The 115,343-nt window shown below is 40.5% G+C and carries 100 protein-coding genes, 15 tRNA genes, 1 rRNA gene and 1 pseudogene (2 of these 117 only partly in view); 31 read left to right on the forward strand and 86 right to left on the reverse strand.

All coding sequences use genetic code 11. The annotated features are described in order from the left end of the window. Positions 1-188, forward strand: the end of a protein-coding gene (locus tag PV403_RS12830; RefSeq protein WP_213536069.1) for a polysaccharide deacetylase family protein. The gene continues 604 nt to the left of window position 1, outside the view; 188 of the gene's 792 nt are visible here — the last part of the coding sequence; its start codon lies off the left edge, out of view; the stop codon is at positions 186-188. A gap of 172 nt (positions 189-360) precedes the next feature. Further along, positions 361-1,128, forward strand: a complete 768-nt coding sequence (locus tag PV403_RS12835) for a GNAT family N-acetyltransferase (protein WP_213536067.1) — start codon at positions 361-363, stop codon at positions 1,126-1,128. Between the two features lie 26 nt (positions 1,129-1,154). Here the strand turns inward: PV403_RS12835 and PV403_RS12840 are convergent, their stop codons facing one another. Then, positions 1,155-1,994, reverse strand: coding sequence for an AraC family transcriptional regulator (locus PV403_RS12840; RefSeq protein ID WP_191801788.1), 840 nt, complete (start codon positions 1,992-1,994; stop codon positions 1,155-1,157). 150 nt (positions 1,995-2,144) lie between these two features. Here PV403_RS12840 and PV403_RS12845 point away from each other — a divergent pair, with 150 nt between their 5' ends. From PV403_RS12845 to PV403_RS12860, 4 genes are all read left to right on the forward strand, one after another. After that, complete coding sequence (locus tag PV403_RS12845; protein ID WP_332084895.1) at positions 2,145-3,881, forward strand: glycoside hydrolase family 2 protein; 1,737 nt, start codon at positions 2,145-2,147, stop codon at positions 3,879-3,881. Positions 3,882-3,976: 95 nt separating this feature from the next. Beyond that, positions 3,977-5,572 (forward strand): extracellular solute-binding protein, encoded by a 1,596-nt coding sequence (locus tag PV403_RS12850; RefSeq protein ID WP_332084896.1) that lies wholly within the window; start codon positions 3,977-3,979, stop codon positions 5,570-5,572. A gap of 76 nt (positions 5,573-5,648) precedes the next feature. Continuing rightward, positions 5,649-6,611, forward strand: coding sequence for an ABC transporter permease (locus PV403_RS12855; RefSeq protein ID WP_442951763.1), 963 nt, complete (start codon positions 5,649-5,651; stop codon positions 6,609-6,611). A gap of 14 nt (positions 6,612-6,625) precedes the next feature. Further along, positions 6,626-7,507, forward strand: coding sequence for a carbohydrate ABC transporter permease (locus tag PV403_RS12860; RefSeq protein ID WP_213536062.1), 882 nt, complete (start codon positions 6,626-6,628; stop codon positions 7,505-7,507). 647 nt (positions 7,508-8,154) lie between these two features. Here PV403_RS12860 and PV403_RS12865 read toward each other — a convergent pair. Together PV403_RS12865 and PV403_RS12870 are read right to left on the reverse strand one after the other, a co-directional pair. Then, positions 8,155-9,294: a GGDEF domain-containing protein gene (locus PV403_RS12865; protein WP_332084899.1), complete on the reverse strand. Its 1,140-nt coding sequence runs from the start codon at positions 9,292-9,294 to the stop codon at positions 8,155-8,157. Between the two features lie 151 nt (positions 9,295-9,445). Next, positions 9,446-9,976 carry a GNAT family N-acetyltransferase gene (locus PV403_RS12870; protein ID WP_332084901.1) on the reverse strand — a complete coding sequence of 177 codons (531 nt, stop codon included), beginning with the start codon at positions 9,974-9,976 and terminating at the stop codon, positions 9,446-9,448. A 122-nt stretch (positions 9,977-10,098) separates the two neighbouring features. On the opposite strand from PV403_RS12870, the gene PV403_RS12875 reads away from it, so the two are divergent. Beyond that, positions 10,099-10,905, forward strand: a complete 807-nt coding sequence (locus PV403_RS12875; RefSeq protein ID WP_332084902.1) for a MerR family transcriptional regulator — start codon at positions 10,099-10,101, stop codon at positions 10,903-10,905. 128 nt (positions 10,906-11,033) lie between these two features. On the opposite strand, the gene PV403_RS12880 is transcribed toward PV403_RS12875, so the two are convergent. The 3 genes from PV403_RS12880 to PV403_RS12890 form a co-directional block, all read right to left on the reverse strand. Beyond that, positions 11,034-12,074, reverse strand: a complete 1,041-nt coding sequence (locus tag PV403_RS12880; protein WP_332084903.1) for an NADH:flavin oxidoreductase — start codon at positions 12,072-12,074, stop codon at positions 11,034-11,036. A 197-nt stretch (positions 12,075-12,271) separates the two neighbouring features. After that, a complete protein-coding gene (gene map / locus PV403_RS12885) occupies positions 12,272-13,012 on the reverse strand; it encodes a type I methionyl aminopeptidase (protein ID WP_332084905.1) in 741 nt (246 codons plus the stop codon). Positions 13,013-13,222: 210 nt separating this feature from the next. Continuing rightward, on the reverse strand, positions 13,223-13,351 hold the full coding sequence (locus tag PV403_RS12890) for a hypothetical protein (protein WP_332084906.1): 129 nt from the start codon (positions 13,349-13,351) through the stop codon (positions 13,223-13,225). Positions 13,352-13,631: 280 nt separating this feature from the next. Between PV403_RS12890 and PV403_RS12895 the strand changes: the two genes are divergently transcribed. From PV403_RS12895 to PV403_RS12915, 5 genes are all read left to right on the forward strand, one after another. Next, a complete protein-coding gene (locus PV403_RS12895) occupies positions 13,632-14,459 on the forward strand; it encodes an aldo/keto reductase (protein WP_332084907.1) in 828 nt (275 codons plus the stop codon). A 780-nt stretch (positions 14,460-15,239) separates the two neighbouring features. Beyond that, positions 15,240-15,968: an amino acid ABC transporter ATP-binding protein gene (locus PV403_RS12900; RefSeq protein ID WP_332084908.1), complete on the forward strand. Its 729-nt coding sequence runs from the start codon at positions 15,240-15,242 to the stop codon at positions 15,966-15,968. 32 nt (positions 15,969-16,000) lie between these two features. Beyond that, complete coding sequence (locus PV403_RS12905; RefSeq protein WP_213536045.1) at positions 16,001-16,816, forward strand: transporter substrate-binding domain-containing protein; 816 nt, start codon at positions 16,001-16,003, stop codon at positions 16,814-16,816. A gap of 104 nt (positions 16,817-16,920) precedes the next feature. Further along, entirely contained in the window at positions 16,921-17,643 is a 723-nt protein-coding gene (locus tag PV403_RS12910) for an amino acid ABC transporter permease (protein WP_332084909.1), read from the forward strand. A gap of 52 nt (positions 17,644-17,695) precedes the next feature. After that, positions 17,696-18,346 (forward strand): amino acid ABC transporter permease, encoded by a 651-nt coding sequence (locus tag PV403_RS12915; RefSeq protein ID WP_332084910.1) that lies wholly within the window; start codon positions 17,696-17,698, stop codon positions 18,344-18,346. Positions 18,347-18,476: 130 nt separating this feature from the next. Here PV403_RS12915 and PV403_RS12920 read toward each other — a convergent pair whose 3' ends face one another. Continuing rightward, positions 18,477-18,812 carry a hypothetical protein gene (locus PV403_RS12920; protein WP_213536040.1) on the reverse strand — a complete coding sequence of 112 codons (336 nt, stop codon included), beginning with the start codon at positions 18,810-18,812 and terminating at the stop codon, positions 18,477-18,479. A 300-nt stretch (positions 18,813-19,112) separates the two neighbouring features. On the opposite strand from PV403_RS12920, the gene PV403_RS12925 reads away from it, so the two are divergent. After that, the gene (locus PV403_RS12925) at positions 19,113-19,457 is read left to right on the forward strand and encodes an MmcQ/YjbR family DNA-binding protein (RefSeq protein WP_332084911.1); all 345 of its coding nucleotides are present in this window, start codon (positions 19,113-19,115) and stop codon (positions 19,455-19,457) included. A 122-nt stretch (positions 19,458-19,579) separates the two neighbouring features. Here the strand turns inward: PV403_RS12925 and PV403_RS12930 are convergent, their stop codons facing one another. From PV403_RS12930 to PV403_RS12940, 3 genes are all read right to left on the reverse strand, one after another. Beyond that, positions 19,580-20,026: a hypothetical protein gene (locus PV403_RS12930; RefSeq protein ID WP_332084912.1), complete on the reverse strand. Its 447-nt coding sequence runs from the start codon at positions 20,024-20,026 to the stop codon at positions 19,580-19,582. Positions 20,027-20,062: 36 nt separating this feature from the next. Next, positions 20,063-20,635 (reverse strand): histidine phosphatase family protein, encoded by a 573-nt coding sequence (locus PV403_RS12935; protein ID WP_332084913.1) that lies wholly within the window; start codon positions 20,633-20,635, stop codon positions 20,063-20,065. Positions 20,636-20,940: 305 nt separating this feature from the next. Then, positions 20,941-21,618 (reverse strand): nucleotidyltransferase domain-containing protein, encoded by a 678-nt coding sequence (locus tag PV403_RS12940; RefSeq protein WP_332084914.1) that lies wholly within the window; start codon positions 21,616-21,618, stop codon positions 20,941-20,943. A gap of 230 nt (positions 21,619-21,848) precedes the next feature. Between PV403_RS12940 and PV403_RS12945 the strand changes: the two genes are divergently transcribed. Both PV403_RS12945 and PV403_RS12950 read left to right on the forward strand, forming a co-directional pair. Then, positions 21,849-23,057, forward strand: a complete 1,209-nt coding sequence (locus tag PV403_RS12945; protein WP_332084915.1) for a DUF418 domain-containing protein — start codon at positions 21,849-21,851, stop codon at positions 23,055-23,057. Between the two features lie 234 nt (positions 23,058-23,291). Beyond that, positions 23,292-23,942, forward strand: coding sequence for a hypothetical protein (locus PV403_RS12950; protein ID WP_332084916.1), 651 nt, complete (start codon positions 23,292-23,294; stop codon positions 23,940-23,942). 577 nt (positions 23,943-24,519) lie between these two features. Here PV403_RS12950 and PV403_RS12955 read toward each other — a convergent pair. After that, positions 24,520-25,335, reverse strand: a complete 816-nt coding sequence (locus PV403_RS12955; RefSeq protein ID WP_213536025.1) for an MBL fold metallo-hydrolase — start codon at positions 25,333-25,335, stop codon at positions 24,520-24,522. Between the two features lie 249 nt (positions 25,336-25,584). Here PV403_RS12955 and PV403_RS12960 point away from each other — a divergent pair, with 249 nt between their 5' ends. The 3 genes from PV403_RS12960 (at position 25,585) to PV403_RS12970 (ending at position 28,501) form a co-directional block, all read left to right on the forward strand. After that, positions 25,585-26,754 carry a S8 family peptidase gene (locus PV403_RS12960; RefSeq protein ID WP_213536023.1) on the forward strand — a complete coding sequence of 390 codons (1,170 nt, stop codon included), beginning with the start codon at positions 25,585-25,587 and terminating at the stop codon, positions 26,752-26,754. 405 nt (positions 26,755-27,159) lie between these two features. Continuing rightward, the gene (locus PV403_RS12965; RefSeq protein WP_213532498.1) at positions 27,160-27,663 is read left to right on the forward strand and encodes a DUF2243 domain-containing protein; all 504 of its coding nucleotides are present in this window, start codon (positions 27,160-27,162) and stop codon (positions 27,661-27,663) included. Further along, on the forward strand, positions 27,656-28,501 hold the full coding sequence (locus PV403_RS12970; protein ID WP_332084917.1) for a cytochrome c oxidase assembly protein: 846 nt from the start codon (positions 27,656-27,658) through the stop codon (positions 28,499-28,501). Before PV403_RS12965 ends, PV403_RS12970 begins: the two co-directional genes overlap by 8 nt. A 263-nt stretch (positions 28,502-28,764) precedes the next feature. Here PV403_RS12970 and PV403_RS12975 read toward each other — a convergent pair whose 3' ends face one another. The 4 genes from PV403_RS12975 to PV403_RS12990 form a co-directional block, all read right to left on the reverse strand. Beyond that, positions 28,765-29,229: a hypothetical protein gene (locus PV403_RS12975; RefSeq protein WP_213532471.1), complete on the reverse strand. Its 465-nt coding sequence runs from the start codon at positions 29,227-29,229 to the stop codon at positions 28,765-28,767. A 44-nt stretch (positions 29,230-29,273) separates the two neighbouring features. Continuing rightward, entirely contained in the window at positions 29,274-29,750 is a 477-nt protein-coding gene (locus tag PV403_RS12980; protein ID WP_332084918.1) for an NUDIX hydrolase, read from the reverse strand. A gap of 88 nt (positions 29,751-29,838) precedes the next feature. Beyond that, a complete protein-coding gene (locus tag PV403_RS12985; RefSeq protein WP_332084919.1) occupies positions 29,839-30,306 on the reverse strand; it encodes a GNAT family N-acetyltransferase in 468 nt (155 codons plus the stop codon). Positions 30,307-30,834: 528 nt separating this feature from the next. Then, a complete protein-coding gene (locus PV403_RS12990; protein ID WP_332084920.1) occupies positions 30,835-31,419 on the reverse strand; it encodes an asparagine synthase C-terminal domain-containing protein in 585 nt (194 codons plus the stop codon). Between the two features lie 399 nt (positions 31,420-31,818). On the opposite strand from PV403_RS12990, the gene PV403_RS12995 reads away from it, so the two are divergent. Together PV403_RS12995 and PV403_RS13000 are read left to right on the forward strand one after the other, a co-directional pair. Beyond that, entirely contained in the window at positions 31,819-32,055 is a 237-nt protein-coding gene (locus PV403_RS12995; RefSeq protein ID WP_213532467.1) for a translation initiation factor 2, read from the forward strand. A 280-nt stretch (positions 32,056-32,335) separates the two neighbouring features. Then, on the forward strand, positions 32,336-32,779 hold the full coding sequence (locus tag PV403_RS13000) for a GNAT family N-acetyltransferase (RefSeq protein ID WP_332084921.1): 444 nt from the start codon (positions 32,336-32,338) through the stop codon (positions 32,777-32,779). A 223-nt stretch (positions 32,780-33,002) separates the two neighbouring features. Here PV403_RS13000 and PV403_RS13005 read toward each other — a convergent pair whose 3' ends face one another. From PV403_RS13005 to PV403_RS13035, 7 genes are all read right to left on the reverse strand, one after another. Next, entirely contained in the window at positions 33,003-33,851 is an 849-nt protein-coding gene (locus PV403_RS13005) for an AraC family transcriptional regulator (protein WP_332084922.1), read from the reverse strand. Positions 33,852-34,013: 162 nt separating this feature from the next. Beyond that, positions 34,014-34,613: a DUF2441 domain-containing protein gene (locus tag PV403_RS13010; RefSeq protein ID WP_332084923.1), complete on the reverse strand. Its 600-nt coding sequence runs from the start codon at positions 34,611-34,613 to the stop codon at positions 34,014-34,016. A 112-nt stretch (positions 34,614-34,725) separates the two neighbouring features. After that, positions 34,726-35,607 (reverse strand): phosphotransferase family protein, encoded by an 882-nt coding sequence (locus tag PV403_RS13015; protein WP_332084925.1) that lies wholly within the window; start codon positions 35,605-35,607, stop codon positions 34,726-34,728. 140 nt (positions 35,608-35,747) lie between these two features. After that, entirely contained in the window at positions 35,748-36,509 is a 762-nt protein-coding gene (locus PV403_RS13020) for a helix-turn-helix domain-containing protein (RefSeq protein WP_332085002.1), read from the reverse strand. Between the two features lie 418 nt (positions 36,510-36,927). Continuing rightward, the gene (locus PV403_RS13025; protein ID WP_332084926.1) at positions 36,928-37,266 is read right to left on the reverse strand and encodes a hypothetical protein; all 339 of its coding nucleotides are present in this window, start codon (positions 37,264-37,266) and stop codon (positions 36,928-36,930) included. A gap of 195 nt (positions 37,267-37,461) precedes the next feature. Then, positions 37,462-38,622, reverse strand: coding sequence for a phosphotransferase enzyme family protein (locus PV403_RS13030; RefSeq protein WP_332084927.1), 1,161 nt, complete (start codon positions 38,620-38,622; stop codon positions 37,462-37,464). Between the two features lie 265 nt (positions 38,623-38,887). Beyond that, on the reverse strand, positions 38,888-39,682 hold the full coding sequence (locus tag PV403_RS13035; RefSeq protein ID WP_332084928.1) for a Cof-type HAD-IIB family hydrolase: 795 nt from the start codon (positions 39,680-39,682) through the stop codon (positions 38,888-38,890). Positions 39,683-40,459: 777 nt separating this feature from the next. On the opposite strand from PV403_RS13035, the gene PV403_RS13040 reads away from it, so the two are divergent. The 3 genes from PV403_RS13040 (at position 40,460) to PV403_RS13050 (ending at position 44,475) form a co-directional block, all read left to right on the forward strand. Continuing rightward, entirely contained in the window at positions 40,460-41,698 is a 1,239-nt protein-coding gene (locus PV403_RS13040; protein ID WP_213532460.1) for a saccharopine dehydrogenase family protein, read from the forward strand. Position 41,699: 1 nt separating this feature from the next. Continuing rightward, a complete protein-coding gene (nspC, locus tag PV403_RS13045; protein ID WP_332084929.1) occupies positions 41,700-42,827 on the forward strand; it encodes a carboxynorspermidine decarboxylase in 1,128 nt (375 codons plus the stop codon). A gap of 265 nt (positions 42,828-43,092) precedes the next feature. Beyond that, entirely contained in the window at positions 43,093-44,475 is a 1,383-nt protein-coding gene (locus tag PV403_RS13050) for an SMI1/KNR4 family protein (RefSeq protein ID WP_332084930.1), read from the forward strand. Positions 44,476-44,685: 210 nt separating this feature from the next. Here the strand turns inward: PV403_RS13050 and PV403_RS13055 are convergent, their stop codons facing one another. Then, positions 44,686-45,756, reverse strand: a complete 1,071-nt coding sequence (locus PV403_RS13055) for a HAMP domain-containing sensor histidine kinase (protein ID WP_332084931.1) — start codon at positions 45,754-45,756, stop codon at positions 44,686-44,688. Then, positions 45,753-46,430, reverse strand: a complete 678-nt coding sequence (locus PV403_RS13060; protein WP_332084932.1) for a response regulator transcription factor — start codon at positions 46,428-46,430, stop codon at positions 45,753-45,755. Before PV403_RS13060 ends, PV403_RS13055 begins: the two co-directional genes overlap by 4 nt. A gap of 150 nt (positions 46,431-46,580) precedes the next feature. Here PV403_RS13060 and PV403_RS13065 point away from each other — a divergent pair, with 150 nt between their 5' ends. Further along, positions 46,581-48,509: an ABC transporter ATP-binding protein/permease gene (locus PV403_RS13065; protein ID WP_332084933.1), complete on the forward strand. Its 1,929-nt coding sequence runs from the start codon at positions 46,581-46,583 to the stop codon at positions 48,507-48,509. A 217-nt stretch (positions 48,510-48,726) separates the two neighbouring features. Here PV403_RS13065 and PV403_RS13070 read toward each other — a convergent pair whose 3' ends face one another. The 36 genes from PV403_RS13070 to rrf all read right to left on the reverse strand — a co-directional run bounded on the left by PV403_RS13070 (position 48,727) and on the right by rrf (position 72,760). Then, the gene (locus tag PV403_RS13070) at positions 48,727-49,590 is read right to left on the reverse strand and encodes an ADP-ribosylglycohydrolase family protein (protein ID WP_332084934.1); all 864 of its coding nucleotides are present in this window, start codon (positions 49,588-49,590) and stop codon (positions 48,727-48,729) included. Positions 49,591-49,724: 134 nt separating this feature from the next. After that, on the reverse strand, positions 49,725-49,901 hold the full coding sequence (locus PV403_RS13075) for a hypothetical protein (protein ID WP_332084935.1): 177 nt from the start codon (positions 49,899-49,901) through the stop codon (positions 49,725-49,727). A gap of 45 nt (positions 49,902-49,946) precedes the next feature. Then, positions 49,947-50,087 (reverse strand): hypothetical protein, encoded by a 141-nt coding sequence (locus tag PV403_RS13080; RefSeq protein ID WP_332084936.1) that lies wholly within the window; start codon positions 50,085-50,087, stop codon positions 49,947-49,949. A 69-nt stretch (positions 50,088-50,156) separates the two neighbouring features. Further along, entirely contained in the window at positions 50,157-51,041 is an 885-nt protein-coding gene (locus PV403_RS13085; protein ID WP_332084937.1) for a YwqG family protein, read from the reverse strand. Positions 51,042-51,110: 69 nt separating this feature from the next. Beyond that, positions 51,111-51,791, reverse strand: a complete 681-nt coding sequence (locus tag PV403_RS13090; protein ID WP_332084938.1) for a DUF1963 domain-containing protein — start codon at positions 51,789-51,791, stop codon at positions 51,111-51,113. A gap of 79 nt (positions 51,792-51,870) precedes the next feature. Continuing rightward, on the reverse strand, positions 51,871-52,371 hold the full coding sequence (locus tag PV403_RS13095) for an NUDIX domain-containing protein (RefSeq protein WP_332084939.1): 501 nt from the start codon (positions 52,369-52,371) through the stop codon (positions 51,871-51,873). A gap of 229 nt (positions 52,372-52,600) precedes the next feature. Then, on the reverse strand, positions 52,601-54,865 hold the full coding sequence (locus PV403_RS13100; RefSeq protein ID WP_332084940.1) for a hypothetical protein: 2,265 nt from the start codon (positions 54,863-54,865) through the stop codon (positions 52,601-52,603). 749 nt (positions 54,866-55,614) lie between these two features. After that, complete coding sequence (locus tag PV403_RS13105; RefSeq protein ID WP_332084941.1) at positions 55,615-57,579, reverse strand: translation factor GTPase family protein; 1,965 nt, start codon at positions 57,577-57,579, stop codon at positions 55,615-55,617. Between the two features lie 564 nt (positions 57,580-58,143). After that, on the reverse strand, positions 58,144-59,073 hold the full coding sequence (locus PV403_RS13110) for a VanW family protein (RefSeq protein WP_332084942.1): 930 nt from the start codon (positions 59,071-59,073) through the stop codon (positions 58,144-58,146). Between the two features lie 154 nt (positions 59,074-59,227). Further along, positions 59,228-59,959 (reverse strand): lipase family protein, encoded by a 732-nt coding sequence (locus tag PV403_RS13115; RefSeq protein WP_332084943.1) that lies wholly within the window; start codon positions 59,957-59,959, stop codon positions 59,228-59,230. 104 nt (positions 59,960-60,063) lie between these two features. Then, on the reverse strand, positions 60,064-60,594 hold the full coding sequence (locus tag PV403_RS13120; RefSeq protein ID WP_332084944.1) for a CueP family metal-binding protein: 531 nt from the start codon (positions 60,592-60,594) through the stop codon (positions 60,064-60,066). Between the two features lie 117 nt (positions 60,595-60,711). Then, on the reverse strand, positions 60,712-62,016 hold the full coding sequence (locus PV403_RS13125; protein ID WP_332084945.1) for an alpha/beta hydrolase family protein: 1,305 nt from the start codon (positions 62,014-62,016) through the stop codon (positions 60,712-60,714). A 180-nt stretch (positions 62,017-62,196) separates the two neighbouring features. Then, positions 62,197-62,625 carry a DUF3021 family protein gene (locus tag PV403_RS13130; RefSeq protein ID WP_332084946.1) on the reverse strand — a complete coding sequence of 143 codons (429 nt, stop codon included), beginning with the start codon at positions 62,623-62,625 and terminating at the stop codon, positions 62,197-62,199. Between the two features lie 13 nt (positions 62,626-62,638). After that, entirely contained in the window at positions 62,639-63,085 is a 447-nt protein-coding gene (locus tag PV403_RS13135) for a LytTR family DNA-binding domain-containing protein (protein WP_332084947.1), read from the reverse strand. Between the two features lie 260 nt (positions 63,086-63,345). Next, the gene (locus PV403_RS13140) at positions 63,346-64,218 is read right to left on the reverse strand and encodes a hypothetical protein (RefSeq protein ID WP_332084948.1); all 873 of its coding nucleotides are present in this window, start codon (positions 64,216-64,218) and stop codon (positions 63,346-63,348) included. Positions 64,219-64,789: 571 nt separating this feature from the next. After that, positions 64,790-65,593, reverse strand: a complete 804-nt coding sequence (locus PV403_RS13145; RefSeq protein WP_332084949.1) for a divergent polysaccharide deacetylase family protein — start codon at positions 65,591-65,593, stop codon at positions 64,790-64,792. A gap of 447 nt (positions 65,594-66,040) precedes the next feature. Next, positions 66,041-66,553, reverse strand: a complete 513-nt coding sequence (locus PV403_RS13150; protein ID WP_332084950.1) for a DUF3189 family protein — start codon at positions 66,551-66,553, stop codon at positions 66,041-66,043. Between the two features lie 409 nt (positions 66,554-66,962). Next, on the reverse strand, positions 66,963-68,096 hold the full coding sequence (locus PV403_RS13155) for an ABC transporter permease (protein ID WP_332084951.1): 1,134 nt from the start codon (positions 68,094-68,096) through the stop codon (positions 66,963-66,965). Continuing rightward, complete coding sequence (locus tag PV403_RS13160; RefSeq protein ID WP_332084952.1) at positions 68,093-69,226, reverse strand: ABC transporter permease; 1,134 nt, start codon at positions 69,224-69,226, stop codon at positions 68,093-68,095. The genes PV403_RS13155 and PV403_RS13160 overlap by 4 nt, the downstream gene beginning before the upstream one ends. 20 nt (positions 69,227-69,246) lie before the next feature. Further along, positions 69,247-70,179 (reverse strand): ABC transporter ATP-binding protein, encoded by a 933-nt coding sequence (locus PV403_RS13165; protein WP_332084953.1) that lies wholly within the window; start codon positions 70,177-70,179, stop codon positions 69,247-69,249. 954 nt (positions 70,180-71,133) lie between these two features. Then, positions 71,134-71,204 (reverse strand) — tRNA-Gly (locus tag PV403_RS13170). Between the two features lie 11 nt (positions 71,205-71,215). After that, positions 71,216-71,289, reverse strand: a tRNA-Pro gene (locus PV403_RS13175). 8 nt (positions 71,290-71,297) lie between these two features. Beyond that, a tRNA-Leu gene (locus PV403_RS13180) sits at positions 71,298-71,377 on the reverse strand. A 22-nt stretch (positions 71,378-71,399) separates the two neighbouring features. Then, a tRNA-Arg gene (locus tag PV403_RS13185) sits at positions 71,400-71,476 on the reverse strand. An 88-nt stretch (positions 71,477-71,564) separates the two neighbouring features. Then, a tRNA-Leu gene (locus PV403_RS13190) sits at positions 71,565-71,645 on the reverse strand. 10 nt (positions 71,646-71,655) lie between these two features. Beyond that, positions 71,656-71,731 (reverse strand) — tRNA-Lys (locus PV403_RS13195). A gap of 11 nt (positions 71,732-71,742) precedes the next feature. Next, a tRNA-Gln gene (locus PV403_RS13200) sits at positions 71,743-71,817 on the reverse strand. Between the two features lie 20 nt (positions 71,818-71,837). Further along, a tRNA-His gene (locus PV403_RS13205) sits at positions 71,838-71,910 on the reverse strand. Between the two features lie 31 nt (positions 71,911-71,941). Next, positions 71,942-72,015: transfer RNA gene (locus PV403_RS13210), tRNA-Trp, on the reverse strand. Between the two features lie 6 nt (positions 72,016-72,021). After that, positions 72,022-72,107, reverse strand: a tRNA-Tyr gene (locus tag PV403_RS13215). Between the two features lie 9 nt (positions 72,108-72,116). Continuing rightward, positions 72,117-72,192, reverse strand: a tRNA-Thr gene (locus PV403_RS13220). Positions 72,193-72,280: 88 nt separating this feature from the next. Continuing rightward, positions 72,281-72,356, reverse strand: a tRNA-Val gene (locus tag PV403_RS13225). Between the two features lie 8 nt (positions 72,357-72,364). Then, positions 72,365-72,436: transfer RNA gene (locus PV403_RS13230), tRNA-Glu, on the reverse strand. Between the two features lie 2 nt (positions 72,437-72,438). After that, a tRNA-Asn gene (locus PV403_RS13235) sits at positions 72,439-72,514 on the reverse strand. 4 nt (positions 72,515-72,518) lie between these two features. Then, positions 72,519-72,594: transfer RNA gene (locus PV403_RS13240), tRNA-Ala, on the reverse strand. 49 nt (positions 72,595-72,643) lie between these two features. Continuing rightward, positions 72,644-72,760, reverse strand: a 5S ribosomal RNA gene (gene rrf, locus PV403_RS13245). A 419-nt stretch (positions 72,761-73,179) separates the two neighbouring features. On the opposite strand from rrf, the gene PV403_RS13250 reads away from it, so the two are divergent. After that, positions 73,180-73,665, forward strand: a complete 486-nt coding sequence (locus tag PV403_RS13250) for a copper amine oxidase N-terminal domain-containing protein (RefSeq protein ID WP_332084954.1) — start codon at positions 73,180-73,182, stop codon at positions 73,663-73,665. Positions 73,666-74,203: 538 nt separating this feature from the next. Here the strand turns inward: PV403_RS13250 and PV403_RS13255 are convergent. The 7 genes from PV403_RS13255 to PV403_RS13285 all read right to left on the reverse strand — a co-directional run bounded on the left by PV403_RS13255 (position 74,204) and on the right by PV403_RS13285 (position 82,241). Beyond that, the gene (locus PV403_RS13255; protein WP_332084955.1) at positions 74,204-75,472 is read right to left on the reverse strand and encodes a cytosine deaminase; all 1,269 of its coding nucleotides are present in this window, start codon (positions 75,470-75,472) and stop codon (positions 74,204-74,206) included. Continuing rightward, on the reverse strand, positions 75,441-76,718 hold the full coding sequence (gene codB, locus PV403_RS13260) for a cytosine permease (RefSeq protein WP_332084956.1): 1,278 nt from the start codon (positions 76,716-76,718) through the stop codon (positions 75,441-75,443). The genes PV403_RS13255 and codB overlap by 32 nt, the downstream gene beginning before the upstream one ends. A gap of 464 nt (positions 76,719-77,182) precedes the next feature. Next, complete coding sequence (locus PV403_RS13265) at positions 77,183-78,154, reverse strand: 3-oxoacyl-[acyl-carrier-protein] synthase III C-terminal domain-containing protein (RefSeq protein ID WP_332084957.1); 972 nt, start codon at positions 78,152-78,154, stop codon at positions 77,183-77,185. 14 nt (positions 78,155-78,168) lie between these two features. Further along, on the reverse strand, positions 78,169-78,528 hold the full coding sequence (locus tag PV403_RS13270; RefSeq protein ID WP_332084958.1) for a hypothetical protein: 360 nt from the start codon (positions 78,526-78,528) through the stop codon (positions 78,169-78,171). Positions 78,529-78,789: 261 nt separating this feature from the next. Beyond that, a complete protein-coding gene (locus tag PV403_RS13275; RefSeq protein ID WP_332084959.1) occupies positions 78,790-80,013 on the reverse strand; it encodes an RNA polymerase sigma factor in 1,224 nt (407 codons plus the stop codon). Between the two features lie 149 nt (positions 80,014-80,162). Beyond that, positions 80,163-81,335 carry an MFS transporter gene (locus PV403_RS13280; protein WP_332084960.1) on the reverse strand — a complete coding sequence of 391 codons (1,173 nt, stop codon included), beginning with the start codon at positions 81,333-81,335 and terminating at the stop codon, positions 80,163-80,165. 141 nt (positions 81,336-81,476) lie between these two features. Further along, on the reverse strand, positions 81,477-82,241 hold the full coding sequence (locus PV403_RS13285; RefSeq protein WP_332084961.1) for an MBL fold metallo-hydrolase: 765 nt from the start codon (positions 82,239-82,241) through the stop codon (positions 81,477-81,479). Positions 82,242-82,380: 139 nt separating this feature from the next. Here PV403_RS13285 and PV403_RS13290 point away from each other — a divergent pair, with 139 nt between their 5' ends. Then, a complete protein-coding gene (locus PV403_RS13290) occupies positions 82,381-82,794 on the forward strand; it encodes an Lrp/AsnC family transcriptional regulator (RefSeq protein ID WP_332084962.1) in 414 nt (137 codons plus the stop codon). Between the two features lie 130 nt (positions 82,795-82,924). Here the strand turns inward: PV403_RS13290 and PV403_RS13295 are convergent. From PV403_RS13295 to PV403_RS13345, 11 genes and pseudogenes are all read right to left on the reverse strand, one after another. Beyond that, positions 82,925-83,059, reverse strand: a pseudogene (locus PV403_RS13295) (MBL fold metallo-hydrolase); the annotation flags it as partial. A gap of 76 nt (positions 83,060-83,135) precedes the next feature. Continuing rightward, the gene (locus tag PV403_RS13300; RefSeq protein WP_332084963.1) at positions 83,136-83,981 is read right to left on the reverse strand and encodes an aldo/keto reductase; all 846 of its coding nucleotides are present in this window, start codon (positions 83,979-83,981) and stop codon (positions 83,136-83,138) included. Between the two features lie 890 nt (positions 83,982-84,871). Then, positions 84,872-85,228 carry a DUF3221 domain-containing protein gene (locus PV403_RS13305; RefSeq protein WP_332084964.1) on the reverse strand — a complete coding sequence of 119 codons (357 nt, stop codon included), beginning with the start codon at positions 85,226-85,228 and terminating at the stop codon, positions 84,872-84,874. A 191-nt stretch (positions 85,229-85,419) separates the two neighbouring features. Beyond that, the gene (locus PV403_RS13310; protein ID WP_332084965.1) at positions 85,420-85,908 is read right to left on the reverse strand and encodes an NUDIX hydrolase; all 489 of its coding nucleotides are present in this window, start codon (positions 85,906-85,908) and stop codon (positions 85,420-85,422) included. Positions 85,909-86,000: 92 nt separating this feature from the next. Beyond that, a complete protein-coding gene (locus PV403_RS13315) occupies positions 86,001-87,314 on the reverse strand; it encodes an amidase (protein ID WP_332084966.1) in 1,314 nt (437 codons plus the stop codon). A 97-nt stretch (positions 87,315-87,411) separates the two neighbouring features. After that, entirely contained in the window at positions 87,412-88,023 is a 612-nt protein-coding gene (locus tag PV403_RS13320) for a histidine phosphatase family protein (protein ID WP_332084967.1), read from the reverse strand. 201 nt (positions 88,024-88,224) lie between these two features. Then, entirely contained in the window at positions 88,225-89,250 is a 1,026-nt protein-coding gene (locus PV403_RS13325; protein WP_332084968.1) for an ABC transporter substrate-binding protein, read from the reverse strand. Between the two features lie 133 nt (positions 89,251-89,383). Then, positions 89,384-90,352: a galactofuranose ABC transporter, permease protein YjfF gene (gene yjfF, locus PV403_RS13330; protein WP_332084969.1), complete on the reverse strand. Its 969-nt coding sequence runs from the start codon at positions 90,350-90,352 to the stop codon at positions 89,384-89,386. Continuing rightward, entirely contained in the window at positions 90,342-91,382 is a 1,041-nt protein-coding gene (locus tag PV403_RS13335) for an ABC transporter permease (protein ID WP_332084970.1), read from the reverse strand. Before PV403_RS13335 ends, yjfF begins: the two co-directional genes overlap by 11 nt. A gap of 6 nt (positions 91,383-91,388) precedes the next feature. After that, a complete protein-coding gene (locus PV403_RS13340; protein ID WP_332084971.1) occupies positions 91,389-92,900 on the reverse strand; it encodes a sugar ABC transporter ATP-binding protein in 1,512 nt (503 codons plus the stop codon). Between the two features lie 98 nt (positions 92,901-92,998). Then, positions 92,999-94,009: an ABC transporter substrate-binding protein gene (locus tag PV403_RS13345; RefSeq protein WP_332084972.1), complete on the reverse strand. Its 1,011-nt coding sequence runs from the start codon at positions 94,007-94,009 to the stop codon at positions 92,999-93,001. A gap of 261 nt (positions 94,010-94,270) precedes the next feature. Here PV403_RS13345 and PV403_RS13350 point away from each other — a divergent pair, with 261 nt between their 5' ends. The 3 genes from PV403_RS13350 to PV403_RS13360 are packed head-to-tail and all read left to right on the forward strand — an operon-like array spanning position 94,271 to position 98,624. Beyond that, a complete protein-coding gene (locus PV403_RS13350) occupies positions 94,271-96,070 on the forward strand; it encodes a sensor histidine kinase (protein WP_332084973.1) in 1,800 nt (599 codons plus the stop codon). An 11-nt stretch (positions 96,071-96,081) separates the two neighbouring features. Continuing rightward, positions 96,082-97,668: a response regulator gene (locus PV403_RS13355; RefSeq protein ID WP_332085003.1), complete on the forward strand. Its 1,587-nt coding sequence runs from the start codon at positions 96,082-96,084 to the stop codon at positions 97,666-97,668. Beyond that, on the forward strand, positions 97,665-98,624 hold the full coding sequence (locus tag PV403_RS13360) for a sugar ABC transporter substrate-binding protein (protein WP_332084974.1): 960 nt from the start codon (positions 97,665-97,667) through the stop codon (positions 98,622-98,624). Before PV403_RS13355 ends, PV403_RS13360 begins: the two co-directional genes overlap by 4 nt. A gap of 90 nt (positions 98,625-98,714) precedes the next feature. Here PV403_RS13360 and PV403_RS13365 read toward each other — a convergent pair whose 3' ends face one another. Together PV403_RS13365 and PV403_RS13370 are read right to left on the reverse strand one after the other, a co-directional pair. Then, the gene (locus PV403_RS13365; RefSeq protein ID WP_332084975.1) at positions 98,715-104,918 is read right to left on the reverse strand and encodes a family 43 glycosylhydrolase; all 6,204 of its coding nucleotides are present in this window, start codon (positions 104,916-104,918) and stop codon (positions 98,715-98,717) included. Between the two features lie 435 nt (positions 104,919-105,353). Then, on the reverse strand, positions 105,354-106,574 hold the full coding sequence (locus PV403_RS13370; RefSeq protein ID WP_332084976.1) for an MFS transporter: 1,221 nt from the start codon (positions 106,572-106,574) through the stop codon (positions 105,354-105,356). Positions 106,575-106,698: 124 nt separating this feature from the next. Between PV403_RS13370 and PV403_RS13375 the strand changes: the two genes are divergently transcribed. Beyond that, a complete protein-coding gene (locus PV403_RS13375) occupies positions 106,699-107,586 on the forward strand; it encodes a LysR family transcriptional regulator (protein ID WP_332084977.1) in 888 nt (295 codons plus the stop codon). Positions 107,587-107,754: 168 nt separating this feature from the next. Here PV403_RS13375 and PV403_RS13380 read toward each other — a convergent pair whose 3' ends face one another. The 3 genes from PV403_RS13380 to PV403_RS13390 form a co-directional block, all read right to left on the reverse strand. Beyond that, positions 107,755-109,458, reverse strand: coding sequence for a cellulase family glycosylhydrolase (locus tag PV403_RS13380; RefSeq protein ID WP_332084978.1), 1,704 nt, complete (start codon positions 109,456-109,458; stop codon positions 107,755-107,757). A gap of 495 nt (positions 109,459-109,953) precedes the next feature. Further along, entirely contained in the window at positions 109,954-110,520 is a 567-nt protein-coding gene (locus PV403_RS13385; RefSeq protein ID WP_213532415.1) for a DUF4256 domain-containing protein, read from the reverse strand. 32 nt (positions 110,521-110,552) lie between these two features. After that, entirely contained in the window at positions 110,553-110,984 is a 432-nt protein-coding gene (locus tag PV403_RS13390) for a hypothetical protein (RefSeq protein ID WP_332084979.1), read from the reverse strand. Between the two features lie 460 nt (positions 110,985-111,444). Between PV403_RS13390 and PV403_RS13395 the strand changes: the two genes are divergently transcribed. Further along, positions 111,445-111,777, forward strand: coding sequence for a hypothetical protein (locus PV403_RS13395; RefSeq protein ID WP_332084980.1), 333 nt, complete (start codon positions 111,445-111,447; stop codon positions 111,775-111,777). Between the two features lie 193 nt (positions 111,778-111,970). Here the strand turns inward: PV403_RS13395 and PV403_RS13400 are convergent, their stop codons facing one another. The 3 genes from PV403_RS13400 to PV403_RS13410 all read right to left on the reverse strand — a co-directional run. Then, positions 111,971-113,041, reverse strand: a complete 1,071-nt coding sequence (locus PV403_RS13400; RefSeq protein WP_332084981.1) for a leucine-rich repeat domain-containing protein — start codon at positions 113,039-113,041, stop codon at positions 111,971-111,973. A 224-nt stretch (positions 113,042-113,265) separates the two neighbouring features. Continuing rightward, positions 113,266-114,246, reverse strand: a complete 981-nt coding sequence (locus tag PV403_RS13405) for an aldo/keto reductase (RefSeq protein WP_332084982.1) — start codon at positions 114,244-114,246, stop codon at positions 113,266-113,268. A 258-nt stretch (positions 114,247-114,504) separates the two neighbouring features. Continuing rightward, positions 114,505-115,343, reverse strand: partial view of an AraC family transcriptional regulator gene (locus PV403_RS13410; RefSeq protein ID WP_332084983.1) — the 3' portion only. The gene runs 106 nt beyond the window's last position; 839 of the gene's 945 nt are visible here — the last part of the coding sequence; its start codon lies off the right edge, out of view; the stop codon is at positions 114,505-114,507.

The following is a 115,343-nucleotide window of genomic DNA, read 5'->3' on the forward strand; positions in this document are numbered from 1 at the left end:
TTGCTTTTGCTTATCCTTCCGGTGAATACAATCAGAATGTAATAAAGCTTGTTAAGCGTGCTGGATTTGAATTTGCCGTAACAACAAAACATGGTTACGCCGAGAAAACACAGGGCTACTTAACTCTCCATCGTGTTCGAATACCCGGCGGTCAGTCAATAGCTTCTTTTGTTCGAAAATTCCCTTGATATCATGCCCGTTAGCTAATGATTAAAGAAGCATTCGATTCAAATGTCGCTCTATATACGCTAGTTTTCTTAAAATTCTAGGAAATATAAATACTAAGAATTCAGTTTATTTAGAATTTAATTGACGTTATACTAAAAAAGAGCGCTAAATTAAATTGGAAGGTGCAAAAACATGATTACAGATCAACAATTAGTGATAAACAATTTTGAAGAAAAATTAAAAGTATTTACTCATGCAGTTAGTGGGAAAATTACAAGTGAAGAAGATTTCGTCATATCGAATACAGAAGTTCCCACTGATACATTCAATATAATATTGCCAAAATCTCCAAATATCAAAAATGTAGATAAGATTAGATATGAAATCGATAACTTTTCTGTTAAAGGCTATCCCTTTAGTACTTGGATTGACGCACGGTTCTTAAATAATGATTGGAAAGAACTGATGCAAGAATATGACCTTAACGAAGCAGAGCGTAATGTAATGATGAAACTTGAAAATACCCTTAATGTTGGTCAAAATGATGCTCAACAGCTTATCATTACTCCTGTGAAAAGTAATGTTGATTTTATGAAATATAAAGAGGTTTTTATTAGCTTATTTGCAGGTTCACCAGAAAAAGATGCGTTAGAAAGTTATTTTAGTAAGTTTTCACAAGCAAAATTAGGTGCAGAAGTTCAAATGTTTATTGGATGCATAGATGAAATGACCGTATCTACTGGTCTATTAATAGAAAGCAAAGATAGTTATGGCATTTATGATGTGATGACAAAAGAAACATTTAGAGGCAAAGGTTATGGCAGCGAAATGTTTCAATTTCTTTTAAAACAGACAAAGGATAAACAAAAACCAGTTGTATTACAGGCTTCAGATGACGGGAAAAACATCTATAAACGATTTGGTTTTATAGATGTAGGAGAAATGGTTGTATTTGAATAGTTTTTTTTCTTGAATGCGGGCGGGTATTAATCTCTTCTCAATCTGCGATATTCTGACGGAGAGAAACCGTTCCGCTTCTTAAACGTTTTGCTAAACTGGTAGACGTCTGAATAACCACATGCACTCGCTATTTCTGTGATGGATTCCCCGGTAAAGCGAAGCCTGCGAATCGCATGCTCGTTACGAAGTTGATCCAGGTACTCTTTAGGACTCTGCCCATACCGAGCTGCAAAGGTTCTGCGTATATAAACAGGAGAGAAACCTGTCTGCTCCGCCAATTCAGTAATGCGCAACTCGGCGGCGAATTCGGTATCCAGTTTCTCTTTGAATCTGCGAACAGCCGCCGTAATTTCTTCCTCACCGCTCTGTCTTCCCCCTGCTTCGGCCGCTTCATGTAACTCTTGCACCAAGCGATACCAGACGGATTTCACTCGAGCTTCTCGCACAAAATCCCCCGGAACCCACTCCCTTTCCGCTTCCCGAAACAGTTCTCCGATCTTTCCCATATGCTCACTCTTTAACTGTAGTAGAAATGGCATTCGCATTCGCTCGATAGGTTCTGGGATACTCCACTCATTCTCTTCAATTCTCCTTAGCGAAGCGCAATCGAAGAGCAACATCGTCATTCGAAGCGGATAAGCTTCAGAGGACTTCATATAAAGAGACAGCCCCGGCCAAAGGTACACTAATGTGCCTCGCTCTACTTCTACATCTTTATTTTCACAACGAAACACCCCCTTACCACTGTATATATAGTAAAACGTATGCCCGGATACCGTCTGACGAATATCCTCCCAGCCTGGCAGCGCCGGCTTGGCGATAACCCAATGTATATGTACCACCAAATTCCCCAAAGCATATTCCATGGTGTTACCTCCTAACCTAATTAGTATCATTTATGATAAATGAATAGTATTGTTTTTGCCATTGTCGCTTTCTTGCTGCGAGTGCTAAACTCCGAACATAAAGACCATCATTTATTGATGATCTAGCATAAATTATTGGAGATGATGAATATGATACGGACATTTCAGCAGCATCGACTACGAGAATGTCAATTGCTTGATGGACTATGGGATTTCGTTTTTGACAATGACAATATTGGATTATCTGAAGAGTGGCACACAAACTTCCCTTCCAACCATGATCGTGTACCCGTACCAGCCTGTTGGAATAATGAACTCGGCAAATATGATTACGAAGGAGTAGCGTGGTATCGAACTTGGATCACAGTTGAAGATAGCAGCCATCTGCGTTTACTGTTCCATGCAGTAATGGGTCATGCTGACGTGTACTGGAATGGACAACATTTGGGATACCATTATGGTGGATTTACTCCTTTTGATTTTGTAATTCCTAATGTCACTGCAGGAGTTCACGAGCTTGTTGTCCGCACAGATAGTACACTGGAGCATAATACTTTGCCCTACCATATTGTGGACTGGTTTCATTACGGTGGAATTATCCGCCCCGTAGAGCTTCAGCGCTTACCTGATGTCTGGATGGATGGGATGAGCATCACCTATGATATGACTGGAGATTCTAGTAGCGATGTTCAAATCCTGCTAAAGCTTCAATCCCTATCGGATACACCTGCAGAAGTGCCTGTGACCATCTATCGAAACAACGAGATATGCTATTCTGACAGCGCTTACCTTCCTGCCAAAGGTAACATAGAACTCGTTGTGAAACAAAACTGGTCAGATCTGAAGCGGTGGGATACGGAAGATCCTGTCCTCTATATGATTAGAGCCGTTGTCGGCAAAGATGACAAGACAGATCGAATTGGGTTTCGAACCGTAGAGACCCGCAATAAGAAGATTCTTCTAAACGGCAAGGAGCTGTACTTGCAGGGCGTTAACCGCCATGAAGAGCACCCCGATTGGGGCTTTTCTTTCCCCAACAAATTGATGACCAAGGAACTTGACATTATCCTGCAGATGGGATGTAACACTGTACGTGGTTCGCACTATCCTCAGAGTGAATACTGGATTGATCTGCTGGATGAGCAGGGCATCATTTTCTGGAGTGAAATTCCGATATGGGGTGCTGCATTTCCAGCGAAGGAGACTGACGACCCGCTCTTCGTAGAACGAGCGATGACCATGATGGGTGAGATGATTGATCGGGATCTTCACCATCCCTCCATTCTATTCTGGTCTGTCCATAATGAAATTGATACACGATCCGAACAAGCTTATGAGCTGTCCATTAAGATGACAGAACTCGTTAAGAGCAAGGACCAGTCAAGGCTCGTGACTTATGCCACTATGCATCCTATGACAGACATCTGTCTTGGACTCTTCGATGTCATCGGGATTAACTACTATGGCGGATGGTATTTCGGACATGCTGAATTCAAAGACATGCTCGAAGTCTTTCATGAGCGCTGCAAGGAATATGGAGCCGAGAACACCCCGGTGCTTATGACTGAATTTGGCGGAGCAGGCGTATATGGGGATTCGGGCTGGGAACCCCGCCTATTCAGTGAGGATTATCAAGCTGACCTGCTCGGCAAGTCGCTGAAACTCTTCCGATCTGATCCGAAGATTAGCGGAACCTATGTATGGCAATTTGCAGATACAAGAGCTCAGATGCAGAGTCATCTTCCCCATTTCAGAGACCGGGCTCGATCCTTCAACAACAAAGGACTTGTCAACGAATATCGCAAACCAAAGCTTGCCTATCGTGTAGTCAAGGGGATTTACACAAACCATAATGATCCTTACGACTGGGGCTCCACATTGAGCTAACTCACCTGGGGCTATCTCATCAGGGATGGCCCCGCCATATGAAGATGCGTCATTTCAAATTGCTGAATATAACTTTTGAGAGGGGCGATTTGTTCATGTTCATGCACACACGAAAGATGAGAAGGTATGCCGTTGTCTTCACGATGCTAGGACTGCTTACAACTACACTTGCCGCATGCAGTGGAGGGGGATCGGAGTCGACAGGACCCGCTGGAAAAGAGCAGAATGAACCATTAAAGAGTTTAACCTATTGGGTGGATTTGTTTCCCGATGCCGCTGCCGTTATGAAGAGTTATGGAGAAGTTACAGCCTGGAAGGAGATTCAGGCCAAAACTGGGGTTGAAGTAAATTTTCAGCACCCCGCTCAAGGTCAGCTTGGTGAACAATTCAATCTAATGGTCGCATCCAATAAGATGCCTGATGTTGTGGATTATGGATGGAACGCCTACCCCGGTGGAGCACAAAAAGCAATTAGAGATAAGAAGCTGATTCCACTAAATGATTATTTGGAGCATGCCCCAAACTTATCCAAACTGCTAGACGAGAATCCGGAATGGAGAAAAATGGCTTCTACAGACGATGGAGATCTTATTGGCTTCCCATTCATTCGTGAAGATGTGACTCAACAGGTGTTCCTCGGACCGGCGATACGTAAGGATTGGCTGGATAAATTGAATTTGTCTGTACCAGAGACAATTGATGAATGGTACACCGTTTTGAAAGCTTTTAAAGAACAAGATCCTAACGGAAATGGAGAAGCGGATGAAATTCCGATTCTCATACCGGCTGGAGAGTTAGCCTTTGCTGGTGCTTTCGGGACACCAAACGATTTCTACCAAGAGAATAATACCGTCAAATACGGGCCAATCGAACCTGGTTTTAAAGAATACTTGGCCACAATGAACAAGTGGTATAACGAAGGACTGCTAGACAAGGATTTCGCGACAACAGATGCCAAAATGACAGACGCCAAAATAACCGGCAATCAGGTAGGTTCGACAGTAATGTTCCTGAATGGTGGAATCGGTAAATACATGGATTTAATGAAAGTGAGCCAACCGGATTTCCAAATTGTCGGGTCCCCTTATCCGACTTTGAATTCTGGAGAACAGCCCGTCTTTGGGCATATGGATAACCCCGTTACCGGTATCTTCGCAGGCATCACCGGAAGTAACCAGAACGTAGTTGAAACTGTGAAATTCCTGGATTACTTGTACAGTGATGAAGGGAAACTCACCATGAATTTCGGAAAAGAAGGAGAAACCTACAAATTAGTTGACGGTGAGCCACAGTATACGGATGCGGTTTTAAATAATGCTGACGGACTGCCGATTTCCCAAGCCTTTAGAAAGCACATTATGGGCGCTACATCAGGTCCTTTTGTGCAAGATGTTCGTCACACGAAGCAGTATACGACCAAGCCGGAACAACAAGAGGCCATGAAGTTGTGGTCCGGTACTACTCAGGAGAAAAAAATGCCTCCTATTACAATCGCTGCAGAAGATAGCAGTCGATATTCCTCGATTATGACTGACTTAAATACATTTAAAGATGAGAAGATTCTGAAATTTATTATGGGCACAGAAACGCTCGATGATTTCGATAAATATGTAGAAATGCTAAAAGGTTTAGGTATTGATGAAGCGATACAAATTCAACAAGAAGCTTTAGATCGATACAACAGCCGATAAGTATTGCTCTGATAACCATGCCGGAATAGGGCGTAAAGGCCTCTTACCCTATTCCGGATAACCGGGAGGAGAATTCATGCCTGAATTAAATAGAAATTTTGTGCAAGAAGCAGCCAGAATGCCGGTGGATCGCAAACGAACGATTATCAAGAAAGATTTAATTCGTAATCGTTATATTTATTTAATGCTTATTCCCGTTATTATTTACTATGGCATTTTTCATTATGGCCCAATGTATGGGTTGCTCATTGCATTTAAAGATTTCGGTATAGCCGTAGGGGTGTGGGATAGTCCTTGGGTCGGTTTCACCCATTTTCAGAACTTTTTTGAAAACCCTTACTTCTGGCGACTTCTCCGAAATACGTTAATGATTAGCTTCTATGAGTTGTTGTTTGCATTTCCTGCTCCTATTATCCTAGCTCTATTACTCAATGAAATTCGACTTGTCTTCTTCAAACGAATCGTACAGACGATTAGTTATCTCCCTCACTTTATTTCCATTGTGGTCGTTGCCGGAATGCTTGTCGACTTTGTTGCCCGCGATGGATTGATCAATAATATACTCGGTTTTATTGGAATTGAGCCGATTGCTTTTCTGCAAGATCCGGGGTGGTTTCGCTCGATTTATGTATCCTCTGGTATCTGGCAAGGGATTGGCTGGGGTTCTATAATTTATCTGGCTGCAATGTCTTCAATCGATCCTACGCTGTACGATGCTGCTCGAATTGATGGCGCAGGACGCTGGAAGCAAACCCTGCATATTACAATCCCAGGTATTATGCCTACGATTGTGATCCTGCTCATCCTGAATATAGGGTCTATCCTTGCTGTGGGAAGCGAAAAAATTATACTGCTATACAACCCGCTTACGTATGAAACCGCTGATGTTATCTCGACCTATGTATACCGAAAAGGTATCCTTGGTGCAGATTTTGGGTATTCCGCTGCAGTAGGCTTATTTAATTCTGTCATCAGCTTCATTTTACTTGTAGTGGCCAATACCATTAGCAAGCGTGTAAGCGAACATAGATTGTGGTAAGGGGGACGTGAATAATGACATATAAACGTTCTTTGGGCGAAACTGTGTTTTCGTGGTTTAATACTTGCTTTATGCTGTTACTCTGCTTCGTTACACTATATCCTTTTATTTATATCCTGTTTGCATCACTTAGTAATCCTACGGAAATGGCTCAATTTCGCGGTATGCTGTTCTCACCTTTAGGATTTAGTCTGGATGCGTATAAAGCGGTTTTGGAAAATCCCATGGTTACAACAGGTTACCGGAATACGCTATTCTATGTGATTGTAGGTACAGCTATCAACTTGATTATGACAACGCTCGGTGCTTATGCTCTCTCCCGTCGTAATGTTTATTTCAAGAACCACATCATGTTTTATATTGTCATCACGATGGTGTTCAGTGGGGGGCTTATTCCGTCTTTCCTGCTAGTTAACAATCTTGGAATGTTAAATACACCATGGGCACTTCTCTTACCAGGAGCAATCAACTCCTTTAACTTAATTATTATGCGAACCGCATTTCAAGGCATTCCGCCCAGTTTGGAAGAATCCGCACGCATCGATGGGGCGAATGACTGGGTAATAATGGTCAGGATCATTATCCCTCTATCTATGCCCGTCATTGCCGTTATGATTTTATGGTACGCTGTCGGACATTGGAATTCGTATTTCAGTGCTTTGATTTATTTACGTGACCGGGAATTATTCCCTCTTCAGCTGGTACTTAGAGAAATATTAATCTCCAACAGCACAGATAGTATGATGACAGGAGCAGCTACCGGCGATCGCACAGATATCGGAATAACGATAAAGTACGCGACGATCATTGTTTCTACATTGCCAATCTTAATCCTATATCCGTTTTTGCAAAAATATTTTGTGCACGGCGTTATGATTGGTGCTCTCAAAGAATAATGAATTACTGTTTTAGAGATTGAACAATATACGGAACCAACCTTACCTAAGCGCGATACATTCAAGGGCACTGATGGAAAAAACACATGGAAATTAGCCTAATACAAAAGGAGCAGCTGCCAATCGGCCAACTGCTCCTTTTGTGTATTTAGCTAAGGTTTCCCGTTAGCATTCCAGTAAGATGAAAGAAACTGAAATAGTCTGTACCCATCTTTCTCGTTTCCGAAAAAGTTAAAAGCTCAACATAAGGTTCGTCCCGCTTTGAACTATCATTGTACCCTGCCCCTGAACATAGTCTTCAAACCTTAGGGACAGATCCAATTTCTTTTAATAAAAAGGGGATATTTCAAAACGTATTTGATAGAACTACCTGAATACACACCGGACGTTTCAATAACGAATCCAGTCGATAAATCGACTATATTAAAATTCACAGGAGATTGGCCTCCTCATATTCAAGATTGTCACTTTTTATATAAACAAGCCCAACCGTTAGTATATTCTTCAAAAATCATCCCTTATACCCTCAAGCAAATGCAAAAAGGCGTACTGAGTATACCTCAATACACCTTTTTTATCATTTTCCATTTCAAAGAACTATCCTTATAAGAGGTTATTAAATACAACCGGTGTAACTACAGCATCTATTAAAAGCTCATACGTCCGCCAAAAGGAACGGGCAGTTCGTTGTCACGCGGATAGACAGTTCTATTTTTGCCTTCCTTTTTAGCTACATAGAGCAAGGAATCTACTTCCTTAAAAAACTGTGATTTTTCCATACCATGAACGTATCCAGAGAGCCCGATGCTAACCGTGACCCGGCGATCTTCCATTTCGAGGTGATTAAGCAGGTGGATCGATTCACGAGCACGTTCACAGATCTCGAAGGCTTGCTCTAACGTTTTCTCGGGAAATATAATGGCGAATTCTTCTCCACCATAGCGGGCAATAATCTCATCCGAAGTTAGCGACTGCTGCAGTATGCCGGCTACTCTCTTCAAGATGATATCTCCGACCGCATGTCCGTAAGTATCGTTGATAGATTTAAAATTATCAATATCGATCACCGCCATTTGGAGAGGCATCTTGTTCGTGTCGCAATGTTCTATCAAATGATCCAGATATTCTTGAAAGGTCCTGTGGTTATATAGATCTGTCAACGCGTCAGTCTTGCTTAATCGTTCCATAATGGTGTTATTGATCAATAAGTCACGTTCAGAGCGCGAAGTCCTGACCAGTCTTTCCAGCAAGTCATTCCCTCTGTGAAGTAGTTGGATCAGGATTAAATATTCTCCGGTCAGTATATAGAACAGGGCAAACCGTTCGAATATTGTCATATGGGTCCAAATTAATGGAAACATGATATACATAATTACGAGCTCAGCGATCACCATTAAAAAAGCGAAGGTTAAGTACTTTTTACTAAAGTGAAAGGCTGCGACTAACATGGGAATCATCATGACATACTGTATGCCGATTACCCTCATATTGCCGTAAATCAGAACAGCACCAATCAGGGTACCCGTTAAGATGGTAAGTAAGGGGGAAGATTTCTTATAGTACCGCTCCATTAGTTCATTCACTGTGACAAGAGTGACTTGCACGCTGGTAGGAATCAACATTTTATAAATCAAGTAATACGGCACGCTCTCCGGTTCAAGTCTTATCTTAATTATAAGGGCAACGATCTCAGCTACTAAGGAGATCAAGACCACAATCCAATAGCCGTTTAGAATCTTTCTCTGCCATTTTCCTACATCGTCAAACAGTCCTTGTTCATTTATCAACGGGTTCCCATCCAATCATCTGTGTTCTCAACATCAAATATACCATTCTTCTTGCCTATGGTCTGTTACTTTAATAGAGTTTCTATGTAACTCATGTTAAAATCCTTTTTCGATGTGAGATAAAAGACGGATAACATATTCTAGATCTATGCTACGATTTTGGGATACTTAATTGGTGTAAGTTATATACCTCTCTGTAAAGTACATCTCTCACATGTTCAAACTGGGATGCTGTCAGTTTCTCTGGATAGCTCATAATGCACAAAGGTAAACCGGGTATTCCTTTCCGCAGGGGCGGTTGAACATACTTAAATTCACCTAAACAAAATCCAAGACGCTCATAAAAACGAACTCTCCTTCTCTGTAAATCATCTTGAGGATCCTCGACTTCCAAAACAATTGGCAAAGTAGACTGCTGCATAAATCGTTCCATTAATTGTTTCCCTATTCCTCCTCCCCGAATCGATGGAGAAACGGCAATATTCTCTACGTATCTAAAAGTCTCAAATTCCCATCCTGCAAGAAATGCAATTACTTCGCCTTGCTTATTTTCTTCTGTAAGCAGGTGATAACGCTGATCGGACAGTAACTTTTTTTGATTTATATAATCGCGATACTCACTCTCAGGAAAGGATGCTTTCATTAGGTCAAATACTTGATCAAATTTCTCTTGTTGTATCAAAACATTCACTCCAGCTGCATTGTGTTTTATGATATATCAAACTTGCATAAATCACACTAAACCCTGGTATAATACTAAGGTCAAGCTTTTATGAGTGAGTATTTTAGAGAGGTAGAAATATATTGAAAGAGTATTATAAGATCAATGAAATATCAAAGCTATATGGAATCGGTGTAGATTCTTTGCGATATTATGAAAAGATAGGTGCGCTTGTACCTCGTCGTGACACGAACGGATATAGGCTTTACGGACTGAAGGACATATACAAGTTAAACGTGATCCGCGATCTTCGCCAATTGGATTTTACTATGCAGCAAATAAAAGATTATTTGGATCATCAAAGTATTGAAAACACTCTTTATTTATTACATAAAGAAAAAGATCTAGTTAGTGAACAGCTACGTAGTCTTGAGACGAAACAACGGATGATTCAGGAAAGAATACATGTACTAACTACAGCGATGCAAATGACAACTGGTGAATTCTCGATCAAATCATTTCCGGAACGACCTTGCTTGCATCTAGATACCCGTATTACCCGGGATGAAGAGATGGATTTTGCTATTAAAAAGCTACACAAAAAGCATGAAAGCAAAATTCGTGATTTCGGCAATCAACTCTTTGGTGCATCCGTATCAGTTGAAGACCTATATAAGGGTGAAAAAGAGGTATTTAACGCAGTCTTTTTTATTCTCGATTATGATGAGTCAGAATATGATTTTGTTCTTCCTGCCGGCGAATACCTTTCTCTCTACTACCGAGGAGACTATCGTCAGAGCTCAGACAGAATACTTGATGTTCTAAACTTCGCAAAAGAAAAAGGGTACCCGATATTAGGTGACCCTTTTGAAATATATGAAATTGATAATAGAGATACAATAAATAGTGAAGAATTTTTAACAGAAATTCAGGTGAGAATCGAGATTTAAAAGTGTCGACCTCAGGTGCAAGTCAGATCCATTAGTTATGCGATCTGCCCGTTAGCGTATCAATTTGTATATCTCAACAAAAAAAGGCTGGAGAATTCCCAGCCTTTTTTTTATAGCCTATTTTTTAATTAATACAGTGTCTTAAGCGCTTCAGCTGTGAAAGGAACTAAGTCATCCAATCGTTCTTCTCGAATTTTAGTTGCCCACTCAGGATCTACTAATAAGGCTCTACCAATAGCAACCAGATCAAATTCATCATTTTCCAACTTCTGAACTAAACCTTCGATCCCTACGTTACTAGCACCTTTACCTTCTTTGAATAGTGAAATGAAATCACCGTCCAAGCCAATCGAGCCAACAGTAATCGTTGGTTTTCCCGTAATTTGTTTAACCCAACCTGCAAGGTTCAAATCGGACCCTTCAAATTCCGGCTCCCAGAATCGGCGAGTAGAGCAATGGAAAATATCCACTCCTGCTTCAACTAGTGGTGTGAGGAATTGTTTTAATTCGTCAGGAGTTCTTGCTAGTTTAGCGGTAAAGTCGGATTCTTTCCACTGCGAAATACGCAGTATAATCGTAAAATCAGGACCTACTGCATCACGACAAGCTTTAACAACTTCTTCAGCAAAACGTGTGCGCAAAGCCAGGCTGCCGCCATAGCGATCTGTGCGTTCGTTTGTTTTCTCCCAGAAGAACTGGTCAACTAAGTAGCCATGTGCACCATGGATTTCGATGCCATCAAACCCAGTGCGTTTTGCATTAGAAGCTGCTTGAGCAAAAGCATTTACGATCTCAACTACTTCAGATTCAGAATAATCATTAACATTTTTTCTAGCGCCCATATGCCAGATTTGAGGAATGATCTTCCCTCCTGCTTCATGTACTTCCGAAACTACGTTTGCCCAACCTTCTAATGCTTCCTTACCATAAATGAAAGGAACATTTTCTTGATAAGATGAGTCCGCATGATCAACAATCGTGCCTTCTGTCACGATTAGACCAACGTTATTTTCTGCTCTTCGGCGGTAATATGCAGCTACGTCTGGCCCAGGGATCCCATTAGGAGATAGATTTCGTGTCATTGGTGCCATCACGATACGGTTCGATAGTGTAAGATTTCCTAGAGTATATGGACGGAATAAGGGTTGTACAGATTCTGTATAAGACATTTCATTAACCTCCGACTGAATATTAATTACTAGCAGTGATATGTAAAAAGATGAGTTCGATGAATGCATATGAATCCATCCGTTTATCTTCAATTATATACATGCACATGCATACAATTGAAAGGATTAGATATGGGTTGTCAAGGAACGACAACAAAAAGAGCCGATTTCCGGGTTGGAAATCGACCTCTTGAACTTTAAAGTGTGACGATGATAGGACCATTTTTAGTAAGGATAATCGTATGTTCAATTTGAGCTACATAGCTTCTTTCTGTAGCGAAGGTCCATCCATCATCTTTTTGATATACTTCTTCTTCTAAGGTTGAGATAAATGGTTCAAATGCGATAACCATCCCTTCCTTTAATAGCTCATCGTCCGTCGTATCGTTGTAATTATAAATATGGTCAGGTGCTTCATGGATCGCACGTCCAACCCCATGTCCTGTAAGGTTTTTGACGACCGTTAAATCATGCTGTTTTGCGGTTAGGAATACTGCTTTTCCAATTCCGCTTTTTTTGGAGCCAGGTTTTGCTTTTTTCAGACCTGCTTCAAATGCTTTTTTGGCAACATCACAAATTTTAGTCAGCACTTCATCTCCTTCGCCAACTACAAATGAGATGCCTGTATCCGCGAAATAACCGTTCTTTGAGCCGGATACATCTACATTTACAATATCGCCTTCATGAATAACCCGATCTCCCGGGATTCCATGTGCCACTTCTTTATTAACACTAATGCAAGTATAGCCAGGGAAATCATATTCACTTTTTGGAGCTGAAACTGCGCCTTCTTTCTTAAAAAGTTCTCCGGCTATATCGTCAAGTTCTTTTGTTGTAATGCCGGGAACTGTTCTTTTTACCAATTCATCTCGAATAAAAGCAACTATTCTGCCAATTTCCTTCAAACCATTAAAGTCTTCTTCTGTTTTTGCAATCATTTCGTTTACTCACTTTCCTTTACCATCGATTAAACCTATATTAAGTATTAGATTATCATATCCAAAGGTGCGATTCTTAGCAACTTTTTATAACGTTTTTAAATAGAAATGAAATATTCTCGACGTTCTCTTCTACACCTATATATCTTATTGTATGTACCTCGTCACCTTAAAAAGCAGCACTCCAATCTTCACTTTGGGCCTGAATTATTATTTGATTAACGGATCATATCCCTTTGCTATAATTACTTTCTTAATTGCTGGACTCATGCCAAAGTTTTCGATTTCTTTATCCACATAGTCATACGAGATCGTAAATTTTTGAGCTTCCTGTTCCATAACATGTCCTTCCATAGCAATAGAATCGAGCGCCATTTCAGGTAACAATTCTTTATTCGTGATTACGACATCCAGTTCATATCTATTTTTGAGATATTTAACTGCTTCCTCTTCTGCTTCGTCACATTACCCATTTTAACTATTTCTGCAACAGGTCGGTATTATAATTTTTTTTCTAGTATAATCAAGTACAGGCAGCCATCTATTCCCACCGGCTGGCGTTCAGCAGAGTAATTACATAATGGAATAATAAATCAAATCAGAGGAGGAATTTCGGACCATGAAACATGTGCAGGACACAACAACACTTTATAATGGAGTTAAAATGCCTTGGCTGGGTTTTGGTGTATTTAAGGTTAAGGATGGAGAAGAAGTAGTTGAAGCCGTCAAAACGGCCATTCAGGCAGGTTATCGCAGTATCGATACAGCGAAAGCGTATAACAACGAAACAGGTGTAGCCCAAGGTATTCGTGAATCCGGAATCGCCCGCGAGGATCTGTTCATTACCACTAAAGTGTGGAACGGGGACCAAGGTTACGAATCCACACTGGCAGCTTTTGAAGCAAGCATGGAACGACTGGGCCTCGAATATCTAGATCTTTATCTGATTCACTGGCCTGTCAAAGGCAAGTACAAAGATACATGGAGAGCGCTGGAAAAACTCCATAAGGAAGGACGCATTCGCGCCATTGGGGTGAGTAACTTCCAGATCCACCATCTAGAAGACCTGATGACAGATAGCACGATTAAACCTGCTGTGAATCAGGTAGAACTCCATCCGCTGTTGACCCAAACGGAGCTTCGGGAGTATTGCAGCAAACATCAGATCCAGATCGAAGCTTGGTCTCCACTGGGTCAGGGAAAATTGCTCGAGCATCCGCTTCTACAGGACATCGCTGCCAAGTACAGCAAGTCACCAGCACAAGTTATTCTGCGTTGGGATCTACAAAATAATATAGTTACCATCCCTAAATCCGTTACACCACAGCGCATTCGCGATAATGCGGACCTGTTTGATTTTGAGCTGACCACGGAAGAAATCGAGCGTATTAATCAATTGAACGAGAATAAGCGCTTTGGTTCCGATCCGGATAACTTTAACTTTTAACCTCGATTACACAACATACAATTTAAGCTAGAATACATCATAAAAATCCCGGTCCGGATGCAAACACAATCGGATCGGGATTTTGCTTGCTCATTTATGGATAATACCAGCGGCGATTGCCCCGAAGCGACATCCATACCCAACATGAGCACTTCTTCATTTTTTTGGGTTTTCCTCGTTACCGCCCAGTCTCAATTCAACCGTACTGCTTATATCCCTCTACTGCTCCATAACCCGTACTTTGATCATGTCATCTCGGATAGAGATGACAGGTAAACTCACTTCATAAGCCATCAAATGGATACAGTGCCTTCTCCACGATCAAGTGGGAACTAATATGAATATATATTCCTCGTTCAGAGCAACCTTTCCAGCTATAAATAGATTGGACTGTCTAAAATATTAGCAACACTTACTGAAAAGCACATTCTCGCTCATCGTACCAATACGTTATGGCATAAGATTGAGCTTTTTTACCATGTATGATTAATAATTGGATGTTGTTTGTTTTTATGGTCAGAGTCATAAAGTAAGCATCCCTTCCCGTATACTCTATATATGTACTTCAATTTCTGTAAAGAAACAGTAGAATAGTTTCTCCTACGTCAGCTTTTGTAACAACAAATTTAGTTTCATGATCATTAATTCACGTAATTACTGACTTCAGCTCTATGAGACTCATTGTTTGTAGCTATTAATGAGTATGTATGATTAAACAACTTCCAATTTAATTCCTAGATATTCCTTTTCAAACATACGTAGCAGAAAGGATGGGATTTCTTGATTGAATTTAGAGGTGTACAGAAGCATTATGGCCATTTTCATGTCCTCAAAGATATTCATCTTCACATTGAAGAAGGAGAGGTCGTTGTCATTATCGGACCTTCCGGCTCAGGCAAAAGTACATTGCTCCGCTGCATCAATCGTCTGGAGACAATTACCGAAGGTGAACTTGTCGTTAGTGGTGTCCCTCTACATCAGAAAAAGGTGGACATCAACCTCTTCCGCCGTGACATCGGCATGGTATTTCAACACTTCAATCTCTATCCTCACAAAAAAGTCATCGATAACATTACCCTTGCACCTATGAAGGTGCGTAAACAACCCAAAGAGCAGGCAGCCTCTACAGCGATGAAGTATCTGACCCGGGTAGGTATTGCGGACAAGGCAGACAGTTACCCTTCCCAGTTATCCGGTGGACAACAGCAGCGTGTAGCCATAGCAAGAGGTCTCGCCATGGAGCCGAAGATCATGCTTTTTGACGAACCCACCTCTGCGCTGGATCCCGAAATGATCGGGGAGGTTCTAGATGTTATGCGGTCTCTTGCCCACAACGGGATGACGATGGTCGTTGTTACCCATGAGATGGGTTTTGCTCGCGAAGTCGCAGACCGAGTTATCTTTATGGATGAAGGCCGAATTGTAGAAGAAGCCTCTGCTGCTGAATTTTTCGACAACCCAAGAGAAGAACGAGCCAGACAATTCCTGAGTCGTCTGATTCACCACTGATAATAATCCATTTTGAAAGGGGTTTTTACCAAATGAAAAATGTATTGAAGTGGCCGTCGTTTATGTTTGTTTTAATTCTATCCCTTGTATTGTCCGGTTGCAGCACCAGCGGTGGCTCTGGTGGGAATACAGAAGCCAAAGGCACAATTGAACAAATTAAAGAGCGGGGCAAGCTTATTGCCGGCGTCAAATACGATACTAAATTATTCGGTTTGAAAGACCCCGCAAGCGGCGAAGTCGAAGGATTTGATATTGATATTGCCAAAGCACTCGCCAAACAGATTCTTGGAGATGAAACGAAGGTGGAATTAAAAGAAGTAACGTCCAAAACGCGCATTCCAATGCTGCAAAACGGAGACATTGATCTCATCATCGCTACGATGACAATTACGGATGAACGCAAGGAACAAGTGGATTTCAGCGATGTTTATTTTGAAGCCGGGCAGTCCCTGCTAGTGAAAAATGACAGCACGATTACAGGTCTGGAAAGTCTCAGCGGTGTGAAGGTACTTGCTGTCAAAGGTTCGACTTCTGCGCAAAACATTCGCGAAAAAGCTCCAAGTGCCGAAGTGCTCGAATACGACAATTATCAGGATGCCTTCACAGCCCTCAAAGCAGGTAAAGGCGAGGCTCTAACCACAGATAACATCATTCTGATCGGCATGCAGCAGACAGATAACAACTACAAGCTGGTTGGCGGCAATTTCACGAGTGAACCTTACGGTATGGCGATTCGCAAAGGCGATACTGCCTTCGTCGAAGAAGTGAACAGCCTGCTTAAAAGCATGAAGGACAGCGGTGAATATGATACATTGCATGAGAAATGGCTTGGCAGCAAGCCCGAGTAACCCCGATTAATGATGGTTAAAACGGCGACTTCGCCTGTATTATGCATGCATGGGCAGGACGTTAGTCGCCGTTTCTACCTCTGGAGAACGGAGGCTTCGCGAGCATGGGCAAATTGGACTTCAGCGTACTAATCAAACACTCGGATCGATTCCTGGAAGGGTTTTTGAATACCATCCAGGTGAGCATCATGGCCTTGATTGGCAGCTTTATTCTTGGTGCCATCATAGCCATCTTTCGGATATCACCCATCAAACCGCTCAACTGGATCGGAACGGCTTTTGTGGAGTTTATTCGTAACATCCCTTTGCTGCTCGTCGTGTTTTTCTTCTATCTTGGATTACCGGCACTCGGTATTTCACTCGATGGATTCATCTCGGGTACACTCGGTCTGACCATCTATACGGCTGCTTTTATTGCCGAAGCAATCCGGGCGGGTATTCAGACGATTCCTCGTGGACAGTTAGAGGCCGCGAGATCTTCCGGTCTGTCCTATGTACAGGCTATGAACCTGATCGTTTTGCCGCAAGCGATCAAGATTGTATTGCCGTCCATTGGCAACCAGTTTATTAATCTGGTCAAAAACTCATCCATTCTTGCGGTCGTGGCTGGCATGGATCTGATGTATTTTGCCGATCTGATCAATTCAGATACGTTCCTGCCGCTGAGCGTCTACACCATTGTTGCCCTGTTCTACCTGGTGCTCACCTTGCCGCTCAGCTTCCTAGTCCACTATATGGAACGCCGATTCGGGCAAAGTGATGCTGATGCCAGCAGTACCAAAGTCAAACCTAAAAAGAACAATAAAGCGGGTCAGGTCACCATGTAAAACAGACAGTCATCCTAAACCTTGTCCTACTTACAGAAGGAGGCCGATGATTATGGACTTTAGCGGGGCCTACGCCTGGCCCAACCTTCGTTTCTTGCTGCAAGGATTCCTGATCACCCTGCAAGTGGCAGGCTTATCGATTGTATTTAGCTTTGTACTTGGTACCGTGCTCGGTACTGTTCGATATACCCGCATCCCCGCCCTGTCACAGGTTGTGGCAGTCCTCGTGGATATCATCCGGAATCTGCCGCTGCTGCTGATCATCTTCTTCATTCATATCGTGTTGCCCCAACTTGGGATTAAAATGTCGGTCTTCTGGTCCACGGTTGTTGGACTGAGTCTTTTTGAAGGCGCCATGATCGCTGAGATTGTCCGCAGCGGACTCAAATCGGTTGAACGTGGTCAGGTGGAAGCGGCCCGTTCCTCTGGTCTGAGCTACATGCAGACACTCGGAGGTATCATCATGCCACAGGCTTTACGGCGCATGTCGCCTCCAATGGTGAGCCAGTTCATCTCCTTGTTGAAGGATACTTCACTGGCGATTATCATTTCCCTGCCGGAGCTGATGCACAATGTGCAGATCCTCGGTGGTCAGAGCTTCGATTACGTCATCCCTGCCCTGCTGCTCGCAGCTGTACTGTATTTCGTCATTAACTACACGCTGTCCATCGTGGCACGGCGGCTTGAAGCACGAATGACTTGACACAGCCCAAAGAAGACTCCAGCTCCACTTCTACAGTGGTTTGGAGTCTTCTTTGGATTTCATTTTGATCAACCTGAGTTAAAATAGTGAGCTCTTGTTAAGCAATCAGTACATTGTGGGATATCAAAATCTATCCGTTATATTGAAGAATTAACTGATAGATTGCAATGGAAAGTCCTAAAATACTCGCTTTCATTTTAGAAGGATGATTTCTTTTGCTGCGAAACAAATAAAATAAAACCACTAAAAATCCTAATGGAATCCATAGCTCAAAAACACCTTCCCTTGTACCACTAGAAAAAATCGGAGTAATGGAAGTGCTAATGAAAAAGTAAAAGAAAACCGTAAACCGTCTTGTTTCTAACTGCTTGCTCCATCTGACTAATAGGAAAAGAATGATTGCTGCGATGATCGTAATTTGTAAAGGAGGTAGAAGTATAGAAGCATCCCCAAATTTAAATTCCATTCTGTTTCCCCCTCCTTTTTTTACTCTATCCAGTTAGCTATAAAACAGTAGCTCATTATAAACAACGTTGAGATATAAGAAGGAGTTACATTATAAATATTCAACGGTATAGCCCTTCATCTTTATTCTCGTGTTGAGCCCGATTAATCAGACCCGTCTTTAATACTCATATTTTTGAGCGAATTCGTTTAGCACTAAATTTTGATGTTGAATATATGGTATTATTTATGGTTATATATATTTTTGATTCGTGTTTAATAACAATGAATACAAAATTAAAATGAAGATGAGGTTATGTATATGAATATGAAGGACATTGTAGAACACTGTTTGTCGTATCCAGACTCCTATGAAGATCATCCATTTGGTGACGGATGGACAGCGATTCGCCATAAGGAAAATGAAAAGATTTTTGCTCTGATTTTCCGTCTCGATGATCATTTGTGTATCAATTTAAAATGTGATCCTAATCATGCTGGCACGTTGCGAGATACATTTGCAGATGTACAACCGGGATATCATATGAATAAAGAACATTGGAACACGGTTTATCTCGATGGCGAATTATCAAAACCTGACATTCATGATATGGTTCGTGAAAGTTATCATTTGACTCAACCAAAAAAACTAAAGAAATCTGAATAGAACAGGTCAAAATATAATCCTGCTGTATCCTTCTTTCTTATGTCACGTTTGCTTATTGAAATAGAAGTTATACAAAAAGTCGCTAAAATAGCGACTTCAATGATACTTCTTATAGAATTCGTTTAATTTTTAACGATCTCTTCTAAAGCTTTTACTATATTGCATACCCCATGATCATTCCAGATTACGATATGGCATTTATCTTTCTTCAACTTTTGCAATGCACCCAGACGGTGATTCCCGTCTCTTACACTTATATATCCATTTCTGTTCTCCGCGATTAATGGAGGCATATCCCAGCCTTCTTCTAATCGTTTACAAATTTGATTGATATTATGGCTCCACCAATTCTCATCTTCAACATACTCCATATCTAATTCAGGTCCAACAATCCTCTTGAGAAATCTTGTTTCCATTTCTACGGGTCCAAGCCAGTATCTTGTTTTTAATTTCAGTCCCTCTGATAATCCTACATTGCCACCTTCCCCATTCAAAAAAAGATGAACCCATGTTTCTATATCATTCTTTGAAGCAAACTCCATTGCTGAATTCATCGTATATATCGACATACATTTATCACTCTCTCTTTTAAAGTGTAGGATGCTTTATGAACATTCATCTTGCATTTGGTATACCCCAGCCTCACCGAGGAAATCTTTTCTGGTCAATCCTTCTTCTCCAAGCAATATCCGATAATTCGTGATCGTACCATCATGTGAAATAATGAATGTTTTTTTATAGCTTTTCCGGGTCCACTCTAATAACTGCTTAGCATATCCTTCAAAAACATCCTGTTCGATCCTATTAATCCCTTCTTTCCAGCAATCCAGATTGAAATCAAGAACTTCAGTATCTCCATAGAGATTTATAATTTCAGTTTTAGATAGGATCTGATCACATTTCAAATCAGGAAGTTCAGGGTTCTGAGGAAACATTCTTGGACCAACAAGTGGAGATATAATGAAGTCCATATTATGCGTTAAAATAGTTGCCGTCTCAATTGTACGTTTAGTGGGACTTACAAGGATTAAATCACTAGGCTCAATTTTAATTTCATTTCGCAGCTGAGCTACTTGGAACTTGCCGTACTCTGTAAGACTAGGATGCAGAATATTCAACCGACTTGGATAATCGTTGAGATGTTCTCCATGACCATGCCGAATAAATATAACTTCCATTTACTGTGCCCCTCCTAACATTAAAATCCGATTATCGGTATTCTATTGATTGTAATGATCTATTCTGGTCGCAAGATGAACGAAAGAAGCAGAGGCTGTAGCGCAAACCCGCCTCTAGCGTATCTGTCCTCTCTTGTAGTACCTCTCTATGAAAAGGATTAGAATATATAGAATTGTAATTAATGCTGCCATCTGTGTACTCTTTATCAAACTAACACCTACAAAATAATAACTTATAAGCAAAAGAGCACTAAAATATATACACACATCTAGAAATGGTTTCATAACTTTTAGCCTCCTTGTCTTTATCTAAGTGGTTCGTTCATTCTTTCTAACCAAGGGTGGCCATTATGATATCTGATTTGAAGCGCTTCTCTTAACCACTGATTTTGCTCTTTAGTAAAGTATGGTAAGGATATATCAAAGTCATGATTATGATCTGCAGCATCCACCCCCTTTAAATAGCTTGATTTATAATAAAGAACGATTTCAGGGGCTAGATAAGGTACATCATCTGGCGATGATAAAATAGCTTTAATTAGTTCGCGTTTGATCTTTGTTTTCCCGGGCAAGTGTATACTTGTCTCATCACGTTCATTGAAAAGAAACTCTACATATGTAAACTCTTTTTGTTCCGACTTTGCAAGTTCAAACCGATATTTTGTGTGTTCAATAGGTTCCAATGTAACCCGATCCTCATTGGCCGAGAAACAAAATAAATTTCGCTTTTCAAATGGCGTATCTTGAATTTTATTCAGCTCAAGGACGACGCCGCCACCACATGCTTCAAATACCCTCCAACCAGCACCTAACATCAATTCAATAATTGCATTTCTATCTTCCCAAAATACAGCAACATCTAAATCCTTATGAATTCTAGTCTGTTTACTAAGAAATATATCAATTGCAGTACCACCGCAGATCGACCAATCAAATCCATGACCACTCAGAAATGAACATGCTTGCGAAATGATTTTCTCCACAACAAAAATCCTCCTATAAACGAACGCACCATTAGATCCTGGGTTCATTTTACAATATTTAGCAAGAAAATACCTTTATTATTGGCATGTCTTTCATTTTTCGTACTAAATACGTGTTACACTTTCTGAAGTTTAAGAAAACATTAAGGAAGTCTTTAACGTTTAATAGAACGGAACGTATTTCTGAAGACAGAGGTGATCGAATTAATACATTTAAAAAACGCGTCCAATTGATCGATGGACTACGAGGGTTCAGTCTCGCAGGCATCGTGCTCGCGAATATGCTAATTTTCCAATATGGTCAATTCGGAGGCAGCGAACCAAAGTTGTTCGGAATCAAGGGGATGGACCTTGCTTTCCACTCATTCCTCTCCATCACGGTAGTGGGTAGCTTCATGCCGATTTTCGCGTTTATGTTCGGATTCGGCATAATTAAACTGTCGGACAGTCTGAAATCACAGGATCTTCGTCCGAAATGTCATCTGAGTCGCCGTTTTATGCTGCTGTTCGCATTAGGAATACTGCATTCCGTTTTCCTTTGGGAGGGGGACATCCTAACGTTTTACGGCGCTACTGGCTTCTTTCTTCTACTGTTTTTAAACCGGAAACCGAAGACGTTATTGGTCTGGGCGGTACTTCTACTTACCGGAGCGGGTCTCCTTGGTTTACCTGCTTCAAATCCAGTGGATCAACTGGTTTCTACGACACCGCATATGCAAAATTACATCTTGCAAAGTCAGGATGTATACAGCAACGGTAGTTATACGGAGATCAAGAATTTCCGTAACCATGCTGATCCGTTTGGTGAGGTGGAGGCAATGGTCATCGTTTTTGCACTGATACTGGCTCCGCTCATGACAGTGCCGATATTCCTGCTCGGCATGCGGGCTGCCAGACTTAGGACTTTTGATAATCCACAAGCGATGAGACGTACCTATTTTCGACGTACCATGTTTCTGATTCCGATCGGTCTGACATTAAAATCGTATAGCGTACTTACTCCGCAGCTCGGCGTGGAAGGGTGGCCTGGCATGGGAATTGGGGAAACGCTCGGAGGTTCGCTGCTTGCACTTGGTTATATCTATGCTTTTGCTCTGCTGTATACGAGAAGCCACAGCCTTGCCCTCATTGACAGGTTCGAAGCAGTCGGTCGTCTCTCATTGACAAATTACCTGATGCAAAGTGTGATCTGTACGACGATTTATTATGGATATGGTTTTGGACTGTTTGGTCGTGCTGGTGTGTTCGTCGGTGCTGTCATCGCAGTTGCCATCTATGCTTTTCAATTATGGATTAGTCCAATCTATCTGAAGAAGTTTCGTAGTGGCCCGGTCGAACATGCGCTTCGAATTTGGGTATACCTCTCTTGGAGAGGACAGCCGAGAAGGAAAAAGATGGTGGACCAGACTTCTGGGGAAAGTACGCCTAGCGTCAACTGAACCGGGTTGCGCTGCAGACCTTAAATAGAAGCTCGTTCCCACGGAGGAGCAAGCTTCTCAAGTTCGACAGTAAGGAAAGCCCTTCCTTCTTGCTAAGTTAATAATTGCTTATGATTCAACTTTTCTCTGTATCTAATCAAAGTACGATGATGATACAGTAAAGTGATAAAGTAAAGTGAAACAGATCCATTTTACCAACTTAAAAACAAATATTTAGTTAGGAGGATTATTTATATGAACAAACCCAAACGGAAAGCGGTCCTTGTCATACTTACGACAGTCTTAGTCATTGGTTGTTCTAATACATCTACGGATGCATTAGAACAAAAAAGGATTCAAGAAATTCGGAAAGACTACCCCATATCTACGGGAACTGTCCCTTATATAAATATGAGAGATATACCTTTTAAAGAAATTCTAGACGTTGCAGATTCAGTTATCGTTGCAGAAGTTATCAGCCAAGTTGCAGATGTCAGTGTAGAATTACCTGCAGAGCCAGGCACTCCCGAAGATAAACTAGCTGAAAAAGTTAAGATTAGAGGATTTGAGCCTTATAAGCCGACTTTCATATCGTATGAAGTAACTGTTGATGAAGTGATTGTTGGTGATGAAGTGAAAGATACAGTAAATATAATGTATAATTCTGAGTTATCGAATATGGAGCCACATTTAAGGCCGGGAATGAAGATTATTGCAGCCGTTAAGAAAATGGTTGGACCACAGCAAGAAGAAGGAAGTTATACTTTTACTCGCTATGGTACCTATTATATCGTAGATGATCATTATGTTCTTTCTGCTTTTGATAGTGATTCGGAAGAAATTAGTAGCTTCACAAATATAACGAATGGGAGAACGATTAATAACCTAAAGAATGAAATTAAATAACTTTGGAAATAGACACCTTAGAGTATTTTACAACAATTAGATTTTTAAAAATAATAATTCAAGTTAAATCTTCTGCTAACATTTTTCTGTACAAGCTCTACACTATCACTCCTGTTTCTTATATTTAGAAGAGAACAAGATCTGCAAGGAAGGCTATCAATTAGCCAAGTATCTATATAAATTTCCTTCTGTTGGGGGTCTATCGAAAAAGCATGATCTGCTATTTCGATAAACAATTGGGCATTAATTATATTGGACTTGATTTCATAACAAGCATCTCCATGAAACAGCCAATTTACAGCATTTGAATTATATTCATACCCACATTCAGTACACTTCATATTATCCTCCAAGTCATACATATCTCTAAAAAGTCTTCTATATAGTTACGTTTAAAACGGGTTTTCTCCTTTTATAAAAGGAATAAAAATAATATAGACAGAGCCAATAAGAAAAAGCCAAAACGCTATAGATTTTATACGATTCCTGAAAAGGTGTTATGTCTATTCTTTGACTTCGAAAATCGTTAGAGCTTAAAGATCATTAAATAAATTTCCAAAGTCACCTCCTATTGGGACTAATTTTCGTTTATTCTCCGGAGTTCAAATGCTTCGCCTGGCGCCAATATATGTATACGTTCCGGATTTACAACCCGTCCTTCAAGTGACTTGGGATCACCGTTAAATGCCTCCATCTCAGGAGCATCCACACTTCCCCAGTGTGACAAAATTAAATTAGTGTCTGGGTAGGCATTTGCTAGTTTGATAGCATTGTCCAACCCTATATGCCATGATTGATCAGAAAAGTCAAAGAGTATTGCATCAGGTATTGGCATGTGAAGTTGTTCATCCAGTAGCCGGGAATCACCAATTACCCATATAGAGCCTTCGGGAGTATTTATATAAAAACCGCAGCAGTCTTCAAATTGAAAGACACGATTTTGATCCTTCAGCTCGTTCTGCCACGCATGGTCAGCGGGTGTTAATTTAACATGAATATGACCAATATCAAAAGTGTCATAAATATCATGTCCACAACCGCCATTGATCTGTTCTTCCGTCATTAATTCGGCAACATAATTTGTCGTATGATAAGTATCGCATACCTCATTTAGCGCTTTACATGTCTCACGACTAAAATGATCATTATCGGAATGAGTAATTAATATCGAATCCAGATGAGGAACATCTTGGGGAGTAATAGGCATATCAATTAACAAGGGCATGTCAAAACCAATTAATACAGGATCAATCATAATGCATGTTCCGTGGCTATTCATAAACAATCCTGAATTTCCTAACCAGCGAATGGTCGTATTTTCCGCTTTCTCAAAAGCTTCTTTTCCAAATGGTTGTGTTTTTGGTGCTGTAGCTTGTACTTTATTTTCCTTCAAGTCTATTACCTGCCTTTCTTGTTTTCCGGATAGTGTATAAAACAAATTACAAATAGTTGAGAAACTCATTTCTTTTGTTCAGTTTAGCTCAATTCGAAATGAAAATCATACTAAAAGCTTAATAAATATGTGGTGCACTTTTTTTGGTGGGAACGAATTCACCATATTTCATAGGAAGTCCAAGCTGTTTTGCACCCTTATCCATACAATATTCCGAATCTACTAGATTTCGCTAGAGGAGGAGTATGGATGATGTTATGGTCAGGGCTTTCTATCGCTATCCTTATTATGTTCACTATCATTCTCTATCGTTATTTAGATAAAAGAGCTGATCTCAAGTTCCACCCTCATGCCGAAAACGAGCTTATCATCAAATTTATTGATGGAATATCGCAGGAGGATATGGATGCACTCCACAAAAAAACAAAATGTACGATTATAGAGTCCTACGATGATTTAGGATTTTATCGGATTAATTCAAAGCGAAAAATGCGCAGAATGCTTAAACAGTATTCAAAAAATAAGCTGATCGAATTTGCTGAGCCCAATCATAAGTATGAAGCATTTTTCACTCCAAACGACCCATTCTTCCCGGATTACCAGTATGGGCCGCAAAGAGTTGGAGCTCCTGCTGCTTGGGACATTACGCAAAGTTCCGCGAATATCAGGATCGCGATTGTAGATACAGGCGTTCAGCCGGATCACCCGGAACTTGCAGGAAAGTTGCTATCTGGTTACGACTATGTGGATTGGGATCCTAATACAAGTGATGGTAACGGACACGGAACACATGTGGCAGGAATTGCAGCTGCAGCTACAAATAACGGGGGTGGTATAGCGGGTATGGCTCCCTTTGCTTCTATTATCCCGATCCGTTCGCTAGATAATAACGGGAATGGTTTATTGTCGAGTGTGGCTAATGGTATCGTCTATGCTGCCAATAATGGAGCACATGTGGTTAACCTGAGTCTGGGTTCGCTAGCGAATGATTCATTTCTTCAAGCAGCTGTACAATATGCATGGGACCGAGGAGCAGTGGTTATCGCTTCTGCAGGTAATAGCAATTCGTCGACCCCCGTTTATCCCGCTTATCTTCCCGGAGTCGTTTCCGTTGCATCAACGAATTCTTTGGACGTTAAATCAACCTTTTCCAACTATGGTGCATGGGTAGATGTTGCCGCTCCTGGAGAACAAATCTTATCTACCTACACGGGAACCAGCTATGCTTACTTAAGTGGAACATCGATGGCAGCTCCACACGTCTCAGGATTGGCAGCACTCCTTGCATCTCAAGGTAGAACCAATACGAATATAAGAGATTGTATTGTTTTTACCTGCGATCCGATACCAGGAACGGGAACCTATTGGACACAGGGGCGAATAAATGCGCTTCGAGCTGTGCAGCAGCCTATTCTTTAGATCATAGATAAGCACTACGGATCATCCAACAAGTGAAAGTAAGAAGTGAACTTTTATAATAAAAGAAGAGAATAATAACTGATCAGGATCTAACGCTCTTTTATCGCTCTCTTCTCCACATTGATCTAGACCTCTACCATAATTAAGATCTTCGACACCATCACATCTATTGAATTAATACACTGCTTGTTGGATGATCTAGTATGAACCATTTTTCCTCATTATCATTCTCCATTTGCATAAGAAAATTGATTTGTAGATAGTCTCAAGCGCTGATCTCTCAACCGTATGTCTCTAAATTCTTCAAAGACTTTATATGTGGTTTACCGTATTTCTTTGAGGGTAAGACTATCAATAGATGTATAAAGATGTAAAGATAACTACTACATTCAAAGGAGACCAATCATGGGGAATGAGAGAATAAGGATTAGCAAATATACCGGTCATCATTACTCGTCCCGTAATTTATGGACTGGGATTTTATTGGGTTTTGGGATTATTGCTTTTATAGATGAAGTGGTGTTCCACCAACTTTTACACTGGCACCACTTTTATGATAAGTCCACCAGCGACATTGGCCTTGTATCCGACGGCTTATTCCATGCCTTTAGTTTCTTTGCAACCATAGGTTCTTCATTCATGCTCGCTGACCTCAGACGCCGAGATGCTTTCTCTCTAAAAAGGTGGATTGGAGGAATTCTGCTAGGGGCTGGCTCTTTTCAGCTTTATGACGGCATTATTCAGCATAAGGTTATGCGTTTACACCAGATTCGTTATCATGTTGATATACTTCCATATGATTTGGTATGGAATTTTGCAGCCCTCATTTTATTAATTGTCGGAGTTGTTATTACGATGCAAACAAGCCCGAAACGAATCGCTTCGGAAGGGAAAGTTCAATATGACTGACCACCCTATGAGTCATTCACATAGTGGAACTCTCAGCCTCGGTCCATCTTTGTTGATTCCGATATTAATCACTGTAACTGCATTCGCAATATATCTATATGCTGCCAGGTCATCTAATCGGCGCTTCAGGCAGTGGCCAACTTATCGCTATGCTTGCTTTGGTATCGGTGTATTGTGCTCAGCGTCAGCCATTACTGGTCCGCTCGCTATTTGGACACCCCTAGACTTTAGGGCGCATATGTTAGGCCATTTACTCCTGGGCATGTTAGGACCACTACTTATCGTCTTGTCTTCGCCACTCACACTTACTCTTCGGACAATGAAAGTATACTCTGCAAGACGAGTCACCCAGTTGTTACGATCCAAACCCTTATTATTAATAACCCATCCCATATCAGCATCCATTCTTAATATCGGTGGACTGTGGCTAATATACGGGACAGGTCTCTATACTGTGATGCAATATAGTATGCTTATCCATACTCTGGTTCACTTTCATGTCTTTGCTGCTGGTTACCTCTTTACGGCTTCCATGATCTATACGGAACCTATTCCGCACCGAATTAGCTATACCTTGCGATCTCTTACGATGATCGTCGCCTTTGCAGGTCACGGAATATTATCGAAGAGGATTTATGCAAATCCTCCTGAAGGAATCCCTCTAGATCAAGGCCAAGCAGGTGGTTTATTAATGTATTATGGGGGAGATTTGATCGATCTCGTTTTAATTTTCATATTCTGTCTTCAATGGTATCGGTCTTTCCACCCTACTTCCGATACTCATTCCACTAAACGAAAAAGCGAGATATTTGAAGGGGATCCGAATGGGTTGCTTTGAAGTTTAGAAAAACGGACAAATACTCAGTGATAGGGAGGGTGTATTTATAATATATGCAGTTTATTCTGAAACAGAAGAAATGAGACAATATACGAATACAGCGGCAGCTGGTTACTAACCGGCTGCCGCTGTATTATGGAATTGTATGCTCTAGTTCGTACTTAATCCTCACGATTAAAGATGTAATAGCAACTATTCAGATCCTAATTAATGAATGAGCCTCATCAAATAGGGCTGGTGGGTCGTTTAATTGACTCTCTTTTTTAAGGCCACCTAGTGTCAGAACTTATCAGAACAACTTGTCCCTTGGGTAGGCCTGATCCCCCGTAAATAGTCACTGTATAAGCACCTGAAGGAACAGGTGGCATATTATCATTATTTATAAATTCTACTGTTTCACCTGCTTCAACTGTTTCATTAAAAATAATAGTATTCTTACTGTTGTGCTTTACTTCAATTCTAAAAGGATGGGCACCTGTATTTTTTGCATCAAGTTTTATATAGGGATATCCAATTGACACAAAATAATCGGTTACAGGGTCCACGGTGTCACGCTTTAAAACCCAATTTAGTATATTTTTAAGTGAATATGGACTAACTTCATTGATTTCATTTCCTTCTTTGGATGTCACATCGCCATTACTTGCCAAAGAAAAACTAGCAATTCCAGTTATAAGAGAGATCGACAATACAGTTGTTCCAATTATCTTCATGATTTTGTTTTTCATTCATCTAACATTCCTCTCAGGTAAACATGCAAAAAGAATCAAGACTACATTCCTATACGTAAAAATTCCATAGGAGAGTTTCTTACAAAATGTTTCTCGATAAACTCAAGAACTTCCTCATTTCCTGGTATACTAACTCTTTCTATTGCTTCTGTAAATGTCAACCATTCGTATTCAGTATGTTCATTGTTTAAAATCACTTCTTGGTCATCATCCACATATCCCACAAATACCGGCGCAACATAAATGTAATCTTCTTTTGCAGAGTAGAATTGATCGAACTTATTTGAAGTGAAAAGGGAAACTTTTGTAATACCTGTCTCTTCACGAATTTCTCTTAGCGCAGTCTCCCAGGCTTTTTCCCCTTCTTCAATACCGCCGCCAATATAGCACCATACACCTCTTAATACAGGAGTATCTCGCTTTAATAACAACACTTTGTAACCGCAGGGTGTGTTTTTAAGTAAGACTACTGCAATGCCTTTACATCTCAAAGGAACTTCATGTTGTACTCTGTTCATACTCTGCCCCCAAGCCATGATCCTATTTAACGGTTTGTCTATTTTTCCTATTCTAGTTTTGTTGGTATGTAAGCCTAATCTGTCACCACTACAAGACAAACTCAGCGTATACTTCACCCGAAGGATGGGTATTCCCTGTCTCAACAAAGCCTAGTGATGAATATAAATTTTTGGACACTACATTTTCAGGTTTATATGTAAGTTCAACGACCCTAGCTTTTCCATGAGGAGATGATTTTGAAAATTCTATCGCTTTTACCATAGCCTCTTTTCCATACCCTTTGCCTTGGTATCGCTTATCAATCATAAATTTAAAAACTCCATAGCTGCTGTATTCAAAATTTCCATCACCATCGTCATAATACATGCTTATAAAACCGACCATTTTTTCGTCTTTATAAACCGCAAATGTAATAATGACCTGCCCCTCTTTTGAGGCAATATAAGCTTCTGCGAGTGCATGTTGATTAGAAGAGATGAAGCGTTTCTGTTCCTCTGTAACTTGTAGCTCAATACATTCAATATAGTTATCCCACGTTATTTCTCTAAATTCCATTAATCGATCCCTCCCTAAAAAATATCCGATATCTATAAGAGTTCCATATATATTGGTAGTATCCTCTCCATAAGGCTTAATAATTTTCATTCTGTAAGTTTATCGAATAAAAAATAAACAGCAACTACAACTGTTGCTGTTTTAAAGAGGCATCCTTTGATCACTATGTGATCAAATACTAATGTAAAATGGATAGAATTTAGTAATAGATTCGAACTGATTCAAAAACACACTTCTATATTTAATGTTCTATCCTTAATGTATCCCCTGAGTCCATTAGATAGCACTCTTACAATCGTGAAAAATCCATGTCAATATAGGGAGTGTTATTTAGTAAGTTGGAATAGTAAAAGCGATTAATTAAAGCCTCGATCATCTACTAGAATAGCAATTTTATCACTCATTATAACTATAAAAATCATATCTAGATGCGTTCATTAACTTTTTCAAATCTATCCTTATTGACTGCATAGTCACTGCGAACCATAATGTGTCCTCTCTTCTGTCCAGTGACTATGGCTTGGGTATTTACAACACGGCACTCTTTAATTGCCTCAGATCTTCTTTTATGAAAAGATTGTACCACACGGAAAAAATGTAAATTAACCATATTCTACGCGAGTAGTCACCTTTATTACTCCGATGCTGGATAAACATCTTTTCGATTATATTCGTATTGAATATTTCATCAATGCCACTATATCGTATTTCTTCAAACATTATATCTGAAGCTGGAGTCCTCAGCCAATCACGAAGGGGTACGGGAAATCCTAATTTCGGGCGATTCACAATAGCTTCGGGAACGATTCCTTCCATAGCTTTACGCAAAGCAAGTTTTGATGTTTTTTTGCCAATCCGATTGGATACAGGTATTTTTTTAGCCGTTTCGAAGACCTCTTTATCTAAAAACGGTACTCTTAATTCTAATGAATGTGCCATGGACAACTTATCTGTTTTTGATAAAATGTCTCCAGGTAACCAAAATTTCACATCAATATACTGCATTCTTGTCGAAGGATCTAGGTGAACTGTCTTATCATAAAAAGGTTTAACAATATCCGCGGGATGTAAAAAGCTATTTTGAACGTGTATCGATTGCTGGAGCAAGGTCATCTTTCCGCTTTTGTTAAAAATATTAGCATTACCGAAAAAGCGCTCATGAATATGATTTATCCGTATGGGTTCATATCACAATTCGTTCCCATTTGGGCAACTTCAACTGAAGACGCGCTTGAATTAATGAGGATTTCAGTCCAGGGGAAGCGAAATGATGAACGAGGGCATAATCAAATGTTCCGACAAATGTACAGAGAGTTAACTGGACATGAAGTGACAGGAGTAAGCAACGAACAGGCCAAACTCCTCATTATCTCATCTCCCTCGCTACACAATATGCGTAATGGGCCAACATATAAGAACATAAGAACTGCAACACGTTGTTCCGAACGTATTTTTAACAATTCATGAATACGAACATATATTAGTACATATGGAAATAAGGAGGCGTAGAAATTGCCCATTGATAAGGACCTACGAGATATAGAAATTGCCAAGCTAGCTTTTATAGGGAGTTCCATTGCTACATTAGGTGATGGAATCGCTGCGCTAGCTGCCGGATTAGCCTTAGAAGCTTTACAGCAGGATTATAAAACCAAAAACAATAGTCGTACCGCTTCTATTAAATCAACTAAGAAACAACTTGATCATTTTATTAACGAGTTAGTTAAGATCAGGAATAATGTTGGTTGACAATTAATAAATCCCCGGCTCTTCAGCCGGTTTTTTTATTGCGCTGTATGCGGCAAATGTGACATAAAACCTCCACTTATTTTGTTCAACTAATCTGCCGGTTTGCATAACTAAAAGGGCGCGGCTGCCAACTGGCAAGCTGCTCCCTGCTGTGTTCAACTATCGTTTTCCTGTTAGCGTAAAAAAATGTAAAAGCATACTAATAAAATTGAATAAATTATCATTTTAATGTATAGTTATACAGATGATGAAAGAAAATTAGTAAAGGAGAGGTAATTTAGTGTCGAGAATAATACGTGCTGTTGAACCCGAAGATATAGACCAATTGACTGAATTAATATATCAATACATTGTAGACTTTTATAAGAGACCAAAACCATCAATTGAAAAAGTACATAATTTAATTGAAACGCTATTAGAAAAGAATGAAGGTATTCAATTCATCGCTGAAAAAGAAGGTGAATTTCTCGGATTTGCAACATTGTATTTTAGTTTTAGTACAACAAAAGCAGATAAAATCACGATAATGAACGATTTATTTGTTGTAGAGAAAGCAAGAGGTACAGGGGTAGCCGAACAACTCTTTAAGTTCTGTGAAACATTTACCAAAGAAAACGGATATGCACATATGTCATGGGTAACTGCATCTGATAATAAACGTGCTCAACGGTTTTATGAAAAGATGGGTGGCTCTCTTGGAAACTGGTTGAACTATTCAATATAATCCTAATTCAACTTGACCTCTTCTTGGAGGTCATTTATTTTTATGCACTCACTGTCTGTTCCGAACTTTTTGTCCATCCTTGTTCAATTATGCTGACAATTAGCGCATTATTCACATTTCCATTCGAGCAACGTTTTCTAATAAAAAGTGAAAAAGACGTCCACAATGTTGCGGACGCTTTCCTTTGATTTCGGTGTTCTGACCTGCTGTATGAAATTAAAAGCTATTTTTTCTTTACTGGAATCCAAATCTCTCCTGTATGATGACCTGCCGGTCCATAGTACATTTCAAAACTAGGTGCTTCAATCTGTTCATACTCCGATGTCGGAAACCACTCGAAATATATACGATCCCATAGTTTTTGTAAGTCACATTGCGGCTCTGAGAAAATAGCCCAAGTTGAAGCAGGTACAGACAGTTTTGTGAAGTTGTCAGGGATTTCAAGTCCCTTAGGTAGGTTGTAACATACCATGTACTTGAAAGATTCTCCATTATCATCATATAAAGCTGCATGCAACATCGTGTCTGTAAAACGGCCCAACAATTCGTTCATCAGATCAACACTGCCATCTTCATCACATTGTTTACGGAACTTAGGAACTTCTGAAAAAGCTATTTTCCTATCGGAATTAATGAGACCATAAACTCCAAACATCTCAAAAGACCCTCTTTGTTCGATTCGGTAATTCATTTCGATATCTCCTTTTATTGAAATAGAGAAGGACATTCGAGGATAGGCTTTTAGAGAAACACCTTTATCGCGCGCAGATATCGGCATGATCCCATGAAGGTTTTTAAACGCCCGTGCAAACGCTTCTGGCGAATCATATCCATATTTCATAGCTACATCAATAACCTTTGCATCGGTGGTCTGAAGTTCAAATGCTGCCAAAGTCAACCGTCGACGTCGAATATACCCAGATAACGATACTCCTGTAATAAACGGAAACATTCTTTGAAAATGATAAGTAGAGCAACAAGCTCTCTGTGCTAATTCATCATAGGAGATATTGTCCGCTAGATTTGTTTCGATATATTCCATGGCGTTATTCATCCTGTCTAACCAATCCATCGTTTCCCCTCCCTTCCATATCAATTTATCGTAGATAAGAAATGATTACCTAGCATTTACTGCACGAAAAAGTCAGCATGCCGAAGATGATGTATCTCCATCTATTCGGTAGTAACAATGCTCCCCTGCCTGTTACAGCATAATGTAACTACCAGCAAACATTTATAAATTCACGCAGAAATCTTCAATAATTTCAACTACCTCTATTTTTCCATTAATCAAAAGCTCAGGGAGTTCCTTTTCGGAATTTCCTTCCCAATAGGTCCTAGCCTGTTCGATTTTTACGGAGAAGGGTACTGCATCCTCTTTCGGTAAAAGGTTTCCATCACCCTCAAATATACTTCCTATAACCCGCAGTTTAACAAGTTGTAAAACTTTTCGGTTATATGAATCAAATATATCTTTCCATTTCAATGCGTCTTCATAGCTTTTAGCAGCGTACAAACAAGACAATCTTGATGGGTATTCAGGATATTCTTGTAGTCTTACCATTTCAACGATAACTTCCCTAATCGCTCTGATTGTCTGTCCTACATAACTTATTGCTACTTCCGCATTTTCTTTATCCATCTTTAAACCGTCAGCATTATAATGACCATTTAGAATCTGAATAAAGTCCTCGCCTTTGGAATTCAAACGTTCTTTTTCAAAAAAGAAGTGATACAGGGCATTTTTTTGGTTGTCATCAAAGCATATGAATTGTCCCAAAGTCATTTTTTTCTTGGTAACTAAGTGATATACATAAAATTCGTTATCCTCCATGGTTTCTCCCCTATTACTTAGTTTTGCATTGATATGCTCGAATTCCATTCTTTCGATCACTCGATTCATTTGACTGTTTATACACGATGAATAAGCTGCTTTATCTGTTAGCTCAATAACCTACCGATTTCTGCAATACAGAAACACTTTCCATGAAGAACGCTTTATTTTTATCAATCCCTCTATTTTTACACCAGACAACCGCACTAAAAGCATCGTAAAAAGTATAAAAAGGCAGTATCGTTTCCAAATTGATCATAGGACGAATTGTTGTATACCCTTCTGTGTAAGAAGTTTTACTTTGAGGATTCACTTCCCAGACATAACGATTGATTTTAGTAAAATCTATTTCTGAGGACCCGCCCCGAGCACTTTCAAAATCAATAATTCCAACAACATCATTATTATTAATTAGTATATTACCTGGTCTAAAATCCATATGTACAACACAGGGACCATCAGGTTGTGGTAAAACGGAAAAGGCACTTTCAAAGTGATCTATACATTTTTCGAAAAGCTGTCTCTCAAGGACTTCCTTTGCAGGTTCTTTATACTTCTCAAAGTTATCTTTAATATAAAGTCTCCAATTGTTCTGATTGGAAAATTGAAAACCGTCGGAACCTTGAGCGCCATACCCAGGCATTTTAGTTTCATGCAGCTTTGCATGTAATACTCCCATTTGGAATGATAATTCATCGTTAATAGCTCCTGTACAAGGTATGCCTTTTATCTCCGATAAAAGTAAGGCACCTGAGATTAAGTCGTCCCCACTCCAGATATCTAACACTTTTGGAACCGGTATTACCTCTCTTAACATTTCTAGCATACGATATTCACGATATAGCTTATCCCTGCTATAGGGGAGCTTCGCATATACCGTTTCTCCATTAGTAAGATTCAGCTTGTATACTTGTGAACTAAAAGACTCAGGAACATTATCTATACTTAAAACATTAAGGTTAAATCTATCTATAATCGTATGTACTAAGTTCAAATCGCACCTCGTATATTATGAATGAAATAGCAACCTATGCTTTTCTACATATTATTGAGAAAGTCCTGCCTATTAACTTAAAAGAAAAAGCAACCGGTCTTTTGATCGGCTGCTTATTTGTTTCAAATCAAGGCGAGATTTTACGAAAAATCAAAGGAAAACGAACTAGGTCTACTTACCACCCTATGAACGATTGAGAACAACCGAGTGGCAATATCACCTTTAACATTAAGCCTGTACCCACCTCGAACCCTATCCACAAAGCCGAGTTCAATGCAATCTATGATTACTTTGTCAAAATTCATGTCCGCGGGTAGACGTGAACGAAGTATCGACTCCTCTACTGGAGTGAAGTCAGGCTGTAAGTTTTCATTATTAAGCAATAACTCATATAGCACGGTGATCATGTCCGGAGGTAAGATATTCATTGGAAACTCAACTAATTCATTCATTGCTTCAGTAGCTTCGTTTAAAAAAAGCGAGGTAGCGATGCAAACTAATCTATTTTTCGTCCATAAGCCTAATCCAGATGGACCTAGTTGGATTTGAGTCAACGATGGATTTGATGCGGGTGTCTGTACATTGAAAGATGTGGCAGTAATCACCTCGCCCAGAAAATTAATTTTTTGTTCTTGTGTCATCGTCCGAAGTTCCGTTCGAATTTGAGGCAGCATGTCTTGCAAATTGCTAGTTTTTCCAAGCAAAAAGTCGGTTGTGCAATCAAAGACAGTTGCCAACTCCGTTATAAGAGAAATGTCGGGTAAGGAGTCGCCTTTTTCCCATTTGGACACTGCTTGTGCAGAAACATTTAGTAATAGTCCTAATTGTTCTTGTGTCATACTTTTGCTGTGACGGAGCTGACTGATTCTTCCACCAAAATGACTAGCATTCGCTTCTATGATTTATAACACCTCCATGAATTTATACTTTAATTATAATTGCACTGCTATTTAATGGTATGGAGGTATAGTTTACAACTAAACCATAAGTTGATTTTCTAGATCCTTGGTAGAAAAGAATAATGGCTTAACTATTGAGCAAAGATCAAATCTACCTGCGTGTTGAATTATTTTTTGATTTTACAAATTAAGAAAGCGTATTCAGGATAAGCTTCAAACAAATTCTTTTGTTCTAACTGGAAATTTGTTGATAATAGATATTCTTCTAACCTCTCCAACAACGAGTATTTTAAGTTAGCCATAAACATAAGAAATCCACCTGTATTCAGTAAATCAAAACAGGAATCTAAGCATCTTTCAAAATCTTCAGTTTCTTTGATTACAGAGCCGATTAAGGTTACAATATCATACTTTTCATTCGTTATTTCCTTATCGAAAATACTTTTACATAACACTTTAATGGATTAGGATGGCCTTCTCGTTGCTGTCTGTAAGCGAAGATTTCGCAAATATCTTTATTGATATCAATACTTGTTAAGTCCCCTTTGCCTTTTAGCCAATATCCAAGGTAATCGTCCCAACCCCCTGTTCCAATTCCAACATTACATACCTTAATTCCATCCGTGACTGGAAACTCTCTTCTTACGTAATCTCTAGTGATCAATTCAGTATGTATACATTCAGGTGAGGAATTCCATTCACCAGCTTCAGGACTTTTAAGCTCCAGGTAATAGTTAAATAATTTGTCATCCATATTCATTAAGGAATACCCCCATTGTATCCGATATCCGTTACATTCCCTTGCGAACTCTCCAATTTATTCAATCACAGACCACGAATATACATAGACTCGAAAACTACTCACGAATCTTTTTCATAAGAAATGTAGCACTTCGTTTGGCAATCCGCCGTTTAATAAGAAGGCAACCGACGTTTGTCGGCTGCCTCCTATTTTCTAATCGATATTTTTTGACTTCTCACCCGAAGCTATTAATCGTTCCTCATACTCAAAGGGTTCTTCACATGAGTATATTTGATGAAAAAAGCCTTTATACGGGATATCGTCTTCCAAACATTTTATGAGATATGATAGTTCCTCGTCACATGTAGGTTCCTCACCGGTGTGATGCATTACTTCGAATGTATCAACAATATTTTCCATAATGTTTACCTGAATAAATAAGGGCAACTTATCCAACATCGAATCTTCGATCTTCGTCTCAGATCTGTATCCTGCGAGGACAGTTTCAAAATAAACATCCATAAACTTTTTGCGTTTACCGACGTCTGGTTCAAATTGTATCCAGCCTACCCCGCTCATCCAGAGACCTGCCAGGTCAAACATATACCAGCAGTAACACGAATTCTCAAAATCATATACGGTTATTTGTCCGGTATCAAAATCAATTGAATAATTCCCATCATTATAGTCAAAATGGTTCATACCGAAAGTCTCTTGGTTCCTTTCCAATCCTTTTAAGGTATTAAGGAGCTCTACCAGTTTCTCCTTAAGCAAAGGGAAGGATTCAGGTATCAGTTTATCGATAAATTGAGCATTGTATTTATCAAAAAAGCTATAACGGCGATGGATAGGAGTATATCCTTTCGATATTTGATGCAGTCTCCCCAGGACCTTACCAGAATTATAGTAATATTCAGTAATTGGAGCTCCTTCCCGGTACTGATAATTATTTTCGACTAGCATTTTCCCTTTCGCCTTATGAAACAGGCATATAAAAAAGCTATGATTATTATGAGTGATCTTTTCGAGCAAATTCCCCTTCTTAGAGCTGACAACATCCGAGACACTTCCTCCGTGCTCGAATAAATACCTGATATACTCAAGTTCTCCCAGAAAATCTTCCCCGCTCCTGTCAGGTAAGAATGAAATCCTGAGTATTTTTGAGTCGATCCCCTTTTTTTCACAAGAGTAGACTAGATTCCGCCCACCTTCATGTGCCGGAATAAGCTGGATATTATAACCTTCTAATTCGAATAACTCTGTCGCTAATGGAAGTAAATATTCATCACTGATTTTAACAAACTCGTTATAATTTATACGATCTCCTCCAGTCAAAATTTTTGCAACGATGAAATTGCCACAGAGGAAACCCAAAAAATGAGATAAATCTTCTGTGGACCTAAATAATAACCACCTTGTTTAACATTGATTCATCGCTCCTATCAGCTATTCTGCTATAAATTCTACCTTAAAATCCCAGATAATTTCCAGGTAAACTTTTTATATAATCAATTTCTTTGAAAATATGTTATTCTGCCCGGGTGTATAAAAAAAACAGCCGTTTTTTATCGGCTGCTCACTTGTTTATGTCCTTACTGAACTAATGCTTCCCGTTAGTTCAATCACGATCTGCACATCATTACACCACAAACCTTTCAATTGCAACAGCGACACCATCGTTATTATTTGATTCGGTTACGTGGGCTGCACAATTTTTAAGTTCAATGATTGCATTCTCCATTGCGACCGGAAATCCGGACATATGGAATAGGCCTAAATCATTAAAGTCATCCCCAAATACCATTACATTTTCTGATTTTATACCGATATCATTTAACACCCATTCTACCCCTTGTTCCTTTGAAGCTAATTTATGCATGATTTGGACCAATACACCTTCATCGGTTGCAATTACGTTCACATGGTCACCGAATTGTTCACATATTTCATTCCATGCATTGCAACCTAGGACCAATATTTTGGTAGGGGAAAGCGAACTTATATATTCTTTATCCATAACTTGGGGTTTGGGGTCATGGATACGGATACCCAATTGAGCGCACTCGGAGTCGGGAACTGGACTACATGTATACCATGAATCGTTAACTTCATAGGAGATTATTGATTGAGGTGCCCGTAACTTGATGAGTTTGTTGATTTGTTGGCTAATCTCCATAGGGATACGAATATGCTGCTCACTCTGCTTTGATTTACATGTAACTAATGCACCGTTGTAATAAACCATGTAGTCTACAAAAGGGAATTCTTTTAAAAATTGATTAGCCGCTCTAGGCGGCCGCGCCGTGGCAATAATAATATGAATTCCAGAATCATAACATCTTTTGACAGCCTGATAATTCCTTGGAGATATCGATTTATCATTACCGAGCAAGGTTCCATCTAAGTCCAGAACAATTGCCTGAATATTAGGCATATGTATCCTCCCCTCACAATAAGCTAAATTGGTAAAATACTACTACTTAATAAAGAAGTCGTCAATAAAAAAATACATTACTCACCTTGTTAGATGAAATGAATGAGGGTGATTCCGGTTGCCCGCATAATCTTGTTAAAGCAGCTAAAGGTATTATAAAATTGATTCACCTGATCTTTATTAAAACTGTATTTGACCAACAGGTTTTCTCTTCAAACTCTAGAGTAATTTCAACCTTTCTATCTTTTTTGAAAATTTTTCTTGCTCTATAATCCTAAGCCTGCTAATATGAAGAAGCATTATTTTTGGAAAGCAGATATTCAACTCCTATTTAGGATCTTTCCAAGCAGATAATCTTTGACCACTTTCTTATAGGAAGTCAAGGCCATACGGACAGCCGGGTCAAATGCCGATTGGCAACTTTGTTGCCTTATTGATTGAGTTAAAAGCTCGAATTTTATAAGTTGGTTACTTTACAACCAGTGCATTTTGCACACAACTTGTGAAACGGTCAATAAGAGTGGTAAAAGTAATTATTTGCTATATAGACTCTGATCCTAACATTGTATAGTTGAATATTAAGATCCTTTCCATGAGACGATTTGTTTTATGATTGGCTGATGAACACGCAAGAGGTTTGTCCAGTCATGTTTATTGGGACTTTTCTTATTATTTGACTATATATTGAAGCAAGTGTGATGCGCATGGTGCGTGTTTCGCTTGCTTTTTTTGTTGCCGTTTTTACATAAAATTTAATTTGGAATAGGAGATTGAAAAATGGGAAAAGCACTAATCATTGGCGCCGGCGGCGTAGCTTCAGTAGCAATTCATAAATGCGTTCAAAACAGCGAGGTATTCGAAGAAATTTGTATTGCAAGCCGTACGAAGTCCAAATGTGATGAGCTGAAAGCAAAATTGGACGGCGGTAACACGAAAATTACCACTGCACAGGTGGATGCCAACAACGTAGACGAGTTAATCGCTCTAATTAACGAAGTTAAACCGGATATCGTCATGAACCTGGCTTTGCCTTACCAAGATTTAACGATCATGGATGCTTGTTTGGCCACTAAAACGCATTATATGGATACAGCTAACTATGAGCCGGAAGATACGGCGAAATTTGAATACAAATGGCAATGGGATTATCGCGAACGTTTTGAAAAAGCAGGAATTACAGCTCTTTTGGGAAGCGGATTTGACCCAGGCGTAACGGGCGTATTTTCCGCCTATGCACTGAAACACTATTTTGACGAAATCGAATATATCGACATCCTGGATTGCAACGGCGGGGATCATGGCTATCCTTTCGCAACCAACTTCAACCCGGAAATCAACATCCGCGAAGTGTCCGCTAATGGACGTTACTGGGAAAATGGGCAATGGATCGAAACGAAACCAATGGAAATCAAACGCGAGTATAACTTTGCTGAAGTCGGCCAAAAGGACATGTACCTTCTGTATCATGAAGAACTTGAATCCCTTGCGCAAAACATGCCTGGACTGAAACGTATCCGCTTCTTTATGACTTTCGGTCAAAGCTATCTCATGCACTTAAAAGCACTTGAAAACGTAGGAATGACCTCCATCGAACCAATCGAATTCGAAGGAAAACAAATCATTCCGCTTCAGTTCCTGAAGGCTGTGCTTCCGGACCCTGCTTCCCTCGGCCCTCGCACGGTAGGTAAGACGAACATCGGCTGTATCTTCAAAGGGAAAAAAGACGGCCAAGACAAGACTTACTATGTTTATAATGTGTGCGACCATCAAGAGTGCTATAAAGAAGTGGGCTCCCAAGCTGTCTCCTATACAACGGGCGTACCTGCCATGATCGGCGCGGCAATGGTCATGACTGGCAAATGGAATAAACCAGGTGTATTCAATATTGAGGAGTTCGATCCGGATCCATTCATGGAAGAACTGAACAAATGGGGCCTTCCATGGGTAGAAGACTTCAATCCGGTGCTTGTTGACGCATTGCCTGAGGAAGCTAAACAGTCGGAGCACGTTCGCTAATATGAGGTTCGAGGAATTGCCGACACCCTGTTTCGTAGTCGATGAAGCACTCATTGAAAAAAATCTGAACATTCTAAGCGGCGTTATGCAGCGTACGGGAGCCAAGATTGTTCTGGCGCAAAAGGCTTTTTCTATGACCGCTATGTATCCCCTCATCGGTAAATACCTCAGCGGGACAACTGCGAGCGGTTTATTCGAAGCACGGCTGGGTCATGAAGAAATGGGCAAAGAAACTCATGTCTTTGCCCCTGCCTATCGTGAAGATGAAATCGACGAGATCGTGTCTATTTGCGACCATATCATCTTTAATTCCTTCTCCCAGCTGGAAAAGTATAAAGGAAAAGCCATTGCAGCCGGCAAGAAGGTTGGTCTACGTATCAACCCGGAATGTTCAACGCAGTTAGGACATGAAATCTATGATCCTTGCTCACCGGGGTCTAGATTCGGAGTCAAACGGGAGGATTTCCTTCCGGAACTGCTTGAAGGCGTTACGGGACTGCACTTCCACACCCTTTGCCAACAGAACTCGGACGACTTGGAGACCACGCTAAATGCAGTTGAAGAAAAGTTTGGTTCATGGTTGCCGCAAATGGAATGGATCAATTTTGGTGGCGGTCATCATATCACCAGAGATGACTATGATATCCCAAGACTCGAAGCCTGTATTTCGCGGATGCAGAATAAATACGGTTTGGAAGTCTACCTTGAACCTGGAGAAGCCATTGCACTGAATGCAGGCTATATGGTTACCTCGGTACTGGATATCCATAAGAACGGGATTGAGATTGCGATCGTGGACACGTCAGCAACTTGTCATATGCCGGATGTTCTGGAAATGCCATACCGTCCGCCGCTTGTCGGTTCCGGCGAAGCTGGGGAGAAGTCATTCACCTATCGGCTTGGCGGTCCTACCTGCCTTACGGGCGATGTCATTGGGGATTATTCCTTCGATCAGCCCCTGAAGAACGGTGACCGATTGGTATTCGAGGACATGGCGATCTACTCTATGGTAAAAACGAACACCTTTAACGGAATGCCATTACCTGCGATCGCTGTGCAGGACAAAGATGGGGATTGCCGGATCGTGCGAGAGTTCGGTTATCAGGATTTTAAATTCAGACTAGCTTAATGAAAAGAAGCAAGTAAGAAGCCGTAGCCCTGTAAGTAGGGTTACGGCTTCTTATTCATTTTTGTCGTTTCTTATGGTAATGTGGCAAGTCATTCCAGCACAATATTTCGTTTATACAGCAGGTTTTTTCTTTCATCTCTCGTCTCTCTCCATCTTAAATATCCTCATTTTCATAAGTGTTATCTCAGAATACTTGCCGAGCTTTAGTTCCTCATTATGGAAAATTATAGTATCCTTTTCTAAATAATCATCCTTGGAGGTAGACATGAAACAAACACTTATTGAACAACTGAACGAGTGGCACGAAGAAGAGGAATACCAGAAAATTGTAGATTTGCTGAAAACTACTCCAGATGTAGAACAAAATTATGAAGCAGTCTCTCTCCTGGCTAGAGCTTATAACAACTTGGGGCTTTATGAAGAAGGGCTCCTTCAACTAGAGAACATTGCTGAAGCTGGCAAACAGGATCCCCTGTGGCATTATCGAGTAGGTTATAGTCTTTATCATCTGAAACGATATGAGGAAGCGGCTCAAGCTTTTAATAGATCAGATCAATTAGAAACCGGTGATCAAAGTACAGAGTACTTTTTAAGACGGAGCTTTCAAAAAGCAGAAAAACAGAAAAGAGAACAACTTCGGCTCGCGAGGAAGAAAGCTTCTATCAAGCGTGGCGATCACACAGAGGGAAAGCTTCCTTTCTCAGATATGAACCTAACTGATTTTTGGGATGACAGCGAGTATGCGAGAACCTCCTATCAGTCTGATCCGCCTACGGATGAACGAATTGAATCTATTGAGAAAGAGCTTGGTTACAAGCTCCCCTCCTCTTATATCCAACTGATGAAACAGCAGAATGGCGGGGTACCGAAAAACACCAATTTTCCAACAGAAGATTCGACCTCATGGGCTGAGGATCATATTGCGATCACAGGCATTTTGGGTATTGGGCGCGAGAAAGACTATTCACTGTGCGGTGAGTTTGGCAGTCCGTTTATGATAGAGGAATGGGGATATCCTGACATTGGAGTGGTAATCTGTGATTGTCCTTCCGCAGGACATGATGTGGTGATGCTAGACTACCGAGCTTGTGGCAGAGATGGCGAACCTGAAGTCGTTCACGTCGATCAAGAAGATGATTATGAGATTACCTTCTTAGCAGACAACTTTGAAGCTTTTATTAGAGGTCTAGTGAGTGAAGAAGAATATGATACTTCTGAGGAAGATAAGCAGCATGATGTAGATAAAGTAATGCACGGAAAATTCTCTCCTCTGCTGGAGGAACTCTGTTCCCGTGTAACCGAAGTAGAACAAATGGAACAGAAAATCCGCAGTATATGTGCACGAATTGTTGAAGAAAAAGGACGTTTTACTTTTCATGTAGATGAATTATCTTATGCTATGTATGATGTGCAGTTTTGGTTGTATACGAAGTCATACCCGAACACCAGTCGCGATCAATATGTGTCAGCCTATCAGAACATAATCGCTTTCGGCGGGGAATTCGGGCAAGGAGGATACGCTCCTTCCTTTGTTACAGATTGGCTTGATCACCGCATCAAGGAAGGACGGATTGTACAGGATGACGGGATTCTCCGAGTAACCGATTCGTTTGCAGAGAAAATAATGAAGCAATTAAAAGAAGCCTAATAACAGATTAGTTCATCTTTAACATCGAAAATTAGTATGCTTCGAACTGAACACTATAAAGCAGACATTTTTTAAAGGATTTAAGCGGCAGTGGGATGACTTCGGTGTGCTGCCGGAGTCATCCCACTGCCGCTTTCTTTTTGTATTATATAGTGATCCATGTAATTATCAATTATTTAATTCTAAAGGAAAGAGACATTGATTTATCTTTTATCCTCCTTTTGAATAAAACAAGACAGTAAATATACTGCCGCTTCCCAGCTCACTTTCTACTATAATCTCACCTCCGCAAAGATCAACGATCCGTTTGACCAATGACAGTCCTAGTCCGTTTCCCTTTCTAGCGTGAGAGGTATCTCCCTGAAAAAACTTATCGAAAATATGAGCTATCGTTGCCTCATCCATCCCTACCCCTTCATCTTGAATCGTAAATCGGATTTCATTGCCCACTTTCGCCAGTGTAATGTTGATCGAACCGCCTGGGTAAGAAAATTTGATCGCATTATCTAACAGGTTGATCCAAATCTGCTGAATGAATTCTTCGTTCCCGACAAAGGTCACTTCTTCTAAATCTAGATTTACATCCAAATCTTTGACCGACCATTTCGGTTCCATCAAAATAATGGTTCTTCGAATTTGTTCATCCAATCGGAACGGTGTTTGATCAACAACAATCTCCAAATTCTCATATTTAGCTAACATAAGAACATTGGAAGAAAGCGTCGCTAAACGCACTGATTCCGTCACAATAATATCTAAATACTCCTGCCTTTCTTCCTCGGCCAGTTGATTCTCCTGAAGAAGCTTCGCGAAACCGCGTATAGACATAATCGGTGTTTTGAATTCATGAGAAAAGTTGTTGATAAAGTCACTTCTGAGTGTTTCTATGCTAGCTAATTCCTGCGTCATTTTATTGAAGCTTTCCGAAAGCTCCTCTAGCTCCCCGATTCCCTTTATATCAACCTTTACACTAAAGTCGCCAGCAGCGACCTGGTGGATTGAGGCAATGACTTTACGGATGGGGTTCAAATCTTTTTTACTTAAGAAAGCGGTTAGGGACGTTCCAATAATTATACAGATGATAAAAAGATTAAATAAACTGGCCAGCGGGCTTTCTTCATTCACCGGTTGATTTTGGGACTCAGAAACCGTAACAAACCCAAGGAAATGCAGCAGTATAGCAATGATAATAATGGAAATAAAAGTCGTCACCAACACACCAAAGACTAGTAACACTAACGTTATCGTTAGACTTAATCGCCTCTTGAAACGTTGGATCATATTTTATGCACCACCGCTTTATAACCCAGTCCTCTAACCGTCACAATTTCAAACTCCTGCCAATCCTGAAATCTATTCCGCAAACGGTTTATATGGACGTTAAGTGTATGACCATCGGTTTCTGATTCAAGTCCCCATATTTCCTCCATCAGCTGTAATCGAGTAAAAATGACGTTTGGGTACGAGAGTAATTTAAATAGCAGCTGAAACTCTTTTTGCGGCAATGGATAGACGTGTTCCTCCCTTGTTACGGTCAATGAATCATAATCGAGCACCGCTTTCCCGATCCTCAGTTTATGTTCACTGGCGATCCGCGCTCTGCGAAGCAGTGCTTTAATACGTAACACCATTTCTACTTCATCGACCGGTTTTGTCATATAATCATCCGTTCCGGCAAGGAATCCCTTTCTTTTATCCTCTCGTTCCTGTTTGGCTGTCACCATTAAAATAGGCAAATCTCTCCAGGAAAGGCGGATTTGTTTTGTCAATTCATAACCGTCCATATTTGGCATCATTAAATCAAGCACGACTAAATCAATATGCTGCTTTTCCATGACATCAAGTGCTTGAATGCCATCCTCCGCCCAATAGGTGTTGAACCCGTTTTGTTTTAACACTGCGCACATTAACTTTCTTATATTTTGATCATCTTCAACTACGAGAATTGTAAACAAACGGTTACCTCCATACGATTTTATGAACTTATTTTAGCGAAGAAAGATAAATTGAAAATCAACAACCAATGTTCTATCCAGTTGATATTCAGTTTATGTTCAATCCGTACACTCTAAACAAGCAACAATAATAGAAAGTGGAGGAACGGAATGAACGTCTTAGAACTACATCACATTGACAAGAACTATAAGTTAAACGGAAGAGAACTCTATCATGCATTGAGAGATATCAATGTATCATTTAAGAAAGGCGAACTGGTCTCCATCATTGGTGAGTCTGGCAGCGGTAAATCAACCCTGATGAATGTCATCGGCGGATTGGATTCCGATTTTACCGGCAAGCTGTTATTTAACGGCGAAAACATAGGAGAATATAGTGAAAAGCAGCTTGATGAATACCGGAAAAATAAAATTGGTTTTATTTTTCAGAGCTTTAATCTAATCTCCCACCTTTCGATATTGGATAATGTAACGATTGCGATGACTTTATCGAATGTGAGCAAAGAAGAACGTATCAAACCTGCTGAAAAAATTCTCGAACAGGTCGGCTTGAAACAACACATACACAAAAAACCGAATCAGCTGTCAGGCGGCCAAAAGCAAAGGGTTGCCATTGCCCGGGCTTTAATCAATGATCCGGATATAATTATAGCCGATGAACCGACAGGAGCACTTGATTCAGAAACAACCGACCAAGTACTGAAAATCATCGAAGATATTGCCAAACGAGGCAAGCTCGTCATTATGGTTACCCACTCTGATAAAGTGGCAGCACACTCTTCGCGCATCATCCGTATCGCAGACGGTGAAATCATCGATGACCGTAAAGGCATAGAACTAGCATATGTAGAAGAAACAGCTGTCTCTTCAGACATCTCAAAAGGAAGAAAGAACTTAAGCTTTGCTTCTGCTGTTAAATTAGCTTTTCAAAATATGAAAGCGAAAATAAGCCGAAATATATGGGTGTCTTTAGGCGCAAGTATCGGGATTATGAGCGTCATTCTCATGCTCTCCCTCGGCGGCGGATTAAAAGCGTATGTGAACCAAACGATTAACAGTATGATCAATCCACTTGTTGTTGAAGTAAATATGGACAATCCTACAGAAGATACTTCCGTAAGTCCGGAAGAGATGAACACCCTGTCAGGTAATTCGATACCTTTTACAGAAGACGATCTTGAAACATTATCAAAGATTGACCATGTAAGTTCAATGGACAAATCCGTGAACATCATGGGTTTTGGTATCAATTCCATTATCTATGGAGACGAAAGTACTTCTGTGGTATCCATATCGACCATGTCATCGAATGTAACAGACTCGGCACTTCTGGATGGCTCCTTCCCGGGTGACAATGAAATTGTGATTCAAGATGAAATAGCCACTGCGCTTGGCGGCGATATGATTGGCAAGTCTGTCACTCTCAAATGGCTCGTAGACGAACAATTTTATAGCGCCGACTTTATCGTCAGCGGGATTGCGAATAACAATTATGTGAACTTTGAAGATTTGGCGCAAGTCTATGCTGACAACGGCAATGAATTACAGCCGACAACGGTTTACTTAGTAACAGATGATGAAAGCCATACAGACGCGATTAAAGCAGAAATAGAGAAATTAGGATACAAAGGTTCTGCACAAGAAGCGATGATGAAGTTATTCAATGATATGATTGATGCCTTGACGTTTGTACTCGCTTCGATCTCCGGTGTTTCTTTATTTGTATCAGCAATTATGATTCTGGTCATTCTCTACATCAGCGTTGTAGAACGCACGAAAGAAATTGGTGTCCTAAAAGCGATTGGAGCGAGGAGAAAAGATATTAAACGGATTTTCGTGTCAGAAGCCTTTTTGATTGGATTATTCAGCGGAATTATTGCCGTTACGATCACTTCTATATTAGGCTGGATAGCAAACCGCATTTCTTCCAGCTTGTTTGATATGAATATTGTAAAAATGGAGATGGGTTATATTACTTTCGGGATCGTGACAAGCATTATCATAAGTATGTTATCTGGTCTATTGCCAGCAAGCAAAGCTGCCAAATTGGATCCTGTTGATTCTTTAAGACGTGAATAAAAGAGAAAAAATTAACATGAAGAAAGCCTCTTTAGGCATTCTCATGATAACGATTTAGGGAAAACTCTATTTACGTTCATGTGTGCACGAAAAACAGCCGACAACTTCAACTCATCGGCTGTTTTTCATTTCCTTTTTCTTCTAATTTTTGCATCTTTATCTCAATCTCACCTCAGGTATAAGTTCACTTTAAACCTATCCTGTTTACTATTTAGCCTTAGGAAGTCTTCATTACATATAACTTCGTAATCGTATGGTCCAGTCTCTCTTTAATGAGAATCGCATTTTTATATTTAGCTGGAATGCCTTCATAACTATAATAAATACCAGCCAACCCTCCAGCAATGGCACCAATGGTATCAGAATCACCACCTAGATTAGCCGCCTTTTGTACAACTTCTTCAAAAGTAGTTGTATGAAGCAAAATATGTAGTACCCACCGGAAAGTATGGACGACAAAACCACTTGGCGGACAATCCGGAAGTGATTTTATACTTTCTTCGTATTCACTTCCTGCAATCTCTGCCTTGATTGATGTTCCAAGATCTTCCCCCTGCAGTAGACGGTGAGCAATTCGGTTGTACATGACACAGACTTCAGCACACCTAGGATCATAATGCGTCATTCGAGACTGCATGATTGTCACTCGATCGATATCAGACAGCTCCTTGTATGCCAGCGCCACCGGCAGACATCGCATGAGCGAGCCATTCCCGCCGCTCTGCCCCATGTCCATGTGTGCAATAAAAGCTGCTTCAAACCAATCTCCTTCAAATTGTTCAAAAACATGGCGAATAATGTTTCCTATATCTTTCGGCCGTGATTGGTACCATTCCTTAAAAAAACGCCCGATGGCTTCTACAGGTTCCTCCGTATTTTCGAGTATCCCATCAGCTACGCAAAGCGTCATCATTGTATCGTCGGTTACTTCTCCAGGTTCGAGGCTCCATACCCCGCCGCCAATGATTTCCGTCAAATAGCCATGCTTTTCCTTAATCTCCTGTTCCGTCATAAACTCTGTTGTTCCGCCAAGAGCATCTCCGACAGCTACACCGTAAATTCCGCCCTTGATGCGGGTCATTAATTTGTTGTCTATTCTAATCCCTCATTTCTGTACAAACATAACTTATTGAATTTTAATTTCCTTCCTCATCAGCTGAGGCATTGTAGAATCTAACACTACATTTTTAGAAAAGTGCAAATAGGCACCTGTACCTACTGACTTCCCGTTACTTCGGTCCGAGTAAGAAGTATCCAGTGATTAACTTCATCGTATCCACATACTTCAGCAATCACACGATAGCGTGGATACATCCATTCAGCAGGAGTTACGGATTTCAAATCGGATGTGCCCGTTATACCTACGGCATGAGGTTCCAGTAGGTTAATCAAGGTACCTTGTGGAAAAAAAGCTTCTATATATCCTTCCACTCGAGTTCAAACAGGGAACAGACTTTTGGTGTTGCGCCAGTCTTCCATACCTAATTGAAGCTGCTCGGACCATAGCATCTCGAATTCTTGCTGACTAATCTCTTCGTAATAAGGTTCCTCCGCATTTAATGGATGTTCTGCCAGCATAATGTCCTTCAATAACGAAAGGGTGTTTCGGGTTTTCGCAAGGCGATGCATAATATCCGAAAAAATCACTTAGCTCGAATATAAAGAGCAATACGTGTTTGCGAAGTTCCCGGCAAGCAAATCTTCTTTTCGAATAAAAAACTGCAGTTCTCCCGCGTCCCACCAGCAGAATCCAACATCCTGATCGGAGTCTAGCGCAAGCAGCAATAAGGTATCCTGCACTTCCTGCTTTGCTCTATCAGAATCACCTTGAAAATGATCCGTGATCTGTTCCAATGCTGATTCTGTTGAATAGTTATACTTGTGGCCAGTCAACAGATGAAGAGCTGCTTCGTATTCGCAGTCTCCATGCTGAGTCGAGGGATAACCAAACAGGACTGCCAAATCACCTGAGTTTTCATCATTCAACTCAAAACATAACTCTTCATACTGTTCATAGTCATGTTCATCATCTTCCACTATATCGTAATCTACATAACCATAATTGGGAGGTTCCATGGTTGGTCTGCCGCTTACCCGAAAACCGAGAAATTTATCCTCAAGAGCAGTCACTTCAGGCGAATGGTAACGTTTAGCTTCTTGTAAATTATCTTCTGATAGATAGATCACCTTGTGCTCAATACCATAAGCAGGTTCATCTACTCCTACAAAAAAGTACAACATACCTTTTGCAGGAAGAAGTGCTGATATATCATGGGGAACCAATTCTATTAACTCAAGCTGAGCTAGAAAGGTCATTGGAATGCCATCGGAATTCATTGGCCATTTTACGTTAGCGGGGAGATCGGGATCGCCTCCTATACGAGAAACGCCTATTTCGTTGTATGTTTCAATCTCTTTCTTAGATAAGCGAATGCCTTGCCGTACAGTTTCCTTCAAATAATCCATCGCGTGTTCAAACTGATACTCATGAACGATTTGTTCAAGTTTTTTTTGATTATTATCACTTAACAATCCCTACACCTTCCTTTATGTACGAATTTTCTATAACCTGAACCACTATAACTACAATAAACACTCCTCTTAATAACAATCCCAATATAAATACCAATCATTATCAATATTTGATTTGTAAATATATATGTTTCCATTATCACCTATCATGAGCCCTGGCTTTTCCTCTGAAGAAATTTGTAGAATAAATTCAAATTCATCAGAAATAGGCGATTGAATATATGAAGCATATCCTCCTATTTTGGTTTTAGAGTACCTATCAAATTCATCAAAGAATCGGTCATTTAATTCCTCGTTTTCATTAATTTCGGTCATATCAATATGTTCCCATGATTCTTCCCAACACGGATAATCTCGTACTTCATTAATTTCCCATCGTACTGGAAAGGATTTAAGAATATTAGCAGGCTTTGGCGTCTCTGTAGTTTTTAATTGTTCTATGTCTTTATAAAAAACAATCTTCCAACCATCACCATTCCTATTTATATCAATAGGCAGATGATTTTTATCAATATATATTTGTACTAACATATGGTCTCCAAAAATTATATGACCATCTTTGATATCTGGAACATAGATTTGAAGAAGGGGAACTAATAACGATCCATTATCTTCTGGCCATGCTTCCAAAGGATCACACAAAAAATTCCCGCCGAACCAATTAAGGTCTGTATTTTCAGGGCGGAATCCACCTATTCTTGCAACACAGGTATGTTTCCCAATTGATTTAATTTCATCGAAAATGTCCATTATTTAAAATCCTTTCTTATAAAGATTATATGTTAATTCATCTAAAGTTTTCTGTTCGATACGTATAAACGAATGTGCTTTAAAATATCTTTGGATCTTTAAGTTCAGACCACTGCATTTCTGGGTCTTCGTCCTTATTTATAGTAATGGTTCCTACCATGATTTCGTTTTTATTAGGATTCTCCAAGTAATGTTTCATCATGAAGCTTATGATCTTAGATAATCTCATATCTAAAATCTTATCTCTATCAATCCAATGTAATTCTCCTTCGTCTGAATTTATAAACTTAAGTCTCTTCGTTTTTCCGAAATATACAAATTGCTGTCTTATTTCTTCCTCTTTTACTCGTAATAATATGTATCTTAATTTTAGTTCTTCAATCTCTTCCTCTTGTATTCCAGATTCTTCAAAGATTTCTCGAACACAAGCCTTCTTCGGAAAATTCAACTCATTAGCTTCTAAATGTCCGCCAAGACCAGTCCAAAACACAGTATCTGTGATTTTACTTGCTTCTTTCTTCATCATAATTACTTTGTTTTCATTAAATAAGAAGGCGGTCGACATTTGCCTTACTTCCATTTTTCATCATCCCCTTTAATAGTCAGTTGAAAGTGTGCAGAATTTGTTTCTCATGGATCTCAACATCATGTTTCTCACCTGCTTAGGTCTCTTTAATTCTTAGATCAACAAAGACTTGATAGACACTCAAATTTCAACAAATCTTAAAAATCTAACAAAATAAATAGCCTGCCAAATCGACAGGCTTATTTGTTTCTACCCTAGTTCTCGTGGTGTTCAAATTATCTTACTACCTAGAAGAATAATTAATAATCATGGCTTCTTTCGTATGTTCATCATAAGCAATCCACAAGTCATCTCCCGCTACTACACCATGGACTGGTTCAATCGTCTGTTTAATGTGGTAGTCAGTTCCGTCTTTTTCTGCGATAATATCGGCTAATGGGCGTTCTCCCTTTGTTCCGTCAAAATGAACGGAGAGTACTTTAGCTGCGCCCTGCTTAGCTCGAAGCAATCGGGTTTCTTTCTTTAAATCGTCTATTTCCATGTTGACGGGAAGGACTGTACCCACATTCACAGACTGATTTTCTGGCACAAAAAGACTATTAACTTTACGGATTCTTTCGGCCCCGCTTGTTATCATGATTTCCATAAGCATAAGCTGCTTATTATCAATAACGATCGGCATCTTCTGCACATGGATCACTTCACCCTGCAGAGAGAGTTGGTCAGATCCCTTTACTGAGTTTACGCTACCGTACCTTAAGATTCTAGCCATTCCCTGAATCAAAATAAGGTTCGCTCGTTCACCTGTACGATATTCAAATCCAATCGGCTGAACGACCGGTACTGTATAGTCCTGTCCTCCGGCTGAGAAATGAAGCTGAAGGGCTTCTCCCCGGTTAACACTTCCATAACGTTCGATATGGGTGAGGACCGCATCTTTAATCACTTCTGGTTTGGTCTTCTGCGCCGCATGTTTAAGATCCTCTTCAGTGATGAACACAGCCTTGTGTGTCTTGCGGTTGTAACTAATCATCACCGGATCACCAATTTGGGTAGGGTCCACAAAGGAGATGACCTGCTTGATTTCAACCTCCTTCATTTGACCTTCATCCTCGAACTGTACGATAAATCGGACCTGCGGACGTTCATTCACAAATAAACCCGTTTCTTCCATATTAATAATCCGGCCCTGAATTTGCTGACCATCCCTCAGTTTTTTTGCTCTTGATCTGGCCAACATTCGAGGGGCGAATGCAATGCTCAGGAATGTGAGTAGAGTGATGAAGACCCAGGCCGCCCAGTTAATAACAATCGCTCCGCCTTGTTTAACATAATTCCAAAAACTTTGTATCGAGACTTTATTTTTAGATTCAGTAAGCGTCCATTTCTCGACCTGTTCACTTGAAAGAACCTTGGCTTCTTGGCTTTTCATATCGACATAACCTGCTGTATTATCCCCACCGTGGTAATAAAGGACGTCACTGTCCAAATTCTTATAAAATTCAGTCTGATCATTTTTCAAAATCTCGTAGGACAGCTGCTCAAGAAGTACAGTGGCATCTTGAAATTTTCCGGATGTTTCATTGAACACATATCCAATAATGCTTCCATTTAATTCATCTTCTGCAGTAGATCCGGCAATCAGAACTTCCTCGTCATCCAATAGAAATACACGAGCTTGATAAACCGGCTTCGGCGTAGGAACCGCTTCTCCCCAATGATTTTCGTCAGCATTATAAAATGAGGCTTCTTCAGGATAGTTCCCATTCACGCGTACCAACTTGGTGTTATTGAATCCAAAGACCTTACCGAACAAAGCGCCAGCCCGATCTTGTGCAGCAAACGTTCCTTCATCCTTGTCCTGAAGCAGAACAGATAAATCGCCATTTTCGTCTAATATTCCACTGATAAATGCGGTTCTATCATCCTTTAAAGCTACTGAAAACAAGGGCACTGCTTTTTCGTTCTTAAAACTACCATGCACTTCATCGATCCGAACAGGTCTGGCTGGAAGTAGATCCTGTTTACTTAAATTCACTTTAACTAGCTTCCCGTCCTTTATTTGAGCTATGTAAAATTCAGAATTTTCCGATTCCCCAGCTACAATGAGTCTGCTGCGCCAGGAATAAACATTTGAGCTCCATGAAGATGAAAGGTGGATCGTATCCTGAGCCAGCTCTTCAACCTTACCTGTTGAGTGGAAGTAATTTATTTGCAGCCCATGTGAATCGTCGTAGGTTGGAATAATGATTCCGTCTTGCTGATAAGTTGCCGGTCCCAGTCCAGCTTGGAAATTGGTATGTACAGTCGTATCTTTCATTATGTTTTCTTTATCGGTATCAAAAAGATAAACATCGTATTGCTCTCCAACGGGGTGTTTAGCTAAGCCAATTAACTTCTTTCCCTCATCCAGCATATAGATACTTTCAAAGGAGGGTTGATACTCATCAATGTAATCCTCGTAATCATTCCACATGAAATAACTTAACAATATTACCGGAATAAAAAACAGTAAATTGCCGAGAGATATCGCTCTGTTTTTTTTCATTTTGTTTCTCTCCCTTACATTATGTAAAAACTACAATTTGCCTAAGATCCGAAATGTACTCTTGCTCCAAGTTTCAAACGAATCGAATCCTGAACCACCGCATTCATTAGAATGATATAAGGACCCAGATTATTAGCACACTACCATACATACCCATAATGAGTCACTACCTTTTACGATTTTGTGAATACGGGGCGGAGGCAATTACTTTTTACACCCGCTTTTTTAATAGCCAAATTCATGGGAATTTAACCCCTCCTAGGTAGAACTACGCGATTCTATTGTGGCTAGAGTATAATTAAATTTTGTAGGTATGGCAATGTTTGGAATGAGAAACAACAGTCAAAAAGGTAAGAAAAGCAATGATAACTATGATGACCCGCCGACAATGATCATCTTAAGTAAATAAGAAACAGTCTATTTTGGCAAATGGTTTTTCATGAGTTTGTGAAGGTTAAATTAGGGTATTCTGAATCCACATCGGGTTGGTACAACATGATTTTTGAAAAGAATGATGATGAAGAAAAAAGCTTTGATGTATTTTTTCAACTATATGATGAATTTAATAATCTAAAAAGTGGAGGAATGAACTGTTAAACAAAAGAGAATTAACTTGGACTTAGGATTGATTTAAATAGATAAAGACACTCACTTGGAGTGCCTTTATGTTCATTCTTACATTATCAGATTAACGACTCACGATAATTTCGTAGTTGCTTAGTATCCTATTAGTTTTCCTAATAGATAACTCAAGGTTCTAAGTCAAGATGCATCTTGGCTTCGGCCTCATCCCACGGCACAGAGTAACCCGCACCCTTAGCGCAAAAGATGGAGGAAGATGTATACAGTGGATCTGCCTCTTTGCGGTAACCTATCTGCTCAATGACTTCTTCTGTATTATGGCATCGATCGTAACCGCTAAACACGCAGCGAATACTACCTCGTCCATGTGTAAAGGATGCAAATTCTGCACTGTAATTCATGAAAGTTGACACAGGCACCCTGCCTGTGACCACCGCTTGCGTTTCGTTCGTCTGCGGCGGATCAAAAATACCGGTAGCACGTTGAATATCGGACAGCACCCTGCCCAGTTCATCAATAGCGACCTTGATTTTGAAGTCGTAATAGGGCTCAAGCAGCACATTATCAGCTTTCTCAAGCCCCTGCCGCAGCGCTCGAAAGACAGCTTCACGAAAATCGCCGCCATGGGTATGTTCTTTATGTGCGCGCCCCCTAAGGAGCGTAATGTTCACATCGGTAACAGGCATACCAGTCAGCAGTCCGTGATGCTCCCGTTCATATAGATGATCCCGAATCAAATTCTGATAGCTGACATTCAAGTTATCGACATGACATCTGCTATCAAACTTGATACCGCTGCCCCTTTCTCCCGGTTCAATCAGCAGATGTACTTCTGCATAATGCCGGAGCGGTTCGAAGTGGCCATACCCTTTTACAGTAGTCTGAATCGTTTCCTTATACAAGATTTCCGGTTGTCCAAAAGAGATAGCAAATCCAAATCTCTCCCTCACGATCTGTTCCAGCACTTCCAGTTGAATCAATCCCATGACGCGGATAGAGATCTCTTGGAATTTCTCATCCCAGACAACGTTCAGAGATGGTTCCTCCGCCTCCATCGTACGAAAAGCAGCGAGAACCTTCTGTACGTGTACCCTATTGTCGAATAATACCTTCGATTGTAACGTCGGCTCCGAATCGTAAACTATCTTGTCTGATAACAAGCCTAGACCTTGTCCAGCCTCGGCCGCAGACAATCCGGCAACTGCAAACAAATCGCCTGCTGCCACTTGTTCTACCGGCTGGGACTTGAGACCGTTCATTAAGAATATCCGCGTAATTTTCTCGTCATATTGGACACCCCTGCTCTCGTAAGAAAGCTCTTCTCTCACCTTCAACTGCCCACCCAGCGCCTTAATAAAGGTGAGTCTCATTCCGCTTTCATCGTGCCGAATTTTATACACCCGTCCCTGAAACAAAGTATTCTCGTCATAAGACGATGTAGTCAGTAAATGCATCTGTTCTAGAAATTCAATGACGCCTGTATCTTGTAGCGCAGAACCATAGGCATAGGGGAAGAGAAGACCTGCTGCTATCATCTTCTGCAAGGCCCCCATCCAAAAGCTAGGATCCTCGCTTCCCTCGAGGAACGCTTCTAGTAATGCTTCGTCTCGCTCCGCCATAGCCTCTCGCAACGCTTCACCGATGATGCCGTCAGTGAAGCTCTGAGTTATGCAGCATACTTCCTCCGTCAACTGCTGACGGATATCCGCCACAGTTCTGTCTACGTCTGCGCCGATCCGATCCGTTTTGTTGATAAAGAAGAACGTTGGAATCCGATGCTTGCGCAGCAGCTGCCAGACCGTCTCCGTATGGCCTTGGACCCCTTCTACCGCGCTTACAATCAGGATGGCATAATCAATCACCTGAATCGCCCGCTCCATTTCCGGGGAGAAATCGACGTGTCCAGGCGTGTCTATCAAATAATAGGTATCTCCTTTATATTCCATTACTGCCTGATCTGCGAACACCGTAATACCTCTTGTCTTTTCGATGTCATGGTTGTCCAGAAAAGCATCCTGATGATCCACCCGCCCGCGCGATCGGATACTGTTCGTATGATACAGCAGCTGTTCCGCAAAAGTTGTCTTACCTGCATCCACATGGGCGAACAGGCCAATTGTTAGTCGCTTCATAGAATCCTACTTTCATCGTTTCTTGTTGATACTACTCATTTTATTAAAACATAGAAACCGGGAAAATGGGTAGGATCGGGTTATGAACGACGTAATATAATTCGATATCAACGGTAAAAGTTTAGGAGTCCGCCGCCATGACGATACAGGCAAACACAACATAAATACACATAACGGTTAACCAATCTTGAAGATTAGACTATCGCTTCACCCCAAATTTTGGATTAGAAAATACTAAAGCTCTCGGATTATTAAAGAAATGGTTCACTATCGATCTTTGAAACATGTCCATTCCATTACGGCAATCGGTGCAAGTGCTTGGTCCAATTCAACAGAAAAAGCCGCTAATTAGCGACTATTTATGTGAGTCATGTATTCATTTGTAATCAATTCTACAGATTAAGAAGAGGTCATCATAAGAGAAGGAATCCCAATAACGTACGCTTTATATTAGGCGTCATACTTAGGATTCTACCGCTAATCTTAGAGATTGCGCCCATTCCCAAATATTTAGTTCGTCGCATATTTAAATCATGAAATATTTTTAAATTTGATTAGTTTTTTTTATTCACCATTAACAGAGGTCTCTTGTCGATCGACGGTCTCTTCTGGAATCTTATTGGACATGCTCGGTACGTGCCGGGGCCGATATTCGATAAGCTCTGAGGAATAGACAGAAACAGCGATTCGTCCTCCGCTGCTGTAAGCCCGAATTAGAATCGGCTGATTATAGGCATTGTAGAACACAAAATCCGGCCCGCCCCAGCTGACAGTTGCGTCCCGCCCAGTCAAAACGTAAGGAACGTTTCGGCTGTGAGAATACCGCTTCACGATCTGTAATCCCGCTCTGTCAATCGCATTGTATAAAGTGGAGGATACTTGGCATATTCCGCCCCCCACTCCCTCTGATAGTTCTCCCCTGACGATAACGCCCGCTCGTTTATATCCTTTGTCGACAGTTCTCATGCCCACAACCTCGTTGAATGAGAATGACTCACCGGGAAAAACCACTGTGCTGTCAATCGCCTTGGCTGCCAAGGCGATATTATGCGAACGGTTTTTATTATTAGAATTAAAATAGGTAACGTAATACCCGATCGCTTTCGTTCGAATCGAAGATAGTACTTCGGTATCTACTTTTGGATATAGCGGATAGGTCGGTAACTCAATCGTCGCCGATCCTTTTCCATAGTAATATTCGTAGAATGATATCAGCATTTTTCGCTGATCCAGGCGATATCCTATGCGTCCTTCTACAATCTGGCCGTCCGGCCCTATTCGCGCGTTTTCTGGGTTTTTCATACTTATCCGATCCAGTTGATCCGCCCACTGACCGTAGGTGTCCATATTCACGAGTGGAAACACCCCCAGAGCGTGCTCGCTTCGATCAATCGTACTCAGCGAGTTTCCATCCTGGGTTACCGTCAGCAGATCTGCTGGGTTTGCCTGCAACATAAGCAGTCCAAACAGACCCATGATCGATAGCCATTTCAAATTGCACTCGCCTCCTTCCCAAGTAGATTCCATAATTGTCCTTCTGGTATTATGGTAATCTTTTAAGAAAATCATGCAGACGCAGCTGAGATGGTCGTTCTGTCATTATGAGTGTTTGAACTCGTTTTTATAAACAAAATGTGCCTTCAATTGTCTATGAGTATCTATCCTGTGAATTCGTTTCCTGATCCAGTTCCTGAATTTTAGAAACTAATTTTTCTGAATTGGAACGAAACACTTGGTTTGAATCCGTCCAGTCCGATTTCAAAAAATAAGAAGCGTGGAACTTCCATCCTTGATGGGCTGGGTTAAATTCCATTTGAATTTCGCGCCCTGGTCTACCTATGTATATCCTAGAACCCGGCTTACGCCACTTTCCAATTTGTGTGATTCTGTCCCGATTCTGTCCTGTGATATATGTAAACCTATTATTGTATGGAATGTCCCTCAAATGAAACTTTGGACACCCGACAGCAAATACTTGAAGCTGCTGAAATCCGTATTTTTCCACCAATAAAAGACCTGTCCGATAAGCGATCACGCCTCCAGCGCTATGCCCGATAAGGATTACGTGATCCGAAGTTTCTGCATGCTTGCTGATGATTTGTGATAAACTTGTTACCCGCTTGGACTGATCATTGGATAGGTCATAGCTAACCTTGGTAAGCTGCTTTGCCAATAGACGGATGAAAGAGAACCTCGTTTTACCGTTTGCAGTCCCATAGGGAAAGATCGTCAAAATTTTTACATTTTGATATCTCTTTGCAATCTCACTTGCCGCTGCTTCAAAATTATTACGATAAGTCAGTACACCGGCAAAAAAGCAAACCAACGTACGGCAATTTTTTGTACATGTACTATTGGAGGATACAAACGTTTCGATCATGATTTTACTCCCAACATTAAACGTTTAATATTTTTTAGGTGCGACTATTTCAAATTATAAAACAAAAAAAGCCCGAACGCTCAGGCTTCGTGGTATATGGAATGTTATGTTAGTTGCATCGTTGTAATACAAGTATTGCTATCTTTAAAAGTACCGATCTCAGATTCTGCTGTTTTACCATCATACTCTATCTTCACTTGATATGTCCGATCTCGCGGTAACCATAGATCAATAAAACCATTCTCTAATGAAGTAATCGTGTCATCCATCACTACAGTACCTTCTTCATCTTGAATAAGCACATCGAAGGTTTTTTCTACTAATTCCCCTTGGCACCCCGTTAGACTGTGGATAGCACATTCATGTGTGTTTTCAATAAACGGTGCAATGGAAACAAAAAACTCGTCCTCTGGAAGATCAAAAGACGTCTTTTTACCAGCATCAGTTACTATCAGTTCCTCTGATGTAATAGATGCACTTACGTCCTCAAAGGAACCAACACTATACGCATGGACTTTTTCTTTAATATTCTGTGTTCCAGCTTCATTCGATGCACTATTATTATTATCGTTGTTACAAGCTACTGCCACCACAGATAATAAAATAAACGAAATAATGAGCAAACCCTTTTTCATAATATCCTCCCGTTTTCTTATCATATTGATAAGTCATATTATTTCGATCATATCACATTTCAGCTTAAGTAGTCGGTATTTGAGTTCACATCAATCCCCTGCATGCGGAACAGATACTTAATACGTCGTTTTCGGAACAAACAGACCTTGATTCTTTAGAGCATAGTCAAAAAATTGAAGGATAATTTCATTTTGAGTTTCAATCGCATAGTATTTATCGATATCTGCTTTTCCGCCTTGCAATAGGTATGCCAATATAGGTGAGAACAGAGGTAGATCAGTCAAACTTAAATGTTTTGCGCCATTAAAATGAACAGTATATGCACTATTATAATTTTCATTTGAAATTTTATTTGCGATATACGAAGGACTGTTGTCCAGCTGTATCCATACATCATCCGAATAAATGTTTAATAGCGGGATGGTGTAAGCTTCGGATTTAGCAGATAGTTCATTCGTAACTTTATCATACGCAAGCTCGCTAAAAAACGGAGCATCTATATTTACCACGGCGTTAATGTCATCGCGTTCTCTGCTCAGAGCTACGCTTGCTGCGCCACCCATAGAATGACCGAACACGCCTATCTTCTGTGTATCGATGAGCTCATATACTGAATCTTCTCCTTCACCGGCTTGTTCCAAAATTGTATCTATGACCAAATTCATATCATCTGTTCGTAATGTCATCCATTTTTGAGTAAGCTCGAAATACTCACCAAGCGAATAAATCCCTGCTTTATTTGCATTGTTGACTTCTTGCATGTACTCGGGATTAACTGTCACAATCTTTCCATCCTCGGAAAAGGTATAAAAAGAATGATAGGGATGGTCAATGGAAACAACCACATAACCATGACTCGCAAGTTCTGTAAAGGTAGAAGAGTTGCTTGCTTTAATACCGAATGCTCCATGGGAGAACATGAGCAAAGGATAGGTTCCGTCTGCCTGTTCTGGATACCAAAATTCCACGTTCACAAACCGATTGTCATCTTGATCCGTAAATTCTTCGATACGATTCTGGTCTACATAAGTGTAAGTGGCGGTCGCCACTGCATAAGGGCCTGTCACTTGCGGCAGCCTATACTGTGGAAAAAGTAAAACAGGACCAAGGGTAACGACTACGATCAGCTCTAATATAAGGAATTTCCATACCGTAGAGAATACTTTGTAACGTGGAGTGCGTGTTTGTTTGCGCAGGAGTGCTACGATTTCCTTGAACGCTAATATAAAGAGTAAGCCTGCAAACAGGCCCCAACTGTACTCCCATACGACGATCTCCCACAAGACCAGCATCATAAATCCTATAAACATTGCGATTCTCATCCAACTCTTGATCTTGCTGCGCCTTTGCTTGGTTGCAATGGAATAAGCGGCAATTGTGAGTTCAAAGACTAACGTAACAACAAGTATTAAAATCTCCATAAGACTTCTCTGCTCCCCCTCCAACTTTTTATGAGTTCATCATAAGAAATGGCAGAGCAGGTGTATACTCATAAACGATAAGCTGTAGCTGAGGGCCAATAAGTTGTAAAAACAATGTAATGAAGTGTGTACTTACACTACAAATACGGATTTATTTAGGTTCTGTTTATGTATATCTTCTTAAACCTCTTTTTTAAATGTCTTTAGTCTTTCATTGATCTTTTGAGCTTCCTTTTTGTCGCTCTTATATGACAGTATGCGAACGATAGCATATACTGCGGCAATTTCCAAAGCCAATAATAGGATATCAAATGTATTGTGTACGAGATTCAATATAACACTCAGAGAAATTAAAAAAGCTTCCAGAAAAAGAAAATGGAAAATCACACGGAGACGCATTTTATTTTCGCTAATCGCATGCGGTGTATATAAAATGATTCCAGTCAAAGCACCTAGAAAAGAGAAAGCCATAATTATAAAAATCGTCTTTAATTCGAAATTTGCATCAGGAGCATAGATTTGCCGTAAAATAGTGATGATTATAATGATGGAGCCAAATATAGTTAAGAAATCTCTAACCATTTCTTTAATGAGCTCGGAATACTTCATATAGGTTCCCCTTTTATAATCCAAGTATGTGTTTAAGCGTGGGCACATATTGCCGTGATATGACTACCTTCTCCCCGTTGTCCAATAATGCTTGGAAACGACCGCTAATCGACGGATGAATACTGGAAATCTTCGCTATATTGAGAATGGTAGATTTGGAAGCACGAAAACAATGTATCCCTTTGCAAAGTTCCTCTAGTTCATAAAGCTTTTGTTTTACTTCATGAACGTTATCCTTACAATACGCAAACACTTTTCCGTCAACAGCTTCAAAATAATAAATATCACTAATTTTAATGCGGCTGATCTTATCCTCATAATAACCGAGTATAACAAGTGTTTCGGTTTTTATTTTATTAACGAGCGCATGTATCTCTTCGTCTGCTTGGTGACATCTGATGAGGATTTCTTCTTCTTCTGTATGGTCTATTACTTCGACTAGAATTTTGATGAATATCACCCTCGGGAATTTGAGATATAACGTTAATCATACACCGAAACGCCCCTTTACTTCTTAAATAACATATTCATTATGAAAAAAAAGACAATCGATCTGGTACCGCGGGGTCAGGTCACCTTATGTTGCAATGAAGTTTCGAGAAGGCCAATTGAACGAACTTGGCTCCTTCTCTTCTGAGGTGCTTACGAGTTTGAAATAAATCTAAAGGGGTTGGATGATTATTTGTTATTTTCAATATATCACAAATTACGAACAAGAGATTACCATGACGATAGTTCTGTCCGTTTCCAGTTATCCTCAGCAACACAAACATATACATGGTTATCATCCCACGCCATCTGTCCCTGGCTACAGGCGCTACTAGACGAAGCGGGTGTATACTTCTCTCGAATACGCAGTTTGTCCCCATTTATATCGAGCTTAGTGTCAGGATCATTCGTGCCAATTCCGATATTACCATTGGTACGTTGTATGCTGAGCGGGGAATCGATTACTTCACCATTATCGTCGTAACGGATAAACTGTAGGTTGGATCCCGTATTATCACCCGATTCTTTTGAACTATCTGCCCGCACAACCCATCTCGGTGTCGTTTCATTCTCCTTACCGGATACACTTAACTCAATATCTCTATTTGACCCCTTCTCCCCAGCTACACGCAAGACCCCGTTCATCACATTGAAGTTGGATGAATGAGTACGGATCTCGCTTATATCGGTATCGAATGGAATTTCAAATCGGGTGAACAGTTGGTTGGCATATTGGCCAGTCGGTGACATTGTCGTCTCGAACGAGATATGTTTATGATCGTGTTGCTCCGGATTGTTTGCCTTGTCGTGAGAAATAATTGCTGTCTTGTTCTTGCCCTCCTCATCGACCCAGACAATCGCTGGTTTAGCTCTTTCCGCCGTCCATTGCAGCCGGATTAGATCTGATTGATGTCCTTCCTGCTCAATCCACTTCTTATCAGTGGACAAATGCAGCCGATCATTGTGTGGAATCATAATATCGTTGCCATTTTGCACGGCTTGTCCAAGCGTTGACTCCCCTCCTTGCTTCTGCTCCGCACATCCTGCACCAAGCAAACAAACGCCCCCTAATATAACGGTTACTGCCAATGTCTTTAATTTCATTTTGTATTTTCCTCCGTTTATCGATATGAATCGACTTCATTTCGTATTTGTGTAAAAAAGACCCTGTCTGATCGTAGTATATACATTACGCTGCGTACACCCATTTCATCAAAATTCCCGGAAAAATGATTCTTTTCGTCTATAAAATCTCGGCCAAAATTTGTCGATGCCCATTACTATAGGACTCATTTTAATGTGAATTGCTCCAATAAAAATTTAAGTAATAATCGAAAAAGTCATAGGACTATTTTCAGAATTTTGTAATCGTTAGGAGTCATTTTGATTAAAAGACAAAAAAAAGACCGTCTTTTGACAGTCTTGTTCTTGAATGAGAAGCTACCCCTTTATTGAATAAAGTATTATAAACTTTTCCATATTTCTTTCATATTTAGAACAATCTGACCCAAGATACACCCGGCCCCACATTCTAATCCACATTTTTGATTTGCCCAGTAGGCTAGCTCTAATGAAAGCGTTTGTGTTCAGTAATTCATTAACTTAACTGTCAGGATTGTAGCGATCAGCTAAAAATAAAGCCGCCTATAATGTGATTTCAATAAGCTTAGAAGTTTTATTTATTATTGGTCGGTAAATGATTGTCTCGGTCCCATTTCCATACCTGATTCACCATTTCACTAATACTTATAGTTTCAATTTTACCGGACCAACGGGTGACAGAGTCTCTAATCACGTCTGCAGTTAGTGGTCCTGCTGCTCCTACATGACCGATCGTGACACAAGTATCCTGTTTCTCAAGCATCTTTTCTATAAGCTTCATTTGCCCAGAGATATGTTTTGCAGTACGATGATCGTCCAAGAAAATTTCATTCTCTATCGGAGGCAGTCCTTTTTGTAAAGCCAGTTCTGAAACGACAGATTGATAATCTGTCTTACTGTCAACAAAAAAGAGGCCCCTCTCTTTACATACATCAAGAACGATGGACATAATACGTCGATCTTTTGTGATTTTAGATCCCATATGATTATTCATACCAATTGCATAGGGGACATTATCAATAGCTGCCTCCACTTTACTTCTTACTTCCTCATCTGAAAGATCAGCGGTTATAGCTCCCGGCCCCAACCAATTACTTCTTCCTGTGTTGGGTTCCATCGGCATATGAACCAGTATATCGATTCCTTTTTGGTGAGCAAGCTCGGCATCTCTTTTCGTTGTAGGTAGAAAAGGCATGATTGCTACGTTTACCTTTGTAGGAAGATTTAAAATTTCTTCGGTTCCTTTCATGCCATTTCCTAAATCATCAATAATAATAGCGACTTTTTTAACAGGATCTGCATAGATATTTGTGCTTATGGAACTCAATACTCCAATAATGAGTATCAGGGCAACTACAATCAGCTTTTTAGTTGTCATTTTTCACAATCCTTTTTGTGTTTTTTATTAATGATGAATACATTATTGGAGAATACACAAGAAAATATGTGAGTTGTGATTAAAACAATGTACTTTGTTTGTACGATTGCCACCTCCTACAAAGTAAATCAACTCCACTCTCGAATTCAAAAATTAAAACCACTTGATGGGCATCCCATACGAAACACAGCAGAAGATGTTAATATTCTGATCAAAGATATTGGACATGCAGTCGCTGCACCATTTGAAAAAAGTAGTTATAAATAATCATTATTTCAGGTTCTTGTTGCCGTTGATCGTGTGCACTTCCACTAAATCATGGTTTGAACAAGAACAATTGGCATGACAAAAACACTTCCCATGCATGTGCATGATGAAGTGTTTTTGTATTTTATAAATACTTGCTACTGAAAATCAACTAATTATTTATTTAAATAATAAATAATATTATTTGAATTTTTCATTTTCTAGAATGATTATATTTTCTTCATTAGAAGACTTCCCTGTTTGTTTCGTATTTTCAACCAATCGAAAAATTTGATCACAGCATTGTTTAGCTCCTAAAATTAATAATGGAACACCAATAAAATCTATTTTTAATCCTCTTGAGAAAAACCCTCCAATTGACATAACGATGGGAACCGTCGGTGAAGTATTAGAAAATATTATTTTTTCTTGAAAATGGTGCTTGCTTTCTAGTAATAAAATTAAGTCTTTCAATGCGGGAACAACAAGTTTGGAGGATTTTCGTCCTATTGTATATACCGAATCTCCATTTTCATCTATTCCGTGAAAAATGATTTTTCCTGAATCCTCTTTAGTTAGTTTGTTGAAATATGTAACATTTAATATTTCTTCTTTAGTTAATTTACGTTCTGACTGGGTTAATTCTTTTAAATGATACGCAGCTGCAAGAGCAGTTGTATGCGTACCACCATAATCATTATAGATATAAATCATGTTATCACCCTCATATTTTTATCTATAACTATTATGATCATTAATTTTAATTCCAATTCGGATGTTATTTGTTACATTCCGCGTGCCATGGCCGATTCAAGAAGCGGAACTTCAACTGGATACTTCTTTATCATCCTTTGCAGAAATTTTAGAATCTGCATACTGTCTTCTGTCCTGTTCGATTTTTTTCATTAACACTTCAATCGCGCAGGTTATACTTTTCACCAATACAAAAACCCCATCAAGGTAACACCCTCATTATTAAACATGGGAGCATTACTTGAAGGGTTTTGATTTGTTTCGCGTTATGAGGATAGAGTATTAATTGAAGTAAATTGAAGTTAATCTCAATGTCTATTTCATGAGTCACTTCCAGTCATTTCACATAACGAAAGGTTATTATGTTAACTCATCTCACCTTTTCTGACTTGATTGTAAACGACACGATCAATAACAAAGCAGAGAAGCCAATTAAGTACGACAATTCAATAATGGCACCGTTTAAACCTTTATCATACAACACCGTTTCTCCTGCTTGTAAAAACCAAGTTGTCGGCACAAAATCGCCAATTCGCTGCATAAAGTCTGGCATGATTTCTCTAGGCCAAAAACAGCCACCGAGCATCAGCATTGGGATATTGACCAAAGCTGTTAGCGAACTCACCATCAGTGCGTTTTTTGAAAATCTGCTGATTGCAACGCCAATGGCTACGCAAGCAAGAGCAAACGCAAGACAAACTGCCATGACTTCCAGTTGTTGAGCCAATGTTGATCCATAGGATATATCGACTAATTTCGGTAACAAACTGATTAATACGACAACCTGAATCGTGGCAACTAGGAAGCTTGCTATCATATGTTGTGAAAAATAACGAGAACGTGTCAGCGGTGTTGCAGTGATCCGATCATAGACTCCAGTTAGCTTATCCTCCAGAATTAAGCTTGTAGAGAAGGTAATCAAGAATAACATACCAAACGCGATATAACCTAAGGACAGAACCGCCGTGTTTACGTCTTTTTCAGATTTTTCAGAATTTCCAGTAGAGAAGCTCTTATATTCTGCAGCAAATGCATTCTTATTATAAGCTTCCATCCCCTTATAGAATGCATCTTCATTCCCGTTTGCAGCTGCCGCAATTTGTTTTGCTGAGGATATGTAACTCGATACGTATACTTGAACGGGCCTCGCCACATTAGACGCCTCAAGGGCAAAGCTCAGAGCAGATACATCTTTTCCTTCAAGCATCTCTGCAGTGAATCCCGCTGGAAAAGTAAAAGCACTGTCTAGTTTTTTGTTTACAATCAAGCCCTTTACATCATCACCAGGGGTCAGTAATGTTACATTGTATTTCTCCTGCATATCCGATATAAGATCCACTATGAATGGGGATGAATCTTGGTCCAGTATGCCTACATTATATTTTACATCTTTGGTTACCGTCGAAATCAAAAACATATTTAGCAGGATCGGAAGCACAAGCATAAATAAGATGTTTATTGGTTTTCGAAATATCCGTTCTATGCTGTTGAATAAGATCGTCATGCTCTCTTCCTCCTTGAAACCACAATGCTGATCACCGCAAATAACAAGGTGATAGCCAACATCTGTCCAATATTTACAAAAGCAGAACCTAGCTCGTCGTTATATACAACGTTGAATATCGCTGATTTTGCATAATAGCTTGGGGATATTGCTGCGATAGCTCCAAAATCAATAATAATAAACCCGCCAATAAGAAAAGTGGATACCAGAGTTACAATATTGGCAAGTGTGTCGGCCTTTACGGAATCCTTTATGATAATTGTCAATAGGCCACCGAGTGTCGTGGTTAATAAAGAGAACACAAACACGATCAAAACGATGACACCAAAGTGATTCCCCCAATCCACATCATATACATATTTGGTAAACAGGATAATCACCATCCCCTGTAAGAAGGTAACTAAGGAAAGACCTATCGTTTTGCCTAGATACTGTTCGAAAGGTTTAATCGGTGAAAGCTTGAGCCGATCACCCAATGTACCCAAATAGTCTTCTCCCATTCCTGCAGCGCCATATTCCTGACCACGCATCATAAACATCAGCAGCATTGCAATAGCGTAATATCCCATGGCTGTCGCCGATTTGGAATCGGTTAGAGGCTCTTCCTTCAAGCTGGTATCCGAATTCACTTGATCGATTTGTGTATTGCCCGACATGGTGGCGACTACGCCTGCGGTATTTAGCCCATTAATCAGACTATCCACGACATTCCGCACAACCGTTGTATCCACGCCCGAAGATTTGGCCAGAAATACTTCAACTGTTTTGCTTGATCCATCCGCTTCCCCTTGGTTCGAGAATCCTTCAGGAATATAAATAAACGCATCTGCCTCTTCAATATTTAGGATCTCTCGTCCTTCATCAAGAGAAAGCACTTGATCGAACTCTGCCAGTGAGCTAATTTCTTTCGCACCGATCATAGAACTAATGAACATTTCACCAAGTTGACCAGAATCTTCATTGCTATAAACGATCCTTACTTTATCCAAAGAGGTGACATTAAATTGGTCTTTAAACGCAGTACCTAATATTAAAATAATTAATAAAAAACTGAGCAATCTAATGAAAATCGGTTTAGGGTCAATCAAGATCCGTTTTGCCGAATAAAAAATTTGAGTGAGTATATTCATCGTTTCATCACCGTCCCGGATTAGTCTCTCAGTTTTTTACCAGTCAACTGCAAGAATACCGTCTCCAGATTCGGTTTTTCCAGTGTCATGGACTTAATTTTAAATTCTTTCCGAATCAGATTCTCCAATATCCCCGTAAGAAACCGTTCATCTTTTTCCAAGTGAATGTCGAGTACTCCGTTTATGTTGTTGCAAGCGGTGACACCTTCCGACTCTTTAATTACCGAAACAGCTGCGTCCGAATTCGATGCAAGCTCCAGACTTAAGCGATTTCCCGTTGAAATGGAATCAATCAGCTCATCTATACTTCCGAGTGCGATTACTTTTCCGAAATCCATAATGGCAACTCGTTCACAGATGGCTTCGATCTCTTCCATGTAATGTGTTGTATAGATGATGGTCATCCCATTTTGATTCATAATTTTAATCGATTCCAGAATATTGTTGCGTGATTGGGGATCTACTCCAACCGTAGGTTCATCCATAAAAAGAATACGCGGCTTATGTACAATCGCACAAGCGATGTTCAGACGTCTTTTCATGCCACCCGAAAAAGTCTTAGCAATACCTTTTCTTCTATCCCATAATCCAGTAAACTCAAGTGCTTCCTGTACGGATGTATGTAGCTCTTTGCCTCGAAGTCCATACAACTTACCCCAATACGTTACATTATCGATGGCACTTAAGGTTTCGAAAAAAGCCAAGTCCTGCGGTACATATCCGACAGATCGTTTGATTTCTCTTGCATGCTTGGAAAAGTCCTTACCAAACATTTTTACTGTGCCATTGTTGACTTTTAATAAGCCCAGTAACGTGTTCATCGTTGTTGATTTTCCTGCACCGTTTGGTCCGAGCAGTCCAAATATTTCACCTTCATGAATACTCAGATCAACACCATCTACAGCTGTGTAATCTTTGTACCTTTTGACCAGACCCGTTACTTCTATGATCATCTGAATTTCCTCCTCAAACATTTCAGTACGTGATTGATGATATCTGAAGCGATAAAGAACATGTGCGAGTACCCCATTAGTCAAAGATGGGGACACTCACGCATTTACGATTTCATATGAATTTCTTAAATCCGTTATAAGAGATTTAAGAAATTCGATATCGTCTCCGTATTATGTAAAAATCCTTAGAGCTCTTTTTGATTATGTTCATGCTGTGCATATTAACACAAGAATGTACAGAAGATAGAATTCGATGTGAATGAATTAGCAAAAACAACCTTATCCCCGCATGGTAATACGTAGATAAGGTTACTTCGTTCCACATTATTTGAAATACTTTATTCTTGCTAAATTTATTGTAGTATACCAGATAAATTTCTTTAAATTATAAATCTAAAGATTTAAGGTAATATTCCTTTACAGTGGTCTTATTTTAGAGTAAAGGTAGTTTATTCATATAGGAACGTGAATTTGATGGATATGTGTGAAGTAGATAAGTACGGCTACATTTTATTATTGTGAAATATTCATATAGTGTATTTTTCATATTATATTATAAAAACAACCCCAAGCCTCTGAATGGATCTAATAGGCTTGGGGTTTAAGAGATAAAGAAATGCGAAAAATGACTTACTGTAAAATATGACAATACTACACACAAGTCAATTTTCACTGTAAACTTTTTAATTTATAATATCCTGCTTTGTAAGCTTTTTTTATCTTGTCGTTGTATACAAGGATTAATCCATTAAATACAGGTCTATGCTCATTTTGGAACTTCAATAGCAGTCACCTCTTCAAAGGAATCAACTATTTCAGCTTCCTCGCTTTTAGGTGTTAGGTGTGTATCGGTATCTAGCCTGAAAAAGAACAACCCAAATAGTTCAATACTTACTCTCTGTAAAAGTAGAAATATAAAAACCCCTTCGCTTTCGCAAAGAGGTTTACTAATGAAGCGGGTGATGGGAATCGAACCCACGCTATCAGCTTGGAAGGCTGAAGTTCTACCATTGAACTACACCCGCGTATATAAATATCGGGATGACACGATTTGAACATGCGACCCCCTGGTCCCAAACCAGGTGCTCTACCAAGCTGAGCTACATCCCGATAATAAATGCCGGTGAAGGGACTCGAACCCCCACGGTTTCCCTCACGATTTTGAGTCGCGCGCGTCTGCCAATTCCGCCACACCGGCTTGCTTCTTATTTTAAATATAATGGCGCGCCCTGAGAGATTCGAACTCCCGGCCTTTTGATTCGTAGTCAAACGCTCTATCCAGCTGAGCTAAGGGCGCAAAAAATATAAAAGCAGACGACGGAAATCAGCGACTCTTGCCTGGCAAGGCAAAGGTCAACCGCTGATCCATGTCCGCAATTAAAAGATGCGCGTGAAGGGACTCGAACCCCCACGTCAAAGACGCTAGATCCTAAGTCTAGTGCGTCTGCCAATTCCGCCACACGCGCATATATATGATGGTGAGCCATGAAGGACTCGAACCTTCGACACCCTGATTAAAAGTCAGGTGCTCTACCAACTGAGCTAATGGCTCGTACTATAAAATGGCTGGGAATATAGGATTTGAACCTATGCATGACGGAGTCAAAGTCCGTTGCCTTACCGCTTGGCTAATCCCCAACAGCGATAAGTTGTACAAGGGCGATCGATGGGACTTGAACCCACGAATGCCGGAGCCACAATCCGGTGCGTTAACCCCTTCGCCACGACCGCCATATATTATCATTCTTTACTATTATGAAATTGGCAGGGGCAGCAGGAATTGAACCCACACCAACGGTTTTGGAGACCGTTGTTCTACCTTTAAACTATGCCCCTAAAAACTGGTGGAGGATGATGGATTCGAACCACCGAACCCGTAAGGGAGCAGATTTACAGTCTGATGCGTTTGGCCACTTCGCTAATCCTCCATATGAAACTGGTGCCGGCGAGAGGACTTGAACCCCCAACCTACTGATTACAAGTCAGTTGCTCTACCAGTTGAGCTACACCGGCTAATTAATTCGATTATACCATACTCCATATAATGGGAGCTAGGATAAATTAGTTGAATTCACAGGATTTCATCCTGCATTATTTGGTATGGTGGAGATTGAGGGGATCGAACCCCCGACCCTCTGCTTGTAAGGCAGATGCTCTCCCAGCTGAGCTAAATCTCCATATAAAGTGACCCGTAGGGGATTCGAACCCCTGTTACCTCCGTGAAAGGGAGGTGTCTTAACCCCTTGACCAACGGGCCGCTGGCTCCCCGAACAGGACTCGAACCTGTGACAACTCGATTAACAGTCGAGTGCTCTACCAACTGAGCTATCAGGGAATATTGGTGGAGCCAAGCGGGATCGAACCGCTGACCTCCTGCTTGCAAGGCAGGCGCTCTCCCAGCTGAGCTATGGCCCCTCATCGTTAAATAAATGATTCAGTAAACATATAACCTAATAGGTTATTCGCTTGGCGGCGTCCTACTCTCCCAGGACCCTGCGGTCCAAGTACCATCGGCGCTGGAGGGCTTAACGGTCGTGTTCGGGATGGGTACGTGTGGAACCCCTCCGCTATCGCCACCAAACATGATTTTTGCGCTGTGATATCTTCAGTGAATACTCACCAGCAAAATATCAGACCTTAGAAAGGACATGCAGCTTAAAATCTTCCGGATTTATAATTTATCATATTTTAAAAACATATTCAACTAGTAATAAAAACCATCGAACACAATGAATTAAATATCTTTAATTACTGCATCAGACACACATTTATAATTGTCTTTTTCTTAAGAGGACATAAATAATATATCATCTTGAACAGCGTTTTTCTAATTGTAAATTATACCTTTTATTTAGGAAAAATGTGGTGTCGCACACTTCAAATCATCGCCATCCTAATTGAAAAGATATTTATATAAAATGATAAGATTTGTCGCATGGCGAAACCAAGTAATGTAACTACAATCAATTTTTTAGCGTCTTTCATTATATACATTTACAAATGGAGGCGATAAAAATAAAGAAGAAACTGTTCATCTCACTTTTTGTGGTTGTTTTTTCTCTTAGCATCGTGGTTGGTTTAGCTTTTGCTAAAGGGAGCGTTAAGATCGTGGTTAACGGTCAACAAGTTACTTCAGATGTAGCTCCTCAGATCGTCAATAACCGAGTAATGGTGCCTTTAAGTGTGGTAGCAAAGGCATTAGATGCGAATGTAGGTTGGAACCAAAAGAATCAAACGGTAACTATCAATGACAAAGCGATACCTTCTCAGGAAGATATATGGAAACAAGATCTTGATTTCATTGGTAGTGGTTGGGCAAGTCTTAGAAACATTATTGGAACATTTATGATTGGTTTCGATGAAATTTTAAAAGGAGAAATGCGGGATTTTGTAATAACTAATCGGAAAATTGAAACTATGAAAAAAGTAGACTTTTTCAACGTCGATGAATATACGGTTTTCCCAGGTCTTTCGTATTCAAAATAATAAGGAGTTCTTCTATTTGCTAAATTATCGACTTTGTAATTTTCTCTTCTTAATTGTAAGAAAGGTTGTGGAATGTGTTGAACAGGAAATTTCTATTGAGTTTTTTATTAAGTTTTATTTATGTCATCGTTTTTTATTTTGGCGCGTATGGCTTGATGTTAATTGGTATCATAGATGATGGTTTTTTTATATTAAATCATGTATTTGTCGGTTTTTATCAATGGCTTTATTTGGTACCACTTATCATTTATCTAAAAAAGAGAAACAGAGTATTTACAGGTTACCTTATAGGTGGAATATGTGTAACTTGTTTAAACATCGCGTTGATTGTATGGATATTATTAGACCCCTCCAAATTCTTTTAAATCAGCCATTTAAACAAATAACTTACCAGATAACATAAATTTGAATATATCAACCCCCCCCCTCTTGTATGCAGAAAGAGTTCGCGGTATGCGGTCTCTTTTTACCCTGCCTACAAAGTGGGGGTTTTGATTAATGTGCAAGCTATGCTTGATGCATTGCATGCTTCCTTAAATTATTTATTGAAAGTGACTTTCTCCGAACCATTCTCGAGAATGATCGATGTGTCCCGAGGTTTTGTTTCGGCAATTTTGCGGCCGCCTCTGAATGAGTAAAGCACTGCAGCCTGTTTACGGATCGCCTCATATTCATTCTCTGCTTCAAGAACGATGAAGTTCGCAGGTTTACCTTCTTCAATACCGTACATATCCTCGATATGCAGCGTTCTTGCGCTATTTTTCGTAATAAGATCAATTGAATTCACGATTTGATCGTAACCAAGCAGCTGAGAAGCATGAATACCCATGTGCAGTACTTGAAGCATGTTGCCTGTACCAAGCGGATACCATGGATCAAAGATATCATCGTGTCCGAAGCACACATTAAGACCGGCTTCTTGCAGCTCTTTGACGCGAGTCAGCCCTCTTCTTTTCGGATACGTGTCGAAACGTCCTTGCAAGTGGATGTTGACCAGCGGATTGGATACGAAATTCAGGTCCGCCATCTTAAGTAGTCTGAACAATTTATAAGTGTAAGCATCATTATAAGATCCCATTGCCGTCGTGTGGCTTGCTGTTGTACGGGAACCTAAGCCACGTTCGTAAGCTTCTTTAGCTACGACTTCTAAGAAACGGGATTGTTCGTCATCGATTTCGTCGCAATGAATGTCGATAAGACGGTCGTATTTTTCAGCAAGGTCAAACGCAACCTTCATTGAATCCACGCCGTATTCTCTCGTAAATTCGAAGTGCGGGATACCCCCGACCACGTCAACGCCCATTTTCAGCGCCTCTTCCATTAGTTCTACGCCGTTCGGGTAGGAGTGAATGCCTTCCTGTGGGAAAGCGACAAGCTGGATGTCAACATATGGTGCCATTTCTTCTTTCACTTCGAGCATCGCTTTAACTGCAGTCAGGCTTGGATCAGTCACGTCTACATGCGTCCGTACATGCTGAATGCCTTGTGCGATCTGCCATTTCAGTGCTGTTTTGGAACGTGTTTTAACGTCCTCATGTGTCAGAAATGCCTTACGTTCGGACCAACGCTGGATACCTTCGAACAATGTTCCGCTCAAATTCCATTCTGGCTCGCCTGCAGTTAACGTTGTATCCAGATGAATATGTGGTTCGATGAATGGCGGCAGCACAAGCGCGCCGCTCACATCAATTACTTCCTCATTCGTTGTTACTTCCAAAGATTGCGTGATTTTTTCAAACTTTCCGTCTTTTACAACGATATTCCATAGACCTTCTTTACCCCGCAATTTTGCGTTCTGTATAATCATTTAAATTCCCCATTTCTTTGGATTCTTTCGCAGGAACGATCAGCATTAACCCGATGTAAGCTACTGCGGTTCCGATTAGTGCATTAAGTGGTGTAATTCCTGGGGCCAGCTGAGCAAAGGCTACACCGACAGCCCAAGCAGCCATCGCTACCCAGTTTACATTTTTGAACGTCATTTCGGCAAACGGTTTATAGTTTCTACGCTTCACGAAGAAGTAGTCCGCGATGATGATTGCCCCGATGGAAGGAATCGCTGCGCCCAGCACATTTAGGAAACCAACAAAATTGTTATACATCCACATAGCAAACACAGTACCCACAATGCCGTTTACGATAACGAAGAACTTTTTCGAGATTTTAGTGATATTCGCAAAGCCCAGTCCGGAAGCGTAAAGAGCGTTATCGTTAGTCGTCCAAATATTCAGTCCCAATACGATGATGGCAGGAACGATCAACCCTTGCAGGAACATAACCTCCGAGATATCTGATAGGTTATATGCCATTGCGCCGACTGCTCCGAACAGGAACATGAGCGAGTTTCCTAAGAAGAACGAGATAACTGTAGCGGTAACCGCCTGTTTAGATGTTTGAGAAAAACGTGCAAAATCTGGCGTCAACGTACCGCCGCTAATGAATGATCCAATACAAATCGTTAATGCAGCTGCTACGGTCAGCGACTCTGCTGGCTTGTAATCTAACAAACCTTGTAGACCGCCCAGTGTGTCTATTCCTTCAAACACGGAGTAACCGCCAAGAATGGCAATTGCAGGAACCGCAATATACCCAAGAATTACGAGTGACTTGATACCGAAAATAGCTGTTGCTGTCATTGCTAAACCAAATATGAAGATCAGCAGATACACGTTCCAATCCATCGCTTTAGCGACGGGAACAGCGAACATCGCTACGCCGACACCGAACCATCCCACCTGTGTAAAGCCGAGCAGGAACGACGGAAGGTAAGATCCTTTGCTACCAAACGAATACTTTGCTAATAAATGTGTGGAAAGACCCGTTTTGGCAGCGATATGTGCTAACGCCCCTGTATATATGCCTAGAATCAAGTTACCGCCAAGCACAATTCCCATGAACTCCATGAACGTCAAGCTGACTCCAAGTGTTCCCCCTGCCAGCATGCTTGCCGAAAAGAAAGTGAACGCGAGCATAACGGAGAACATCTTTCTAAAATTGTTTCTGTGCGTTTGCGGCACCTCTTGCCATGAAAATTCTTGATCTTGTTTACTCATCAGAATACCTCCAGCTTAAAGTCTCCTGATACCAAAAAGCAGAAAAAAGAGGCTACTCGTCAAGTCTTAAACTGACAAGTAGCCTCTTTTTTTCATCATAATCCGCGCGAAGACGCAGAGCATCCCTGACGGAATATGCCCTGATTCTCGCGTGATTATAAAATCCGCTGCCCTTGCCAGCCTCTCTGGACTGAATTAAAGGTACCAGTATTCAATTACATTTTATTATTTTAGAAAATCTTTCGAATGTCAATGTCATTATTATCCATTAATTAATGAGAACTATTCACTTCTAAAAAAAGGAGTAAAAAGATTACTAATGGAATCAGTGGTTTTTTACATGAAAGTTGTTACGGGTACACAACAAAGAGGCTCACACTAATCGGAGAGCCTCTTGTTATGCTATATTCATTTGCTTATTAACGTAAGAAAACGACTCTTACATAAAATAACTGCTGCACTTTTTATAATCTTGCTAATAATCCACAGGAAGTAAAACCTGCTCCAACCGACCACATGATGTGGTGATCACCTTGCTTTAGCTTGCCATCTTCAATTGCATGATAAAGAGCAAGGAATGGACTTGTTGTTCCCGTATAAGCATATTTGTTACCTACATAGGTGAACTTTGATGAGTCCTCTTCTAATGCTTCTACTAAGTAATCAATCTTTGTCGAAAGTACCTGAGAGATTGAATAATGGGTGATGCCATCTTTGGTAAGACCATGATCTTTTAAAAGATCATTTATTACAGCAGGTGCCTTAGCAAACATGCTATCCACTTTATAGGAATCGGACACCTTTGTTTGAATTGTTTTTGAATTCTTAAATCCATGCTCAGGTAATACTAAATCTTCTGGTCTTTCAGAATGGGTAATATAAGAAGAGTCAATTAAACCGTAACCCTCTTCTTCTACTCTTTCTAAAATAATAGCACATGCAGCGTCACCACTTAAACCTATATGTACCAAGTTTTCAGGCTTATAGAAGTTGCCTACTTGCTCAGATCCAACGATAAGCGCGTATTTCATTTTTGGATTATGTAACATTGCTCTACTTACTTGATCATATGACACAACCATACCTGCACAATTCGCGTTCTGATCATAGATAGCACATTGATCTTTACCACCAATTGCTTTATGAACAAAAGCTGCATCGGTAGGTATATTGTACTCGTGAGTACCAGACGATATGGTTATCAGATCTAGCTGCTCACCACTCATATTTGCTGCTTGCAGTACTTTTTTAGTTGCTTCAATCGCCATCGTTACGGTGGTTTCTTGTTCATCTGCTAGATATCTTTTATCTCTTCCTAAATGGGTCCACATCCCAAGAAGTCTTTCTCGATCAGGCGAAGAAGAAGCCACTTCTTCATTCGTATATGAGTTCTCTGGATGATACACTGCAATCTGTTTTAATCTAACACTGGGCAATCAAAACACACTCCTTATAATCCTAGAATTGCTTTAGCTTCTTCCGTTGTTTTTACAAACTGACCTGTAAACCCTTCTACTTTTTTGGCCGTATTATGAAGCTGAATGTTAACAATTGTTTTCTTAGCTTCTACCATTATGCATCTTCCAAATTTAGAGTAGATCTCATAACACTCTGCTAAAACCGGTAGAATCTCTTGTTTAAATACAGCTAGATTCGTAGAATCAATAACAATCGTTTGATTTGCAATGTGTGGACCTAAAGTAGCTTTCAAATCAGCAACCTTTTGATTTGTTATCTCTAGGCTAGCGAACCCTTCAAGATCTACCCAAATAATATTACCTTCATTATAAAACTTTGTAGTTGCTTCCATTTTTAACATCTCCTTTTGTTTTTTTCTAATACGAGATATCGGTAACGAGCTTTTCTTAGTCCACCTCCTTAAAAAAAGACCTTTTTTCAATAAATGGTCATACAGAGAGGTTATCGGCATTTTTTAGTTTAAAGTGAAGATATTGTATTTAAAATCATGAATTATGTATTTTACACACTGATTAATGGATGATAATGGAGATTTTCTTTGTTTTTCCTAGCAAAAAAGCCTGGCTCGTAACCAGGCTCAAGATTACATAAATTACTGTTTGATATATTCTACCCACTGCTTATACAGTTCCGGCTTGGTACACTGAAAGATCCCTTCAAAATCATGAGGATTTCGAATGACTTTATTTAAAGCATCTATTCCGTACCGATCCATCACAAATTCCACCATCATATAAGAAAATTGAAATCCTTTCATCGTTTCAAAGTCCCAGGTATCGTTATCTAAATCATCAAAAGAAGGGATCGCCAAATTGCGAATGGCATCTTCCGTTGAACTTTTTATATAGTCTTTGGTCATCTGCTTGGCCTCGTATCCGCCTATTCCCTGTCTGATCCATTTGGGAGCAGAAGGATTAATATCTTCGATTAGCCACATGGTAAATAAATGAACAGCCCCTTTTAAAATAGACTCATAGGTATGATCAGGTCCAGGGTTTAGAGGAGAAACTATTTTCAGAATATGACCTTCATACGTTCCCATAAACCAACCCGGTGCACCTGGTTCTCCGACTGCATGATGGAATGCTTGCAGGTCAGGATAAATTTCAATAACGATTTTTTGAGAAGGTTGGTGATTGTACTTGCTTGTCACTCGTTCAACACTTATCTTTAATTCATCGAATAAGTCCTGATGCACCTTATTTAGACGTTCGTTTGTACCTTGACTGTCACCCTTATTAACAATGGAAATCATATCTTGAATAGACATGATGGCAATGTCCCCCCATTCTTTTAATTCTTTTCTTAGTTTCTCCAAAGCTCGGTATAATCTGTTCTTCACAGCACTCTCGCGCATTCCAACAATTTTGGATATTTCAGACAACGTGCAATCCACAAAAAAACGTAGTGCAATAATTTCCTGGTCAATCTCACTCAGTTTTCTTAACGCAGAACTAATATCAATTCGAATATCCACATGTTTCGTAAATTCAAGAGAGATTGACTGCGATTCATAATCTGTAAAATCAAATGGTGATTCTTTTTGCCGTGATAACCTGCGATATTCGTTCTTCACTGTATTCTGAGCAATCTTAAATATCCAAGTGAACAAATTAGAGTTGCCTTTAAAGCGGTGAAAGTTCTCAACAGCTTTTAAAAACACCTGTTGTGTCAAGTCATCTGCAGCCATCGGATTTACTTTCAGTGAGAAGTATTTGCGTATTCTCTCGCGATACTGCTCATACGTGTGATCGAAACTTGTAAAACTGTCCTGTTCATCCGGATAAACAGGATTGGTGTCATGAGCTCCTGACATGGTGTGAACCTCCTCTTGATTTACATTTAATTAGACACCGGAGAGAGTCAAAAAGCCACATATGAACAAAAAAATAAATTTATGCTCTAAGCATAAAGAAAAAAACACCCTGAAATTTGCAGGATGCTTTGTTTGTATAGTTAAAACCTTTAGTTTTGAATTTTACGTTCTTTCCTTCCATACAACAGGTAATACAAGAAAAGCGTGGCTAATATAATGAATCCGAGTATTACATACAAACCATCATAACCTGTCGCTGGAATGAGTAATCCAAGAATAGAGGGCCCAAAACCGTTTCCTAGATCATAAAATATAAAGAAGGTTGCAGTCGCTAAGCCAACTCGGTGGGGTTCAGCTAAACTAATGGCTATGGCTTGGGATATAGAAGATATATTACCAAACCCAAGAGCTACTAGAGCTCCTGCCAATAACAATATAGCACTGCTAGAAGCAGAACCTAAGAAGAGCATTCCAGCGCCATAAATAATAAGAGCGGGATATATGATAATGTTTGCTCCTTTTTTGTCCATCAAACGTCCTGTAAAAGGTCGTGATATCAAGACAAAGACAGTATAGACCATAAAGAAGAAACTTGCTGCTTCTATTAGCCCTAATTCCAAAGCATAAACATTCAAATAGGATACTATACCGGAAAAACAAAAAGCCATGATAAACATAATGATTCCTATCGGTATTGCTTTAGGCTCAATAAAGTCTGAAATTTTCAATCCTTTTTCTTTTTTATTCGCTGCCTTGTTTACCTCAGAAAACTTTACAAAGATTCCGATGATTACATTTATCATTCCTAGGACCAGCGAGAAAGTGAAAATCATATTAAAATTCGCGTTTTGACTCATATTTAAACCAATAAATGGACCAACACCCGTGGCCAGTGCCGTACTAATTGCAAAGTAACTAATCCCTTCCCCTTTTCGTGAAGTAGGAAGGTTAAGTACGACAACTGTACTTACAACCGTAGTTATTATACCTAATGTGATCCCGTTCAAAAAACGACTTAAGATGAGAAAACCAATGTTAAAATGAACAAAGTAAAGTAATGTTGTTAAAATGAAAAAAAGTAACGAGGTCATCAATATTTTTTTGGTTTGTACAAGACGTCCTGTAAATAAACGTCCTAATAAGGAACCAATAATGAGGATCCCTGCAATAATCCCCGCCTCGCTGGTAGATGCATTATATTCTTGAATTGAATATAACGTAATCGTCGCGTTCAATAAAAAGAAAATTAATGTCATAAAGAAATTGATTAACGAAAGAATAATAAAATTTTTCGTCCATAGTTTCGTGTTTATCTGACTCATCGTTGTTCTCCTGCCTATCTTGTTAATTCGGGAAATGAATAGATCCATAATTTCACAAATAAATCGAGACCCTTCAAGGGCCTCGATTTATTTGGTGACTGGTCTTCACAGCGACTCATATTCCTCACGTCGTCGTGGATATTAAAAAGTGTACGATTCTCCGTCTTCGGGAATGAATAAACGGGAGGAAAACCCTTTTTCTTCTCCAAAGCGTTTCAGTTCTTTTCTAGATAGTGTCCAGTGGTTAACTGCTTCCATGTGTACAGCGATAATGTTGGTGTTGGGAGCCGCCTTATGCACCTCATAAACATCTTCTTTCCCCATGACAAGTGACCCCATATCATTCCAAACGTTATCTCCAGCATTCACAACGATAATCTCTGGATTGTGGGATTGGATTTCCTTTTGTACACCTTCAAACCATACTGTATCTCCAGCAATATATAATGTTTTCTCACTGGCATGCTTGAAGACAACACCACACACCTGCCCCATCCTTTCTAACAATTCTTCCCCTCTACCGTGCTCACCTTGTGTTTTAATTAATTGAATACCCTCAAAAAGCGTATCTTCAGCAAGTATTTCTACTTGCTCAAAACCGTCATTTTTAACTTGTATAGCATCCTGTTCGTTCTGCACAAAAACTTTAATATTTTTAGGAAGCATTTCTTTTGCTATATCATCGTAATGATCTTGATGCAAATGAGTCAGTATCACGGCATCGACATCCTTGATGATTTCAGAAACGGACATCGGTAAATCGATGAGAGGGTTTCTTTTATCCTCTCTGATCCCTGCCAAAAATGGAGGATACAGACCTTTATCCGCGAGTAGTGGATCAATCAAGAATTTTTTACCTGCATAATGGACAATAATTGTCGCATTTCGGATTTGTTGAATGAACATATGAAAGAAAATCTCCTTTTGTTTTTCTATTTTGTTTCGCAACAAGGTTCAGTTTATACTAGATGCTACGTTCAATTACACAGATTAAATAAAGTGTATTGACCTTTTCACTTTATTTTTTAAAGGAGATGCGCCAGATTTGGATCAAACAGATAAACGAATTATTGAAGAGCTAAGTCAAAATAGCCGAATAACAATGAAAGAATTAGGGGCAAGAGTTCACCTCACTGGTGCCGCAGCAGCAGCCCGTGTGGAGAAACTAGAAGATACTGGAGTTATAGAGGGGTACAGCATTAAGGTTAATCAAACAAAATTAGGTTGTTTTACGTATGCATTTCTTAACATTTATATAAAAAGCACACACCACCAGCCATTTCTTTCATTTATTCAAGAAAAAAGGGAGCATATCCTCAATAATTATAAGATAAGCGGTGATGGTTGCTATCTGCTAGAATGCAGGTTTCCAAGTAATGAAGCGTTAAACCAATTCTTATTAGATTTAAATAATTACGCTAACTACAAATTATCTATTGTGATTGATAAAACCTTATAAGAAAGAACCTAAACGGCAGTTTTATACAAGGTAGATATTGTTAAAAAGGAAGCCAATTTGCATCCGATGGCTTCCTTTATATTTTATTGATCCATTTCTTCTTACTTTCTCACACTGTAACTTATCATTTCTAAAAAGAATAAGTATCTCCGTCGTTAGGAAACAGAATATCATTAGCTAGTTTCTTCTCTTCGATAAACTCATTCAATTCTGCTCTAGACAGCCCCCAATGATTAACTGCCTCCATGTGAACAACTACAATTTTATGACAATTACGTGCCGAAGACTTTCGTACCTATATTTTTCTCCCTTCAAATTCTGAAGTTCTAATTCAAATCGATTTATTGAGGGAAATAGTTCTCAATCTGATCTAGATCCTCTTTATCTAATTCCCAACCTAGGGCTTTTAAATTATCATCAATATGCTTTTTGTTAACTGCCTTGGGTATGGTAACGATACTTTCCTGCCTTAATATCCAATTCATCGCAACCTGGTATGCTGTTTTATCGTACTTGCTCCCTATGGTATCCAGTATCTTTCTTTCCAGTGAACCAACTTGAGGAAAACCTTTCATACCAAATTTATGTGGCGCAAAACCAAAGGGTGAATATCCCATTATTGTTATGCCATTGTCTTTGGAAAACGGTAAAATATCCTTCTCTATTCTTCTATCATGTAAATGGTAAGCTAATTGATTACAAACTAACGGGATGCTGCCTAAATGGGATTGGGCCTCTTGCATTAATTGGATAGTAAAGTTACTTACACCTATATATCTGACAATACCCTTATTAACTAGTTCGACCATAGCTTCCATCGTCTCCGCAACATCATAGTGCTGGCTTGGCCAATGCTGTAAATACAAATCAATATAGTCTGTTTTCAAGCGGTCTAAGCTTGCTTCTGCTGCTCCAAGAACACCTTTGTAAGAACAATTATTCGCTGATATTTTAGTGACTAGGAATACGTCGCTTCTGATATCATGGATTGCTTGTCCAACAATTTTCTCAGCTCCTCCATTGCCATATTCTTCAGCAGTATCTATTAAATTAAGTCCATTTCTAATACCATAACGCAATGCCTCTACTTCATCTTTTTCTTTCCTCCTATCTTCACCATATTTCCATGTCCCCTGACCAATAACCGGGATATCTACTCCCGTATTACCTAACTTACGATACTGCATCTAGTAGTCCTCCCCTTTCACCCTCACAAAAAAGAAGTGGTATGTACTATCAGGTAGTCTTGTTCTGGGATTAGCGCTTGGTATTTGGTTTGTTTTAAGTTCTGATATTTTACTAGGATGGCCATCTCCTTCTAAGCAACAGGAATATTACAGAGGTACTATTGTAAAAATCGTTGAGGAAAATTCCACAATCGAAGGAGATAAAGTACTTCATTCTATACAACTCGATACCGGAGATGTGTTAACAGTAACTAGAAATACAATGTTTTTTCACCAGTCAAGTGATGTCAAACAAGCAGAATCCGATTTTGATATAATACAAGAAGGTGTTGAAGTCGAAGCATGGAGTAGACAAGTCAATAATCATATGTTTGAAGCATTTGAAATAACAGTGATATAGAAGATCAATAAAAAACGAAACTTAATAACCTACATCAATGTGTTGAAATGGGGCCTGAAGTAATGTCTTCACCTAAACTTAAAGCAAAGTTGATCTATCTAGGTATAATCGTAATTGTTTTTATATTTTGTTCTAACTTATTCTTTTATAAGAGCACAACTTCCGCTATTGTTACTCTAAATTCTGTAAAAGACAATTCACTCAACGTTTTACTTGGAGATTCGATCACTACTGTCGATATTAAAGTTCCTGAAATCGTAAGCGGTCTTTTAATAGAGGGAGATCAATATTTCATAGGTTATGATACTTATCCTGTCTGGGGATCAAAGCTAACTAAGATTGAGCCATTACCGTAACACGAAAACTGGTAACTCTGCAATTTCAGATCGATAAGGGGCGGAATTTACCGAGCCTTTTTCCCCGTTCACACAACTATCCGCCCGTTAATTTACCAACAATAGCATATTGTTTAGTCATCACAATCGTTATATCAGTCCTTAAGTCTTTCTATCTGACCAGCAATAATTTGCGGGGGATCGGACTGCATTACAGTATATTCACCTTTGTCATTCGTTTTTGGGGTTACATTGACTTTTTCACCTATCTCAAGCTCGTTATAGAGCTGGGTATCCTCGACAATATAATTGATTAATTCGATATTATTCTTTTTGAGCTCAGCAAAGGTCTTACTTTCAGAATCCTTCTGTGTAATATTCTTCGCTACTAAGATACTTTGGTCTTCCTTCGAAATAATATAATCCCCCATAGTGGCTTCGGGCGACGCATTGCAACCGCTAAATATACATATGGCAAGTGCTAAGGCTACTCCTATAACTAACTTTCTCATTATTTCAACTCCTTCGCGTAAAATCCTCTACTTTGTTAGACGAAGATGGAATAGATTTGTTACGGAAACTACCCTTACGATTAACGAAAAATAGAGCTGCTGCCAACCGGCAAACTGCTCTATCCTGTTATTGCACTACTATTCTATTTGTAAAAGATTCATAAATAAGTGGATATATTGCTCTTTAACAGCTAAACATGCCTTTGAAGCTTGATACTACATTCTGAGGTTGTCGTGGTGACATACTCCATGTAATTCACAGAGCCGTTAAAGTTTAAATAAGCTTCATAACGCATGCGGATCGCAGGTAAAGTAATGAAATCTAGAACATTTTCCTTTGGAACCCACCTGCAATCGCTCGTTTCATTAGAAGTAGCTAACTCTCCACCCACGGCTTTGCACACAAAATCAAACATAACCTTCGTAGGAACATCAGTCACACCGTCATACCATTTATGGATTGCTGTATTAGAAACAATGTTAACTATATGGCTAACCGTGGCGTCAATTCCACTTTCCTCTTTGATTTCACGAATCACGCCATCTATCAGATTTTCTCCAACTTCCGTTATCCCACCAGGATACACCCAACCATCGTCATGGGCTTTTACTAAGAGGATATTTCCATTTCCATCTTCTACAATTCCGCCAGCCGATACAATATGTGTCGGAAACGCCATTTAAAGACCTCCTAATACCGTAAGTTGTATATTTATTACACAAACTTCCTGTATTCTCCTTCTTTCGCGAATTTGAACTGTTCCTTTCCAACTCACCTATCGCTTTCTAAAGGAGTTCCTGCACCACTCACTTCATTTGGGGATTCAGCACGTTCTATTTCTTCTGCCCAAAATAATAGTTCTTCATCGTTCCCATGGCTACCAATACATTGAAAACCTAATGGCATTCCGTCAACTTTCATTATCGGTATGCTGATCGTTGGAAGTCCTGCGTAAGACCAGATCGCTGTCATTCCTGCCCAACCCGTTTTTTCGTAACCTTTCGGCGCTACTCCACCTTGCGCTGGTGTAACCCACAAATCGATACCTTCTTTTCTTTTGGTCTTTTCAAGCTCCATTCTAAGTTTCATTTGTCCATTACGGAGTTGTTCTAACTCCTCTACTGGTATAGCTTGCCCGCTTGTAATTGCCGCTTTTACTAAAGAACCATACAGATTCTCATACTGACGGAACCACGTTTCGTGAACCTGCGCCATTTCACCTTGTACCATTCTAACCATGGCATCGCCTAATATTAAATCTTCATCCCAGGGCATATCGACAAAACGAATGGTGTACCCCCTCTTTTCTAGTGTTTTAAGCTGATTTTCAAAAGCACTTTTAACATCATCGAACATAAGATTCATAAAAGTACCCTTTGGAACGCCAAGAACAGGTCTTTTATCTGATTGAAAGGAGCGCCAGTTAGGAATGAAATGAGAACTTGCATAGATCATGCTGTTGGTATCCTGTGTGAAAAATCCGATGGTATCGAATGAGGGAGATAATAAGATAACTCCATCAAGCGTAATACGTGCATAACTTGGTTTAAATCCAACTACACCACAAAATGATGCAGGAGCAATTACCGAACGGAGGGTCTGGGTTCCGACCGCTATTGGACATATACCAGAGGCAACGGACGCAGCAGACCCAGCGCTTGAGCCGCCAGCTGTGTGTTCCATGTTATTAGGATTACGTGTAGGGATTATGCTATGGTAAGCAAATTCTTCGGTAATGGTTTTCCCTGCGAATATCGCACCCATTGATCGAAGATTCGAGATAAAGGACCCTTCCTTGGTGGTCAAAACGTTAATGGGAAGCTCGGAACCGGCCCTAGTTGGAAATCCATTAACATGAATTAAATCTTTAATAGCGAAAGGGACACCGAAAAATGGTGGTTTTTCATCGGGAAACTTTTCTAATAAACTACTGAAATCTCTTTTTAATCGATTATTTAGATCATCTTCAGGAATAAAAGCTTTTACATAGGATTCAATAGTAGAGTAGCGTTCATAAAAATTTGTTGAATAATCTGTTAATGAAACTTTAGTTCTCTCCGCTAATGTTGCTCTATTAAGAAACATTCATATATCCCCCAAAAATGATGTAGGTTCACGAGTTCGATATTACATTGATATTTCATTGAGCTATCCCCTTAGTTAGGGTAACATTTCGCTGAAATTATAAATGCTCCAAAAAATTTTCTGCGGTTACATTCCACTGTCCATTTGAATATTCCAATTTATGAATGCCTGTATTGGAAGTTGGGAAAGATTTGTTCTTATTTGTCCATCCCAGACCTTTTAAAATATGGTAGACGACATTAATCACTCCGCCATGAGTAACAATAAATACGTTTTCAAGATGATTATTAGTTAATTGCTCCTCACATAACCTTTTAAATGTTTCTTTAATCCGCAGATAATACTCCTTAGGACTCTCACCTTCAGGATACCTCTCTTCCATTTGTAAACTTGAGAAATATAGCCCTGGGAATCGTTCATTGACGATTTCGTTAGGCATTCCCGCAATTACACCATTATTCGTTTCTCTCCACTCGCTGTTACTTTCAACGGATAAATTCAAATTTTTTGCGATCTCATTCGCTGTATCAAGCGCCCGCTGTAAGTCGCTACTCACGATACGATGTACTTGATATGAACTCTGGTTATTCTTAAGATAAGAACCTAACTTTTCTGATTGCCGATAGCCTTCAACATTAAGTCCTCTTTGACTCCAGCCTCCGCGATATCCTTCATCGTCTGCCCCATGTCTCACAAAATAAATAGTCATATGCTTCCCCCTAGGATTCACACTGTTTACTTGTTCCGATGGCAATTTCCATAAAAATCGACTCATAACAATATTAACGTATATTGGAATATAGTTACCTATTTACAACAAGCAAGTAATTCTAAATAAGCAGGATGTCTTTGAATGAATAGAGTTGTAGACAGAGTTGTGGATTAATTCGAAGAAAATAGGTAAGTGAGGTTAATATGTACGATTCCCTACTTCCATTGCCGCCAGTTCCTGAGGGAAAATATCTTCCGGAGGTACCATACGCTTCGGGAGGGTCCTACCCGACATAATCTCTTGGGTAGCCTGCATCAATAAAGGACCAAGGAGTGGATTGCATTCAACGACTGCATTAATATTTCCAGCAATCATTTGTTCAAAGGCCCGCCGCGTCCCATCAACAGAAATAATAATAATATCTGTGCCTGGTTTCAGCCCAGCTTCCTCAATCGCTTTTACTGCGCCAATAGCCATGTCATCATTATGGGAAAATAGCACCTGCGGCCATTCATCGTCAGGGAGACTTAGAAATTCCCGCATGACTTTATATCCCCCTGCCATAGTAAAATCTGCAGATTGGGTCAGCGTGATATCAAAGGTATTCTGCCCCTTGATCATTTTCCGAAACCCTCGTCCACGGTCAATCGAAGGAGTGGATCCAATCGTACCCTGCAGTTCGGCAATTTTTATTCGTCCTGAATGGTTACTCATTTTGTCCAGCATATATTTAGCGGCCTTTACTCCTTCTTCAAAAAAATCGGAACCAATGCAGGTAACATATAGCGAGTGGTCTTTCACATTAACAGCGCGATCAAGAATGATGACAGGAATACCTGCCTGTTTGGCTTCCTGAAGAATATCATCCCAACCGGTCTGCACGACAGGCGCGATCGCGATAACATCTACTTTGCTCTCTATAAACGAACGGATTGCTTCCACTTGGTTTTGTTGGGATTGCTGAGCATTTTTCATAATCAAAGTAATGCCAGCCTCAAGGGCTGCCGCTTTTATAGAATTCGTATTTGCAGCTCTCCAGGCACTCTCTGAACCTAACTGGGAGAAACCGAGTACAATCGTTTTGGCTGCAGGCAGCTCCACAGATGGAATATTGATATTTAGCGGAATTTCTGCTGGCATAACCGAAGGCTGGGCGATCCTCTCTCCTGTTCCAAAACAACCCGTTAACAACAAAAACACTAGGCAAATCAACCATTTCACCACGTATACTATATCCCCCCTTTAACCAATGATAGCGATTACATAAAACCACAAAAAAACACCGGATAACCAGAGCTGGATCAGTGCTGGATTCCCGATGTTAATTGTATCAACATTTCTAGAGTTAGGACAGCTTTTACTGCTTTAAAACAGAGCGTCTTTCACTAAGTATTCGCTGAAACAGAATAAAGATGAAAAGAAGCAAGCCGATCACGATTTTTGTCCACCATGAGCTGAGCGTGCCATCAAAGCTAATCAGGGTTTGGATTACTCCCTGAATCAGGACACCAAAAAAGGTTCCAAGGACATAACCGACCCCTCCGGTAAGTAAAGTTCCACCAATTACGACTGCAGCAATCGTGTCCAGCTCAAAGCCAACTGCATGTAGCCCATATCCCGACAACATATAGAACGTAAATACAACACCGGCTAATGCGGAACAGAATCCGCTAAACGTGTAGACCAGTACTTTGGTTCGCGCTACCGGAAGCCCCATGAGGAGCGCCGATTGCTCGTTCCCTCCAAGAGCGTACACATTGCGGCCAAACCGAGTATAGTGTGCGATAAAGATCGCAGCGGCTGTGACAATCAAAGCAATAATAGCGCTAATAGTAATAAAGCTTCCTCCTGGGAGCGTGATCTTCGTCTGAGCAACAGCGGTATAGAAAGCATTATCAATCGTTATCGTATCAATACTGATCACATAGCATAATCCACGAGCCAAGAACATTCCTGCTAAAGTCACGATAAAAGGTTGAATTTTAAAATAATGGATTATGGCTCCCATTCCGGAACCGAATAGGGCACCCATAACCAGTACTAGCGGAATAACGATTGCTGGAGACCACCCCTGCTGCTGAATCAAGCTCGCTGACACCATTGTCGTGAGCGCAATCATCGAACCGACAGACAAATCAATGCCACCCGAGAGGATGACAAAGGACATACCAACAGCAGTGATCAACAGAAAAGCGTTATCTACGAAAAGATTCAACAGCACTTGAAGAGAGAAAAAACCAGTATAAAGAAAAGAACCTATAGCAAACATGACTAGAAACAGCGTTATCGTTACAATAATGGGAATGTACTTGCTTTTAAGATACATGGCGTGAAATCTCCTTCTCTCCTGGATAATGCCGTGTTCTCCAGCGCAAGGCGATGGCGGATCGGAAAGCAGTTGACTGGACCAAACAGACCATAAGAACTACGAAAGCTTTGACAACTAACGTAATCTCCGGCGGAACGCCAATCATGTAGATCGTTGTAGTCAGCGTTTGGATAATCAAGGCGCCTACAACCGTTCCGAGCAAATAGAATCGTCCTCCGTTAAGTGAAGTTCCGCCGATTACGACTGCGAGAATTGCATCGAGCTCATACCATAGTCCAGCGTTATTGCCATCCGCGCTAGATACGTTCGAACTTAACAGCAATCCGGCTATGCCAGCGCACAATCCGCAAAACATATAAACAGATATGATAACCGAGTGGGCTCGAATACCAGACATTAGGCTAGCTACCGGGTTACAGCCCACCGATTCAATGAACAGCCCCAGTGCTGTCTTACGTGTGAGCAGTGCTGCTATTACGAGAACAGCCGCAACTACAAAGATGGAGAACGGTAAAGTAGCAAGGGAACCGGAACCGATGTAAGAGAATTTTTCACTAGTGACGGTGATAATCTGCCCTCCCGTAATGAGTTGAGCTATTCCCCGTCCGGCCACCATAAGAATCAAAGTGGCAATGATCGGCTGAATTCCAGCAGCGGATACCAGTACCCCATTCCAGATACCAAGAATAAGAGATAGTGCCACTGACAGTAGTACCGACAACAGGATCAAGGAGAGCATATTCTGATCCGAAGCTTTACTGATAGTAAGACAGGAAATAGCTCCCGATATCGCCACGATTGATCCGACGGACAAATCAATCCCTCTTGTAGCCACTACAAGAGTCATCCCAATCGCTACCAGAATCAAAGGGGCCCCAAAGTTGAGAATATCGATCAGACTACCGTATAAATGTCCGTTTTGCAGTGTAATTGAGAAGAAATCAGGAGAATAAATAAAATTAAATAACATCAGTGCAGCCAGTACGCACAGTGGCCAGAATAAATGATGCTTATAAATGGTTTTCATATGATCTCAACTCCCTGCAATCGCCTGCATGATTGTATGCTGGTTCATATCCTTATTTGAAATTTCCGTTACTACATGGCGGTCACGCAGCACGGCGATTTTATCGCTGACGCGTATTACCTCTTCCAGCTCTGCAGAAATAAATACAAAAGACATTCCCTCACGTGAAAGTGACAATACCAGCTTCTGAATTTCCGCTTTTGCACCGATATCAATACCGCGGGTCGGTTCGTCCAGTATTAACAAATTCGGCTCCGTCAAAAGCCATCTGGCGAGTAATACCTTTTGCTGATTCCCTCCGCTTAAATTCTTGATCAGATGATCAGGATTGGGAGGATTAATATTTAGAATGCGGATATATTCATCCACAATTTCGTCCTGTCGCTTGCGGGATATTGTCTTGAACCAGCCCTGTTTGGCCTGCAAAGCCAAAACAATGTTTTCCCGGATCGTAAGGTCTCCGATAATGCCTTCCGTCTTTCGATTTTCTGAACAAAAGGCAATCTGCCGATGAATCGCATCACGCGGTGAATGTATGCTTTCTCCTCCATCAGCAAACTTCAGCTTGCCGGTATCGGCCTTATCCGCTCCGAACAATAACCGTGCTGCTTCGGTGCGGCCAGAACCCAAAAGACCTGCAAGGCCAACTACTTCTCCCTTATTGATCGTCAGATTAAATGGCTCAATTGCTCCCTTTCGACCAAGACCTTCAGCTTTGAGGAGCTCCTCGCTTGGTTTATCTTTATTCGTTCCTGACAGAACAGGCAGCTCTTCCAACAAATTCAGTTCCTTGCCGATCATCTTCAAAACAAGATCAAGCCTAGTTAAATCTTCCGCCAGATATTCACCTACAAATCCACCATTCCTAAGAATAGTCACCCGATCCGAAATCTCATACATCTGATCCAAAAAATGAGTGACAAAAAGAATGGCAAGGCCGTCACTTTTCAACTTTCTCAATACAAGGAATAATTGCTCAACCTCATTTTTATCCAAACTCGAGGTTGGTTCGTCCAGAATCAGAACCTTCGCAGAAATATTTAAAGCTCTGGCAATCGCAATCAGCTGCTGAACAGCCACAGAATACATGTATAGAGGCTGATCTACATCTATATCCAGATTCAAGCGATCCTTCAGTAGCTCTTCTGCCCTTCGGTTCATTTCTTTCCAAAAAATTCGGCCTAGTTTACGCGGTTCTCTCCCAATAAAAATGTTCTCAGCCACTGTCAGATTGGGACATAGATTGACTTCCTGGTACACCGTACTGATTCCGGCCGCCTGTGATTCTAACGGACTGTGAATATTTATCGGGTTACCTTCCATCTCAACAGTCCCTTCATCGATGGAGTACACCCCGGTCAGTACTTTGATCAACGTGGATTTTCCTGCACCATTCTCACCCATCAGCGCATGAACCTCTCCAGGAAAGAGGCGGAGACTTACATCGGAAAGTGCTTTGACTCCAGGAAAGCGTTTATGTATGTTGGTCATTTGCAATAAGGGTGTTACCTCACTCATATCTTCATCCACTCCTTGGCTTATGAAACTACTACCACTCCGCTGGCTAAGAAGGGGGGCGGAGTGGCGATGTAAACATTTTTTTGAATATGCTAGGTTTAATATTGGCGGTTCGGCAAGGCTTCCTTGGCTTCTTCTGAAGTAAACGTCGTTTCTTCAGTCACAATACGGGCTTCAACCGATTTTCCATCGACAACATCTTGAACCACCTTCATTAACTGAGGTCCGAGCAACGGGTTACACTCCACTATGAAGTTGATTTTCCCTTCGCTGGCAGCCTGCATTCCGTCCTTAACCGCATCAACTGAGATAATTTTAATATCTTCTCCAGGCTTCAACCCGGCAGCTTCAATAGCTTGAATTGCACCAAGCGCCATATCATCGTTATGCGCATATAAAACATCAATATCTTTATGGGCTTTTAGAAAAGCTTGCATAACTTCTTTCCCCTTGGCCCGTGTAAAATCGCCAGTTTGGGAAGCAATAATCTTAAGATTTGGATTGCTGGAGATCACTTCTTTGAATCCTTGCATCCGATCATTTGCAGGAGCAGAACCAGTTGTACCTTGTAGTTCAACGATATTAATATCTTCAGCGGCATCCTTATATTGCTCAGTCAACCATTGACCTGCTTTCCGCCCCTCTTCTACAAAGTCAGAGCCGAGGAACGTCACATACAGCGAAGTATCCTTTGAGTCAACAGCCCGGTCAGTTAGGATAACTGGGATTCCTGCATCCTTGGCTTCTTTAAGTACCGTATCCCACCCGGATTCCACGACCGGTGAGAAAGAAATGACATCCACTTTTTGCTGAATAAATGAACGAAGAGCTTTGATTTGGTTCTCCTGTTTCTGCTGTGCATCCGAGAACTTTAAGGTGTATCCAGCCTCTTTCGCGGAATCCTGAATTGATTTTGTGTTTGCACTGCGCCAGCCGCTTTCTGCTCCTACTTGAGAGAAGCCGAGCGTGATGCTGTTCGTTGATTTTGTTCCGGGATTGCCAGAGTTCTCCTCTGCAGCACCTCCGCCGTTATTACTGCTACAAGCTCCAAGCATCATCATGGACAAGGTTAACGATAACACTAAACTTATTCTTCCAAATCTCTTCATAACTGTTGTTCTCCCCCTCATCAATCACCATTCCTTGGCGTTGGCCTAATTATAAACCGCTTACAAAACAACATGATATGGACTGTCTTTTGCGTTTGTTTCCTATTTTTTGATTTTCATCACAATCTTGTTCTTCATAGTGTAATTTTTTAATTGAAAAGTATAATATTTGGTTGCGCTTTCTTTTTCTGCTTTCGAATAGATCATAGTTGGTATACACTATAAGTTGTTAGAACCATATCCCCTGAGAGGAACAAACTGATGAGGATGAAGCGATGGATTTCGTCAAGCCTAAGGACAAAGCTATTGGCCTTGTTTATTGTCCTCACCACCATACCGCTAATGACGGTGGGAATGATTTCATATCAGAAATCCTACCATTCAGTTGCAAGCCACAGTAAAGCCTCCACTATGCTCCAAGCTGATATGCTAGGGACAAATATTGATAATTTGTTTATAGATACCGAGAGGCTTCTGGAACTAAGCAATAACCCCAAGGTTATCCATTTTCTCCTCTCACAGTCGGAGACTTATAAGGAAGCCAAAGATATTCTTCGTACTTTTTCTCTTTACCGAGACACGTACAAATATGAAAGCGTGCTCAATATTAGCTTGATTAATCTTTATGGAAAAGGGATCAGCGAACGCAGAGGGATTTTTCAGTCCAATACGAATCCCCTGCGGAATCAACATTTTCAGACGCTTGCTGAGAACCCTGATTCCGTGCTGCGAATTCCATCCGCGCAAATGAACAGCCTTGATCAAATCGATGGTTTTACTTATGAAGATCGGGGAGTCATTTCAATTATGGCAGCAGTCAAGCAAAAAATTACCCATGAAGTCATTGGGTTTATTACAGTGGATTTAGACGATTCGTTTATTAAGACGTTCTGCGATCAGGTAAAGATCGGCAAGACGGGATTTTTTTATATTCTTGATCAGCATAACAATCCGATTTTTGTCCCTCCCATAGGGAACGATGACAGGAACATCATTCAAAATACGCCCCTTCCTTTTCCCGATCAGTCCAGTAGAGACGGATATGTACTGCGAACGGGCGGTCAGCCACGATTTATCGTACATACTGCTTCTATTGCTACTGGATGGACGATTATCGGTATCGCTCCACTACAGGAGATCGTTGCCGAAGCTAACAGCATCAGGCAGCTGATCATACTTAGCGTAGTGCTCAGTATCGTATTTGCGATTACTCTTCATTACTTGCTGACCAAGCGACTAACCCGGCCTATCCAGCTTCTTCAGCATAAAATGAGGCTTACTGCAAGCGGTTATCTTGAAGCTAAAGTCAAACCGATTGGAACGGATGAAATCGCGGATCTGGGACAAAGCTTCAACATTATGGTGGAGAAGATAAAAGAACTTTTGGAACAAAGTATACGGAAACAACAGCAGCTGCAAAAAGCAGAACTGCGAACACTACAAGCTCAAATCAATCCCCACTTTTTATACAACACACTTGATTCAATTATCTGGATGGCCGAAGCGGGCAAAAACGATGGTGTAATCCAGTTGGTTAAGGCATTATCTGACCTGTTCCGAATCAGCTTAAACAAAGGTCGGGACTGGGTAATGATTCGCACTGAATTAGCTCATGCCAACAGCTATTTGGTCATTCAACAGATGCGATACCGGGATATTCTTGAATATCGGATCGAAATCGATCCTGAACTTTTAGATTACCCGATTTTAAACATGACTCTTCAGCCACTGATAGAAAATGCCTTGTATCATGGGATTAAAAATAAAAGAGGGAAAGGCCTTATTGTCATTGGAGGTTATTTGGAATTAACGGCCGTTATTCTTACCGTTACGGACAATGGGATAGGAATCCCAACAGACCGACTAGCTTTGTTAAGACAACAGCTCGAACAACCACTCCAGTCTGAGGAAGAAGAACCCGCCGAAGGAGGTTTCGGACTACAGAATGTACATCAACGATTACGACTTTATTTCGGCAGTGAATACGGAGTCGAACTAGAAAGCATCGCTGGTGCCGGTACAACCATTTTTGTACGAATACCTAAGAACAGGGGGAACTGACTATAAAGAAGATCGTACTCGTCGATGATGAAATTTTGATTCGTGAAAGCATCCGGGATTCTATAGATTGGAAGAAGGAAGGTTTCTTATATTCCGGTGATGCTCCTGACGGAGAGTTAGCACTGCCGCTCATTGAAGGACAAGTACCAGATATTCTAATTACAGATATTAAAATGCCTTTTATGAACGGACTCGAACTGGCTTCCGTAGTTAGGCAAAGATTTCCTGACATCAAAATTATCATCTTAAGTGGACATGATGATTTTCATTATGCCCAAACAGCACTTCGGCTTGGCGTCGAGGATTACTGCCTGAAACCAGTCAGCGCCGCGGAACTACTCCAGTTGCTGAATGCTGTCAGTACCAGAATTGATGAAGAAAATAGATTGAAACAGAAGAATATGTATAGTCCTGATAAGCTATATGCCGACCTTTGCGGAGGACTAATTGGCACAGGAGCTGCGATCGAAGCTGCTGCTGAGCTGAATCTGCAGCTTATAGCCCCTTATTATGCTGTCGTTATCTTATCTATTATTCCATCCATCTTGGACGAATCCAATCTTGTAACTTCTAAGATTCAAGCAGCGGAGCTAATTGTTACGAATACACTGATTGAATACCCTGAAATTTATTACTTTAGGCGCAGCCGTACGGAAACGGTGATCATTCTAAAGGACAGCCTTCCGGATCAAATATCAACCAGAATCGATCTTCTGATTCAAGTACTGGAACAACAAAGTATCCATTTTGGTTTGCAACTGTCCGTAAGCTGCGGAAGCGTCCACGAACGCCTTCAAGGTATACATCTTTCCTTCCAAGAGGCCGAAGATGACCGAATGATAAAGAAGCTATCGAAGCAGAACAAAGCAGCTCTGATTGAGTCCTCGATCGACCAGACACCAGGCAGTGTGCTGCTTGACCGCTACCGCCTAATTGAGTTTCTAAAGGTAGGTAATTCCCAAGAGGCGCCCTCTTTTATTCGTCAGCTTGGGGTTGGCCTTCGTCAGATAAGTTTTCAACAGATGTATGCCTACTACCTGGTCAACGACATTACCCTCGAATTAGTCCAGACCGCAAAGTTAACTTTCCGCACAGAAGGAAATCAAGCAGAAATGATACATGAGTTGCAAAAGGAAATTCGGAAAATTTCAAATGTTGAAGAGTGCCTTGATTATTTACTTCGAGTATATGAACAGCTATGGGTCTGGCGGTCTAAAGGGTCTGACAAGTATGGAGAGTTAATTGAAAAAGTCAAACTCTATATTCGGCAGAATTATCACAATGACCAGCTCTCCCTTCATGAAACTTCAAGACAGATTGGAGTCAGCTCCAGCCATCTCAGTAAGGTCTTCAGCCAAGAAACCGGGCAGACCATGACTGAGTACTTAACCGCCACGCGGATCGGCAAAGCGAAAGTGCTGCTAAAAACAACCCGCTACAAAACCTTCGAGATTGCTTTTCAAGTAGGTTACAGTGATCAACATTACTTCTCTAACCTGTTCAAGAAGGTGACCGGAATGACACCAATGGAATACCGCAAACACGGCCGTGATGGTGAGTCAGTTGCGACCACTGCGAAAGAAGGAGATCGCTTGTGAATTTCCGATTCAAAGCCGTTCCGACGCTGACGTTACTGCTCGGAATCACATTTATTCTCTGTGGATGTATGGAGACTCGAACTACAATGGACACTTGGAATCAGAATGAAGAGGTTCTTTCGCTCCCTTCAAAAGACGTTCCCGAGCTAACCTTTGGCATCATCTATCCTATGGTAAACGACACATACGAGATGATAACGGAAAATGCGGAAGCCTCAGCCAGTGATCATAACATTAAACTGATCGTTCAAGCGCCAGATGAAGCAAACTTAGAGCAACAGATTCGAATCATGGAGATGATGATCAAGCAGGAGGTTGATGGCATAGCTATTATCCCGGTTGACTCCGAAGCTCTAATTGACGTCATCAACAAAGCGGTGTCCAGCGGAATCATTGTGATATGCTTCGAGTCGGACTCTCCGTCCAGTAAGCGGAATGTATTTATCGGTGCGGATAACTATAAGACAGGTGCGATAATTGCCCAAACCGTAGACAATTTGCTTGGCGGCAAAGGCATGGTCCTGGTCCAGTCTGGCATGCCGCAAATGCTTGGATTAACTCAGCGGCTAAAAGGTCTTCAGGATTATTTGGAAGAGTATACCGAAATAGACGTGCTCGAAGTTCGCCATAACCATGCCAGCGAAGAAAAAGCCATCCAGCAGTTAGAAGAAATGATATCGGCTCACCCGCACTTCAGTGCGCTGATCAACCTGGACTTCGTTTCAAGTTCAAGTTCGGTTCTAGTCTGGAAAGCCAAAGGGCTAAAAAGATATAATGTCGCGCTCGGTCTTACTCCCTATGTCAATCAATCCCTCGAAAACGGCCAAATTACCCGCATCATCTCCCAAAATGAGCAGAACTGGGGCCAAGCGATCATTAACACCTTGCGCAGTCTATCACAAGATAAAACATTACCAGAATTTATTAATACAGAAATCACAGAAATTGATAAGTAAACATAATAACAAAGGCAAAGGGCATTCCCTAACTGGGATTGCCCTTTGCCTTTGTTTATAGATTTTACTTTATAACTTGATTACATCACTCTAAAACAACTCTGACTTTTTCATCAGTTCATGAGTCAATTTTGCCACTTCAGCGCGGGTAATATACGCTTTGGGAGCTAGAACCCGTGCGCTTCTTCCGGAGACAATGCCTGCCTGTAAGCTATCTGCCACACCCGATTTTGCCCAGCTAGAGATGCGGTTTGCATCTTCATAACTGCTTAGTATCTCTTCCACTGTCCGTTCTGCCAACGTTCTCTTAAGCTCAGTAATTTCCATCGCTTGAGCAATAATGTGCATGGCTTGTTCCCGTGTAATCTTCTCGTTAGGCCGGAAAGTGTCATCTTCGTACCCAGTGATAAGGCCGTATGTTTGTGCCGTGTTCACATGTTCAGCGAACCAATCCGTTGTCTTTACGTCCGTGAACGCAAGTTCTCCTTGCTCTGATCGAAGTCCAAGCGCCCGTACTAGCAGTGCAGTAAATTCAGCACGAGTGATTTCCGTATTTGGATGAAATAAACCGCTTCCCGTTCCGTCAATAATCATCCGAGAGCCGAGATTGTTGACGCTATCCTTTGCCCAGTGCGAGGTCAGATCCGTAAATTCTACCGAGTTCGTGACCACTGCATAGGTGCCGCCAGTCAAGCTGCGAATTTTCGCGTAACGTTTTCCATTCTCTGTAACGATTTGAGTCGGCACCTGATAAACTGTACCCTTTGGTTCGATCACAATACCGGTGAATAGCTGATTAGCTGATGAATTATCCGAAAGTGGAATCATTCTCTCCACATATCCATTAAGTGGAGTGACTTCTGTAACGTTATTTCCTTGTATCGTTGTAATTTTAAAGTCGAGCAGATCCGAGCTAAGCCTAAAGCCTTTTACCTCTGCTGCCTGTTCTGCAACCTTGGTCATTGATGTTGCTGGAACAGCAATCTCGATTTGAATCATCGTCTTTGTGCTCGTTCCATCCCCTGATGACGCCAAGGTATTCAAACTGATTTTGGAAGCAGGAACCTTGAAGATCCCAAGGTCGGTCCGTAGTTCGATTACGATCTTCTTATCCTGAAGGGCTTTTAGAACATCCTTGTTAAATTGAGTAATTACACGCTCTGAGCTTGCCTTAACCGTAACGGCAATCACATCGGCCTCATTCGCTGAAGAGAGCCAAGTTTCCAGCTTTTTCTGATCAAGTTCAATTGTCGTTATTTTTTGGTCTTGCTGCGTAGTCGTGCCGATCGTACCCAAGTCCACTTCTTTGTCGCCAACTTTTATTTCTGCATCATTCTTACCGACAGGTAATGCTGCCTGTGGCGCTGTTGGAGTCAAAGGTCTATCCGATGGCTCTGGTGTAGATGGGGTAGGACCCGGAACAGTCGGCGTACCGCTTCCTTCGTCTTCGGTGCTTACCTTAATTGTAATATGAGTAGTAATCTCTTTGCCGCCAGCGGTAACGGTTAAAGTCAACGTGCCATTGCCAGCTGAGATTCCCTTTACATTTACCGTCTCTTTATCACTGTCACCTGTAATCTCAAGATTATTAAATGCTTCCCAGCGGTATGTTGGATTTGTCGCATTAACTGGATTCAGCTGAGAATCAAACGTAAGTGAACTGTTCACTTTAACAGATGTAGCTTCTCCTATTATGGAGACAGATTCCAGAGGAATCACTTCCGGTTCGATATCATTCTTCGTAAACTGCCAGTAATCCATTCGAAGGGAATCCTGACCTTTTGTCTTAAACATAAAGAAGATATTGTGAACACCGGTAACCGGTTTGACGTCTGTCTTCAGCGTCTTCCACTGATTCGCGCCGCCCGTTGGCTTCACATCAAGCGTACCAATGACATCACCGACGGGACTGTCCTGTCGTATTTCAATTGTCCCCCCAGTGGTTGTTGCTACGCTAGCTTCAAAAACACCTGGTCCACTCGTACCGAAGTCTGCGTTTGCAATAGCAAGCCAATCTCCATCATTTACATCCGTTATATTAAGGTTGATGCTGTCCACCATGTTTCCAGGCTGTAAGGACTTCTCCGTCATAATCCCGGCCTGCCATGCCATCGTTTCTGCCTCGGTGCGCTGGTAAGGATTTAGAGCAGCTAACTGTTCCACTCCTTCCATATCTCCCTTGATCGGTTTAATAAATCCATTCTCATAAAACTCCACTTTATTGATATGTGTAGAGCGATATCCTTTTGCTTTATCCATCGCCTTAGCAAGGGTTTGGGCGTGATAGGCAACAAACCACTGATCTTTAAATTCGAAAATGGCATGGTGATTGTTTCCCCCAACATCGAAAAACACGTTTGGATTTTGCAAAATGGTTCCGACGTAAGTAAATGGTCCCATCGGATGATCGCTGACCATGTACGCTATTTCTCCTTTCGGCGGCGAACCTTCCGGATGTGTGCCGGCGAAATTGGAGCAATAAGAATAATAGTACTTACCGTTATATTTGTGAATTCCGGAATCTTCAAAAAGATAAGGAGCATCTATGAGTTTTGCTGACCCTACTGTGCTTATCATATCGTCACCCAATTGAATTACTCTGCCGCTCTTCGGATGAGCAATTTGCTCTTCAGTCGGATTACTCCCACCGGGAAGTCCACCACCGAAATACAGATAACCCGTTCCATCGTCATCCACCAGAACAGCCGGGTCAAACATCCACACTACCCCGTTTGTTCCTGGAACACTGCTATTAATAAATGATTTCCCCAGCGGATCAGTCCATGGCCCGATTGGACTATCGGCGGTAAGGACACCAATGCTGGAAGCATTATTAGCAAAGTACAAGAAAAACTTATCCTTTCCTTCAATTACCTTATGGGCAATAGCAGGAGCCCAAGAGTTATTAGCCCATTTCGCAGCGCCATTCGGACCTGCTACGGGAATCTCTCCATGATCGGTCCAGTTAACCATATCATCTGATGAGATGACACTGATTGTGTTGATCTTGGAATAACTATTATCTTTCAGGTTTCCATTTGCATCATATTCAAAAGCATCGCTTGTCATATAAACATATACTCTATCGTTATAGACAAGCGCATATGGATCTGCGCCGAATTTATGACTGACTAGCGGATTCGCATATCCAGGTACTTTGGCAAGAGCTTTTGTGTCCAAAGCCTTCAAATCAATAGTAGCCACTGCTTCACTCACGTTGTAAACCACATTGCCGCCTTCTGTTTTGATATAATCCGTTCGGATTTTAACCGCTTGATCCTTTGGAACAAAATCTTTCATTTTCAGTTTAATCGTAGCGAACAGATCAGATGAGGTATTCGTAAAATTCACGTTACTGCCGGATACTTTCAGTTCCAGTCTGCGGTCAGCAAATGAGTAGGATGGTGTACCACTAATATTGTCTGTATGAAATGATACTTCGGTTACGGATACAAAATCAGGAATATCGAAGGAAGCAGAGATTCCATTATAGGTTCCGTCAGGCAATGCCTCCATTTTTACCGGAACTTCGAATTCTATATTCGGAACGCCTAGAACGTCCGAGACATCATCCAGACTCGCTGTAAGAATGGGAGCTGACTCCCCTGTTCCTGTCATCTTGTTGTCTACTCTAAAATAGTCGAAGTCGACGTATCCGCCTACCGTTTTAGTAGCGTAATTAAATAATGCATAACGATACCCCATAAAATGAGGCAGGGTATACGACATTTGCAGCTGCTCTCCAATTGCTGTCCAACTTACTCCGTCAAGACTGTAATAGAAATAGGCTTTGTCTGTTTGCTTTTTGAAATCCATATCAATCTTCAGATAAACCCGATCCTCAGCAAGCGGAATGCTGGCAACTTCTTTCGGTTGTTCACCGCTCCCGTTAACCATTACGATCGATTTAGAGGTTCCTGACTTTTTAACACCAACATAACCATAATTTTTTTGGAAAGCGGCAAGACCTGCTACATCTCCGTCTTTCATATGATCTGTTTCAATGGCAATGGAACCTGAACTTTCCGGTCCAAACGTTCTTTGTGTCAGTGTATTGCGTGCGTCTAGAATTCCTGTGCTCTTTCTTCCCGTTGTAAGACGTAAGAATCCGGAACGCTGGGTCAACGACCAGTTGTTATTATCTGGATTATGGTTCCACTGCCACGAAAGCCCTAGATTGGAGCCATTATCTTCACTCTCTCCTGGTTTTTGAGTATCCGGAATGGGAGCGGACGAAGCTGTAAATGAGATGTCGTCAACATAGAAGTCCATTAGATCTGTGATTGGGTCCGGGGTTCCGGTCCATGGTGTCTCAATGAAAATAAAAGTGTGGGATAAATCCGCATCTGAAGGGAGCGTATACGTGCCTCGGAGAGTTCCCCACTCCCCTTTCTTCATCGTAGCCGAACCAAGCACCTTGATTCCTTGCCAGCTCGGACCGTTCTGAATATTAAAGTTGAACTGTTTCTGCTCTGGCCCTTCATCGTACCTTACCTTCGCAGAGAAGGAATAAGTGACATTGGTATCCACCTTTCCGGTAATCAACTGCATCGGTCCGTCTCCAGTCGCCTTGCGTCCGGTCGTCTTCAACGCTGAAACACCGCTGTTATATACATCATTAGTAACAGATACAGATGCTGCGCCATTAGCGGTCCAAGGTTCGATACCGCTTTCAATATCGCTATTGATAATAAGCTCCGAGACCGAGGTATCTGCAAAAGAAATGTCATCGACATAGAAGTCCATCAGATCTGTGTTTAGATCCGGAGTCGCGGTCCATGGTGTCTCAATAAAAATAAAGGTATGAGATAAATCGGCATCCGCAGGAAGCGTGTACGTACCTTGGACCGTTCCCCACTCTCCTTTGTTGATCACAGCCGAACCAAGCACCTTAATTCCTTGCCAGCTCGGACCGTTCTGTATGTTGAAGTTGAACTGTTTCTGCTCTGGCCCTTCATCATACCTTACCTTCGCAGAGAAGGAGTACGTGACATTCGTATTTACTTTACCCGTTATTACCTGCATTGGACCATCTCCAGTCGCTGTCCGCCCCGTCGTTTTCAGAGCTGATGCGCCGCTGCCATAAACATCATTAGTAACGGATACGGAGGCTGTGCCGTTCCCAGTCCAAGGTTCAACACCACTCTCGATTCCACCGTTAACTAACAGTTCCCTCCCAGAAGATCCTCCAGCCGTCGCAAGAAAATCTGCTTCCGAGAGTTCTGAAGATAATTCTAGTGTGTCGCTGTCTTCAAAAGTATATGGGAGACCTGATCGTGCTGAGCGATTATAGAACTCATCAGAACTTACGATATTGGATTCCCCTTTATGTAATGGAAGAGAAATTTCAGCAGGGACTTTGCCATTGACACCAAATACCGGCCAGTCATTTTCCCATGTGACGGGAACTAAGTAAGGAATACGTCCGACGGAACCACGGTCACCAAAAAGAAAGGCATACCAATCTCCTGAAACCGTATCGATCAGTCCACCTTGAGCAATGCCCTCATCTTTCAGTACAACTTTTCCTTCATAGGGGCCGTCAATAGTGTCAGAGCGGAACACCAATTGTGTTCGCATGCCGCCGCTCGGCCAAGTAATTAGAGAAATATAATATTTCCCATTTATTTTTTGGATATGGGCACCCTCAGCTTGAAGTCCCACATTCGGTCCTGCAACTAGACTCGAATCCTTAATGATAATTTTATTCATTCCGTCTTCTTTCACCGCAGTGGCGTCCGAATTCAGCTCGACAATACGAATATCGCCGCCTCCATATACGAGATATACTCGTCCATCGTCATCAAAATGAAGGGACATATCGTGATAAAAAGGGAGCGTTGAGTGTGTCCATGGTCCATTTTCGATATCCGTCGTTTGATAAATATATGTCTTTCCTGTTGTACTGGAAGAAAACACTACATAATATTTACCGTTATGGTACCTGAGACTGCTAGCCCAGGAGCCTTTTCCATACTCATTTTCATTATTACTCAATCTTTGATTATCGGTTTCGTCCAAAATATCATATACATAATTAACAATATCCCAATGTACTAGATCAACCGATTTCATAATCGGAACGCCTGGATTCATATGCATCGTCGTACTGGTCATATAATAGGCATCACCCACACGAATGACATCGGGATCAGGCACATCAGCCCAAATAATTGGGTTATTCGCACTTCCCAGTTCTTTGGGCTGTTCCTCTGCAAATATGAGCCCAGCCGGCATCAAATTCAAAAGTAATGCAGCCGTTGTAAGAATCGAAATTAGCTTCTTTTTCCCCACTATACTGATTCTCCTTTAATAATAAAAATAATAATAAATAAAGCGCTTTCTAAAATGATGAAAAAGTGTAGCCGAGCTCGATATTATCCGATTGCCTCCCTTCTGGTTACTGTTGTTATAACTACTTTGTTTAAAGTTCGAGTTCATTATATCTTGCCCCTGCAAAAATCACGATGTAATATCTTTTTTAAAAGGTGAATTTTTTTGTTTTTTCAAAACGGAACTGCCGCTTAGCGGACATCTTCGGCGAGCCGTCCACGTTGAACTCTTCAAAATAAGCTACATCCTCTGCATTCCTTCTATTTATACAAAAATACACATACGTTCACGTATACGTAAACGTATGTGTATAATATTCGTGTACTATACTAGTCTCTTTACTTCGCTTCACAGCTATGTAAACCAATTCTGTTACTATCCACTTTTACTTATGCGTTATTCAACAACTTCGGTAGATGTTTGATTGATTCTCTCCATGGGCACTAATCGTTTATGATGAATAAAATAGTAAAATACGATAGAGGCCAGCGCGACAATGCCAGCAACTGTAAACATCGTGCGATAGTTCGTATGGGAACTGATAGAGCCCATTACATAGGATCCAACCCCATATCCCAAATCAAAAAGGAGAAAAAATGTACCATTTGCAGCTCCTGTTCGGTGTGCGGGGGAAAGCTTCATGGCAAGTGCCTGGAAACAAGGAAAGAGTGCCCCAAAACCGATCCCCATAAATACTCCAGATATCAGCACAGTAGTTCCTGAATGTGCATGGCTCAAAAGGAGCAATCCGCCCCCAAATAGAATAATGCCCGGATAATACAAATAATGCTCGCTATACTTGTCAAAAAGTTTACCAACCAATGGCCTAAAAATAACTATCATAATTGCAAAAACAATGAAAAACGTACCAGCTACTTCAGAATGATGAATCTCATTTGTGAAAGGTGCCATAAATCCCGCAATAGGACTATAAGAAAACGCCAGAATAAATCCAACAATCGAGATGGGTAACGCTTTTGTTTCAAAGATGTCTTTGATATGAAATTTATTTGCGGAAGCAAGTTGCTTCTTATCCTCTTTAGAGCGGCTGTTATCTTTTAGTGGAAGTACTAATAGCAAAGATATGAGGGCTATAACACTAATCGCAGCCAGAAGCAGCATCCGGTTTTGATCTTTCCACAGCAATAGGCCTAAAGCAGGCCCAATAACCATGGCTATACTCATAAACATACTAAAGTATCCCATACCTTCTCCTTTTCGAGTGTATGGAATCATCGTAGCTGCTAGTGTATTTGTTGCCGTTGAAGCAACAGCATAGCTCATGCCATGTACAAAACGAATGAATAAGAATAGAGCGATACCTTTTGCACCGAAATAGCCAATACAAGCGAGCGAGAAAATAATCATCCCGATCAGCGCAAGATTCTTTTTACCGAAACGATCTACCCACAGACCGGAAAATGGCCTAATAATAACTCCTCCAATAACGTATATGGTAATCACTAATCCCATTTGCTGTGCATTACCACTTAAACTATCTCGTAAATATAGTGGAAAAGCTGTAGCTGAAACGTAAAAAGTAAGGAACATAAAAAAACTGCTTAAACAAATAATGACGAAATCTTTCGTCCATATCTTCTGTCGTTTTTCCGACATTTCTACCCCATCCTTCTAAGCTGTATGATAATGATATGTAAATTATTATACATACTATTTTTTATCATGTATAATACTAATTATATGATTTATATATTACATTGATGTGATATGGAGGATATGCATGGAATACCTGCAATTAAAGTATTTTCAAGCCGTTGCCCAATATGAAAACATGACGAAGGCGTCCGCAATGTTAAACGTATCTCAGCCATCTCTAAGCAACGCTATTAAACGTTTAGAAAAGAAAATAGGTGTACCCTTATTTGACCGACATGGGAAGCATTTGAAATTAAATCCGTATGGTAAAGTTTACTTAGATAAAATTGAAGAGGCATTTCGTGCATTAGAAGAAGGCGAAACGGAGATTAGAGAAATGGCCGGATTACATCGAGGCCATCTTACGTTATGTATGATGCTTCCTCACATTATGCCAACACTATTAAAGGAGTTTTTGGCGATTTATCCTGATGTCCGCATATCCCAGCGTCAACTAAACTCTACCACGGAAATGAAGATGGAATTAGACAAATCTAATATTGATTTCTGTCTATCCACCTTTCCGATCATCGGTCCCGATATTGAATGGCTGACTTTAGTAGAAGAAGAAATGAGCTTAACCGTTCCGAAGAACCATCGATTAGCTTCAAGAGAAAGCGTTCGTTTGAGTGAAGTGTCTAACGAACCCTTTATTTCTTTGCCTCCTAGAACTAGCTTTCGAGATATTACGGATGAATATTGTCGTCAGGCAGGATTTGAACCTAATGTAGCCTTTGAGCTAGAAGAAACAAGTGCGATCCTAACATTAGTTGAGATGGGGCTTGGTATAACTCTTACTCTTCCTTTATCACTTGGAAACAGGGTTCATAACAAAGATACTGTTCAACTAAAGATTATTGAGCCCATTTGTATAAGAACGTTTGGAATTGCCTGGAACAAAAAACACTATTTATCTCAAGCGGCTGTTCATTTTCTCCAATTTGTTAAACAATACTTCTCCAATTACAAGTAATTCGCTGCGAAAAACCCCCTCCATTCAACAAGATTAATAATAATTTAGCGACGTTTGCAGTGCTCCTGACTGATTTTTGGTCTGGGATTCCCATTGAAGTTCGAAATGATATACAGCAAAAAAAGAGGTCTTATTCAGACCTCTTCCCTTGAAGATAATATATCCTCCTTAGGATGATTTAATGGTCGTTACCGTAGTTCCGTCTTTCTCAATGATGTACTCTATAATTTCGCCACTCCAAAAATGAAACTTCAAAGTCACTTGCCCGTCTTTGATTTCATCAAAAAAAGCTTTTGTTAATTTGATCTCATTTGTCTCGTAGGATGGAACGAATGAGTGTCCAAATTCTTTAAACGAAGTCCAATCCGCTGGCCCTGCATTTCGCCCATCCTCATACAGGGATTCCATCGTAGCCAGCTCATCTCCATTGAATTGTACTGGAATGATCAGTTCATCCGAAGATCCAGACGCCTCACTTAGCTCAGGTACATCGTAGGTAATCATGTTAAGTTTCCAATCGGCTCCTGAGGTGAAATTGATACTGAGCTCTGCTTGCTTCCCATAAGCAGTATCAGACCACTGACCAAGGAAATTGGCTTTTAGAGTGAGTATGTTCTCATGAATTGTGTAATCTTGGTCTTTCATTAGTGTCTTTCCGTTCATATTTACATTTTGAAATTCGTTTCCGTTCGGCTCAAGAGGAATGGATACGTCCTGAACATTCTCTCCCTTCTTCAGATAGACAAGATCAGACATCGCATGGGAGGAACGACCTTTGAAACCAGCTTTGATAACAGCATACAAATCTTCATCAAACCAATTGAACTCCCTGCGGTTAAAGTGTTGACCGTTATCCCATAGCATCGTTGTAAACCCTTTTTGACCGGCATAATCATTTACAAAATCAAAATATTTCAGTTTCTCTCCGTGCTGGATGGTCCCCAAAAACTTGTCAAAGCCCAATAGCCCGAACTCACCTACAATGACCGGAATACCTTCCTTCGTAAACCGCTCATATGTCCGATCAAACGTATCCATGATATCTTTCTGAGCGGCTTCATCAAACTTAGTTGCTCCCGCCATATTGACACTAAAAGGATAAAATCCGTAATAATGAATGGTCGCAATCAGATTAGGATCGTTATAACTGGTTATTGTCTTGTATAGTTCCTCTAATCTGGCTTCGGAAGCAGAGGCCGTTATACTTGGAATAACTAGCGGGCGCTTTTTATTTTTCCCACTAGAAGTTCGCACGATGTGATGAAATGAATCATTCAATTCACCAAGCATCGTAAAATACCCAGGTTCATCTTTATTCCAATCCTCTGAGAATCGAGGTTCATTAATGCTCTCAAACATTAACTTGCTGGGATGATCTTTGAAATGATCTGCTATTTGTGTCCACAAGGCATTGAATCGCTCTAATACTTCATCATGATTCGTATCCATGTACCTCACCCATTCGCTGGAGTCGTGATGGATATTAATCATGACATAAAGACCTTCATCCAGTGACCAATCTACAACTTCCTCAATTCTTCTCATAAAATCCGGATCAACCGTATAGTCAGGAGCATCGCCCATACGGTGCTCCCACGTAATTGGAATGCGGATACTGTTGTACCCTTGTTCGGCAATCTCAGCGATCAACTCTTTGGTGGTCAGTGGGTTTCCCCAAGATGTTTCATCACCCGTTGCATCAAACGTATTTCCGAGGTTCCATCCTGGCTGCATTTTTTCTACATAAGTTTGCATTTTACTCTTCTTCTGCTTTTCAGCTGAAAGGATGGGACCCACTACAAAAAGAACGCCTGCTATTAAAACCAAAGACATCAGCATTGCCCATAAAGGAAAACTCTTTTTATTATTCATACCAAGTCCTTTTTTCATATTTTTGACGTATACCATATGATGAATGGATCACGAAGATGTAAGCTGCTATTCGATGGTTCTCTTTACAAAGGTAAAAAAATACATTCCTCTCTCTGTGATATCTGTTAGAACATTGCCTCGAGGATACGATTGAGGGGGAAGCTTACAAAGAGGAGAAGGATCACCTGCTTTCTATTACTGTAATCGCTTTCTTTATCTGTGAGTATAAGCTTAACCCTTCTCTAACTCAATAGCTATAAGAGACATGAATCATATATTTATTAACGAATTATGACCCCGGCTCGATAACTATTTGTTGATCGCATTCATACAAGGAATTGTAGTCGGATAAAGACTTACTATCCCGCTCGTTACTACTTATAAAAGCAACGCGAAAAAAGTCGCCATATAGGCGACTTCTAATGGGACTATCTACTTCTTTCCGGATAACTCCATTGATTCATCGTAACAGCCTTAGAAAATAAAAACACAAATTCAGACTCTCAGCGAGCCACGGAAACCTCTGACACCATAATAAGAATCTGCACCATTGTGGTACACAAAAACAGTGTCGTAGCGACGATCACAAAAGATGGCACCGCCGAGTTGTCTAATATGATCAGGTGTTTTCACCCAGCTCGATGTTTTCGTATCAAATTTTCCAAGTCTCTGCAGCTCCCGGTATTGCTCTTCTGTCAGAATCTCAATCCCCATCTCAACTGCCATATCCATAGCACTATTCTGCGGTTTGTGTTGTTTCCTTGATTCCAAAGCGGCCCGATCGTAACACACACTTCTGCGGCCTTTAGGGCTTTCTGCCGAACAATCACAAAAAAAATATTCCCCCGTCTCTTTATCATAAAGAGTAACATCAGGTTCACCGCCAGTTCTTTCCATTTCAAAAAGTGACCACAGTTTTTCTGCATTCCGTTCCAGTTTTGCTTCTACTGCTGCCCATTCAAGTCCTTCGTGGCGATTCATGTTTTTCTCAAAACGAGTTTTTAATGTTCCGAGTATTTCGTCACGTTGTTCTGGTGACAACTCTTTATTTTCGTTGTTCATGCTGAGCCTCCCATTATATGTTTGGTATGTATTTATTCGGTTAATTTCTGACTGTTTTCGCCAGTAATAATTTTATAATCGACCAAATAATAATTAGCCCCGGCAGTATCGTTCTTAAAGTATAGTTCGACGTTGTCCTCTTTGGGTCCTACTCTACATAAGCTTATAGTTAGCTCGAAGTATTTCCCACCATTCATTGCATCTACATTTACGCTTCTTTTTTCACTCTGATCTCTCATTGCTTCGGGCTGCTGAATATTTGATATCTCTGTACATCCAATCATAACATATTCTGTTTTATAAATACTTTTGAGTGCTCCAGTTATGTTTGAATGAAGCTGTTGCAACAATGCTTCCTCTAGCTGCTTTTCCCTAACATCTGGATTTGAAGCAAACGAAAGAGTTGGAATACTAAAAAGAACACTCATTAAGACGACAAGAAGCACACATTGTTTGATTTTCAAATGAAACATCCTTTTTTAATATACGGTGCTTCATTTATATGAAATTTATACAAGTCATACGTTTATTTCTCACACTGTTTGGAAAGTTAACATACCAAAAAGCAACTGATCGCATTGACCAATTGCTCTGTTTAAATTCTAATCCCCTTGGCGGAATCATCTCTCTAAGGTGATTCGATTGGTGATGGACCCTAAAACACTCTACCCCTCATATGTAAAAAAATATTTAAAATTTTATACATTTGGCTCTATAATTGATATATACTATTTATACGAAAGAAGCAATGTCGGTACTTTTTGCTAAAGAATTTCATTCTACTTCGAAGACAGGTGAACCAAACTGAACATAGAATTATTTAATCAGGCTGTAACTGAGCTGCTAAAACGCTCGGGTAGCCGTGCGCTTGTCCAGATTGAATCCACTTTCCCGGACAATCGCCTCGTTGGTGGCAAATATCACATGAGTAGTCATACCGTGTATTTATATCAAAAAGAAATTATGGAGCAATGCAGAATGTTATTCGGCTCACTCGCTCCCTTACATTCATATATTTCCGTCATTCTAGCTCATGAATTGGGTCATGCTGAGGATGCAGAATTGAAACATCTATCAGGCCTTCTTGATGGGCCTCTCACTGTATCTGAACAAGCCGAAATCCGGCTGCGTATTGAAGAGAATGCTTGGCGTTATGCGGAATTACTACTATGGGACATAGATCCCGTTTTCTTGCATACCATCATTGACGAATCTCTATACAGTTACCATCAAGCTATTGAACCACATATCGCTTAACGATATCCAAGATACAGCCATATAAATAAAAGGTCAGTCTTCCCTTCTTCATAGGTGAGGCCTGGCCTTGTTTTTCTTTGACTGCACATCATGCTTCTACATCCATCCATCCAATTCAATTTACTTCATGATTAGACATAGAATATAACATCTATATCTTTAATTACCCTATCTTCGGGTTTTCAAACATTCTTTAATCCATTTCATATTCAATCAAAGCAAGACTTTCGAAGATTGAATTCCTTGACACATTTACATACTCTAGCTGCTTCATCCGTTGAAGAAAAGCAGGTTTCTGATCTATCATACAATTTTCTATGTTTAGAGACCTGAGTCGCTTGAGTTTCTCTAACTCAATTGGTAGTTCATGGATCGAAGTGTAATTGATCGTTAGCTGCTCCAACTGCTCAAGTTCTCCAATCTCAGGAGGAATACGATTTAAACTGATCTCTTCCTTTGATTTCATCCGCCAAGTGGAATCCGGTCTATCTGAACTAGCACAACTGATTTGCAGTTCTTTTAGGTTCTTTAATTTACCAATGGATCCCGGAATGCTTTCAAGGTCTGCTGTCATGATCCTCAAACTTTCTAACTTACTTAACTCGAACAATCCTTGAGGTAACCGATAAAGATCTTGTTCAAATATTTCTAACCATCGTAACTCTGTAAGTTCGCGGATTCGATCTGGCAGCTTCTTCAGTCTATATCCACTTATATATAGCCGATCTGTTTTTTGCTTAATAGCATCATCCAGCAGACGATTGAAGTCCCGGTGTGCCTCTATTTCTATGAAAAGTCCTGTAATTTGATCCATCAGCTCGATCGCTTCGTTCTCTGACACATTTATCCCGTACATACCCTCATGGACAACGGAATAAAGGTAGTCTTCGCCATCTTTTTTTAAGAAGCACAAGTCTTCTGGTAAATTGGGGAAAATCCAATCCGATAGGCTTCCTGCAAATTTCTTTAATAAGATACCACTTTCATCACATGATTTATAAAAATAGTAGGTTCCCGAACAATAAAAGGCATGGCTGCGATATGCTTCTCTTATTTGTATGACTTCCTCCCTATTGTTGTTTTGTATCACGATTGTTTTCATTAAATAAGGTTTCAATTCTTCCAGTACACTTTGATACTTTTGATTCTCATTAGGCAAATCCCCCATTTTATAACCCAGCACAAAACATTCCGAATTCTGTATTGCTAAATCTATAACTTGCTTATAAGCTTCACCTTTAGGGTCTGTATACATTTTTAACATACTAGTTCTCCCCCTATGAAAATACATATTATTCCTATTATAGATTAGTACCCCCTTCTGTCCAACTAATAATAACTAAATATGAAAATGACACGAAAACAAAGAAAAACCATCCATCTCATTTATGGGATGAATGATTTTCAGGAATTCGTCTACGTTTCGTTATAATGATTTAATAGACTTACTTAAATATCAAAAAATTAATTGTGACCTACTATAAAAAATTAATTGTGACCTACTATTGGGTGTGGTACGTATGGCTCTTCAAGGAACTCAATTTCTTCAGGTGATAATGTAACCGATAAAGATTCTACCGCGACTTCAAGGTGAGATATCTTCGTCGCTCCGATAATAGGAGAAGTTATTGTTTCTTTCTGCAGCAGCCAAGCAAGAGCGATCTGAGTACGGGGAACACCAAGTTTTTCTGCGATAGATGCAACACGCTCTACTACGATTCGATCAGCATCCATAGTTCCATCGTACTTAGACTTTTGAATTTGGTCGGTTTCGGAGCGAAGCGTAGTTTCTGACCAATCACGCGTCAATCTTCCGGATGCGAGCGGGCTATATGGAGTCACCCCAATTTTTTCTTCCTTACAAAGAGGCAGCATCTCCCTCTCTTCTTCACGGTAAATGAGATTAAGATGATTCTGCATGGACACAAATTTCGTCCATCCATTCTTTTCCGCTATATGTAATGCCTTTTGGAACTGCCATGCAAACATCGCAGAAGCACCAATATATCTTGCCTTGCCTGCTTTTACGATATCGTGCAATGCTTCCATCGTTTCTTCAATGGGTGTATTGTAATCCCATCGGTGGATGATATACAGATCTACATAATCCGTTCCCAATCTCTTAAGACTTTTATCTATTTCACTCATGATTGCCTTTCGAGAAAGCCCAGCACCATTTGGACCTTCATGCATGCGGCCCCAAACCTTGGTTGCGAGGACAATTTCATCACGATTTGCGTAATCTTTGAGGGCTTGACCTAGGAATTCTTCACTTTTCCCTAGTGAATACCAATTTGCTGTATCGAAAAAATTAATACCTTTATCCAAGGCTTTTTTTATAATCGTTCGAGAATCTGCCTCATCAAGCACCCATGGATGAACCCAATGCTTTGCATCACCAAAACCCATACATCCAAGACAAAGCTTAGATACATCTAAACCTGTGTTTCCAAGTTTCACATATTCCATTAGAATTCTCCTCTCTTTCATTTGTTTTCAATTCGCACTATCTATCTACCCCTTATTATGCAATAAATGGATGGACAAGTGTTATCCTATTTGTCTCATTTCATTGCCTTATCCTCTCTGTAATATAGGATAGCGTCTATCGGCGATTGAGTGAACTCATGTATTGTTCGGTAACGAAAAACGGTAGCTGGAATAAGAACAGCTACCGTTTTTATTAGGATGAGTTTTCTGTGATCAATAGATTTTCACTTTTCACACTTAGGATGTTCCAATGAGGTTTTGATCTGTATTTGCTTCTATTGGCTCAAATTTTTCCTTTAGTCGCTTTATGTCCGCCTTTGGAGGAAATCCAAACATCCGAGAATATTCACGGCTAAACTGAGATGCACTTTCATAACCAACCCGATACGCAACCTCAGTAGCATCCCCTGACTCCATTAATAAAAGACTCCGGGCTTCTTGTAACCGAAGGTGTTTTTGAAATTGAAGCGGGCTCATGTTAGTGATTTCCTTAAAATGTCTATGGAACGAAGAAGTGCTCATATTAGCAACTTCTGCAAGTTCTTCAATTCGTAAAGGTTGATCATAATGCTGGATAATTTGATCAATTGCTCCTCTGATACGATAAGTGTTACTTCCTTCCATTGCAATTTGTGCAAGCGCCCGCCCATATTGCCCCTGAAGGAGTCGATAGATGATCTCTTTCTTATGAATAGGTGCAAGAAACGGAATATCCCCAGGAGAATCGAGCAATTGAACCAAACGAAGCACGGCATCCAATAACGATAATTCAATCTGACCAACGAACATGGCTCTTGAAGCATTCTCCTTTGTTTTGGAACGAATTTTAGCGTCTTTCAACACCTCTAAAATTTCATTTTGATTAATCTCAAGTTTTAAACTCAAATACGGAACTTCAGGTGAAGCCTTTATTACCTGCCCAATTACCGGAAGATCCATAGAGGTTATCAGGTAATTCGACGGGCCATATTCCAGGCGTTCCTCAGCTAGGTAGATTTCTTTTAACCCTTGAGTAACAAAACAAAAGGAAGGATTAAATACTCTGTAGGCTGGCTCAAGCATCTTATCCGAACGAA

It is taken from the genome of Paenibacillus sp. GYB006, assembly GCF_036577645.1.
Taxonomy (GTDB): domain Bacteria; phylum Bacillota; class Bacilli; order Paenibacillales; family Paenibacillaceae; genus Paenibacillus.

Excerpts from the sequence above, each read along its gene's own strand:
- PV403_RS12935 (WP_332084913.1), bottom strand. The coding sequence starts at position 20,635 with ATGGAAGTTATATTTATTCGGCATGGTCATGGAGAACATCTCAACGAT.
- PV403_RS13130 (WP_332084946.1), bottom strand. The coding sequence starts at position 62,625 with ATGAAGTATTCCGAGCTCATTAAAGAAATGGTTAGAGATTTCTTAACT.
- PV403_RS12970 (WP_332084917.1), top strand. The coding sequence starts at position 27,656 with ATGACTGACCACCCTATGAGTCATTCACATAGTGGAACTCTCAGCCTC.
- PV403_RS13315 (WP_332084966.1), bottom strand. The coding sequence starts at position 87,314 with ATGTTTCTTAATAGAGCAACATTAGCGGAGAGAACTAAAGTTTCATTA.
- PV403_RS13395 (WP_332084980.1), top strand. The coding sequence starts at position 111,445 with ATGAGTAGTCATACCGTGTATTTATATCAAAAAGAAATTATGGAGCAA.
- PV403_RS12980 (WP_332084918.1), bottom strand. The coding sequence starts at position 29,750 with ATGAACAGAGTACAACATGAAGTTCCTTTGAGATGTAAAGGCATTGCA.
- PV403_RS13280 (WP_332084960.1), bottom strand. The coding sequence starts at position 81,335 with ATGAGTCAGATAAACACGAAACTATGGACGAAAAATTTTATTATTCTT.
- PV403_RS13055 (WP_332084931.1), bottom strand. The coding sequence starts at position 45,756 with ATGATCCAACGTTTCAAGAGGCGATTAAGTCTAACGATAACGTTAGTG.
- PV403_RS13320 (WP_332084967.1), bottom strand. The coding sequence starts at position 88,023 with ATGACTATTTATTTTGTGAGACATGGGGCAGACGATGAAGGATATCGC.
- PV403_RS13105 (WP_332084941.1), bottom strand. The coding sequence starts at position 57,579 with ATGAAGCGACTAACAATTGGCCTGTTCGCCCATGTGGATGCAGGTAAG.
- PV403_RS13300 (WP_332084963.1), bottom strand. The coding sequence starts at position 83,981 with ATGCAGTATCGTAAGTTAGGTAATACGGGAGTAGATATCCCGGTTATT.
- PV403_RS13405 (WP_332084982.1), bottom strand. The coding sequence starts at position 114,246 with ATGGAATATGTGAAACTTGGAAACACAGGTTTAGATGTATCTAAGCTT.
- PV403_RS12910 (WP_332084909.1), top strand. The coding sequence starts at position 16,921 with ATGGGCAAATTGGACTTCAGCGTACTAATCAAACACTCGGATCGATTC.
- codB (WP_332084956.1), bottom strand. The coding sequence starts at position 76,718 with ATGAGTAAACAAGATCAAGAATTTTCATGGCAAGAGGTGCCGCAAACG.
- PV403_RS13370 (WP_332084976.1), bottom strand. The coding sequence starts at position 106,574 with ATGTCGGAAAAACGACAGAAGATATGGACGAAAGATTTCGTCATTATT.
- PV403_RS13345 (WP_332084972.1), bottom strand. The coding sequence starts at position 94,009 with ATGAAGAGATTTGGAAGAATAAGTTTAGTGTTATCGTTAACCTTGTCC.
- PV403_RS13340 (WP_332084971.1), bottom strand. The coding sequence starts at position 92,900 with ATGAGTGAGGTAACACCCTTATTGCAAATGACCAACATACATAAACGC.
- PV403_RS13140 (WP_332084948.1), bottom strand. The coding sequence starts at position 64,218 with ATGAAATTAAAGACATTGGCAGTAACCGTTATATTAGGGGGCGTTTGT.
- PV403_RS12960 (WP_213536023.1), top strand. The coding sequence starts at position 25,585 with ATGATGTTATGGTCAGGGCTTTCTATCGCTATCCTTATTATGTTCACT.
- PV403_RS13160 (WP_332084952.1), bottom strand. The coding sequence starts at position 69,226 with ATGAATATACTCACTCAAATTTTTTATTCGGCAAAACGGATCTTGATT.
- PV403_RS13380 (WP_332084978.1), bottom strand. The coding sequence starts at position 109,458 with ATGAATAATAAAAAGAGTTTTCCTTTATGGGCAATGCTGATGTCTTTG.
- PV403_RS13385 (WP_213532415.1), bottom strand. The coding sequence starts at position 110,520 with ATGAACAACGAAAATAAAGAGTTGTCACCAGAACAACGTGACGAAATA.
- PV403_RS13010 (WP_332084923.1), bottom strand. The coding sequence starts at position 34,613 with ATGGAGGATAACGAATTTTATGTATATCACTTAGTTACCAAGAAAAAA.
- PV403_RS12905 (WP_213536045.1), top strand. The coding sequence starts at position 16,001 with ATGAAAAATGTATTGAAGTGGCCGTCGTTTATGTTTGTTTTAATTCTA.
- PV403_RS13255 (WP_332084955.1), bottom strand. The coding sequence starts at position 75,472 with ATGATTATACAGAACGCAAAATTGCGGGGTAAAGAAGGTCTATGGAAT.
- nspC (WP_332084929.1), top strand. The coding sequence starts at position 41,700 with ATGAGGTTCGAGGAATTGCCGACACCCTGTTTCGTAGTCGATGAAGCA.
- PV403_RS12920 (WP_213536040.1), bottom strand. The coding sequence starts at position 18,812 with ATGGAATTTAAATTTGGGGATGCTTCTATACTTCTACCTCCTTTACAA.
- PV403_RS13165 (WP_332084953.1), bottom strand. The coding sequence starts at position 70,179 with ATGATCATAGAAGTAACGGGTCTGGTCAAAAGGTACAAAGATTACACA.
- PV403_RS13400 (WP_332084981.1), bottom strand. The coding sequence starts at position 113,041 with ATGTTAAAAATGTATACAGACCCTAAAGGTGAAGCTTATAAGCAAGTT.
- PV403_RS13040 (WP_213532460.1), top strand. The coding sequence starts at position 40,460 with ATGGGAAAAGCACTAATCATTGGCGCCGGCGGCGTAGCTTCAGTAGCA.
- PV403_RS12965 (WP_213532498.1), top strand. The coding sequence starts at position 27,160 with ATGGGGAATGAGAGAATAAGGATTAGCAAATATACCGGTCATCATTAC.
- PV403_RS13090 (WP_332084938.1), bottom strand. The coding sequence starts at position 51,791 with ATGGACATTTTCGATGAAATTAAATCAATTGGGAAACATACCTGTGTT.
- PV403_RS13115 (WP_332084943.1), bottom strand. The coding sequence starts at position 59,959 with ATGATCGAAACGTTTGTATCCTCCAATAGTACATGTACAAAAAATTGC.
- PV403_RS13095 (WP_332084939.1), bottom strand. The coding sequence starts at position 52,371 with ATGGAAGTAAGGCAAATGTCGACCGCCTTCTTATTTAATGAAAACAAA.
- PV403_RS12890 (WP_332084906.1), bottom strand. The coding sequence starts at position 13,351 with ATGGAACAGGAAGCTCAAAAATTTACGATCTCGTATGACTATGTGGAT.
- PV403_RS12990 (WP_332084920.1), bottom strand. The coding sequence starts at position 31,419 with ATGACCTTGCTCCAGCAATCGATACACGTTCAAAATAGCTTTTTACAT.
- yjfF (WP_332084969.1), bottom strand. The coding sequence starts at position 90,352 with ATGTATCTTAAAAGCAAGTACATTCCCATTATTGTAACGATAACGCTG.
- PV403_RS13050 (WP_332084930.1), top strand. The coding sequence starts at position 43,093 with ATGAAACAAACACTTATTGAACAACTGAACGAGTGGCACGAAGAAGAG.
- PV403_RS12880 (WP_332084903.1), bottom strand. The coding sequence starts at position 12,074 with ATGTCTTATACAGAATCTGTACAACCCTTATTCCGTCCATATACTCTA.
- PV403_RS13120 (WP_332084944.1), bottom strand. The coding sequence starts at position 60,594 with ATGAAAAAGGGTTTGCTCATTATTTCGTTTATTTTATTATCTGTGGTG.
- PV403_RS12845 (WP_332084895.1), top strand. The coding sequence starts at position 2,145 with ATGATACGGACATTTCAGCAGCATCGACTACGAGAATGTCAATTGCTT.
- PV403_RS13100 (WP_332084940.1), bottom strand. The coding sequence starts at position 54,865 with ATGAAAAAAAACAGAGCGATATCTCTCGGCAATTTACTGTTTTTTATT.
- PV403_RS13375 (WP_332084977.1), top strand. The coding sequence starts at position 106,699 with ATGGAATACCTGCAATTAAAGTATTTTCAAGCCGTTGCCCAATATGAA.
- PV403_RS12985 (WP_332084919.1), bottom strand. The coding sequence starts at position 30,306 with ATGGAATTTAGAGAAATAACGTGGGATAACTATATTGAATGTATTGAG.
- PV403_RS13025 (WP_332084926.1), bottom strand. The coding sequence starts at position 37,266 with ATGAATATGGATGACAAATTATTTAACTATTACCTGGAGCTTAAAAGT.
- PV403_RS12840 (WP_191801788.1), bottom strand. The coding sequence starts at position 1,994 with ATGGAATATGCTTTGGGGAATTTGGTGGTACATATACATTGGGTTATC.
- PV403_RS12850 (WP_332084896.1), top strand. The coding sequence starts at position 3,977 with ATGTTCATGCACACACGAAAGATGAGAAGGTATGCCGTTGTCTTCACG.
- PV403_RS12895 (WP_332084907.1), top strand. The coding sequence starts at position 13,632 with ATGAAACATGTGCAGGACACAACAACACTTTATAATGGAGTTAAAATG.
- PV403_RS13080 (WP_332084936.1), bottom strand. The coding sequence starts at position 50,087 with ATGCTGGCAGAACATCCATTAAATGCGGAGGAACCTTATTACGAAGAG.
- PV403_RS13125 (WP_332084945.1), bottom strand. The coding sequence starts at position 62,016 with ATGGAGATTTTAATACTTGTTGTTACGTTAGTCTTTGAACTCACAATT.
- PV403_RS12915 (WP_332084910.1), top strand. The coding sequence starts at position 17,696 with ATGGACTTTAGCGGGGCCTACGCCTGGCCCAACCTTCGTTTCTTGCTG.
- PV403_RS12860 (WP_213536062.1), top strand. The coding sequence starts at position 6,626 with ATGACATATAAACGTTCTTTGGGCGAAACTGTGTTTTCGTGGTTTAAT.
- PV403_RS13005 (WP_332084922.1), bottom strand. The coding sequence starts at position 33,851 with ATGGATTGGTTAGACAGGATGAATAACGCCATGGAATATATCGAAACA.
- PV403_RS12925 (WP_332084911.1), top strand. The coding sequence starts at position 19,113 with ATGAATATGAAGGACATTGTAGAACACTGTTTGTCGTATCCAGACTCC.
- PV403_RS13350 (WP_332084973.1), top strand. The coding sequence starts at position 94,271 with ATGAGGATGAAGCGATGGATTTCGTCAAGCCTAAGGACAAAGCTATTG.
- PV403_RS13035 (WP_332084928.1), bottom strand. The coding sequence starts at position 39,682 with ATGCCTAATATTCAGGCAATTGTTCTGGACTTAGATGGAACCTTGCTC.
- map (WP_332084905.1), bottom strand. The coding sequence starts at position 13,012 with ATGATTGCAAAAACAGAAGAAGACTTTAATGGTTTGAAGGAAATTGGC.
- PV403_RS13275 (WP_332084959.1), bottom strand. The coding sequence starts at position 80,013 with ATGTCAGGAGCTCATGACACCAATCCTGTTTATCCGGATGAACAGGAC.
- PV403_RS13070 (WP_332084934.1), bottom strand. The coding sequence starts at position 49,590 with ATGACCCGCATCAAGGGCGGAATTTACGGTGTAGCTGTCGGAGATGCT.
- PV403_RS12950 (WP_332084916.1), top strand. The coding sequence starts at position 23,292 with ATGAACAAACCCAAACGGAAAGCGGTCCTTGTCATACTTACGACAGTC.
- PV403_RS12835 (WP_213536067.1), top strand. The coding sequence starts at position 361 with ATGATTACAGATCAACAATTAGTGATAAACAATTTTGAAGAAAAATTA.
- PV403_RS13065 (WP_332084933.1), top strand. The coding sequence starts at position 46,581 with ATGAACGTCTTAGAACTACATCACATTGACAAGAACTATAAGTTAAAC.
- PV403_RS13250 (WP_332084954.1), top strand. The coding sequence starts at position 73,180 with ATGGAGGCGATAAAAATAAAGAAGAAACTGTTCATCTCACTTTTTGTG.
- PV403_RS12975 (WP_213532471.1), bottom strand. The coding sequence starts at position 29,229 with ATGAAAAACAAAATCATGAAGATAATTGGAACAACTGTATTGTCGATC.
- PV403_RS12930 (WP_332084912.1), bottom strand. The coding sequence starts at position 20,026 with ATGTCGATATATACGATGAATTCAGCAATGGAGTTTGCTTCAAAGAAT.
- PV403_RS13310 (WP_332084965.1), bottom strand. The coding sequence starts at position 85,908 with ATGGCGTTTCCGACACATATTGTATCGGCTGGCGGAATTGTAGAAGAT.
- PV403_RS13270 (WP_332084958.1), bottom strand. The coding sequence starts at position 78,528 with ATGGAAGCAACTACAAAGTTTTATAATGAAGGTAATATTATTTGGGTA.
- PV403_RS13335 (WP_332084970.1), bottom strand. The coding sequence starts at position 91,382 with ATGAAAACCATTTATAAGCATCATTTATTCTGGCCACTGTGCGTACTG.
- PV403_RS13150 (WP_332084950.1), bottom strand. The coding sequence starts at position 66,553 with ATGATTTATATCTATAATGATTATGGTGGTACGCATACAACTGCTCTT.
- PV403_RS13145 (WP_332084949.1), bottom strand. The coding sequence starts at position 65,593 with ATGACAACTAAAAAGCTGATTGTAGTTGCCCTGATACTCATTATTGGA.
- PV403_RS13285 (WP_332084961.1), bottom strand. The coding sequence starts at position 82,241 with ATGTTCATTCAACAAATCCGAAATGCGACAATTATTGTCCATTATGCA.
- PV403_RS12855 (WP_442951763.1), top strand. The coding sequence starts at position 5,649 with ATGCCTGAATTAAATAGAAATTTTGTGCAAGAAGCAGCCAGAATGCCG.
- PV403_RS13305 (WP_332084964.1), bottom strand. The coding sequence starts at position 85,228 with ATGAGAAAGTTAGTTATAGGAGTAGCCTTAGCACTTGCCATATGTATA.
- PV403_RS13155 (WP_332084951.1), bottom strand. The coding sequence starts at position 68,096 with ATGACGATCTTATTCAACAGCATAGAACGGATATTTCGAAAACCAATA.